The organism is Geodermatophilus sabuli, assembly GCF_010686765.1.
GTDB lineage: Bacteria > Actinomycetota > Actinomycetes > Mycobacteriales > Geodermatophilaceae > Geodermatophilus > Geodermatophilus sabuli_A.
This window is the reverse complement of sequence record NZ_JAAGWF010000018.1, coordinates 55913-169719: the sequence shown is the minus strand read 5'-3', so window position 1 is coordinate 169719 and position 113807 is coordinate 55913. Positions and strand designations below refer to the sequence as shown.

Sequence of the window (113807 nt, the reverse complement as noted above, 5' to 3'; positions counted from 1 at the left end):
CGAGGACGTCGACCTGGACTCCCGGCTGGTCCGGTGCGCGCGCCCGGTCATCGAGCGGCTCGCCGACGAGATGGTCGACGTCCCGCTCACCATCGCGCTCTCGGACGCGCACGCCCGGATCGTGCACCGGCTGGACTGCTCGACGGCGGTGGGCCGGCTGCTCGACCGGGTCGACTTCACCGCCGGGTTCGACTTCGCCGAGGGCGGCGTCGGCACGAACGGGATCGGCACCGTCTTCGAGGCGGGCGCCTCGGTCAGCGTCGTGGGCGCGGAGCACTTCACCGAGGCGCTGGTGGCCTTCGCCTGCACCGGCGCCCCGATCCTGGACCCGGTCACCGGCCGGATCGAGGGCGTCCTCGACGTCAGCTCGCTCGCGGAGACGTGGACGCCGCTGGTGCACACCCTGGTCCGGAGGGCCGCCGCCGACATCGGCTCCGCCCTGCTCCGCGATCGCGGCCGGGCCCAGCAGGCACTGTTCGAGACGTTCGTCCGCGCCGACGCCCGGGCCCGGCAGGCGGTCATGGCGGTGGGCGACTCGCTGACGGTCAACCGGCGGGCCCAGCAGCTGTTCACGCCCGCCGAACAGTTCACCATCCACCAGCACGCGCTCTTCCTCATGGGCCGGCGGGACCGGGTCACCGACTCCGTCGTCCTGGAGACCGGCCGCACCGTCCGGCTGCGCGCGACCCGCATCGTGGTCGGTGACGAGGTCGCCGGCATCGTCCTGCTGCTCGACGAGGAGCGGGCCGGGTCCGCGTCGGCCATCCCCGTCCCGCGCCGGGAGGGCGGACCGCCGGCCGGCACCGCGCCCCTGCCCCCGGCCGCCGCCGGCGGTCGTGCACCGGCGTGGACGGCGGCCTGCGCGCAGATCACCGGCGCCCTCGGCCGCGGCCAGCCCCTGCTGGTGCTGGGGGAGCCGGGGACCGGCAAGGCCACGCTCGTCACCGAGATCTTCGCGCAGGCGCAGCCTGCCGGCCGGGTGGTCACCGTCGAGGCGGACACGGCCTTCCTGGTCGGACTGCCGGACGCCGGACCGGCCCTCGTCGTCCTCCGCCACCTGGACCGGGTCGGTGCCGACGGCGTCGAGGGGCTGCGCGCGGTGCTGTCCGCCCTCGACCGGGACGGGGTGGACGTCGCCGCGACGCTGGACGCGGCCAGCGCCGGCGCCGACCTGCCGTTCCAGGGGGTGCTCGGGCGCTTCGGGACGGCGGTGACGCTCCCGCCGCTGCGGTTCCGCACCGGCGACCTGCCGCTGGTGGTCGCGCGGCTGCTCAGCGAGCTCGCCCCCGACCGGCGGGTGCGGCTGCACCCTGAGGCGCTCCGGCTCCTCACCCGCCATCCGTGGCCGCGCAACACCGCCCAGGTGCGCGAGGCGCTCCAGCTCGCGCTGGTGCGACGTCCGGTCGGGGAGATCCGGCCCGAGGACCTGCCCGGCTGGTGCCGGGCGGCGGCCACCCGCACGCTGCGCCCGATCGAGGTCGCCGAGCGCGACGCGATCGTCGCGGCCCTGCAGGAGTGCATGGGCAACCGGGTGCAGGCCGCGGTGGCGCTGGGCATGGCCCGCAGCTCCCTCTACCGCAAGATCAAGTCGTACGGCATCACCGAGGCCTGACGCCTGACCGCGGCGCCGGAGCGCACCGGGTCCCGGATGCGCGGGGGTGTCGGTGCGCGGTGGGAGACTGGGCGACGTGAACTCGCCGGATGAGCAGCACCGCAGCGGCTTCGCCTGCCTGGTGGGCCGCCCCAACGCCGGCAAGACGACGCTGACCAACGCGCTGGTCGGCGAGAAGGTCGGCATCGTCAGCAACCGCCCCCAGACCACCCGGCACGCGATCCGTGGCGTGGTGCACCGGCCGGGCGGGCAGCTGGTGCTCGTCGACACCCCGGGCCTGCACAAGCCCAAGAGCCTGCTGGGCCAGCGGCTCAACGACGTCGTCCGGGACACGCTGTCCGACGTCGACGTGGTCGTGTTCTGCGTCCCGGCCGACCAGCCCGTGGGCGCTGGTGACCGGTTCATCGCCCGCCAGCTGCGCGAGGTGAGGGCGCCGGTCGTCGTCGTGGTCACCAAGACCGACGCGGCCAGCAAGAAGCAGGTCACCGAGCAGCTGGTCGCTGCCAGCTCGCTCGTCGAGGCCGCCGAGGTGGTGCCGGTCAGCGCGGTGCGGGGCGACCAGGTGGAGCTGCTCGAGGACCTCCTGGTCGGGATGCTGCCGGAGGGTCCGCCGCTGTACCCCGAGGAGCAGACCACCGACGAGGACGTCGAGCGGCAGCTGGCCGAGCTCGTCCGCGAGGCGGCGCTGGAGAAGGTGCGCCAGGAGGTGCCGCACTCGCTCGCCGTCACGATCGAGGAGATGATCCGGCGTCCCGACCCCAAGCGTGGCGACGGTGAGCTGGTGGAGGTGCACGCGCTGCTGCACTGCGAGCGCGCCAGCCAGAAGCCGATGCTGCTGGGCCGCGGCGGGGAGATCATCAAGGCCATCGGCAGCGAGGCCCGCGTCGGCATGGAGACGCTGCTCGGTGCCCGGGTGCACCTGGACCTGCACGTCACGGTGCTGGGGGAGTGGCAGGACGACCCCAAGAAGCTGAACCGGCTCGGGTACTGAGGTGGCGCACACCCCCAAGGCGCTCTACCGGGACGAGGGCGTCGTCCTGCGCACGCAGAAGCTGGGTGAGGCCGACCGGATCGTCACCGTGCTGACCCGCCGGCACGGCAAGGTCCGGGCGGTGGCCAAGGGCGTGCGCCGCACCAAGAGCAAGTTTGGCGCGCGGCTGGAACCGTTCAGCCACGTCGACCTGCAGCTCTACACCGGCCGGAACCTCGACATCGTCAGCCAGGCCGAGTCGATCCGGTCCTACGGCCAGCCCATCGTCGGCGACTACCCCGCCTACACCGCCGGCACCGCGGTCCTGGAGACCGCCGACCGGTTGACCGTGGAGGAGAAGGAGCCCTCGCTGCGGCTGTTCCTCCTGGTCATCGGCGCGCTGCGGTCCCTCGCCGAGCGGACCCACCCCGCGCCGCTCGTGCTCGACGCCTTCCTGCTGCGGGCCATGTCGGTGGCCGGCTGGGAGCCGGCACTGGCCGGCTGCGCCCGCTGCGGCGAGGAGGGCCCGCACCGGCACTTCTCGGTGCCCGCCGGGGGCATGGTCTGCCCGCCGTGCCGGCCCGCCGGCTCCGCGATGCCCAACCCGGTGACCATCGCGCTGCTCGACGCCCTGCTCACCGGCGACTGGGTGACCGCCGAGGCCAGCGAGGGCGCCAACCGCCGCGAGGGCAGCGGGCTGGTGTCGGCGCTGCTGCAGTGGCACCTGGAGCGCGGACTGCGCTCGCTCGCCCTGGTCGACCGGTCGTGAGGAATGCAGCGCCCCGCGGGAGCGAGCTGGTGGTGACCTCGTGAGGCGGGCGGTCAGGGCACCCGACCCGCACCCGTCCGGCGCCCGCCCGCCGCAGATCCCCGCGGGCAAGGTGCCGGCGCACGTCGCGATCGTCATGGACGGCAACGGTCGCTGGGCGAAGCAGCGCGGCCTGCCGAGGACGGCGGGCCACGAGGCGGGCGAGGCCTCGCTCTTCGACTGCGTCGAGGGCGCCATCGAGCTGGGCGTCACCGCGATCAGCGCCTACGCCTTCTCCACCGAGAACTGGCGGCGCAGTCCCGAGGAGGTCCGCTTCCTCATGGGCTTCAACCGCGACGTCATCCGCCGGCGACGCGACGAGATGCACGAGCTGGGCGTCCGGGTGCGCTGGGCCGGCCGCCGGCCGCGGTTGTGGCGCAGCGTCATCAAGGAGCTCGAGGTCGCCGAGGAGCTGACCAAGGACAACGACGTCCTGACGCTGACCATGTGCGTCAACTACGGCGGCCGGGCGGAGATCGCCGACGCCGCCGCCGCGATCGCCCGCGAGGTGGCGGCCGGCCGGCTGGACCCGGGCAAGGTCGACGAGAAGACCGTCGCGCGTTTCCTCGACGAGCCGGACATGCCCGACGTCGACCTGTTCGTGCGCAGCTCGGGGGAGAACCGCACCAGCAACTTCCTGCTGTGGCAGTCGGCCTACGCCGAGCTGGTGTTCCTGGACACCCTGTGGCCGGACTTCGACCGCCGGCACCTGTGGGCGGCGTGCGAGGAGTACGCGTCGCGCCAGCGCCGCTTCGGCTCCGCCTGACGACAGCCGCGGGAGCATCGCAGCGAGCGCCGGCGAGCGAGGAGCGGACCGGGGCGCGGAGTCAGGCCGACGGGCACCGCCTGACGACAGCCGCGGGAGCATCGCAGCGAGCGCCGGCGAGCGAGGACTGGGGTCTGCGACGATCGATCGGGCTGGCGGTCGAGCGACGAGGAGGACCACGTGTTCGCGGTGACCCGGCTGCGGGTGCTGGAGCAGGAGGCGGCGAGCCTGACCGCCGACGTCGACGCGCTGCTGGCCGCGCTCGCCGAGCGGCCCGGCTTCCGGGACGGCGAGGTGGGGCGGTCGGCCGACGACCCGCAGCTGTGGGCGCTGGTCACCCGGTGGGACGGCGTCGGCGCCTACCGCCGGGCCCTCTCGGCCGCTGCCGTGAAGATCGCCGGCGCGCCGGTGTGGGTGCACGCGGTCGACGAGCCCGGTGTCTACCTGCCGGCCGACGAGACGGCGGCCCGGCCCGCGCAGGCGTGAACCGGCGTCCCGTGGGCACCCCGGCGGGGCGGACGACGACGGGGGAGACGCGATGAGCCAGCCGGCACCCGGCGACGGGGGACAGCACCCGCCCTCCTCGTCGGCCGACCCGACCCGGCGGGTGGCCCGGCCACCGCGACCCGGTCGCGCGGTCCGCGCCGACGTGGCGGCGGGGAGGCTCGCGAGGCCGCCCGTCCACGAGGACGACCCCACCGTGACCCTCGCCGGCCGGGGCGCCGAGACCCCGGCCGGCACGCTCGAGTGGAGCGCACCCGGCCCCGACGAGCCCTCGCCTCCGAGGCCTCGGCGCAGGCACCGGACCTGGCCGTGGATCGCCGCGGTCGTCGTCGTGCTGCTGGTCCTCGGCGCGGTGCTGCTGGTCATGCTCCTGCGCGGCGCGACCATCGACGGCGACACCGGACTGCTCGGCCCCGGCCGGCCGCCGGTGCCCGCGCCTGCCGCCTCGTCGGCTGCCGGTCCGGTGGCCTGACCGCCGCCGGTGACCGGACGGGCCACGCGCCGGTGCGGAGGACTCCGCCAACTACCGTGGGTGGGTCAACCGCCGACCGCCAGCCGGATGGAGCTCCCGTGGCCACCCCCACGAACACCAGCACCGCCAAGCACGACCCCGCCCGTCTCGACAAGGTGGTCAACCTCTGCAAGCGCCGGGGGTTCGTGTTCCCCTCCGGTGAGATCTACGGCGGCACGCGCTCCGCCTGGGACTACGGGCCCCTGGGCGTCGAGCTCAAGGAGAACATCAAGAAGCAGTGGTGGCGGACCGTCGTCCAGAGCCGGGACGACATCGTCGGACTGGACTCCTCGGTCATCCTCCCGCGCCAGACCTGGGTGGCCTCGGGCCACGTCGGCGTCTTCACCGACCCGCTGACGGAGTGCCAGAGCTGCCACAAGCGGTTCCGCGCCGACCACCTGGAAGAGGACTTCGAGTCGCGCAAGGGCCGGGCGCCGGAGAACGGCCTGGCCGACATCTCCTGCCCCAACTGCGGCACCAAGGGCGCGTGGACCGAACCCCGCGACTTCAACATGATGCTCAAGACCCACCTCGGCCCGGTCGAGGACGAGTCCGGCCTGCACTACCTGCGCCCGGAGACCGCGCAGGGCATCTTCGTGAACTTCGCCAACGTCATGGGCGCGGCGCGCAAGAAGCCGCCGTTCGGCATCGGCCAGATCGGCAAGTCCTTCCGCAACGAGATCACCCCGGGCAACTTCATCTTCCGGACCCGTGAGTTCGAGCAGATGGAGATGGAGTTCTTCGTCGAGCCCGGCACCGACGAGGAGTGGCACCAGTACTGGATCGACGAGCGCACCCGCTGGTACACCGACCTGGGCATCTCCCCGGACAACCTGCGGCACTTCGAGCACCCGAAGGAGAAGCTGTCCCACTACTCGACGCGCACCGTCGACATCGAGTACCGGTTCGGCTTCACCGGCTCGGAGTGGGGCGAGCTCGAGGGCATCGCCAACCGCACCGACTTCGACCTGCGGACCCACTCGGAGCACTCCGGCGTCGACCTCAGCTACTTCGACCAGGCCAGCAACAGCCGGTGGACGCCGTACGTCATCGAGCCGGCCGCCGGCCTCACCCGGTCGCTGATGGCGTTCCTGGTCGAGGCCTACACCGAGGACGAGGCACCCAACGCCAAGGGCGGCGTCGACACCCGGACGGTGCTCCGGCTCGACCCGCGGCTGGCGCCGGTGAAGGCCGCCGTCCTGCCGCTGTCGCGCAACGCCGACCTCTCGCCGAAGGCCCGCGACCTGGCCGCGACGCTCCGGAAGAGCTGGAACGTCGACTTCGACGACGCCGGGGCGATCGGCCGCCGGTACCGGCGCCAGGACGAGGTCGGGACGCCGTTCTGCCTCACCGTCGACTTCGACACCCTCGAGGACGACGCGGTGACCGTGCGGGAGCGGGACTCGATGAGCCAGGAGCGGATCGGGCTGGACCAGGTCGAGGGCTACCTCAAGGCCAAGCTCCCCGTCTGCTAGTGGTAGCGGGGTGTGACCTGACCATCGGCCCCGCTGCCGGGGCCCGCCGCGAGCGTGCGAGCGGTGAGGGGCAGCGGGGTCCTTCTCCTACCCTGGACGGCATGACCAGCGTGCTCGAGCCGACGACGGCCGCCCTGCCGCCGCTCGAGCTCGGCGCGCTGGCCGTCGACCCTGCCGTCGTGCTCGCGCCCATGGCCGGCATCACCAACCCGGCCTTCCGGACGCTGTGCCGCGAGTTCGGGGCAGGCCTCTACGTCTGCGAGATGATCACGACGCGGGCTCTGGTGGAGCGCAACGAGAAGACGCTGGAGATGGTCCGCGCGACTCCGGGCGAGAAGGACGCGTTCTCCGTCCAGCTCTACGGCGTCGACCCGGCGACCGTCGGCCGGGCGGTCGAGATGCTGGTCGACGAGGGCGTGGCCGGCACCCGGCCGGCGCACGTCGACCTGAACTTCGGCTGCCCGGTACCCAAGGTCACCCGCAAGGGCGGCGGCTCGGCCCTGCCGTGGCGACGGGTGCTGTTCCGCGACATCGTGCGGTCGGCGGTCCGCGCGGCCGGTGACGTCCCGGTCACGGTGAAGACCCGCATCGGCATCGACGCCGACCACGTCACCTACCTCGACGCCGGCCGGACGGCGCAGGACGAGGGCGCCGCCGCGATCACCCTGCACGGGCGCACCGCCGACCAGCTCTACAGCGGCACCGCCGACTGGTCGCACATCACCCGGCTGGTCGAGGCCGTCGACATCCCCGTGCTCGGCAACGGCGACATCTGGGAGGCCGACGACGCACTGCGCATGGTCGCCGAGACCGGCTGCGCGGGCGTCGTCATCGGGCGGGGCTGCCTGGGCCGGCCGTGGCTGTTCGGCGACCTGGCCGCCGCCTTCGCCGGGACGCCACGACGGGCCCTGCCCACCCTGCGGGAGGTCGCCGCCGTCATGCACCGGCACGCCACCCTGCTGTCGGAGGACCAGGGCGAGCTGCACGGCTGCACCGACTTCCGCAAGCACGTCGCCTGGTACCTCAAGGGCTTCTCGGTCGGCTCCGACGTCCGCCGCGCGCTGGCCATGGTCAGCGGCCTCGACGAGCTCGCCGAGCTGCTCGCCGGCATCCCCGACCAGCCCTACCCGGTCGCCGTCCTCGGGGCGCCGCGCGGGCGCACCACCCCGCCGCGCCCGGTGGCCCTGCCCGAGGGCTGGCTCGCCGACCGGGACGATCCCCGGCCGCCGGCCGGGGCCGAGCTGATGGTGAGCGGCGGATGAGCGACACCCCGGGGCCCTACCTCTACGACGACGACCCGACGCCGCTGCACACCGGCACGCCGCGGTCCCGGCAGGGCCTGCTGCTGGCGATCCTCGGCGGCACGGTCGCCGTCGCCGTCGGGATGGCCGTGGGGCTCCCGCTGGTCAAGGGCAGTGCCGACGAGCAGGCGCGGCAGGTCACCGGCGTCTTCCTCGACGCGCTCGGCCAGGACGACCTGCAGACGGCCCACGAGCTGCTCTGCGAGGAGCAGCGGGCCGACGTCGCAGCGGATCAGGTGGCCGCCCGGTACGCGCCGACCGGCCGTGGCGAGGTGACCGCCACGGCCGCCGGCGAGGTCGACGGCGATCCCGTCCAGCGGGTCACGGTCACCTGGACCGACGGGAGCACGAGCGTCCTGACCGTGGTCAGCGAGGACGGCCCGCGGGTCTGCGGAACCGCTCCCGGCGCCTGAGCGGGGGACCTCCGGCCCTGTCGGTGCTGCTCACGCGGCGCCCACGCTGACGGAGCAGTACCGGTCGCCCCGGGAGGTCCCATGGCGCCGTCAGTCTCCTCCGCAGGAGAGATCCAGCAGAGCGGTGGCGGCCGGTCGCCGTCCCCGCGTCACCGGCGGACGGCCCTCGTCGGGGGGCTGGCGGTGGCCGCGGCCGGCGTCCTCGCCGCGGTCGTGGGCAGCGGCCAGGGGACGCCGTCCCCGCCGGTGGCCTTCGCCGAGGACTGGATCACGGCCTGGAACGACCGCGACGCCCAGACCGTCTCGCAGATGACGTGCCACTACCTGCCGGCGTTCACCGCCGCGAGCACCGTCCAGTTGCACCTCGACCGCGTCCCCGCCGACCGACCGGTCGTGGACCAGCACGCCATCATGGGCACCGAACCCGGCACGGCGTACGGACGGGAGGTCGTCGAGGTGCTCGTGACCTACGTTCGTGGAGGGGACGACGAGGCCCGGAACGCGCGGGTGTCGGTGCGGGTGCGCGATGACGGCGACCTGTGCATCGGTCGGTTCTCGGCCTGGTGACCGGAGGCCGGTGTCCTCCTTCCGGCGGAGCGTCGGCAGCCCCCGCTGTGGGTGAGGGACGCGTCACACCTGTCTGGCGGACCCCGTCCCGGTGGGACAGGATCCCGGTCTAGGTCCCGACAGGACGTATCAGACGTCTACCGCCGACGGTGGCGTCACGCGTCGGGGCCGTGTCCGCCGGGGGATCGATCGGCTGCCCCGGCGGGGAGCTGGCCGGTGGACGAGCACGGAGGTGCACGGTGGGCGGAACCGGGGCGAGGACCTGGGTCTACGACTTCAGCGAGGGCAGCAAGGACCAGAGGGACCTGCTGGGCGGGAAGGGCGCGAACCTCGCGGAGATGACCAACCTCGGGCTGCCGGTGCCGCCCGGGTTCACCATCACCACCGATGCCTGCCGCTACTACTTGGAGCACGGCAGCACCCCGCCGGAGCTGGCCGACCAGGTGACCGAGCACCTGCGCACGCTGGAGCAGGCGATGGGCAAGACCCTCGGGGACGCCGACGACCCGCTGCTCGTGTCGGTGCGCTCCGGAGCCGCGGCGTCCATGCCGGGGATGATGGAGACGGTCCTCAACGTGGGCCTCAACGACGACTCGGTGCAGGGGCTGGCACGGCAGTCGGGCAGCGAGCGCTTCGCGTGGGACTCCTACCGCCGGCTGATCCAGATGTTCGGCAAGACGGTGCTCGGCATCGACGGCGAGCTGTTCGAGCACGCCCTCGACGAGGTCAAGGCCGAGCAGGGCACCGAGCTCGACCTCGACCTGGACGCCGGGCACCTGGCCGACGTCGTCCGCCGGTTCAAGGCCATCGTCGCCGAGCAGTGCGGCCGCGACTTCCCGATGGACCCGCGTGAGCAGATGGACATGGCGATCAACGCCGTCTTCGACTCGTGGAACTCCGACCGGGCGGTCATCTACCGCCGCCGGGAGCGCATCCCCAGTGACGCCGGCACCGCGGTCAACGTCTGCGCCATGGTCTTCGGCAACCTGGGGGAGGACTCCGGCACCGGGGTGGCGTTCACCCGCGACCCGGGCAGCGGGGCGCAGGGCGTGTACGGCGACTACCTGCAGAACGCGCAGGGCGAGGACGTCGTGGCCGGCATCCGCAACACCGTGCCGCTCGCCGACCTCGAGGCCATCGACCGGAGCGCCTACGAGGAGCTCATGCAGACGATGTCCCGGCTGGAGTCGCACTACCGCGACCTCTGCGACATCGAGTTCACCATCGAGCGCAACAAGCTCTGGATGCTGCAGACCCGCGTGGGCAAGCGCACCGCCGGGGCCGCGTTCGTCATCGCCACCCAGCTGGTCGACGAGGGCCTCATCGACATGGACGAGGCCGTCCGCCGGGTGACCGGAGACCAGCTCGCCCAGCTGATGTTCCCGCGGTTCGTCTCCGGCGGGGACGCCCAGCAGCTCACCCAGGGCATGAACGCCTCGCCCGGTGCCGCCGTCGGCAAGGCGGTCTTCTCCTCGGAGGAGGCCGTCGCGTGGGAGAAGCGCGGCGAGGCCGTCGTCCTGGTCCGTCGCGAGACCAACCCTGACGACCTCTCCGGCATGATCGCCGCGCAGGGCGTGCTGACCAGCCGGGGCGGCAAGACCTCGCACGCCGCCGTCGTCGCCCGCGGCATGGGCAAGACCTGCGTCTGCGGCGCCGAGGAGCTGCAGGTCGACACCAAGAACAGGCAGTTCACCGCGCCGGACGGCACGGTCGTCCGCGAGGGCGACGTCATCTCCATCGACGGGTCCACCGGCAAGGTGTGGCTGGGCGAGGTGCCGGTCGAGCCGTCGTCGGTGGTCCGCTACTTCGAGGGCGAGCTCGACCCGGACGCCGAGGACGCCGACGACCTCGTCCGCAGCGTGCACCGGATCCTCGCCCACGCCGACGAGGTGCGGCGGCTGGGCGTGCGCACCAACGCCGACACCCCGGAGGACTCGGCACGGGCGCGGCGGTTCGGCGCCGAGGGCATCGGGCTGTGCCGGACCGAGCACATGTTCCTCGGTGACCGGCGCCAGCTGGTGGAGAAGCTGATCCTCGCCGAGGGCGACGACGAGCGGCAGGCCGCCCTCGACGCCCTGGAGCCGCTGCAGAAGCAGGACTTCCTGGAGATCTTCGAGGCGATGGACGGCCTGCCGGTGACCGTCCGGCTGCTCGACCCGCCGCTGCACGAGTTCCTCCCCGACCTGACCGAGCTGTCGGTACGGGTGGCGGTCGCCGAGGCCAAGGGCCACGCGGACGAGGGCACGCTGCGGTTGCTGACCGCCGTCCGCCGGCTGCACGAGTCCAATCCGATGCTGGGGCTGCGCGGGGTCCGGCTGGGCCTGGTGGTCCCCGGCCTGTTCGCGATGCAGGTGCGGGCCATCGCCGAGGCGGCGTCGGAGTGCCGGGAGGCCGGCGGCGACCCGCGGCCGGAGATCATGATCCCGCTGGTCGGCGCGGTGCAGGAGCTCGAAGCGATCCGGGAGGAGTCCGAGCAGGTCCTGGCCGACGTGTGCGAGAGCCACGGCGTGGACGTCCGCGCCCTGATCGGCACCATGATCGAGGTGCCCCGCGCGGCGCTGACCGCGGACGAGATCGCCCCGTCGGCGGAGTTCTTCTCCTTCGGCACCAACGACCTCACCCAGATGACCTGGGGTTTCTCCCGCGACGACGTCGAGGCGGCGTTCTTCCACGCCTACCTGGACAAGGGCATCTTCGGCGTCTCGCCGTTCGAGTCCCTCGACCGCGAGGGCGTCGGCCGGCTGGTCGAGATCGCCGTCGAGGGCGGCCGCCGGGCCCGGCCGGAGCTCAAGCTCGGGGTCTGCGGCGAGCACGGCGGCGACCCCGACTCCGTGCACTTCTTCCACGCCGTCGGGCTGGACTACGTCTCCTGCTCGCCGTTCCGCGTGCCGGTCGCCCGGCTGGAGGCCGCCCGCGCCGCGCTGGGAGGCGAGCGCGCCGGCTCCTGAACGAGTGCCCCGGTGCCCCCCACGACTCGCAGGCTCGCCGCGGGTCCCTGCACCGGGTCCGCCCACGGTGGCGCGTGGTACCCATGACGCGTGGGGGTGCGGATCGGGAGCCTGGTGGGCCGGGTCGTCGGCGCGCTCGTGCTGGCGTTCGTCCTGCTGGTCGGCTCGACCGCGGCGGCGATCTGGTGGACGGCGCGGCAGGACGCCCGGCCGGTGTCGGACGCGATCGTCGTGCTCGGGTCGGCGCAGTACAACGGCGTCCCGTCGTCGATCTTCGAGGCCCGGCTGGAGCACGCCCTTCGCCTGTACGAGGCCGGTGTCGCGCCGGTCGTCGTGACGGTGGGTGGCAAGGCCGCCGGTGACCAGTTCACGGAGGCCGAGGCCGGGCGGGACTACCTGGGCGAGGCCGGGGTGCCGGCCGACGCGCTGCTCGCCGTCGAGCACGGCGTGGACACCCTGGAGAGCATGCGCGCGGTGTCGGCCGCCTTCGACGAGCGCGGCTGGGTCTCCGCCGTCCTGGTGACCGACCCGTGGCACGCCATGCGCGCCGAGCGGATGGCCGAGGACGCCGGGATCACCGCCGACAGCTCCCCCACCCGGCAGGGGCCGGCGGTGCAGACCCGGACGACGCAGTTCCGGTACATCCTCCGCGAGACGGCGGCCTACCTGCTCTACCGCGTGACCGGCGAGAGCGTCGCCGGCGCACCCGGGATCGGCTGACCGAGGAGGATCCGTGCTGGAACTGGGCAAGGCCGGCTCGGCCGGCACAGCGAAGGGCGAGCTGCCGGTGCTGCGCGACGGTGCCGTCGTGGCGGTCCTGCGCGCGTCGAGCTGGAAGGAGGCGGCCACGGCCGTCGTCGGCGACCGCGAGTGGGTGCTGGCCAAGCGCAAGCGGGCACTGACCGGCCGCTGGGCGAGCGAGCCGGAGGACGCCGTCCGGCTGTCGGCCCGGCAGACGTCGTTCTGGAAGGGCACGTGGGAGGTCGACCTGGCCGGCACCCTCCTGCACGCCGAGGTGGTCTCCCGCTGGAAGGGCGGGTACCGGTACCTCGACGGGAAGCGGGTGGTCGCCGAGACGGGCACGACCGGCGGCTGGTCACCGCGCCCGACCCTGACCGCCGACGACGCGCTGTCGCTGGACCACCAGGTCTTCCTGCTCTGGCTGGCATTGGTCATGAGCCGCCGCGACGAGGCGGCCACCACCGCCGCGGTCACCGGCGGAGCCGTGGCAGGAGGCAGCTGATGGCCGGACGAGGCCGGATCCGCGCCGCTGACATCGCCCTGGTCCGCGAGCGGTCGAAGATCGACGACATCGTCGGCGAGCACCTGCAGCTCAAGCGGGCCGGCGGTGGCAGCCTCAAGGGCCTGTGCCCGTTCCACGACGAGAAGTCGCCGTCGTTCCAGGTGACCCCGACGAGGAACCTCTTCCACTGTTTCGGGTGCGGGGTGGGTGGCGACGTCATCTCCTTCGTGCAGCAGATCGACCACCTGTCCTTCACCGAGGCCGTCGAGCTGCTGGCCGGGCGGGCCAACGTCGAGCTGCACTACGAGGACGACGGCGGCCGCCCGACCGGTGCCCCCGACCGCGCGCAGGCCGGCCAGCGGGCCCGGCTGGTCGCGGCCAACACCGCCGCCGCGGCCTTCTACGCCGAGCAACTGGGCACCCCCGACGCCGCACCGGCGCGGCAGTTCCTCGCCGACCGCGGCTTCGACCGGCAGGTGGCCCTCGACTTCGGCTGCGGCTTCGCCCCCGGCGGCTGGGACGGGCTCACCCGTCACCTGCGCGCGCAGGGCTTCACCCAGGCTGAGCTGGTCACCGGCGGCCTGGCCAAGGAGTCCTCCCGGGGCACCCTGATCGACCGGTTCCACCGGCGGCTGGTGTGGCCGATCCGCGACATCACCGGCGACGTCATCGGCTTCGGCGCGCGCAAGCTGATGGACGACGACCCGGGCCCGAAGTACCTCAACACACCGGAGACCCCGCTCTACAAGAAGAGCACCGTCCTCTACGGCGTCGACCGGGCCAAGCGCGACATCGCCCGCCGCCACCAGGCCGTCGTCGTCGAGGGCTACACCGACGTCATGGCCTGTCACCTCGCCGGGGTGACCACCGCCGTGGCGTCCTGCGGCACGGCGTTCGGGGCGGAGCACATCGGAGTGCTCCGCCGGTTGCTGATGGACCAGGACGAGTTCCGCGGCGAGGTCATCTACACCTTCGACGGGGACGCCGCGGGCCAGGCCGCGGCGATGAAGACCTTCGCCGAGGACCAGCGGTTCGTCGGCCAGACCTTCGTCGCCGTCGAGCCCGACGGCCGGGACCCGTGCGAGCTGCGGCAGGCGCACGGGGACGCGGCCGTGCGCGACCTGGTGGCCCGCCGGACGCCGCTGATCGCGTTCGTCCTGAAGACGACGCTGGCCGGCTACGACCTCGACACCGTCGAGGGCCGGGTCGCCGCGCTGGAGAAGACCGTGCCGCTGGTCGCGCAGATCAAGGACCAGGCGCTGCGGCCCGCCTACGCCCGCCAGCTGGCCGGGATGATCGGCAACACCGACGAGACCGAGGTGCAGGAGCGGGTCCGCCGGCTGACCGGCGAGGGGAACACCCCCCAACGGTCCAGGCCCCGGGCGACGACGCGGACGCCGGACGACGCGGCGGTGACCGTCGAGCGGGAGGCGGTGAAGGCGGCGCTGCAGGTGCCCGAGCTCGCCGGGCCCTCGTTCGACGCCATCCCGGTCGAGGCCTACACCGACCCGGACCACGCCGCGGTGGCCGCGGCGGTCGCGGGCGCCGGGGGAGCGGCGGCCACCCGCGTCACCGGACCGGCCTGGCTGGACGAGGTCGCCGCGCACTGCTCCAGCGACTCCGCCCGGGCCTCGCTGACCGCCCTGGCCGTGGAGCCGCTGCGCTCGGCGGCCGAGGCCGACGCCGGCTACGTCGCCGCGGTGCTGGCCCGGCTGGAGGAGATGCACACGGTGCGCCGGGTGGCCGCGCTCAAGGGGAAGCTGCAGCGGATGAACCCGGTCGAGTCCGCCGACGAGTACATGCGGGCCTTCGGCCAGCTGATGGCGCTCGAGCAGCAGGCCATCTCGCTGCGCCAGCGGGCGATGGGCGGGCTGGCCCGGTGACCCTGGTCGAGCGCGTCCGCCGGCGGTTCGCCCGGCCGCCGGAGCGGGTCCACGCCGTGGTCGCCGCGTCGCCCGACGCCGATGAGCGGGTCCTCGCATGGGGGGAGCTGGTGCGCGACGGGGGCTGGCTGGTCGCCACCTCGCGCGGGCTGCGGCAGGTGCCGGCGGAGCCCGACGCGTCGGACGGCGGCGTCCTGCCGTGGCACGAGGTGGCCTCGGCCCGCTGGACCGCGACCGGTGACGGGGGCGGCCGGTTCGAGGTCATCCGGCTCACCGAGGTCGAGCCCGGCGTCCAGGCACGGCTGCCGGTCGAGCGGCACGTGCTCGCCGACTCCGGTGACCTGCCGGCCGTCGTCCGCCGACGGGTCGACCAGACGGTGGTGGCCAGCCGGCGGTCGCCGCTGCCCGGGAGCGGTGGGGTCCTGCTCGTCGCCCGGCGGGTGCCCGGCCAGGCCGCGCGCGAGTGGACCGTCGTCTTCGACGACGATGCCGACCGCACCGACCCGGCCGCCCGCGAGGCCGCGCGCCAGAAGCTGGCGGAGGCGGTCGCGGGCGACCGGCCGGACTGACCCGGGTCCTACCCGGCCATGGGCGGCGGGGCGCCGCCGCTGGCGGGCTTGACCGAGACGCTGCCCGCCGAGCTCGAGCCGCCGCCCGACGACGACGTGTCGATGCCCATGCGCGCCTTCACGGAGTTCACGACGCCGTCCGCCCGGGCCTGGGCCATACCGGCCACGCCCTGGAACTGCGGGTTGTCCTTGGCGTTCTCCCACGCCTTCTTGATCTGCTCGTAACGCTCCTGCCCGGCCTTGGCACCGAGCACGTACCCGGCACCGAAGCCGGCGAGGAAGGACAGCTTCGCCACGGGGGACCTCCAGCTGTTGCGAGGGAAAGGGATGATCACGGTAACCGGGTGGACCGGGCCGCGCGACGTGGAGGAGCCTCCGCGGGACGCCGGGAGCCGTGGGGTACCCTCGTCGAGGCGCGCGGGTCCGTCCCGCCGGTCCCCCGTAGCTCAATTGGCAGAGCATGCGACTGTTAATCGCAGGGTTATTGGTTCGAGTCCAATCGGGGGAGCACAACCGCAGGTCAGCGTTCGGTGTCGGGTATGAGTTCTCGGGCTGGCCATGGAGAACCCCTGATGCGGGTCGCCGTGTCAGCTGGTCCCGGACGTCCGGACACCGGACGGACTCTGGGAGCTGAGGCCCGCCGCCGCCGAAGGCTGCGCCACACCGATGTGCCCGTTGACGACGACGCTCGGCAGGGTCGGCGAGCACGTCCACCAGGGTCGCGTCGTGCGCTCCGCTCGATGAGCCGCACCCCGCGGCCCACCCCTGGTCGCGGCGCACGTACGCCTCGAGGGGGGCACGGGTCGTCCGTTGCTCGGCTGTCGTCACCGAGCCCGACGAACTCCAGGCATCGCTGCGAGACGGTGGCACGGCTGCGCCTCGCGGGTGCTGACCGGGACCGCGACCACGCTGAGCGGGTCCGGACGTGCACCCTCGACGGCCGGCTGAGCCTGCGGGGCGGCACGAGCGCAGCATCGGAGGCCGTGGGAGGCTGCTGGAGGTGACGCCGCCCGATGCTCCAGGGTGGGCGGTGCACTCGGTGTACCAACCCATCGTCGACCTCCGGGACGGGGCGCTGGTGGCCGTCGAGGCACTGTCCCGGGGCGAGCCAGGGCCGCGGGAGTCGGCCAGAGACCTCTTCGCCGCCGCGAGGGAGTCCGGGAGCGTCGTCCAACTCGACGAGGCGTGTCTCCGGGCCGCACTGCGGGGTGCTGGGCACAGCTCCGAGGCTGTCACCGTGTTCGTCAACATCGAGCCCGCCACCCTGTCGGCACTGACCCCTGGGCGGCTGGCCGAGCTGGCGGAGCTCACGGCAGAGAACGTGCGCGTCGTGCTGGAGGTCACCGAGCGCGACTTGCTGGAGCGACCCGCCGAACTCGTGCGCGGCATCCGCGGGGTCCGCGACCTCGGCTGGGGCGTCGCCCTGGACGACGTCGGCGCGGACCCCAAGGGACTGGCGCTGATGTCCTTCCTCCGACCCGACGTCATCAAGCTCGATCTCGCCCTGGTCCGCGGGCACACCACCCTGCGGGCAGCCGCCGTGGTCAACGCGGTCCGCGCGGAGGCCGAGCGGTCCGGCGCGGTCCTGCTCGCCGAGGGCATCGAGAACGAGCAGCAGCTCGAGCGCGCACTGGCCATGGGCGCTCGACTGGGGCAGGGCTGGATGTTCGGACGTCCCGGTCGGCTGGTGGTCACCGGCATGTCCGCGCTGGCCATCCCGCCACCGCCTCCGGCCATCGTCCCCGGCTCCGCGGCAGCGGCGCACACTCCGTACGACCTGATCAGCGCAACCGTCACCGGTCAGCGCGGCACCCTGGCGCTGGTCGCCTCGATGACCCGACAGCTGGAACGCCAGGCGCTGCTGCTGGACGAGCAGACGGTCGTGCTGGCGAACTTCCAGCACGCGGATGCGATGACGCCGGCGACCCGCCGCCGGTACGAGACGCTGGCGGGGGTCTCGGCACTGACGGCGGTCACCGGGGCGGGAATGCCCGATGAACCCGCGCCCGGGGTCCACGGCACGGCCCTGGCGGCCGACGACCCGCTTGCCGCGCAGTGGGTGGTCGCCATCGTCAGCCCACACTTCGCCGCCGCGCTGGCTGCTCGCGACGTTCCAGCCGACGAGGGCCCCTCCCCGTCATCGGCGGCGGGCCCGGTGGGGCACGGGGGTCGCCGGCTGGACTACGTGCTGACCTACGACCGGCAACGGGTGCTGCACGCCGCGGGCCTGTTGCTCGACAGGGTGCGCCCGAAGCCCGACGGCCCGGCTGCGAAGCCGACGCCAGCAGCGATCAGGGCGACCCCGGATGCCCCGCGGTTGACGGCAGGTGACCTGCCTGAGCTGCTGTGGCGGGCCATCGCGACCGCGAGCAACGGCATCGTCATCGCGGATGCGTCGGGGCCCGACCTCCCGTTGGTCTACGCCAACGCGGCGTTCCTGCGCATGACCGGCTACGACGAAGCCGAGGTCCTCGGCCGGAACTGCCGCTTCCTCCAGGGCCCGGCCACCGACCCCAGCCAGGTCCAGCCGATCCGCCGCCGGATCCTCGCCGGCAACGACGTCCACACCGTCCTGCTCAACTACCGGCGCGACGGCTCGGCCTTCTGGAACGAGTTGCACATCAGCCCGGTCATGAATGCTTCCGGCGAAGTCACTCACTACATCGGCAACCAGCTCGACGTCACGGCGCGGATCGACCGCGAGCGACGCACCACCTACCTCGCGCACCACGACCAGCTCACCGCCCTGCCCAACCGGGCGCACATCCTCGAGCACCTCCAGCTGGAGCTGAGGCGGGCCCGTCGGAGCGGCACGAGCGTCGCCGCCCTCATGCTGGACCTGAACGGGTTCAAAGCCATCAACGACCGCCTCGGCCATGCCGCAGGCGACTCGGCCCTCACCTGGGCCGCCCGCCGCCTCCGATCGGCGGTTCGCGCCGGTGACCTCCTCGGACGGCTCGGCGGCGACGAGTTCCTCGTCGTGCTCGCCGGACTGCCTCCGGCAGAAGCGACGGCGACAGTGCTCGGTGGATCCCCCACCGCCGAGGAGACCGTCCGTCGGGTCCAGGAGCACCTCCACGCCGCCCTCGACCACCCACTCCAGCTGGCCGACGCCACGATCCACCTCAGTGCCAGCTCCGGCGCCGCACTCTTTCCTCGTGACGCCGACGAGCCGACCGATCTGATCGCACGCGCCGACGCCGCCATGTATCGCCAGAAGACCGGGAGCTGAGAAGTCGGCGTCCGGTCCGTCACCCCACCGAACCCCTCGTGCCCGTCCATGCGACGGCCCGTGGGCGCCGGAGATCACCGTGTCCTGGCGCCGACCGCATCGAGACCCTCCACGGCATGGGCTACCGCCTCGCCGAGGCTTGAGCGCGGTGCAACGCACCACAGCCCCCTGCGGGAGAGGCGGCGGGGGCTGTGCGCGGAGGTCAGTCATGGTCGGGCCTGTCCGCGCTGGCCGTGACGGCGCTGGAGCTGGCCCCTCCGGCTTCTGGACACGGGACCGAGATGAGACCTCTCCCATCCGTCGAGCGGGTGCGCACGGGGGCGATCCGTCAGGTCGGCGGCGGCCACCGTCCGGCCAGTGCGTCTGTCAGCTGCTGTCGCCATGCACCTGTCTCGGCTGCGTCCACGTCGGTGGACTCCTCCGCGAGGCAGACGACCCGCTCCATGTACCGGCGGATCACCTCGTCGAGCGATCCTCCGGGCGCTCGCCATGCCAGTTCCCGGAGGAGGCGGGCGAGGCGGCGGAGCACAGCCGGCTGGCCCTCGCCGAAGTGAAGCGGCTCCTCCAACCCCAGCCGGACGAGGGAATGGACGTCCCACTGCGGAAGGACCAGACGCACGACGCCGTCCTCGTCACGGAAGGGGACGGGCCGCAGGGGATGCGTCGCGAGCTCACCGAGCAGGGCGGAGACGTGGGACAGCGCGTGCACCGCCGTCGTCGGGTCGTTCGTCCCGGGGGAGAGCGCACGGACGGCGATGTCGACGACCTTGCGGAGGCTGTAGGCGACATCCCGGTGCGGCGTGCGCTCGTACTCCAGTTGCACGTCACGGTCGAGGGACTGTTGCACGGCGTCGAGGTCGACCACCGCACCGGGCGGGCACGGCCAGACGTGGGCGACCGGAGTGCCGGCGACGACGGAGTCGCCGATCCGCGGTTCCAGGACGACGGTGGCACCAGCGGTCGCGGCAGCAGCGGCGATCCGGTCGCCGTCCACGTCCGTCACGAAGCCGCTCCTCCGCGCGCACACCGCAGTGGAGGGCTCGGAGGAGACGCTGATCCCGCGAGCACCCGAGTCGTCCCCGTCGGCCGGCAGAGCCCGGCCGAAGGTGGCACGAGCCTCGTCGGAGACATCGCGGAGCATGGTCTCCACGCGCAGGGAGCGGGCCAGGTGGCCCAGGAACAGCACCAGGCCGACGACGCTCATGAGGGTGAGGACGAACCCCGCGGTGACCGACAGCCGCGGCACGAACGTGGGTCCGGCCGACTCCTCGGTCCGTACCGTCCGCAGCACCGTGAGGGCGTAGACGAACGTGCCGACGAGCAGAGCCAGGGTGGTCTGCACGACCCTGTCCGTGACGAAGGTCTGCAACAGGCGGGGCGAGTGCTGACTGCTGCTCAGTTGCAGGGCCACCACTGTGAACGAGAACGTCAGACCGGTGACCGAGATGAGGGAGCCAGCGATCGAGGTCAGCACGTCCCTGGCAGCGGATGGGCCACCGCCGAAGACCAGGGTCAGCGGGTGCTCCCCGCCCGGCTGTTCCAGCACCTGGTCCAGCGCCGGGAGGCCGATGCCCAGGCCGATGGCCAGCACGATGGCCAACACCGGGAGAGGCCACAGGGAGCTGCGCAGCCGGGCCCAGACGTAGGCTCCGCCGCGGCCGAGGCGGTCCATGCCCCTCAGTCAGGCACGGCGACCCGACCGCCGCCGCGCGACGACCGGAATCGTCACGAGGTCGTGACACGCTGACCGACGGTATGGCGACGCACGGCCATCAGGTCGTCGACGATCGCGAGGGTGAGGCGGAGGAAGCTCGGGTGAGCAGATCCCGGCGGGCGGAGCGCCGGCACCGGGCGGGGCGAGCAGCGCCGCGACGGCGAGCAGGCCGACCGTGCCGGGAACGTCGGACGGCTCGGCGGGAACGGCGTTGACGTCGGCGAACGGTCGGCTGCTGCGGACCGAACGGCGCAGACGACCCCGTCAGACCCCACGGGCTGAGAGACAGCCACGACAGCGCCGGCATGCCGTTGTCCATCACGAGGTGGCATCGGGCGCCCCCAGCACGGAGTCGCAGCCACCCTCGTCGTGTCGCCGCCTGACTCCGGGTAGCGGAGCATCGGGGCAGCCGATCACCACGTCAACCGGCTGCCGGCGGTAGCCCGACGGATGGAGGACGACCTGCGCGCGCTGACCGTCATCCCTGGGGTCGCCGATCCGGTGGCCGTTGTCGACGTGGGGGACCCAGTGCCCTGCCCGGTGCCCTCGTCGTCGGAGCGGTCAACACCGACCTCGACCACTACGCGCAGGCCGCGCAGGCGCTCGCCGCCGCCGATCTCCGGTGGCTGCAGGAGCTGATCTCCCGCCGGCTCCCGCTGGACTCCTTCCGCGAAGCGTTCCGGCCGGAGGACGACGACATCGAGGTGGTCCTCGAACTGACCGCCTGACCACCGACGACGACTGCCAGGAAGCGAGGTGCGGCCATGCCCGGCCGGATCGAGGACTACGGGCTGATCGGGGACCTGCAGACCGCGGCCCTCGTGGGGCGAGATGGGTCGATCGACTGGCTGTGCCTGCCCCGCTTCGACTCCGCTGCCTGCTTCGCCGCTCTGCTGGGGGACGAGTCGGCCGGCCGGTGGCTGCTCGCACCGGCCACCGGCGGGGTCTGCACGCGACGCCGGTACCGCGGGGACTCGCTCATCCTGGAGACCGAGTGGGACACCGCAACCGGAACCGTCCGGGTGCTCGACCTGATGCCTCCTCGCGGGGAGGCGGCCGACGTCGTCCGCATCGTCGAAGGCGTGTCCGGCCGGGTGCCGATGCGCACGGAGCTGGTCCTGCGCTTCGACTACGGCCACCTGCTCCCGTGGGTGCGCCGGGTCGACGGCGACCTCGCCGCGGTGGCCGGCCCGGACGCCGTCTGGCTGCGCACCCCGGTCAGCCTCCAGGGTCACGAGCTGGCCACCCACGGCGAGTTCGAGGTGGCCGCAGGGGAGCGGGTGCCCTTCGTGCTCACCCACCACGCCTCACACCTGCCGCGGCCGGTGCCGGTCGACGCGGACCATGCCCTCGAGGGGACGGAGTCCTTCTGGGCCGAGTGGATGAGCCACTGCACGTACGAGGGGGAGTGGGGGGACGCCGTCCGCCGGTCGCTGCTCACCCTCAAGGCGCTGACCTACGCCCCGACCGGTGGGATCGTCGCGGCCGCGACCACGTCGCTGCCCGAGCAGCTCGGCGGCTCGCGCAACTGGGACTACCGGTTCTGCTGGCTGCGCGACGCCACGTTCACGCTGCAGTCCCTGCTCGGCACCGGGTACACCGCCGAGGCGCACGCCTGGCGGGAGTGGTTGCTGCGGGCGGTGGCCGGCGACGCCAAGGACCTGCGCATCATGTACGCGCTGGACGGGTCCCGCCGGATCCCGGAGTACGAGCTGCCGTGGCTGCCCGGCTACGAGGGGTCCGCGCCGGTTCGGGTCGGCAACGCCGCAGCCGCCCAGTTCCAGCTCGACGTGTGGGGGGAGGTCCTCGACGGGCTGCACCTGTCCCGGGAGGCGGGGCTGGCGAGCACCGAGGACCACTGGCAGCTGCAGAAGGAGCTGATGGACTACCTGGAGGGCGCGTGGGACCAGGCTGACAACAGCCTCTGGGAGGTCCGCGGCCCGCGCCGTCCCTTCGTCCACTCGAAGGTCATGGCGTGGGCGGGCGTTGACCGCGCCGTGCGCGCGGTCGAGGACCACGGGCTCGACGGCCCGGTCGACCGCTGGCGGAGTCTGCGTCAGGAGATCCACGACGAGGTCTGCACCAAGGGGTTCGACACCGACCGCGGGACCTTCACCCAGTTCTACGGCTCCTCCGGCCTGGACGCCGCGCTGCTGCTCATCCCGCGGGTCGGGTTCCTCGGCTGGGGCGACCCCCGGGTCGCCGGCACGGTGGACGCCGTCCAGCGGGAGCTCGCCGAGGACGGGTTGCTGCTGCGCTACCGGGTGGAGGCCGACGGAGGCGTCGACGGCCTGCCCGGCGACGAGGGCACCTTCCTGATCTGCAGCTTCTGGCTGGTGGAGGCGCTGCACGGCATCGGCCGGACCGCGGAGGCCAGGCGGCTCTTCGAACGACTGCTGGGCCTTCGCAGCGACCTCGGGCTGCTCGCCGAGGAGTACGACACGACCACCGGACGCCAGCTCGGCAACACCCCCCAGGCGTTCAGCCACGTCGGCCTGGTCAACGCCGCCCGGCACCTGAGTGGCACGTGACCCGCGACGCGGTCCGGGGAAGCTGGCTGACAGCCCTGGGCTGGTCGTCCCGCAGGACGGCGGCGACGTGGGCCCGGGCGAGCAGTTCGGCGTAGCTGGCGGTGAAGTCGTCAGCCTCGCCGCCCCGATCCCGTCCCGTGGAGGTCGGGGGTCGTGCGGCGTCATCCACAGCTGTTGGCGCATGCGGCCTTCCGGCGGGGGCCATCGGCAGTGCCGAGGCCGCGGATCGTCGGACGCGACGTCACAGGCGTGACATCTCCGCTGACCGCGTTGCCCGGTGGTCAATGACCGGCTGGGACAGACTTGCTGCCATGACGGAGCTGGTGCCGGGGGCGAACTGCGCTGTGCCGGCCGGCGCACTCGAGGTCACGCTGGAGTGGCGTCCCGGGCCGGGGGTCCCCGACGTGGACGTCTCCGGCGTGCTGCTCACTGCCGCGGGCCGGGTACGCAGTGACGCCGACTTCGTCTTCTACAACCAGCCCGAGCACCCGAGCGGCGCTGTCCACCACGAGGGCAAGCGAACCGGTCTCGTGGCCAGGGACACGATCCGGGTCCAGCTGCCGGCGTTGGAGACCGCGATCGATCGGGTGATGATCGCTGCTTCGGCAGACGGCGGCACGTTCGGGCAGGTTCCCGGCCTCAGGCTCTCGGTGCGGACGGCGACCGGTGTGCCGGTGACGACGTTCACGATGACGGCGGCTTCGGAGACGGCGATGGTCGCCGGGGAGCTGTATCGCAGGGCCGGGCAGTGGAAGCTGCGTGCGATCGGACAGGGTTACGACTCCGGCCTGGAAGGGCTCGCCCGCGACTTCGGGGTCAGCGTCGATGAGCCCGTGTCCGCATCTCTCGCGACCGGGCAGCCGGCCTCCCCACGACCAGATCCGCCCCCGGTGGCGTCTGCGCCATCGGGGGCAGCGGCTGTGCGACTGAGCAAGGGGGAGGAGCGGCTACCGGTCGACATGCGCAAACGGCTGTCGCTGCGCAAGCAACAGGTCGCGATCAGCCTCACCAAGCACGGCGCCCCTGACGCCGTAGCGCGGGTGATCCTGGTGCTCGACGCATCCGGGTCCATGTCGAGGCTCTACGACAAGGGCACGGTAACGAACGTCGTCGAGCGGATGGCCGCGGTCGCCGCCCAACTCGATGACGACGGCCAGATGCAGGCGTGGACCTTCGCGACGAACTGTGCGCAGCTCCCGGACCTGCACATCGGTGAGCTGCCCGAGTGGCTCGAGCTGCACGTCCGCGTGGGCGCGATGGGGTTCGGCCGGAAACGGCCGGCGAAGGGACTGCGTCCCGGTCAGCTCGACATGCGCCAGATCGGGATCCAGAACGAGGAACACAAGGTCATCGCGGAGGTGCGCGCGTTCGTCCGTGCGCATCCGAGCGCCGCACCCACGCTGGTCCTGTTCTTCTCCGACGGCGGTGTCTACCGCAACGCGGCCATCGAGGCGGAGCTGCGCGCCGCGGTGGACGACCCCGTCTTCTGGCAGTTCGTCGGCTTGGGCAGGCGGGGCAAGTACGGAGTGCTGGAGGCCTTGGACGAGATGTCCGGGCGGCGGGTCGACAACGTCGGGTTCTTCGCGGTCGATGACATCGACGACGTCGCGGACTCGGTGCTCTACGACCGGTTGCTCGGCGAGTTCCCGTCGTGGCTGCGTGCCGCGCGTGCCGCCGGAGTCCTCCCGTAGCGCATCCTGCGGAGGACGTCACCGGCGTGGTGGCGCTCCTGGTGGCCATCGATGTCGTTCGCCGCGTCGCGCCGGACAGAGGTCGTCACCACTGGTCCTGTCCACACGAGGCGCGCCCCACGAGACGGTGTCAGCCGCCTCGTGCACGGGGGAGGACGTGGACAGCCACCTCGACCCTCTGTGCGTCGGCGACGACCGGTTGCGGGCTCGTCGCTCCGCGCCGGGGGCGTGACCCCCGGCGCGGCAGGTCGTGGTCACTCGCCGCAGATCAGCTCATCGGCTGAGGGCGCATCGGCGGCCACGCCGAACTGCTCGACGAATCCGAGCTGCTCGTCGATGGCCTCCTCGTCGAGCTCGGAGGTGAACACGGGCAGGCGGATCCGGTCGGCCAGCTCCGGCGGGATCTGGGTGTAGGTGGGGATGATCTCCCGCACGGCGGCGGGGTTCTCCCGGGCGTGGTCCAGTGACCGGTTCATGGCCGTGGTGAAGCGCTCGACCACGTCGGTGTTGCCCTCGTAGTACTGCTGGCTCGTGGAGTAGGAGCCGTTGGGGTACTCCGGGGCGAGCGAGGACTGCGGCGCCATCACCACCTTGCCGCCGGCGTCGAGGACCTGCGTCACGAAGGGCTCGGCGGTGAAGCCGGCGTCGATGCGGCCGGCCGCGATCGCGGCGGGCACCTCCGGGAAGGGGACCTCGAGGAGCTCGATGGACTGCGGGTCCACGCCGTCCTTCTCCAGCGCGGCCTTGATCATGATCTCCGCGACGGTGCCCAGGGCGTTGACGCCGATGGTCTTGCCCGGGAGGTCCTGCGGGCCGTTGATCGGGCTGTCGCCGCCGGCGACCATGACCTGCCAGTCGTCCTCGGGGGTCGTGCCGGCGGCATCGCTGGCGGTGAGCACGCAGACCGGCACGTTCTGGCTGGCCGCGACGCCCGCGGAGATGTAGCCGATGAAGCCGAAGTCGAAGTCCCCGGACACGAGCCCGACGACGATCTCCTGGCCGGTGCCGAGCGTCGTCGGCTCGATGGTGAGGCCCTCCTCCTCGAAGAAGCCCTCCTGGATGCCGAGGTACATGGCCGCCGCGTTCGCCGTCGGCAGGGTCCCGACGTTGATGGTCGTCGGCGCGCCGGTGTCACCGCCACCACCACCGCTGTCTGCGTCGTCGCCGCCACAGGCCGTCGCCGTCAGCGCCACGACGGCGAGCCCGCCGACCACGTTCCGGGCCCGTGCACACCGCGGACCGAGCCTCATCTGTTCTCCTCCATGATGGCGGGCGTAGGGCACGCGATCTGGCCGTCTGCGGTCGCAGGGAGCCGGCGCCGATCACGTGCCACTGTGATGACGGGCACTATGTATGCTGCTACATACATTGGTCAAGGGACGACAGTGGGTCGACTCCGGTCGGTCACCACGTCGGCCGGCTCGCCGACGCTCCAGCAGCGCACGAGGACACGAGGAGACGGTCGTGGGGGACGCGGAGCAGTCGGGAACGGTGCCGGCGTACGAGGCCGTCGCGGCCACACTGGCGGGTCTGGGGGTCGACACGGCCTTCGGCCTCCTCGGGTCTGGCAACTTCCACATCGCCGAGCGCCTCGTGAGCAGGCACGGTGTCACCCACCACGCGGCCCGCCACGAGACTGCGGTCGTGGTCATGGCAGACGCCTGGGCGAGGGTCACGGGCCGGATGGGTGTCTGCTCCGTGCACCAGGGGCCGGGTCTGACGAACGCCCTCACCGGGCTCGTCGAGGCCGTTCGCGCCCGCACGCCGATGCTCGTCATCGCCGGTGAGGTGGCCACGACGGCGACGCATGCCAACCAGCGGTTCGGCTCCGAGGCGCTGGCCACCGCGGCCGGTGCCGGCGTCGTCCGGGTCGAGCGGGGGGCGACGGCGGTGCGCGAGACGCTGCGGGCCTGGCGTCAGGCTGCTGCTGAGCGACGTCCGGTGCTGCTGGCGCTGCCCGTCGACGTCCAGGTGGAGCGCTGCGAGCTGCCGCCGAGCGTGGATGAGGGCGTTCCGCCGGCCGGCCCGCCGGCAGCTGACGCCCTCGGTCGAGCGGCCGCTCTCCTGGCCTCCGCGCAGCGGCCGCTCGTGCTCGGCGGACTCGGGGCGGTCCGCGCTGACGCCGGTCCGGCGCTGAGGCGGTTGGCCGATCGAACCGGCGCCCTGCTCGCGACGACGGCCCAGGCCCACGGGCTGTTCGCGGACGACCCCTGGTCCGTCGGTCTGTGCGGTGGCTTCGCCTCCCCCCGGGTGCGCGGGCTGCTGAGCCAGGCCGACCTCGTGCTCGCGTTCGGCGCCAGCCTGAACCACTGGACGACCGGCCACGGCGAGGCGATCCATCGTGCGACGCCCGTGGTGCAGTGCGACGTCGACCCGGCGGCCTTCGGTCGTCACCGGCCCGCCGCCGCGGTCGTCCTCGGGGACGCCCGCACGACGGCCGAGGCCTTGCTGCAGGTCGTCCCGGAGCCGTCCTCGCCCGGTGGCTTCCGGGCGGACGCCTCCCTCCTCCCGCTGGCGGCCTCGCCGGGATGGGACCAGTCGCCGGGGGTCCCCGGCGACCACGTGCACCCGGGGGCCCTGATGGAGGCGCTCGAGCAGCTGCTGCCGCCTCAGCGGGCGATCGCCCCGGACAGCGGGCACTTCATCTGGTACGCCATGCGTCACCTCACCGTCCCGGATGCGTCGGCGTTCGTCTTCACCCAGAGCTTCCAGTCCGTCGGGCTGGGCCTCGCAACGGCACTCGGTGCCTCCATCGCCCGGCCGGACCGGCTGACCGTGGCGGTCGTCGGGGACGGCGGCGCCGCCATGTCGCTCGGGGAGCTGGACACGGTCTCGCGGAGCGGGAGACCCCTGCTGGTGGTGGTGATGGACGACGGGGCCTACGGAGCCGAGGTCCACCACTTCGGCCCCGAGGGAGAGCCCGTCGACCTCGTGCAGTTCGGTACCCGCGACTTCGCCGGGATCGCGGCGGCCCTGGGGATCCCGGCCCAGACCGTGCGCTCCGTCCAGGACCTCGAGGGCTCGTTCGCCCGCTGGCTCGGGCGACCGTCCGGGCCGTTCCTCCTGGACTGCAAGATCGACCCCACCGTGCGCTCCGAGCAGGCGGATCTCGCGCTTCGCGGCGGGGGCTGAACGGCGGGCGCCGGCGTCCACTTGGCCGGTGAGGGCCCTGCTGCTGGTCTGCTGGACCAGCCCCCGAGCAGGGGGCGGAACAGGTGGGCCCAGCTCTCGGGAGGCGCGGGTGTGGGCGCCGCCCGCACGGATGTGAGGCGAGGGTGACCCGCGCACCCGCAGCTACGCTGGTCCCGGGTCATCGGTGGTCGGTCTGGAAGGGGGCGCGGTGCACCTGCGACTGGCGTTGCTCGCGCTGTTGACGGCCAAGCCGATGACCGGCTTCGACGTCATGCGGCAGTTCGACGTCTCCGTGGGCTACATCTGGCACGCGCCGCACACGCAGATCTACCCCGAGCTGCGCCGGCTCGAGGCGGCTGGACTGGTCGAGGGCGAGGAGATCGCCCGGGGTGCGCGGGGCAAGAAGACGCTGTACACCATCACCGAGGCGGGCAAGCAGCAGCTGCGGGAGTGGCTCAACACCGTCGAGGAGCCGCGCCGGGACCGTGACCCCTATCGGCTGCGGGCCTCGTACTTCGAATGGGCCGAGCCCGAGGCCGCGTACGCGCAACTGGAGGCGCACGAACGCCACTTCACCGAGGCGACCGCCGTCTACGAGCGAGCCCGCGACGGCATCCTGGCGCGCGACAACCCGCTGCTGAAGGCGCGCCTGGAGCACATTCCTCCGGAGGAGCACGAGGCCGCGGTCGCGTTCAAGGCGTACGCCTACGCCGGCATGATCCTGCGCGCTCGCGGTGAGGCGGCCTGGGCGCGGGAGGGGATGGACCTCCTCGAGCGGCTGCACCCGCGACTCGCGGCCGCCCATGCGCCCGGGCCCGAGACCGGTGGGAGCGCCACGGGTCCTGCGGGGGACGAGGGCCGGAACAGCGCCGATCCCGACGGTCACGCTGCGCTGGCGGTCGGCGGGTCGCCACAGCTCTGATCGCCCTGACCGTCCCGCCGAGTGTCCCGGCGCGCCCCGCACGCTGATCCGCAGCCCGAACCGACCTGTGGCCGCGGACGGTCCGAGCAGGCGGTGCAGGGGCGCGTCGCTGCAGGCGCCGGCCGGCCGGATGGGGGACCGGAGCAGGCTGGCGCTGCCAGCAAGGTATGTATATCTTTACATACGCGCCATGCTGTCCGTGGCACCAGCCCGACATGGCTCAGCCAGCCGAGGAGGATCGACGATGCCCACCGAGGAAGCCATCGCCGGGGGGATGGGTGCGCCGTCGACGCCGGACCCCTACCAGGCGATCGCCCAGCTGGGCGCGGCTCCGCTGTGGCGGTACTTCGGCGACGTGCTGCCGGCGCAGCCGAAGCCCAAGGCCGTGCCCTACCTGTGGCGGTACGCGGCGCTGCGGCCCTACCTGCACCACTTCCTGGAGACGTGCTCGCTCGAGGAGGCCGAGCGGCGGGTCCTCATGCTGGTCAACCCGGAGCTCACCGAGCCACCCGCCACCACCACCTCGCTCTACGCGGGACTGCAGATCATCGGCCCCGGGGAGACGGCACAGGCGCACCGGCACACCTCGAACGCCTTCCGGTACGTCATCGAGGGAACGGGTGCCTACACGACGGTCAACGGAGAGCGGGTGCACATGCACCCCGGCGACCTGTTGATGACCCCCGGGTGGCACTGGCACGACCACGAGCACGAAGGCGACGCGCCCATGATCTGGCTCGACGCCCTGGACTACCCGATCACCAACGCCTTCGACGCGAACTTCTTCGAGCTCTACGGGGAGCGGACACAGAAGAGCACGGTCCCCGACGACCTCTCCTCGCGTCAGTTCATCCACGGCCAGCTCTCGCCGGCCTGGGCGGTGCCGCACACGTCGTCCTCGCCCGTCGGCAACTACCCGTGGGCAGAGACCTCGCGGGCCTTCGACGCGATCGCGGACGACGCGGTCGGCAGCGAGGTCGAGGGCATCATCCTGGAGTACAAGAACCCGCTCACCGGAGGGCCGGTCGTGCCGACGATGTCGTGCCGGATCAGCCGCCTGCGGCCGGGCTTCCGAGGGGCGCGCACCAGGCGGACGACGAGCGCGATCTACCACGTCGTCCGCGGAACCGGCACGGCGCTGGTGGGAGACCAGCACCTCGACTGGACCGACAAGGACGTCTTCGCGGTCCCGCCATGGGCGGACTTCGAGCTGCGCAACGACAGCGGCACCGAGGACGCGTTCCTGTTCAGCTGGACGAACGAGCCGGTCCTGCGCGCCCTGGGATTCCTGCGCGAGGAACTGCCCGAGCGCGGCAGCCAGTCGTAGGGGGATCGGTGCGTTTCCTCGTCTTCGACGACGACCGTCTCGGTGTGGCCCACGAAGGCACGGTCACCGACGTCACGTCCCTGGTCCCCGGGGGCGCGTCACCAGGCGGCCCCCTGCAGCGGCTGCTCGACGCCGGCAGCAGCGGCGAGCTCACGGCCGACCGGATCGCCGGCCTGCCGTCCCGGCCTCTGGCCGAGGTGCTCATCCGTCCACCGTTGCCGCGTCCCGGGAAGGTCATCGGCGCTCCGGTCAACTACCTCGACCACAAGGCCGAGATGTCCGAGACCCACTCGATCGCCGACCTGGGGGTGTTCCTCAAGGCCTCGTCGTCGGTCATCGGCCACGGGGGAACGGTCCTGCTGCCGTACTCGGACAAGCGCACCGACCAGGAGGGCGAGCTGACGGTCGTCATCGGGCAGACGGCCCGCCACGTCCCGGTGCCGGACGCCCTGGACCACGTGTTCGGCTACACCTGCGGCCTGGACATGACGGTGCGCTCGACGGAGGACCGGTCCACCCGGAAGTCGTTCGAGACCTTCACGCCCCTCGGCCCGGTGGTCGTGACGGCCGACGAGATCCCGTCACCCGGGGACCTCGAGCTCGTCTGCCGGGTCAACGGCGAGGTCCGTCAGCGGACGTCGACGGCCGACCTCCTCTTCGGGGTGGCCGAACTGGTGTCCTACGCCAGTTCGGTGATGACCCTGTGGCCGGGCGACGTCATCCTGACCGGCACGCCGGCGGGTGTCGGTCCCGTGGCCGACGGAGACGTGGTCGAGGTCGAGATCAGCCGCATCGGCTCGCTCACCGTGCACGTCTCCGCGGCGGAGGCCCGGCCCTACGTCGAGCGTCCCGGCGCGCCGCGGACCACCGTCTCGCCCGGCGCCGACTGAGCACGAGCGGGTCCTCCACCCCGTGCCCGGTCGGCCGCGCGGTGCTCGCTACCCGGACGATCGCCCCCGCAGCCGACCGGGCACGGGGCGCTCCGACGAGAGGTGAGAGGCATGGACGCCGACTCGTCCCCGCGGCGCGGCCGGGGCGGTCACAGTTCCAGCCGCAGTGCGGCGGCGGCTGCGACGAGGGACCGCATCTTGCCCTCGGCCGAAGCCCGCGGGAGGTACTTGAGACCACAGTCGCTGGACAGCACGAGCTCGTCCGCATCGACCACGTCGAGAACTCGCCGGACCCGCTCGGTCACGGTCTCCGGGGTCTCCACGTCCGGGGTGGACAGGTCCAGGACGCCCAGGATGACGCCCTTGCCCCGCAGCGGCCGCAGGCTCGTGGGGTCGAGGTGGGACTGGGCGGTCTCGACGGACACCTGATCGACCGGCGTGTCGGCCAGTTCCGCGAGGAACGAGTAGCCCTCGGGGCGCTCGTGGATGATGGCGGCGTAGCCGAAGCAGATGTGCACGGCGGTGGTCCCGGCGGCACCCTCGAGTGCGCGGGTCAGGGCCTCAGCGCCGTAGGCGCGGGCCGCCTCGGGCCGAGCCTGCAGGTAGGGCTCGTCCACCTGCACGATGTCGGCGCCGGCAGCGAAGAGGTCGGCGATCTCGGCACGGACGACCTCGGCGTAGGCCAGGGCCAGGCTGCGCGGGTCCGGGTAGTGCTCGTCCTGGGCCTGTTGGGACATGGTGAACGGGCCAGGCACGGTGATCTTGACGGTGCGGTCCGTGTGTCCGCGGAGAAACCGGACGTCGTCCACCTGGACGGGTCTGGGCCGGGAGATCCCGCCGACCACCCGGGGCACCGGGTTGGGGTGGCCCGATCGGTCCAGAGCGGTCCCGGGGTCGTCGACGTCGACCCCGTCCAGGGCCGTGGCGAAGTGGTTGGAGTAGGACTCCCGGCGGATCTCCCCGTCGGTGACGATGTCGAGCCCGGCCTCTTCCTGTGACCGGATCGCCAACCGCGTGGCGTCGTCGTGCGCCTCGCCCAGGTGCTCCGGCGCCACCCGCCAGAGCTCACGGGCCCGGACCCTCGGCGGGAAGCGGTGCGCGAGCCGCTCCCGGTCGATGAGCCAGTCCGGTTGCGGGAGGCTCCCCACGATCGAGGTCGGGAACGGCGGGAGGACGGGCCGGGCGATCATGGCGTGACCCCTGCCGTGTCCGCGTGGTCGGTTCGGCGTCGGGTCGAGAGGGTCGTCACGGGCACTCCTGGGGATGGTCGTCGACGGCTGGGGGACGGACGGGCTCGGGACCCCGCACGACGAGGTCCCGAGCCCGTGACCGCTCCTCCTACTGGGCGGGCGCGAGGTCGGCGAAGCCCGTCCGCCAGCCGGCCTGGTACTCGGCGCGGGCCACCGAGGAGAAGGGTGCCGGACTGACGACGACCCGCACGGTGCACTGCTCGTGCGGCTCGACGTTGGTCTTGCGGGTCCCGCCGTCCGGCTCGCCCCAGATCAGTTGCAGCTCGGCGCCCTCGGGCACGCTCGGGTCGACGGTCCCCATGGACAGGACGCGCCGCTCGTTCGCCGTGTACCCGACGTTGTTCAGCGACAGCCCCACCTGGTTCCCGTCGGCGTCGAGCACCGTGTCGTACCCCGCGTAACCGTAGTTGGCCAGGGGCAGGTCGAGGTACTTGTACTGCGGGCCGTCGACGTCGACGACGGACCCCAGGATCTTCTTGACGTCGTCGGCGTTCCACTCCAGCGTGACCTTCTTCCGCTGGGACGCCGGGTCGATCTGGGCGAGCGCGTCGCGGCCGGAGAAGTCGTGGTCGAGCTTGACGAAGGAGCCGTAGCCGAGGTCCCAGGGGGTGAGGTAGTAGTCCTCGATGTCCTCGGACACGAAGCTGCCGGCCAGCGAGAGGACGGCCTCGTAGCTGTCGGGCTGCAGCCACTCCCGGTAGGCGCGCAGCTCGTCGCCGGTGTAGATCGCCGGCAGGGGCGCCGACGCCCAACCCGACTCGAGGGCCGCCGGGGGATAGGCCCGCGACCCGACGGGGACGATGCCGGACTCGGCGCCCGCCTCGAGGATGGCGTCCCGCACCTGGTGGTAGGACTCGTAGGGCCCCCACAGCTCCAGGCCGGCGGCGCCGGCCATGCCGTGGCGGAGCGTCCGGGCGCGCACCCCTGCGATGGTGATGTGGTCCTCGTGGAAGAACTTGAGCTGCTCGACGGGGCCGCCGTTGACCTTCTCGATGACCTCCCAGGCGCGCGGACCCTGGATCTGGAAGCGCCAGAACCGCCGGGACGCCGCCGTCCCGAGCGGGTGGGACGACGACCGGCGGTCGACCTCGACGTCGACGTCGTAGCCGCCGGTCTCGGCCTGGAAGAGCAACCAGTCGGCCGCGGGCGAGCGACCGACGTAGATGAACTCGTCGTCGGCCTCCCGGTGCATGATGCCGTCGCCGATGACGTGGCCGGCGGGCGTCGTGGGGATGTACTGCTTGGCCACGCCGACCGGGAACTTGGTGCTCGTGATCGCGGTGTCGGAGAACAGCCTGAAGGCGTCCTCGCCACGCAGGTAGACCGCGTCCATGTGGTGCGTCTGGTCCATGAGCACGACCGAGTTGCGCCACGCGAGCTGCTCCGAGCGCCAGTTGTGGAACTCGGGCGAGACCACGGGGTAGACGTACGGGCCGACCGGTGAGTTGCGCAGCAGCTCGACGGTGTTGCCGGCCTGGTCGAGGATCTCCTGCAGGTTCCGCGCAGTCATGAGGACCTTCTCTCTGGGTGGGAGCGGGACGTCCAGACGCGCGGACCGCGATGCTGGACTGGTGACGGTGTGGGACGGAGCGGTGACCGGCGGGGCGGGCGACTCGCCGTCAGACCGCGGGCACGGGACCGACGGGGGCCCGCAGCATCTCCCTCACCGCGGCGGCGTAGGGCGCCGGCGCGACCGTGGCACGCACCTGCAGCTGCTGATGGCGTTCGACGCGCGGTTCCTCCTCGTCCCGGACGAGGGTCACCTCCTCCCGGGGCGGTTGCGCGCCAGTGAGTCCAGCGCCTCCCCACCGATGGAGTCGTGGTGGGCCTGTGGCTCGCGTCGAGTGGAGGACCCAGACGGCGAACGCCGGGCGCAGGCTCGCCGTCACTCATCCGGCCAACTCCGGCTGAGAACGGTATGTATCGACATACAGGAGCATCGGGTGGTGCGCGGTGCGTGTCAAGAGTCCGCGCAGGGTCATGTCCCGGCGTCCATGGTGCCGTGGGTTGGTGCCGGCGTCACAGCGGTCCCAGCACCTCGCTCGTCCCGGCGTCCAGTTCCAGGGTCTCGAGCACCGTGAGCAGTCGGCGCTCCTCGTAGCGGAAGTGGTTCTCCATCACGGCGGCGATCCCCTCCAGGTGCCGGTCCAGCTCCGGCCGGGGCGCACCTCGCTCCGTCGCCACCCGCAGGCCCTCGAGGAGGTGGGCGATCATCGAGTGGTCCTGCTCCAGCGACCGCAGCACCGGGCCCAGCTCGGGATGGGCAGCCGCGATGGCCGGGAACAGAGTCCGGTCCTCGCCGCGGTGGTGTCCGTCCAGAGCGGTGCAGAACCCCCGGCAGTACAGCAGCAACTCACGGGTGGCCGTCTCCTCGGGAGCGCCGTCCGCCAGGGAGCTCCGGGTGAGCCCCAGAGCCGCTCTCAGGCGCTCGTGCACCAGGCGCAGTTCACGGCTCCAGGCGACCAGCCTGATCGTCTCGCGCTCAGACACGCGAGGACGAAAGGGGCGACGAGTTCATCGTCGTCCTCCTTCGATCCGGCGCCTCCATGCCTGGCACGGTCTGCCACCGGCACGCGACGCTGGGTTCACACTAGCGGGGTCGGCCCCGGCCGTCACCGTCCGGAGGACCCGCTGGAGGAGTCGCGCGCAGCGCTGCCGATGACGTCGGCGGTCGGCGCGGGTCTGGATGGTCGTCACGTCACCGAGGACGGAGAAGGCAGCTGATGGCACGAGTGCACGACGACGACCTGTGGGTCTCGGCACACGCGGAGCGGGCCGCACTGGCCGAGGACCTCGCGGGCCTCAGCCCAGAGCAGTGGCGGCACGGGAGCCTGTGCGGGGAGTGGGACGTCGAGCAGGTCGTCGCCCACCTGACCGCCGCGGCGAGCGTCGACCGGTGGCAGTGGCTGCGCAGCATGCTCGGCGCGCGATTCCGGCCCGACGTGCACAACGAGCGCCGGCTGGCCGAGCAGCGCGGCAACACCCCGGCCGAGACGCTCGATCGCTTCCGCGCCGTCATCAGCAGCACGACCGCACCGTCGGGACACACCCCGGCCTACCTCGGCGAGGTCGTCGTGCACGCGCAGGACATCCGCCAGCCGCTGGGGCTCCCTCGGACGCCGAGCGTCGACGCACTGACGCCGGTGGCGTACTTCTTCGCTCGACGCGACTTCACGGTCGCCAGCCGTTCCCACGTGGCCGGCCTGCAGCTGCGGGCGACTGACGGGCCGTTCACCACGGGCAGCGGCCCCCTGGTCTCAGGACCGACCCTGGCGCTGGTGATGAGCATGGCCGGCCGCGTGCCCTACCTCGACCAGCTCGACGGCCCCGGGGTGCCGACACTGCGGTCACGCCTGCCGGTCACCGCGGACGTCCGCCCGGATGGACGATCAGCAGGGTCCTCCTGACCAGGAGGCAGGTGAGGACCGCCTCGATCCGCCGGCCCCGCCACCGGTGAGGGGCCCCCGGTGTCAGCGACGAGTCACAGACCCTGCCCGCGGTACTTCCTGCCCCAGATGCCGGACTTCCCCGGTGCCATGATCGAGTTGGGGTCGAGGGCGTCCTTGACCGTCTCGTGGAACCTGAGCAGCGCGCCGTCGCCCCAGTCGTAGGTTCCCATGACCTGGTCCATGAGGGCGTTGTGGGTTCGGTACTCCCCGTACCCCTCGGCGGCCGCCTCGTCGATGAGCACGCGGGCCAGATCGAGGGTCTCCTGCCGGGCCGCGGCGTCGGTGGTGTCGAACAGGAACAGGCCGATGTGGTGCATCTCCCGCAGGCCGACGACGAACTGGGCGGCGTAGTCCTTGCGGTACTCGTCGGCCCGCCGGCGCACCATGAGCGCTTGCTTCATCGCGTCGGCGCCGTCCGGGGCCGAGACGGGCGAGAAGCCGATGTGCCCGCCGTTGGGCATGAACTCCATCAGCTTCATCTCGTCGAGGGACGGGATGCCGTTGTTGATCCGGTGCCGGTCGTGCAGGACGTGCGCGCCGCGATCGGTGGCCTCGTCGCGGTCGCGGGTCGTGGCGAACCGCGAGCCGGGGACCTGGAGGAACGCGTCCTTGATCATCCCCAGGTACGTCTCGACGACCGGTGGCGGGCCGTAGACGGTGCCGTACAGGTTCCAGTACCCGAGGCCGAGCTCGGACTTCATCTCCTCGATCGCCTCGGGCGGCAGCGGGCCGTCGCCGTCGTACCACTCGGTGCGCTTCGAGACGACGCCGGCGTCGAGGATGATGTTGCGCAGCACCGGCACGTTCTGCAGCGGCGCCATGTTGATCCGCAGCGGCAGCATGATGTCGACGACCTGCTGCAGGTCCTCCTCCCGGTCGAAGGAGACGACGAAGGTCTCTGACGCCGGAGGGCGCTGCATGAGCGCGATGCCCATCTTGGTGACGATGCCCAGGTTGGACTGGGTGAACAGGCCGTCGGGGAAGGGACCGAAGCCGTACTGGAACAGCTGCCAGGTGTTGCTCCCCGGCACCGCACCCATGCCGGTGCGCATGACCTCGCCGGTGGGCAGCACGACCTCCAGGCCGGTCTGCCACATGAGGTGGTCGCCGTAGGGCGTGTAGCCGACACCGCGGTCGAGGGTGTTGCCGACCACCGAGCCCCATCCCAGGTCGGGGCAGTCGAGCATCAGGGAGGGTGCGTTGGCCTGCAGGTGCTCGTAGAGGTCGAAGTAGGAGACGCCCGGCTCGAGCAGCGCGTAACCGAACTTCTCATCGACCTCGAGGATGCGGTCCATCCGCTGCCCGGTGTCCACGACCACCGCACCGGACAGCCGGGGCTGACCGCCCCCGTAGCCGTTGTTCTTCCCGGTCGAGATGGGCGAGAGCGGGACGCCGTACTCGTTGGCGATCCGGACGATCTCCTGCACCTGTTCGGTGGTCTCCGGGGAGACGGCGGCCGAGGCGCCCTCGGCGGGCTGACCGCCGACCGGGTACGGATCGCGGTAGCGGGCCAGGTCGCCGTCCTCGGTGACGACGTGCTTCTCGCCGACGACGTCCTTGAAGCGGGCGATGGCGGCGTCGAAGTCGGACTCGGTCAGTCCGGGGGGGAGCACTCGGGCCACGGGGAACTCCTTCGTCGGTGACGGACGGCGTCCGTAGGACACTCGCTGTGTGGCCCAGGGCACAACGCGACGGTCGGAACTGCTCGCATGCCGACCCGCGCCGTTCGCACCGCGGATGAGATGGGACGAGCCATGACCGGTCCTGCGGGTGCACGTCCCCGGTCCTTGCCGGAGGTGTCGGTCCGCAGCGGGGACCCCGACGAGGCGCGTGAGGTGGGCACCCGGGTCTACCACCGCCACCGGGTGACCGTGCTGGGCGACGCCGCCCACTTCGCCATGTCCCTGGACGCGGCCTCCCTCGGACCCCTCACCGTCGGCTGGCTGTCCTACGACACCGAGGTCCGCATCGAGAGCTCCCACCAGGGGCACTACCAGGTCAACGTCCCCCAGGGCGGGTCGGTGATCGCCGTCAGCGGAGGGCGAGAGGTCGTCGCCGGGCCGGGGGCGGCGCTGGTGCACGTGCCCGACCGGGACGCCGTCTTCACCGGCTGGGCGTCGCCGGGCCCGGTCCTCGCCCTGCGCATCGCCCGAACGGCGCTCGACCGCGAGCTGGAGCAGCTGCTGGACCGGCCGCTGCGCCACTCGATCGAGCTGGACCTCCACCTGGACCTCTCCAGCGGCCGGGGGGCCCAGTGGTCGGCCCTCGTGCGATCACTCGCCACCGACCTCGCCGACGAGAACGCGTTGATCCGCCAGCCGATGCTGGCCGGGCCCTTCACCCACAGCGTCATGACCGGTTTGCTCCTCACCGCGCTGCACGAGCACCGGGACGAGCTCGGAGCACCGACGCCGGCCGCGGGAGCGTCCGTGGTGCGCCGGGCCCGGGACCACATCGAGGCCCACGCCGGCGACCCGCTCACCGTCGGCGACATCGCCCGAGCCGTCGGCGTCGGCGTCCGGGGCCTGCAGCAGGGTTTCCAGCGCTCGCTCGGCACGTCACCGACGGAGTACGTGCGCCACGTGCGACTCCGCCATGTGCACCGCGACCTGCTCGCCGCCGATCCGGCGATGGTGACGGTCGGTCAGGTCGCCGCCCGCTGGGGCTTCCCCCACCACGGGCGCTTCGCGGCCCACTACCGGGAGCGGTACGGCGTCCTCCCAGGCGAGAGTCTCCGACGTCGCCCCTGAGCACGGCTCGCGAGCCCGGTCCCGGAGTGGGCAGGGAGTCGATGCGCCCGGTGGCGGCGGCCGACGCCGCGGCCACGTGCGGTGGCGGACGGATCGAGGGAGCGCTTGCGCAAGCCACTGCAGAGCACCGACCTTCGGCCCTGCCGTGCCACGCGACGGCTGCGCCAGGGTGGGGCCTCCGACATGGCGGCGACGACCGGTAGCGGCATCCACGCACCTCGGCAGCGGCGCCGTCGGCGCTGGTCGGCGGACGAGGCGAGCAGCACTGCGTGGCGGCACGTCCCGGCGAGCCCGCGGTTCCGGGCGTCACGCAGCCCGACGTCGGCCGCCATCGACCGGCGCAGGTCCTGACCCCCCCCGAGGAGCGAACGTGACCATCCAGGACATCCCCACCCCGCGGGTCGGGCTCGACGCGCCTGCCGCTGCCCGGAGTGTCGGCCTGAGCAAGATCTACGGTGCAGGGGACACCCGTGTGGTCGCGCTGGACGCGGTGGACGTCGCCTTTCCGCGCGGCGAGTTCACCGCCATCATGGGGCCCTCCGGTGCCGGCAAGTCGACCCTCATGCACTGCATGGCCGGCCTCGACTCGGTGACCAGCGGCCAGACCTACATCGGGACCACCGAGCTGAGCTCGCTCAACGACCGGCAGCTCACCGCGCTGCGCCGGGACGAGATCGGGTTCGTCTTCCAGGCGTACAACCTGCTGCCGACGCTCACGGCGCTGGAGAACATCACCCTGCCGATGGACATCGCCGGTCGACGGCCCGACCAGGAGTGGCTGGACCGGGTGATCGACACCGTGGGGCTCCGGCCGCGGCTGGCGCACCGGCCGAGCGAGCTGTCCGGAGGCCAGCAGCAGCGCGTCGCCTGCGCCCGGGCGCTCGCCGGCCGGCCCGAGATCGTCTTCGCCGACGAGCCGACCGGGAACCTCGACTCGAGGAGCAGCGCGGACATCCTGTCGTTCCTCCAGACGTCGGTCCGGGCGATGGGCCAGACGATCGTCATGGTCACCCACGACCCGGTCGCCGCGGCGTACGCCGACCGTGTGCTGTTCCTGGCCGACGGCCGGATCGTCGACGGGATGTCGGCCCCGAACCGCGAGCGGGTGCTCGAGCGCATGAAGGCCTTCGACGCCGCCCTGGGGGCGTGACATGTGGCGTGCCACGCTGCGCAACCTCCTCGCGCACAAGCTGCGTCTCGCGCTCAGCGGGTTGGCCATCGTCCTCGGGGTCGCCTTCGTCTCCGGGACGATGATCTTCACCGACACCCTCAGCAAGACCTTCGACGACCTGTTCTCCAGCACTGCCTCGGACGTCAACGTCGAGGCGGCGTCGGCCTTCGACTCGGGCCTCGAGGGCAGCGGCGCGGTCTCGACGGTGTCGGCCGACGCCGTCGACGAGGTGCTCGAGGTCGAGGGCGTCGCGGCGGCGGCCGGCTACGTGCAGGCCGAGGGCGTCTACGTCCTCGACCGTGACGGCGCCGTCCTCGACACCGGCGGCGCCCCTGGCATCGGGATCAGCTGGGAGCCCGACCGGCAGCTCTCCAGCAGCACCCTGGTCGACGGCCGGGCCCCCGAGGGTCCCGCGCAGGTCGCCCTCGACGTCGACTCGGCGGAGAAGGCCGGGTACGCCCTCGGTGACTCGGTCCCCGTCCTCACGACCGGCCCGCGGGTCGAGGCGGAACTGGTCGGCGTCTTCACCTTCGGGGACACCGGCGGCTCCGCCGGGGCCTCCCTGGCGGCGTTCGACACGGCGACGGCACAGGAGCTCTTCGGCGAGCCGGGCCGTTTCGACGGCATCAGCGTCCTCGCCGCGGACGGGGTCACGGACGCGCAGCTGAGGGACCGGGTCGCCGCGGCGCTCGGGGACGGGTACACCGTCCGGACGGCCGACGAGCAGGCAGCGGCGTTGGCCGGCGACTTCCAGGAGGGACTGGCCTTCGTCGAGGTGTTCCTGCTCGCCTTCGCCGGGATCGCGTTGTTCGTCGGCACCTTCATCATCCTCAACACCTTCTCGATGCTCGTCGCCCAGCGGACGCGGGAACTGGCCCTGCTGAGGGCGCTGGGCGCCGGCCGCGCCCAGGTCACGCGGTCCGTGCTGGCCGAGGCCCTGGTCCTGGGCGTCGTCGGCTCGGCCGTGGGCCTCGCCGGGGGCTTCGGCGTCGCCGCCGGCCTGCGGGGCCTGTTCGGGTCGTTCGGGCTCACCCTCGACGGCGGGCTGGTCTTCGCCCTGGACACCGTGGTCTGGGCCGTCGCCGTCGGGGTCCTCGTGACGGTGACGGCGGCGTACCTCCCCGCCCGTCGCGCCGCGAAGACCCCGCCGGTGGCGGCGATGCGGGACGACCACGTCGCGGTCGAGCGGTCGCTGTTCCGCCGGACGGTGGTCGGGAGCGTGGTGGCGGTCGCCGGCGGAGCCGCCCTGGTCGCCGCCCTCGTCGTCGACGACGGCAGCACGGCCGCGAGCCTCGTCGGCTTGGGCGCGCTCGCCCTGCTGCTCGGCGCCATCGCCCTGAGCCCGGTGCTCGCCAGGCCGTTCCTGCGGGGTATCGGCGCCGCCCTGCCCCGGCTGTTCGGTACCGCCGGGCGCCTCGCGCGGGAGAACGCGGTGCGCAACCCGCGCCGGACCGCGGCGACGGCGTCCGCGCTCATGGTCGGCCTGGCCCTGGTGAGCGGCTTCAGCATCATCGGTGCCTCGACCAGCGCGTCCGTCGACGCGTTGGTCGAGGAGTCCCTGGGGGCGGACTACGTGGTGTCCACCGCGGTGGGCGCGCCGTTCAGCGCGGAGATCGCGGAGCAGATCCGGGGCATCGACGGTGTCGAGGCGGTGACGCAGCAGCGGTTCGGGCAGGCGGCGTTCGACGGCGCCCCGACGTTCATCAGTGCGATCGACGCGGACACGCTCGACTCCGCCCTCGTGCTGGACTACGTGAGCGGGGGGACGGAGGGGCTGCGGGACGGCGGCCTGCTCGTCGACGAGGACACGGCAGCGAGCAACGGCTGGTCGGTGGGCGACAGCGTCCCGGCGGTCCTGGCCAACGGCCGGCCCCTCGACCTCACCCTCGGGGGGATTTACGCGGCCAACCAGGCGGCCGGCACGGTGGTGGTGTCCCTCGATGCCTTCACCGCGGCCGGGGGAGAGCCTCTGGACCGCTTCGTCTACGTCGACCTCGCGGCCGACGCGGACGCCGGCGCCGTCCGGTCGCAGCTGGAGGGGACGCTCGAGCCCTACCCGGTGGTCACCCTCAAGGACCAGGCGGAGTTCGCTGCCGAGCAGCGCGGCTTCGTCGACCAGCTGCTCCTGATCATCAACGCCCTGCTGGCGCTGTCGGTGATCATCGCGGTCCTGGGCATCGTGAACACACTGGCCCTCTCGGTGATCGAGCGGACCCGCGAGATCGGGCTGCTCCGGGCCATCGGGATGGACCGGCGGCAACTGCGGTCGATGGTCCGCCTCGAGTCCGTCGTCATCTCCGTGTACGGCGCGGTGATGGGTCTCGTGCTCGGCACCGTCCTCGGTCTCGCGCTCGTCCAGGCGCTGGCGACCGCGGGCATCAGCCGGCCCGTCGTCCCGGCCGGGCGGATGCTCCTCTTCCTGGCCGTCGGGGCGGTCATCGGGGTGCTCGCCGCGGTCTGGCCGGCGCGCCGGGCGGCCCGGCTGCGGGTGCTCGACGCGGTGGCGACCGCCTAGCCGTGGTGCCCGGCAGTGTCGTCGACGGCGTCCCGGCCTGACCCGACGAGGGGATCTCCGGGCGACGCGGGCGGTGGCCACGGGCGCTCGGCGAGGGCGACCTGCAGGAACGCGCGTAGTCCGCGGTGGCGGTCGTGCGCACCGGCTGCTCGGGCTGCCCGCCGGCCTCGCGGCGCGGGGCCGGCCCGTCTGCCGCCGCCGTCGCGCCGGGCCGCCTCAGCTGTACCAGACGGCGATGCAGCGGGTCTCGACGCTGATCCGTGGTGCCGCCCCGGGAGGGCAGGACGGGTCGGTGAACGCCGTGTGGGGGACGACCCGCGGTCGACCGGGATCGGAATCGGCCTGCTTGAAGACCAGCACCTGCTCGCTGGTCAGGCCGGGGAAGTAGACCCACCGGTGGTCGGGGTCGTGCCCGATGAACGCGAGCTCGAACGACCAGTCGCGCGCCGGGAAGACCGAGTCGCCGGGGATCACGTCCTCGGCCGCCACCGTGCGCGCGTCGCAGAGGGCGAGCGGGCGCTGGGTCGGACCCGGCGACAACAGCCGCCACTGGTTGAAGGACGCGGTCCGCCGGACGTCGGCCCGCGACGGCACGCCGTACCCGCCGGTCTCGGGGTCGGGGGACCCCGCGAACGAGAAGTCGGAGTGCACGAAGTCCACGGTCGGTGTCTCGTTGGCCGTGGTCGCGGCGACATGGGCCTGGCGTCGCACCACCGCGCGAGGCGCGATCAGGATCTCGTCGGCCCCGCTGAGCTCGAGCATGAAGCGCTTCATGTCCGCGATGTACCGGTCCCGGGCGTCGCCCGAGTCGGCGACACCGGTCACGTCGACCCGGTGGGGCAGACAGACGAAGCCCTCGGCCTCCAGCGTGGGGGGCGTCGGGAGTCCGGCGCCGTCGACGACCGGCATCTCGACCGGCGTCAGGAACGTCAGGCTCCGCGAGTAGTCGTCGTTGTCCAGGCGCGGTCGCTGACCGGTCGGGACGCTGTAGTTCAGCGTGGCGCGCACCGGCTCCAGCGCGACGTCCCTGCTCTGCTCCATGGTGCTCATCGGCCGTCTCTCCTCCATCGGATGGTCGCGTGCGGTCCACGAAGCCCCCGACGGGTCCGGCCGCCCGGCCGCCAACCTACGACCCACGAGCCGTCGTCCACAGTCGACGACCCATCGCGCCGGGGCCGGGCGGTCCACCCGCCGGCCCGCTCCGCCTCGGGCGCCCCGGGCCGCCGGACGCGGCCGGAGGGGGAGTGCTCGGAACCGCGTGACCTCGTCGTCACGCAGACGTGACGCAGTGTCCGGGTCGAGCCGGGACTGTGTAAACAATCACGTCGGGCTCTTGTTCCACGACTGACGCTCTGGTTCCCTCATGCGAAGCCGGTCTCGGATGACGCAACAACGAATGGGGAGTGTCATGGAGCAACCGCGTAGGGAGCAGGCCTCGTCCACCCGCCCACCAGGCCTGGCCGACGACGCCGGGCCCGGGTCGACGACCGAGCGCGGCGCCACCGGTGCGGGTGGGGACTCCCCATCCGTCGGCGCCACGGACGCAGCGACGACCGGGACCCACCCGGCCATCGCGGAGTCGCCGCCCTGCGTCGCCGACCACCGCTGGGCCGTCGACCGGGTCCTGTTCGCCATCGCGGCCGCCATGGCACTGGGCTTCGTCGTCTGGGGCTTCGCCAGCCCGACGGGCCTCGGGACGGCGAGCGGTTCGGTGCTCGGATGGGTCACCGGCAACCTCGGCTGGCTGTTCGTGCTCCTCGCGTCGGCGTTCGTGGTCTTCGTGATCTGGCTGGCCGCCAGCAAGTACGGGCGGATCCCGCTGGGACGCGACGGAGAGCGGCCGGAGTTCCGCACCATCTCGTGGATCGCGATGATGTTCAGCGCCGGCATGGGCATCGGGCTGATGTTCTTCGGGGTCGCCGAGCCGCTGTCGCACTTCGTCGCCCCGCCGCCGCTCACGGTCCAGGGGGAGTCGGCCGAGGCCATCCAGACGGCGATGGCCACCACGCTGTTCCACTGGACGCTGCACCCGTGGGCGATGTACGCCGTCGTCGGTCTGGCCGTCGCCTATGGCACCTTCCGGCGGGGCCGCCGGCAGCTGATCAGCTCCGCGTTCATCCCGCTCCTCGGCGAGCGCCGCGCGACGGGTCCGGCCGGCCGGGTCATCGACGTCCTGGCCATCTTCGCGACCCTGTTCGGATCGGCGGCGTCGCTCGGCCTGGGCGCCCTGCAGATCGGCAGCGGTGTGCAGATCCTCGGCTGGGCGGGGGACGTCGGCAACGGCGTGCTGGTCGCGATCGTCGCGGTGCTCACCGCAGCCTTCGTCGCCTCGGCCGTCTCCGGCATCGCGCGCGGCATCCAGTGGCTGTCCAACACCAACATGGTGCTGGCCCTGCTGCTCGCGGCGTTCGTCTTCGTCGTCGGCCCGACCATCTTCATCCTCAACCTGATCCCGGACGCCGTCGGCAGTTACTTCTCCGACCTCGGCGAGATGGCCGCACGCACCGAGGCCACCGGTGGGGACCCGATGGCCGCCTGGCTGCGCGGCTGGACGGTCTTCTACTGGGCCTGGTGGATCAGCTGGACGCCGTTCGTCGGGCTGTTCATCGCGCGCATCAGCCGCGGCCGGACCATCCGCCAGTTCGTCACGGGCGTGCTGCTGGTGCCCAGCCTGGTCAGCCTGCTGTGGTTCGCCGTGTTCGGCGGGGCGGGGATCGCCGCCCAGCGCGGCGGTCTCGACGTCGCCGGGCAGGGCACGACCGAGGGGCAGCTCTTCGCCGTCCTGCGCGAGTACCCCCTCGCCACCGCCGCGACGGTGCTGGTGATGGTGCTCGTGGCGATCTTCTTCGTCTCCGGTGCGGACGCGGCCTCCATCGTCATGGGGTCGCTCTCGCAGCGCGGGACCCTGGAACCCAGCCGCTGGGTCGTCGTCTTCTGGGGCGTCGTGATGGGTTCCGTCGCGGCGATCATGCTGCTGCTGGGTGAGGACGGGGCGGCGCTGACCGGGCTGCAGAACCTGACGATCATCGCGGCGCTGCCGTTCGCCCTCGTGATGGCGGCGATGGCCGTGAGCCTGGTCAAGGACCTGCGGCGTGACCCCATCGTGCTGCGCGGCACCTACGCCAGCCTGGCCATCGAGCAGGCGGTCGTCGACGGCATCAGCCGGCACGGGGACGACTTCGTCATCGTCGTGGAACCGTCGCGGAGCACCGGTGCACCGGACGCCGCCGCGGCGGAGGGGGCCCCGACGACCCCGCAAGGGGCTGGCCAGCGGCCGGTCGGCACCGGCAACTTCGTGGCGGAGGGTCCGTCCGTCCCCTCCCACGTGCAGCCCGAGGCGGAACCCGTGGGACGTCCGCGGGATCCGCGGGACTAGCACCCCAGCCGCACGTGGCGGCCTCCCGGCAGTGGAGCGGCTCGACCGCCCTCCACTGCCGGGAGGCCTCCTCGTGTCGACGCGACCCGGTACCACCGTGCCCCGCGCCCCGCGCCCCGGCCACGCGGGGCTGCGGCGCACGCGCGTCCACGGGAGCCGGCCGGTCCCGGGCGCCGGGGCCGGCGTGCGGCCGGGTCCGGGAGTGGCCGGGAGGGGCGTCACCGCACCCGCTCCACCTCGCCCGGGCCGGTGTCTCACGTCGAACACCCCTGGACCGCCGTGTCGGCGGTCCAGGGGTGCGGGGCCCCGGCGCAGGCCGCGGCGGTCGCGGCGCCTGGGGTCAGGAGGCGGACGGCACGGCCGAGCGCAGCTGCCGGCGCCACCGGGTGAACAGGCGGGGCTGGTTCATCGCGAGGACGGCCACGGGGTGCCCGTCGCGCTCGTAGACCACCAGGAAGCTGCGCTCGGCGCAGCTCCCCTCCACCACGCGGGTGACGTCGCCGTCGCGGCGTGCGCCCGCGAACTGGATGCGGGCCCCGTACTGGTCGGACCAGAAGTACGGCGGCGGCGCCGGCGCCGGCGTGGTGGCGCCCAGGAGGGTGGCGGCCGCGGTGGCCGGCTGCTCGAGCGCGTTGGTCCAGTGCTCGATGCGGACGTGGCGCTCCGCCGCGGGCGACCATGCGGCGGCGCAGTCGCCCACCGCCACCACACCCGGGAGGTTCGTCGCGCCGCGCGCGTCGGTGAGGACGCCGTTGCCGAGGGCCACTCCCGAGTCGGCCAGCCACTCGGTGTTCGGGACGGCGCCGATGCCCACGACCACCACGTCGGCGGGCAGGCGCGTGCCGTCGGTCAGCTCGACGGCCTGCACCCTGCCCGTGCCGACCAGCCCGGCGACCCCCGTGCCGACCAGCAGCCGGGTGCCGCGGTCGGCGTGCAGGCCGGCGCAGACGGCGCCCATGTCCGCGCCCAGTGGGCCGGCGAGCGGGACGGGCTGGGTCTCGACGACGGTGACCTCCAGGCCGAGCGCCCGGGCCGTGGACGCGACCTCGGCCCCGATGAAGCCGGCGCCGATGACGACGAGCCGTCGCGCGCTGGCCAGGTCCTCGCGCAGGGCGATGGCGTCGTCCAGTGAGCGGAGGACGTGCACGCCGTCGAGCCCGTCACTGCCCGGCAGGCGCCGAGCGCGGGCGCCGGTGGCGAGGACGACGCCGTCCGCCCGGAGCTCGCTGCCGTCGTCCAGCACCACCGACCGGGTGTGGCGGTCCAGGCCGACCGCCCGGGTGCCCAGCCGCCACTCGAGACCGAGGGCCTCGTCGTCGGGGGCGCCCAGGGCGATGTCCTCCAGCGACGCCGTGCCGGCGAGGAACTCCTTGGACAGCGGGGGGCGGTCGTAGGGCGCGTGCACCTCGTCGCCGACGACCACGATGCGGCCCTCGTACGACCGGGCGCGCAGTGCGCGCGCGGCCGACAGGCCGGCCAGGGAGGCGCCGATCACGGCGACCGTGGCGCTCATGCGGCTCCCTCCTCGGCCGGGTGCGGGAGGACGTAGATCATGTCGTCCTGGACGACGACCCGGTGCGTGCGGACCGGCCTCTTCGCGGGCGGGCCGGACACCTTGCCGGTCCGCAGGTCGAAGCACGAGGCGTGCAGCGGACACTCCACGGCACAGCCGTCCAGCCAGCCGTCGGCCAGCGAGGCGTCCTGGTGGGTGCAGGTGTCGTCGATCGCGTAGAGCTCGCCATCGACGTTGAAGACCGCGATGGGCTCATCGGCCTCCACTCGGGTCGCCTCGCCGGGCGGCAGCGCGTTCGTGGGGCAGACCGGGATCATGAGCGCTCCAGCAGATCGTGTTGCGAATATCGCAACTGGATGCCGATAGCGCAACAGCATGGCGGCGGGTCGGCTCCCCCGTCAAGGGGACGACGGGGGCGTGTGCATCGCCGGGCCCCCTACGCTCTGATCATGAGCGGGCCGCAGGGAGAGAACGCAGAACGGGGATCGATCGCCGTCGTCCAGTCCGTCGACCGCGCGCTGAGCGTCCTGGAGATCCTGGCGGCGCAGGGAGAGGCCGGGGTCACGGAGGTGGCCGCGGAGCTCGGTGTGCACAAGTCCACGGCGTTCCGGCTCGTCGCCGCGCTGGAGAGCCGTGGCTTCGTCGAGCAGCTGGCCGATCGGGGCAAGTACCGGCTCGGCTTCGGCATCGTGCGCCTGGCGGGCGCCGCCGCGGCACAGCTGGACATCGCCCGCGAGGGGCGGCCCATCTGCGAGGCGCTGGCCGCGGACCTCGAGGAGACGGTCAACATCGCCATCCTCGACGTCGACCGGGCGGTGAACGTCAGCCAGGCCCGCGGGCCGGCCGCCCTCAGCACGCACAACTGGGTGGGGCAGGGCACGCCGCTGCACACGACGTCGAGCGGCAAGGTCCTCCTGGCGCACGCTCCCGACGCCGTCCGCAAGGACGTGCTGTCCCGGGACCTGCAGCGCTTCACCCCCGGCACGATCACCGACTCCGAGGTGTTGCGACAGCACCTCGACCGGATCGTCGAGCAAGGATGGGGCGCCACCGTCGAGGAGTACGAGGTCGGGCTGAACGCCCTCGCCGCTCCCGTCCGCGGCGTGGGAGGCGACGTGATCGCCGCGCTCAGTGTCTCCGGGCCGTCCTTCCGCATGGACCCGGAGGACTTCCCGCGGATCGCGCGGCGGGTCGTGACGGGCGCGGACGAGCTCAGCCGGCGGCTCGGCTTCTTCGGTCCCGGCCGCTGACCCGGCGGGGCGCTCCGAGCGAGGGCCCCGGCTCGGCGGTGACGTGGGCCCTCTCCGGAGGGGCGGGACATCGCGGACTCGTCTGCGTAGGTTGTTGCGCATCACGCACGCTGATGAGTAATGTGCAACACAGCGGTCGTCGTGAGCTCGCTGGCTGGACGACGACGGTGATGGGTCGCAGACGCTGCGTCGTGCGACCACCGACGTGTCCTCCCACATCGCATCGTCCGACGGAACCCCGAGGTGCCGTATGACCACCACCGACCAGCCCGCGAGCCTCATCTCCACCCTGCCGGGCCACTACTACACCGACCCCGCCGTGTTCTCCCTGGAGCAGTCCCGCGTCTTCGAGGACATGTGGTTCTGTGCCGTGCGCGCGAGCGACCTGCCGACGCCCGGCTCGTTCGAGAAGGTCCAGGTCGGCCGGGAGAGCGTGCTGGTCGTCCGCGGCCGGGACGGCGGGCTCCGCGCGTTCCTCAACGTCTGCCGGCACCGCGGCGCGCAGATCTGCACAGAGGACTCCGGTGCGGTCAAGCGGGCCTTCCAGTGTCCCTACCACGCCTGGACCTACGACCTCGAGGGCAAGCTCGTCGCGGCTCCGAACCTGACGAAGATGCCCGACGTCGACCGGGTCGAGTACGGCCTGCTGCCCGTGGCGTTGCGCGAGTGGCTGGGCTACGCCTGGGTGTGCCTGGCGGAGCAGCCGCCGTCGTTCGAGGACGACGTCATGGGCGCCGTCGTCGAGCGCCTCGGGAGCGTGGCGGCGATCGAGCGCTACGACCTCGACGCGCTGTCGGTGGGGCGCCGCATCACCTACGACGTCCAGGCGAACTGGAAGCTGATCATCGAGAACTTCATGGAGTGCTACCACTGCGCGACCATCCACCCGGAGCTCACCGAGGTCCTCCCGGAGTTCGCCGACGGCTACGCGGCGCAGTACTTCGTCGGGCACGGCGCGGAGTTCGGGGGCGACGTCCAGGGCTTCACGGTCGACGGCAGCGAGGGCTTCGACCGGCTCCCGGGCGTCGAGGAGGACCAGGACCGCCGCTACTACGCCATCACGGTGAAGCCGACGGTGTTCGTCAACCTGGTGCCCGACCACGTCATCTTCCACCGCATGTTCCCGGTCTCGGCGGACCGGACGATCGTCCAGTGCGACTGGCTGTACACGCACGAGGTGGTCGAGTCGGGCAAGGACGTGTCGCGGTCGGTGGAGTTGTTCCACCGCGTCAACGAGCAGGACTTCGCCGCCTGCGAGCGGACCCAGCCGGCCATGTCCTCCCGTGCCTACGCCCACGGCGGCGTCCTGGTGCCCTCCGAACACCACATCGGCGCCTTCCACGACTGGCTGACGCAGCGCCTGTCGGACTGACGCCCGACCCCCGCCGGCAGCCCTGACTGCGGCCGCACGCTCGACCCCGCACGACAACTCCCACGGTTCCAGACGACTGGTGGACCAGTTGCTGGACTGTCACGACAGGAGGGACGCCGGCATGGTCGTCCAACTCGACGGAGCCCCGCCGGCCTCGGCGGTCCAGGACCACGCGCTCGACCGATCGCTGGCGGACACCGACCCGGAGGTCTCCGCGGCGATCGCCGCCGAGCTGACCCGGCAGCAGACCACGCTGGAGATGATCGCCAGCGAGAACTCCGCCCCGCTCGCCGTCATGCAGGCCCAGGGCTCGGTCCTCACCAACAAGTACGCCGAGGGCTACCCGGGCCGGCGCTACTACGGCGGCTGCGAGCACGTCGACGTCATCGAGCAGCTGGCCATCGACCGGCTGACCGCGTTGTTCGGCGCCGAGTACGCCAACGTGCAGCCGCACTCGGGAGCACAGGCCAACGCGGCCGCGATGTCCGCCCTCCTCGAGCCCGGTGACACCATCCTCGGGCTCGACCTGGCGCACGGGGGACACCTGACCCACGGCATGCGGCTCAACTTCTCCGGCAAGCTCTACGACGTCGCCGCCTACCACGTGGGACGCGAGGACCACCGGGTCGACATGGCAGAGGTGGAGGAGCTGGCGCGCCGGCGGCGGCCGAAGCTGATCGTGGCCGGCTGGTCGGCCTACCCCCGCCACCTGGACTTCGCCGCGTTCCGCCGGATCGCCGACGAGGTGGGGGCCTACCTGATGGTGGACATGGCCCACTTCGCCGGGCTCGTGGCTGCCGGGCTGCACCCCTCCCCGGTGCCGCACGCGCACGTGGTCACCTCGACGACCCACAAGACGCTCGGCGGTCCGCGCGGTGGCGTCATCCTGGCCACGGCTGACCTGGCCAAGAAGGTCAACTCGGCGGTCTTCCCCGGCCAGCAGGGCGGGCCCCTGGAGCACGTCATCGCCGCCAAGGCGGTGGCGTTCAAGCTGGCCGGTGAGCCGGCCTTCCGCGAGCGTCAGCAGCGGACCCTCGCCGGTGCCCGGATACTGGCCGACCGGCTGCTGGCCGCCGACTCCCGTGCGGCGGGCGTCGGCGTGGTGAGCGGGGGCACCGACGTCCACCTCGTCCTGGTGGACCTGCGGAACTCCGACCTGGACGGCCGGCAGGCCGAGGACCGGCTGCACGGGATCGGCATCACCGTGAACCGCAACGCCGTCCCTTTCGACCCCCGCCCGCCCATGGTCAGCTCCGGCGTCCGCATCGGCACCCCGGCACTGGCGGCGCGCGGCTTCGACCTCGACGCCTTCACGGAGGTGTCCGACGTGATCGCCACCGCGCTGCGGCCCACGGTCGGGGCCGACGAGCTCGCTGGGCTGCGCGCGCGGGTGACCCGGCTGGCCGACCGCCACCCGCTCTACCCCGACCTCACGGAGGTACCCCGATGAGTCCCCGCACCCCCGGCGCGGACCTGCCGGAGCACCCGGACTCCCTCTGGCGGAACGCGGAGCCCCGGCGCTCCTACGACGTGGTGATCGTCGGCGGCGGCGGGCACGGCCTGGCCACCGCGCACTACCTCGCGAAGAACCACGGCATCACGAACGTCGCGGTGGTCGAGAAGGGGTGGCTGGCCGGCGGGAACATGGCCCGGAACACCACGATCATCCGCTCGAACTACCTGTGGGACGAGAGCTCGGCCATCTACGAGCAGGCGCTGAAGCTGTGGGAGGGGCTCGAGGAGGACCTCGGGTACCCGATCCTGTTCAGCCAGCGCGGCGTCCTCAACCTCGCGCACACCCTGCAGGACGTCCGCGACAGCGTGCGCCGCGTCGAGGCGAACAAGCTCAACGGCGTCGACGCCGAATGGGTGGAGCCCGACGAGGTGCGCAAGATCTGCCCGATCGTCAACACGTCGGCCGACATCCGCTACCCGGTGCTGGGGGCGACGTACCAGCCGCGCGCCGGCATCGCCAAGCACGACTACGTGGCGTGGGGCTTCGCCCGCCGGGCCGACGAGGCCGGCATCGACCTCATCCAGGACTGCGAGGTCACGGGCTTCGCGACCACCGGCAACCGCGTCACCGGCGTGCACACCACGCGCGGCACCATCGGTGCCGGCCGGGTCGCCCTCTGCGCGGCCGGCCACACCACGGTCCTCACCGACATGCTGGGCATCCGCGTGCCCGTGCAGAGCCACCCGCTGCAGGCGCTGGTCTCGGAGCTGCTCGAGCCGGTGCACCCCACGGTGGTCATGTCCAACGCCGTGCACGTGTACGTGTCCCAGGCGCACAAGGGCGAGCTGGTCATGGGTGCCGGCGTCGACTCCTTCAACGGCTTCGGCCAGCGGGGCGCGTTCCACGTCATCGAGCGGCAGATGGCTGCCGCGGTGGAGCTCTTCCCCGTGTTCGCGCGAGCCCACCTGCTGCGCACCTGGGCCGGCATCGTCGACGTCAGTCCCGACGCCTCACCGATCGTCGGCATGACGCCGTACGACGGCCTCTACCTCAACTGCGGCTGGGGCACCGGCGGCTTCAAGGCCACGCCCGGCATCGGCTGGGCCCTGGCGCACACGATCGCCCACGACGAGCCCCACCCGTCCGTGGCGCCGTTCACCCTCGACCGCTTCGTCACCGGCGCGCTCGTCGACGAGCACGGCGCTGCCGCCGTCGCGCACTGACCCAGGGAGTCCCCGTGCAACTCATCGCATGCCCGTGGTGCGGCCCCCGCGAGGAGGTCGAGTTCTCCTACGGCGGCCAGGCCCACGTCCCGTACCCGGACGCCCCGGGCGAGCTCTCCGACGAGGAGTGGGCCCACTACGTCTTCTTCCGCGACAACCCGAAGGGCCGTTTCGCCGAGCGGTGGAACCACAGCGCCGGCTGCCGCCGCTGGTTCAACGCGATCCGGGACACGGCCACCTACCGCTTCGAGCGCGTCTACCGCCTCGACGACGCCAGGCCGGTGACCTCGTGACGGGCCCGTTCCGCATCAGCGAGGGCGGCCGCATCGACCGGGCCACCACCCTCCAGTTCACCTTCGACGGGCAGCCCTACACCGGCCACCCCGGCGACACCCTGGCCTCCGCCCTCCTCGCCGCGGGCCGGCACCAGGTCGCCACGAGCATCAAGCTCGGCCGGCCGCGCGGCATCGCCGCCGCCTGGGCCGAGGACCCGAGCGGCCTGGTGCAGATCGAGGAGCCCTTCCCCGAGCCGATGCTGCTGGCCACGACCGTCGAGCTCTCCGACGGGCTCGTCGCCCACGGCGTGCCGGGGCAGGGCCGCCTGGCCGACGTCCCCGACTCCGCCCGCTACGACGCCGTCCACCACCACGTCGACGTCCTGGTCGTGGGGGCCGGCCCCGCCGGTCTGGCCGCGGCGCTCACTGCCGCCCGGTCCGGCGCCCGCGTCGCCCTGGTCGACGAGCAGTCCGAGGCCGGCGGCTCGCTGCTGTCGGGCTCCGACGTCCTCGACGGCGCCCCGGCGCTGGAGTGGGTGGCGTCCGCGGTCGCCGAGCTGGCCGGGCACCCGGAGGTGCTGCACCTGCAGCGGACGACCGCCTTCGGCAGCTACGACGACGGTTTCGTCCTGGCGCTGGAGCGGCGCACCGACCACCTCGGAGCGGCCGCGCCCCGGCACCTGTCCCGCCAGCGGGTGTGGCGTTTCCGGGCCTCCTCCGTGGTCGTCGCGACGGGGGCGCACGAGCGCCCGGTCGTCTTCGCCGACAACGACCGGCCCGGGATCATGCTCGCCGGCGCAGCCCGGACCTTCCTGCACCGCTACGGCGTGCTGCCCGGTCGCGAGGCGGTCGTCGCCACCACGAACGACAGCGCCTACGACGCCGCCCTCGACCTGCACCGGGCGGGCGTGCGGGTGCAGGCGGTGGTCGACGCCCGGCCGGAGGGCTCACCGCGCCGGCGCGAGGAGTGCGAGGCGGCGGGCATCCCGGTGCTCCCCATGTCGGTCGTGACCGGCACGCAGGGGGTCGACCGGGTCACCCACGCCCTCGTCGCCCCGTTCGCCGACGGGCAGGTGGGCGCCGCTGCCGCGATCGCCTGCGACCTGCTCCTGGTCAGCGGTGGCTGGAACCCCGCGGTGCACCTGTTCAGCCAGGCCCGCGGCCGGCTCCGCTACGACGAGGCGCTCGGCGCGTTCCTCCCCGGTGAGCAGCTCGACGGTCTGTCGGTCGCCGGCTCGGCGGCCGGCGTGTTCGACCTGGCCGGGTGCCTGGCCGACGGCCGGCGGGCCGCCCGCGCGGCGGTGGCCGCCCGGGGGATCCCGGCGGCGGACGACGACCGGCTGCCCGTCGCCCCCGAGCCCGTCGTCCCCGCCGCGCCGCTGGTGCTCTGGCGGGTGCCGGACACCTCCGCCGCCGGGGGCAGCACCCAGTTCGTCGACCTGCAGCGCGACGCCACGGTCGCCGACATCGCCCGCGCGGTCGGCGCCGGTCTGCGCTCCATCGAGCACGTCAAGCGCTACACCACCATCGGGACGGCGCACGACCAGGGCAAGACCTCGGGCATCCTCACCTCCGGGATCACCGCCGAGCTGCTGGGCACCCCGGTGCGGGACACCGGGACGACGACCTTCCGGCCGCCGTACACCCCCGTCGCCTTCGCCGCGCTGGCCGGCCGCGACCGCGGTCGGCTCTTCGATCCCGAGCGGGTCACCGCCCTCCACGACTGGCACGTGGCGGCCGGGGCGGTCTTCGAGGACGTCGGTCAGTGGAAGCGCCCACGCCACTACCCGCGGCCCGGCGAGGACATGGCGGCCGCCGTCCTCCGGGAGTGCGCCGCGGTCCGGACCGGCGTCGGGATCCTCGACGGCTCCACCCTGGGCAAGATCGACGTCCAGGGCCCCGACGCCGCCGTCCTCCTGGACCGGCTCTACACGAACCTGATGAGCAGCCTGGCGGTCGGCTCCGTGCGCTACGGCGTGATGTGCGGCGTCGACGGCATGGTCATCGACGACGGCACGGTGCTCCGCCTCGCCGAGGACCGCTTCCTCGTCCTCACCACCACCGGCGGCGCGGCCAAGGTCCTCGACTGGATGGAGGAGTGGGGCCAGACCGAGTGGCCGGACCTGCGCGTGCACTGCACCTCGGTCACCGAGCAGTGGGCGACCTTCCCGGTCGTGGGCCCGCGGTCCCGCGACGTCGTCGGGGCGGTGTTCCCCGACGTCGACGTCTCCGCCGCGGCCTTCCCGTTCATGACCTGGCGGGACACGACGCTCGCCGGGGTGCCGGTCCGGCTGGCGCGGATCAGCTTCTCCGGGGAGCTGGCGTTCGAGGTGTCGGTCAACCCCTGGTACGCGGTCGCGGTCTGGGAGCGGCTCCTCGACGCCGGCCGCCCGTACGGGATCACCCCGTACGGCACGGAGACGATGCACGTGCTCCGGGCGGAGAAGGGCTACCCGATCATCGGGCAGGACACCGACGGCACCGTCACGCCGCACGACCTGGGCCTGGCGTGGGCGGTCTCGGCGACGAAGGCCGACTTCGTCGGCAAGCGGTCCTTCGCCCGCGCCCACAACGCGCACCCGCTGCGCAAGCAGCTGGTCGGGCTGCTGCCCGTCGACCGGGACACCCTGCTGCCCGAGGGCTCGCAGATCGTCGAGTTCGCCGCCGACGGCCAGCTGCCGCCCCCGCCGGTGCCGATGCTCGGTCACGTCACCTCGAGCTACCGGAGCGCCGAGCTCGGCCGTCCGTTCGCACTCGCCCTGGTGAAGGGCGGGCGGGCCCGCATCGGCGGCACCGTGCACGTCCCCGTCAACGGCACCCTCGTCCCGGTCGAGGTCACCGGCGCGGTGCTGGTCGATCCCGAAGGAGCCCGCCGCGATGGCTGAGCTGCTGCGCACCCACCCACTCGAGGCCTGGAGCACCGCCTTCGCGGACCTGCCCGGCACCGTCGCCGTCACCGCCGAGCCGTTCGTGGCGACGGTCGACGTCCGGCTCGGCACCGTCGACGCCGCCGTGTCCGCGGCGCTCGGCGTCGGACTGCCGACGGCGCCCAACACCTGGGTACCGGCCGGCAGCGGGCGCGCCGTCTGGCTCGGGCCGGACGAGTGGCTGCTCACCAGCACCGACGAGACCCCGGAGGAGCTCGAGGCCCGCGTCCGCTCCGCCGTCCTCCCGTTCGGCGGATCCGCCACCGACGTCTCCGCCCAGCGGATCGGCCTGCGGCTGACCGGCGCCCGGGTGCGCGACGTCCTGGCCACGGGCTGCTCGATCGACCTGCACCCACGGGTGTTCGGCCGGGGGAGCAGCGCCCAGACGACGCTCGGCCAGGCCGGCGTCGTGCTGCTGGGCCTGTCCGACACCGGCGACGACGTCGCCGTCCTCGTCCGGTCCTCCTTCGCCGGCTACCTGGCCGACTGGCTGCTCGACGCGGCCCTCGAGTTCACCCACGACAGCTGAAGAAGGACCCCGTCCTTCCCAACCCTCGCAAGCTCGGGCTGGGACCCGGGACGGGGCCATGGACCCTGCAGAGGGCCGACCCGGACCAACTGGTAGTCAGGAGCAGCGCACATGTCCACCACCCCTCGTGTGGTCATCATCGGAGCGGGGATCGTCGGGGCCAACCTGGCCGACGAGCTGACCGCCCGTGGCTGGGACCGCGTCACCGTGGTCGACCAGGGACCCCTCCCGATGACCGGGGGTTCCTCCTCGCACGCGCCGGGGCTGGTCTTCCAGACCAACGCCTCCAAGACCATGACCGAGTTCGCCGGCTACACCGTGGACAAGCTGAAGAGCATCGACGTCGACGGCGCGTGGTGCTTCAACCAGGTCGGTGGTCTCGAGGTCGCCACCACGCCGGAGCGGCTCAGGGACCTGCACCGCAAGCAGGGCTGGGCGACCTCGTGGGGTGTCGAGGCGCAGGTGGTCGACGCCGACGAGTGCGTGCGGCTGCACCCGCTGGTGGACCGCGACCGCGTCCTCGGCGGCCTGCACATCCCCACCGACGGCCTGGCCAAGGCGTCACGGGCGGTCGTCGCCCTGGCCCGCCGCGCCGAGGCGCGCGGCGCCCGCTTCCAGGGCTCGACCCGGGTGACCGGCATCGAGCAGGCCGGCGGCCGGGTCACCGGCGTCCGCACCCCCGACGGGGTCGTCCCCGCCGACCTCGTGGTGGCCTGCGCCGGCTTCTGGGGCCAGGAGCTCGGCGCGATGGTCGGGATGTCCGTCCCGCTGCTGCCGCTGGCCCACCAGTTCGTCTGGACCGGCCAGGTGCCCGACCTGGTCGGGCGCAACGACGAGCGCAGCGAGGCGAGCCTGCCGATCCTGCGCCACCAGGACCGGGACCTGTACTACCGGGAGCGCGTCGACCGCCTGGGCATCGGGTCCTACGCCCACCGGCCGATGCCGGTCGACCTGCGCGAGCTGCCGCAGGGCGACGACGTCCGCGAGTCGGCGATGCCCTCGATGCTGCCCTTCACCGAGGAGGACTTCGCCGGCCCGTGGGAGGACAGCCAGCTGCTGCTGCCCTCGCTGCGCTCGTCGAAGATCGACACCGGCTTCAACGGCGTCTTCTCGTTCACCCCGGACGGCGGCCCGCTGATCGGTGAGGCGCGCGACGTGGCCGGCTTCTGGATCGCCGAGGCGGTGTGGGTGACCCATTCGGCCGGCGTCGCCCGGGCGGTGGCCCAGCTGCTCGTCGACGGGCGCAGCGAGGTCGACCTGCACGGCTGCGACGTGCACCGCTTCGAGGACGTCCAGCTCTCCGCGGAGTACGTCAGCGAGACCTCGCAGCAGAACTTCGTCGAGATCTACGACGTGCTCCACCCGCTCCAGCCGCGGCGCTCCCCGCGCGACCTGCGGGTCAGCCCCTTCCGGGCGCGGCAGGAGGAGCTCGGCGCGGTCTTCCTCGAGGCCGGTGGCTGGGAGCGGCCGCACTGGTACGAGGCCAACGCCGGCCTGCTGGAGGAGCTGCCGGCGGAGTGGGTGCCGCCGGAGCGCGACGCGTGGGCGGGGCAGTTCTGGTCCCCGATCGCGGCGGCGGAGGCGTGGAAGACCCGCACCGCCGTGGCCATGTACGACATGACGCCGCTCACGCGGATCGAGGTCAGCGGACCCGGCGCCCTCGCGCTCCTGCAGCGGCTGACCACCGGCGAGATGGACAAGTCCGTCGGGTCGGTGACCTACACGCTCGTCCTCGACGAGGCCGGTGGCATCCGCAGCGACCTCACCGTCGCCCGGCTGGGCGCGCAGCTGTTCCAGGTCGGCGCCAACGGTCCCCTCGACCTCGACCACCTCCTGCGCGAGGCACCGAGCGACGGCAGCGTTCAGGTCAGGGACGTCACGGGGGGTACCTGCTGCATCGGCCTGTGGGGCCCCCGTGCCCGGGACGTCGTGCAGTCGATCTCCTCGGACGACTTCTCGAACGACGGGTCGAGGTACTTCCGAGCGAAGCGGGCCCGGATCGGCGGAGTGCCGGTCACGGCGATGCGACTGTCCTACGTCGGCGAGCTGGGCTGGGAGATCTACACCAGCGCCGACAACGGCCAGCGGCTGTGGGACGTCCTGTGGGCCGCGGGTCAGGACCACGGGCTGGTCGCCGCGGGCCGGGCGGCCTTCGGCAGCCTGCGGCTGGAGAAGGGCTACCGCGCGTGGGGCTCGGACGTGACCACCGAGCACGACCCCTACGAGGCCGGCCTCGGCTTCGCCGTCCGCACGAAGGAGGACGGCTTCGTGGGTGCTCAGGCCGTCGCCGGGTCGAGCGACGACACGGTCAGCCGCAGGTTGTCCTGCCTCACGATCGACGACGGCCGCAGCGTCGTCCTCGGCGCGGAGCCGGTGTTCGTCGACGGCCGCCCGGCCGGCTACGTGACGAGCGCGGCCTTCGGGCACACCGTCGGCCGGCCGATCGCCTACGCCTGGCTGCCGGCCTCGGCGACGGTCGGGACGGCGGTCGAGATCGAGTACTTCGGCACCCGCATCCCCGCCACCGTCGCCGCCGAGCCGCTCGTCGACCCGGAGATGGCCCGGCTCCGCGGGTGAAGCGGGTAGGACAGCAGACGCCGGTCCCAGCCGGCGGCCGAGACGGGAGCTCCGGATGACCATCAGCACCTTCGACCTGTTCAAGGTCGGGATCGGTCCCTCCAGCTCGCACACGGTGGGGCCGATGCGAGCCGCCTGTGCGTTCGCGACGCGCCTCCGGGACGAGGGGCTGCTCGCGCGGGTCGCCGGCGTCCGGTGCGAGCTGTTCGGTTCGCTCGGGGCCACCGGGCACGGGCACGGCAGCGTCAAGGCCGTCGTCCTGGGTCTGGAGGGCGAACAGCCCGACGTCGTCGACCCGCGCGGCGCGGACCCCCGGGTCGCGGCCATCCGCGACGAGGGCGAGCTCCGGCTGGCCGGCGAGCACCCCATCGCCTTCTCGGTGGACGACGACGTCGTGCTGCACCGGCGCAAGCGGCTGGAGTTCCACAGCAACGGGATGCTCTTCCGCGCCGTCGACCGGAGCGGCGCCGAACTCCTCCGCCGCGAGTACTACTCGGTGGGCGGCGGCTTCGTCCTCGACCAGGACGCGGCCGGCAACCCGGTGATCGTCGAGGACAGCACGCCCGTCCGGTACCCGTTCCGCACCGGCGGGGAGCTGCTGGCCCACACGCAGGAGACCGGGCTGCGGATCAGTGACGTGATGCTGGCCAACGAGCTCTCCTGGCGGACCGAGACCGAGATCCGCTCGGGTCTGCTGCACATCTGGTCGGTCATGCAGGAGTGCGTGGAGCGCGGCACCCGTACCGACGGCGTCCTGCCCGGGGGGCTCAGGGTCCGCCGGCGGGCGGCGGCGCTGCGCGCCCACCTGGAGGCGCACCGCGACGACACCGACGCGCTGCGCGCGATGGAGTGGGTGACCCTGTACGCCCTGGCGGTCAACGAGGAGAACGCCGCCGGCGGGCGGGTGGTCACTGCTCCGACGAACGGTGCCGCCGGCATCGTGCCGGCCGTCCTGCACTACTACCGCGACTTCATCGACTCCTGCTCCGAGGACGGCGTGGTGCGCTTCCTGCTCACCGCCGCGGCCGTCGGGTTGCTGTTCAAGGAGAACGCCTCCATATCCGGTGCCGAGGTCGGCTGCCAGGGTGAGGTGGGCTCGGCCTGCTCCATGGCCGCCGCCGGCCTCGCCGAGGTCCTCGGCGGCACTCCGGAGCAGGTGGAGAACGCCGCCGAGATCGGCATCGAGCACAACCTCGGTCTCACCTGCGACCCCGTCGGCGGCCTGGTGCAGATCCCGTGCATCGAGCGCAACGCCGTCGGCTCGGTCAAGGCCATCACCGCAGCCCGCCTGGCGGTGCGCGGCGACGGCCGGCACCACGTCTCGCTGGACAAGGCCATCAAGACGATGCGCGAGACGGGGGCGGACATGAGCGACAAGTACAAGGAGACCGCTCGCGGCGGGCTCGCGCTCAACGTCGTGGAGTGCTGAGCAGGCGCCCCGTGCCCCGATCCGCACGCCGGGGCCGGGGCGGCGGACGCCGCCGGGAGTCGCGGGCCGATCAGCGGGCCAGCCGCAGCGCCGGCGCGGCGGGCGCCTGGCCGGCGGCCGCCGCCGACCCACCGGGCAGGACGACCAGCCGCGGCCGGCCGGCGGACGCGCGGACGTCGCCGAGCCGGGCCCGGAGGGAGGCGTTCGCGTAGTCGGCGGGCAGCCGGTCGCACTCGTCGTGCGCGCGCGAGGCCGGGCCGGGCTCCTGCCCCGGGTGGACGTAGACGATGCGCTCGGCCGGGTCGTAGGTCCTCATCTCGGCTCGCCCTCCTCCCCGGACCGCCGGTGTGGGGTGCCGTGGGCTGGGTGCTGGCACCGGCGGTGGAACCCGGACAGCACGAGCGTGGACCCGGGGTACGACAGATCTCAGACCCCGAAGTGGGGATCCGGGGGAGCCCACGTGTGGGGGCCCTGCCGTCGTCGCGGATCCTCGTCGACGAGAGCCGCGCGACGGTCGCTCGGGCAGCGCGGGGCTGCCGGGACGCGGCAGCGGGGGACGAGCCAGGCGATGAGGCGGCATGACCGACAGCGAGCGACGGGGCCGGGGCCGGTCCACCACGGCGGGCGGGCTCGTCCTGGGCCCCACGCGCCGGCGCGTGGGGGCGTTGCTGCGCCGGCCGGCGGTCCAGCGCGGTGTCCGGGCAGCGATCGCCGCCGCGCTCGCGTGGCAGGTCGCCGTCCTCCTGCCGCCGCTGCTGTCGGACCACGCCTACTACGCACCTCTGGGCGCGGTGATCGCGGTCCACCCCACGGTCGCCGACTCGGCCGGGGCGGCCTGGCGGACGGTCCTCGCGATCATGCTCGGCTTCGGCCTCGCCGTCCTCGTCCACGAGGCCACCCCGGGTCTGCCCCGTGCGCTCACCATCGCGCTGCTCGTGGCACTGGCCATCGGGGTGGAGAGGTGGCGGGCGCTGGGCCAGCAGGCCGGCTGGGTCACCTTCGCCGCCGTCCTCATGCTCACCGTCGGCGCGGACGACCCCGGCGCCTACGTCCTGCGCTATGCCGGCCTCACGCTGATCGGTGCGGCGGTCGGCGTGCTGGTGACGAGCGTCCTGTTCCCCCCGCTGCAGCTGACGCAGGCGGTGGAGCAGATCGACCGCACGCGGGACACGATCGCCGGGCACCTGGAACAGATGGCCGTCCGGCTGGCCCGTGACCAGGTCCCGTCGCCGGAGGAGGAGAGACGGCTGACGGCGGTGCTCGGCCCGGAACTCGACCGGATGCGCCGCGCCGAGGCCCTCGTCGAGCGGGCGCGTCAGGCCAACCCGCGAGCCGGCCGGTGGCAGCAGGCCGCGGTGCGCATCCGCGCGGAGTCGCGGGCCCTCGACCGGGTCGCCGTCCTCATCGACGACCTCACCGCCCTGGTCGCCGAACTGCAGCCGCACCGCCGCGGCGACTGGACCGACGTGGGCAGCGCCCACCTGCTCAGCGAGGCGCTCACCGCGCTCGCCGGCGTCGTGCGCCACCCCTACCACTCCGGCGACGGGACGACGCCCGACCCGAGGACCGAGCAGATCACCGCCGCGACGGCCGCGGTGGACCAGATCGTCGACCGGCTCAGCGCCCTCCCGGGCGACCGGTCCCTGCTGCCCCTGAGCGCCGCGGTGGTGGGCGTGCAGCGCGGCCTGCTCGCCCTCGAGGCGTACCGCCCAGCCGACCCCCGCTGATCCGATCAGTCGACCATCATGGTCTCGACGTCGAACTCCTCGCTGATGATCCCGTACTCCAGCATCAGGTCGGCCATCTCCTGGAGTTGCTCGACGTCGGCCTCGGCGTCCCACTCCGGCAGCGCCACCTGCTCGACGACCTCCGCCGGCACCTGCGTGTAGGTCGGCACCAGCTCGACCAGCCGCTCGCGGTCGCCGTCCAGCTCGCTGATCGACGCGGCCAGCGACGCGCGGAAGGCCTCGATCACCTCGGGGTTCTCCTGGGCGTACTGCTCGGTGGTCAGCCAGCCGGCCACCGGCATGTCCTCGACCGGGCCGCTGAAGAGCGGGAAGAGCACCCGGTGGCCGGCGCCCAGGGAGGCGGCCTGGAAGGGCTCGACCTGCCAGATGGCGTCGACGTCGCCGGCCGCCAGCGCAGCTGCCATCTCCGGGTAGGGCAGCTCCAGCAACTCGATGCCGGCGATGTCGACCCCCGCGTCCTCGAGCACGGCGTTGACCGCGACCGTGCCGACGTTCTGCAGGTTGTTCACCGCGATCCGGGCACCGGCCAGGTCCGCGGCCGACTGGTACGTGGCGTCCGCGCGCACCATGATCGCGTGGTCGTCGGCGCCGACGTCGTTGCCGGCCACGATGCGGATCGGCAGACCCTGCTGCGCGGCGAGCAGCCCCGAGGTGTAGTTGGCGTAGGTGATGTCGTACTCGCCGGCGACCAGCGACGGGATCGCCTGCGCGCCGCCGGCCGTCTGCTCCAGGGTCACGTCCAGGCCGTTCTCCTCGAACAGCCCGGTCTCGGCGGCGTGCACGGCCGAGGCGGTGTGCACCAGTGGGAAGTAGCCGAGGGTGAGCGCCGTCGTCCCGCCGCCACCGTCGCCCGCCGCGGGAGCGTCCCCGCTGCCGCTGTTCTCCCCGGACCCGCACGCGCTGACCGCGACGACGGCCCCGGCGCTGAGCGCGGCGGCGAGGATGCGGCGCCGGACGGGGGTGCGGCTGGCGGGGGCGTGGCTCATGGATCTCCTCCTGGGACGACGGACGGGGGGCGCCCGGCGGGGTCGGTGCGCGCGACCGGCACGGGCGGTGCTGGAGGCGAAGCGTGCGGCGCAGGTCACAACCGGCCCAAACGGTGTCTCATCCAGCGAGAGAACAGGCGTGGCCGACGTCTGACTCCCCGGCTCGGGCCTTCCGACCCTGCGGGCACGGGCGACCGACCGACGACAGTGGGCCCTCGGCCGGAGGAGGTGCCGCCATGCCCGCCGTCCCGGTGGGAGCTCGCACTCGTCGCCGCCATGGCCGCGGTCGTGGTCCTGGCCCTCGCGACGCCGGCTGTCCGCGAGGACGTCCTGCTCCTCGACCTGACCCCGAGCGGGCTGCTCGTGGCCGGCGGGGTGGGCCTGGCTCGCGTCGTCCTCGCCGAGCTGGCGTCCCGGGCGACGTCGTCCCTGGCGGTGAGGGGGCCGACCGGCGTCCGCGACGCACCGCGCGACGGACGCCGGCTGGCGTCGAGATCCTCGTCCTCGTCCTGCGCACGTCCACGCCGACCGCGGAGGTCCCCGCCATGCCACAGGAACACGTCACCCCCCCAGTCACCGGCGCCCGGACCGGGTCGGGGGACGGCGGCCCGCCGGACCGGGTGGCGCAGCCCGGCGGCGTCGCGACCGGCGGGAGCAGCGCCGTCGTCGGCAGCGCCGCCATCACGCACAGCACGGCCGTCGTGGGCAGCGCCGCCGGCGTCGCCTCCGCGGCAGTCGTCGGCAGCGCGGCGACCGCCGCGAGCGCGGGCGTCACCGGGAGCGCCGGCGTGGTCGGCAGCGCCGGGGTCATCGGGAGCGCGGGCGTCGCCCTCAGCGCCGTCGTCGTCGGCAGCAGCGCGATCCTCGCCGGCTTGGCCAACGTGGGCTGCGCGGCGTGCGTCGCCTGCATCGCGTGCGTCGACTGCGTGGGCTGCGTGGGCTGCGTGGGCTGCGTCGGACTCCGCGGTGCCGTCGGCGCGGTCGGCGCCGTCGGTCAGCGGCGCCGCTAGGCCCTCACCAGCGAGCCGGCGTCCAGGCACCGCGGTCGCCGGCAGACGCGGTCCGCGGTCTCAGTACGGCCGCAGTCCCGGCCGAACCGGGCGGTTGACCTCGACGGCACGTGCCTCGTCCTGTACACCTGCGACACCACCGGAGCCCCGGCGGCCCGGCCGGAACGAGAGCGTCCGGACGACGTCGGAGCCCGTGGCGACATGCCGGGCGTGCACGACACGTCCGGACCCGGATCCGAAGGAGAACACGTGGCAACGAGTCGTTCTGTCCGGCGCGGCGTCCCCATCGCCATGGCGGCCTGCCTCCTGGTCGCCTGCGGAGGTGGCGACGACGAGGGCACCACGGAGAGCACGGAGCTGAGCCCGGAGAACCCCGTGTCGATCCTGGTCGGCACCCTGCCGATCCCGGACAACGCCCCGCTGTTCCTCGCCATCCAGGAGGGCTACTTCGAGGAGGAGGGCCTGGAGGTCGAGACGCAGATGGTCGCCGGCGGGTCCGCGGCGCTGCCGGCGATGGTCGCCGGTGACCTGCAGTTCAGCAGCTCGAACTGGACGACGGTGCTCCAGGCGGCGTCCCAGGGCCTGCCCGCGCAGATGGTGTGGGAGATGTCAGGGCCGAAGGAGGGGGTCAACGGGATCTTCGTCGCGGGGAGCTCCCCGGCCCAGGACGCGGCCGGACTGCGCGGTCAGCGGATCGCGGTGAACACCCTGGCCGGTCTGGTCGAGCTGCAGGTGCGGGAGTGTCTGGCCGAGGCCGGCCTGCAGGACGGGGACTACGAGCTCGTCGAGATCCCCTTCCCCGACATGCCCGCTGCCGTCCAGCAGGGCAACGTCGCCGGCGCCTTCATCGGGGAGCCGTTCGCCACCCTCGCCGAGGACCAGGGAGCGCGCGCGGTCGCCGAGCCCACCGAGAACTGCGGTGAGCGGGTCGCCGAGATGCCGGTGATCGGCTTCATGACCACGTCGCAGTACTCCGCCGAGAACCCCGAGGTCACCGCGGCGTTCGCCCGCGCCCTGGAGCGCGGGGCGGAACTGGCCGAGTCCGACCCGCAGAACGTCATCGACATCCTGCCGACCTACACCCAGCTCACCCCCGAGCTGGCCGGGCGCATGACCCTGCCGGCGTGGCTGGAGGACCGGGCCCCGAGTACTGAGCGGGCCGAGGTCACGATGGATTCCATGATCGAGTTCGGGTTCATCGAGGAGCCCGTCGAGGACCTGGATGCGCTGATCGCACCCGTCGACTGAGTCGACGAGCCAGGCGGACACGCGTCGTCCCCCGGCGCATGCGGCACCGGGGGACGACGTCCGTCGGTCGGCCGTGCGTGGGACCGCCGGCTCAGCTCAGGCGGGCTCGGGCACGCCGCCGGGGTCCCCACCGGGGTCGTCGGGCGTCGCCTCGATCGGCGGCGGCGGGAGCGGCTCCGGGGCATCGGGGAGCAGCTCGGCGGGGTCGTCGGGTACCGGCACGGTCGGGTCGATCACCGGCTCGGGCTCTGGCAGGGGTGCCACCATGCGCCCAGTCAACCAGCGTGCCGGGTCGGTCGCAGGGCCGCGCGGGAACTCACCGCCCCGTGCGCCAGCCCGACTGGTAGGCGCTGCGCGCCACCGCCGAGTACGGCGTCGGGCTCACGACCACCCGGACGTCGAGCTGCTCGTGCGGTTCCACGTTGATCTTGTCCGTCCCCCCGTCGGGCTCTCCCCAGACCAGGGTCAGCTCCGCCCCCTCCGGCACGTCGGCGTCGATGGTGCCCATGGACAGCACCCGCCGCTCGTTCGCGGTGTACCCGACGTTGTTGAGCCCGAGGCCCACCTGGCGGCCGTCGGAGTCCAGCACGCGGTCGTAGCCGGAGAAGCCGTAGTTGGCCAGCGGCAGGTCGAGGAACTTGTACTGGGGGCCGTCGACGTCGACGATCGAGCTGAGGATCCGGGAGACGTCCTCGGCGTTCCAGGCCAGCGTCACCTTGCGGCGCTGGACCGCAGGATCGATCTGCTCGAGCGCGTCCCGCCCGATGAAGTCGTGGTCGAACTTGACGAACGACCCGTACCCCAGCTCCCACGGGTTGAGGTAGTAGCCCTCGACGGACGACGGGACGTAGCTGCCCGCGACCGACATCGTGGCCTCGTAGCCGTCGGCGGGGAGCCACTCGCGATAGGGGCGCAGCTCCTCGCCCGTGAAGACGGCCGGCAGCGGTGCGGGGATCCAGCCGGACTCCACGGCGTTCGTCGGGTAGGCCCGGGCACCGACCGGCACGATCCCGAACTCCTCGCCCGCCTCGAGGATCGCGTCCCGCACCAGGTGGTAGGAGTCGTAGGGCCCCCACAGTTCGAGCCCCGGGGAGCCGGCCATGCCGTGTCGCAGGGTCCGGACGCGGACCCCCGCGATCGTCATCCAGTCCATGCTGAAGAACCGCAGCTGCTCGAGCGAGGCGCCGTTGACCTTCTCGATGACGTCCCAGGCCCGTGGCCCCTGGATCTGGAAGCGCCAGTACTCCCGGGTGACCGCCCTGCCGAGGGGGTAGGACGGCGAGCGCCGGTCGACCTGCACGTCGACGTCGTACCCGCCGGTCGCCGCCTGGAACTGCAGCCAGTTGGCCGAGGGGGCCCGGCCGACGAAGACGAACTCGTCCTCGGTCTCGCGGTGCATGATCCCGTCGCCGATGACGTGCCCGCTGGGCGAGACGGGGATGTACTGCTTGGCGCGGTCGACGTCGAAGTTCTTCATCGTCGTGATCGCCGTGTCCGACACGAGCCGGAACGCGTCCGCCCCTCGGATGATGAGGTTGTCCATGTGGTGCGTCTGGTCGTAGAGGACGACGGTCTCGCGCCAGGCCCGCTGCTCGGTGCGGAAGTTCCAGAACTCCGGCGCGACGACCGGGTAGACGTAGTTCCCGACCTTCGAGTTGCGCAGCCGCTCGACGATGTCGCCGGAGGCGTCCAGTGCCTCTTGCAGGTTCTGGTGCGTCATGGCCGTGTCTCTCCTCGGTGAGTTCGCAGATCGGCGTCCCGCGGACGGGTGCTCGTCCAGGGCGGGCCGGTGCGGGTGGGCTGCTGGCATCGACGGTCCGTGGTCCGGGCGCCCAGGGGCGCGGTGCCCGACCCGGTCGCACCGCTGCGCGGCCATCGCCTGGCTCGTCGCGACGACGCGGACGGTGCCGGTGGACGCCGGTTAGAGTCTCGCCACCCCGTCGCCGAGGGGTCAACGTCGCCGTTCCGCTGAGCAGGACGAGGAGGGGGACCAGCGATGGCGGGCAACGCGAACGAGGCCGGCCGGGCGACCTCCAGCCGACTCCTCGCGGTCCTCGAGTCGTTCACCCCGGCCGACCCCGTGCTGACCCTCGCCGAGATCGCGGCGAGGACCGGTCTGCCCAAGAGCACCGCGCACCGGCTGCTCGGCGACCTCGTCGAGTGGGGTGGCATCGAGCGGCGTGCGGACGCGCGCTACCAGGTCGGACTGCGCGTGTGGAAGCTGGGCCTGCTCGCCCAGTCCACGAAGGTGCTCGGCGACGTCGCGCACCCGATCATGGAGGACCTCCACCGGGCCAGTGCGGAGAACGTGCAGCTCGCGATCCTCGACCGCGGAGCCGCGCTCGTCGTCGAGCGCATCCGCGGGAGCGACTCCGTGCACACCTTCACGCGGGTGGGGGCTCGCCTGCCGCTGCACGCCACGGCGGTCGGCAAGGTGCTCGCCGCCTACTCCCCGGAGGCCGAACGGGAGCTGGTGAGTCGGCCGCTCCCGGCGTTCACGCCGAACACGATCACCGATCCCAAACGCCTGAGGTCGGCTCTCGCGCGCACGCGCGCCCAGGGCATCGCCTACGTCTTCGAAGAGATGTCGGCCGGCGCGGTCTCGGTCGCCTGCCCGATCGTCGACGGCACCGGCGAGGTGCGGGCCGCCGTCTCCATCGTGTTCCGGTCGACGGTGCCCAACCCCTACCGGTTCGCGGCCGCGTTGCGCACGGCCGCCTTCGGCATCGGCCGCAGTCTCAGCGCGTCCCACTGAGCAGAACGCTCCGCTGGGCTCGCCCGGCTCCGGTTGCTACTTTCCCCGGCACCCGAGGCGCCGACGGAGGCAACTGATGACGACCGACCCCGACCGCGACGAACGCGAGATCACCCGCGTGCTGCAGCAGTGGGTGCTCTACCGGGACGCCGGCGACTGGGAGCGCTTCGCGGGGGTGTGGGCGAGCGACGGGTTCATGACCGCGACCTGGTTCCAGGGCTCGGCCACCGACTTCATCGAGATCTCCCGGACCGGCTTCGAGAACGGCGTCCGGATCCTGCACTTCCTGGGCGGGACGGCCGTCGACGTCGACGGCGACCGGGCGATCGCGCAGACGAAGATGACCATCTCCCAGCGGGCCTCCGTCCACGACGTCGACGTCGACGTGGTGTGCACCGGGCGCTTCTACGACTTCTTCCGGCGCGACCCCGAGGGCTGGCGTGTCGTCCGCCGGCAGCCGATCTACGAGAAGGACCGCATGGACCCGGTGGCGCCGGACGCGGCACTCACGCTCGACCGGACCCTCCTCGAGTCCTTCCCGGTCGGCTACCGCCACCTCGCCTACCTGCAGAGCCAGATCGGCTACACGATCCACCCCGCGCTCCCCGGGCTCGTGGGGCCGGAGGTCGAGACCCTCTACCGGGAGGGGCGCGAGTGGCTCGCCGGCTCCGCCCTCCCGGGTCAGGCCCTCGCCCTGTGACGACCCCGTCGTCCACCCCGCACCGCCGCCGACCATCCGTCGGGACGTGCCCGACGGCGGAGCAGTCCTGGAGGAGAAGTGCGTCCTAGGTTGATCAGCCTCACCCTCGCCGGCGCGGTCGTGCTGACCGCGTGCGGAGGCGGGGACGAGGAGTCCGGGAACACCGACGCAGGTGGCTCGGCGGACTCGGGTGGCACTGCCACCGTCACCACCGTGCGGGTCGGGACGATCCCGATCGTGGACGTCGCCGCCCTCTACCTCGGCCAGGAGCAGGGCATCTTCGAGGAGCACGGCCTCGAGGTCGACCCGTTCCTCGCGCAGGGGGGCGCGGCGATCGTGCCCGCGGTGGTGAACGGCGAGGCCCAGTTCGGGTTCATCAACGTCACGAGCCTGCTGCAGGCCGAGGGCCGCGGCGTCCCGCTGGGCCTGCTGGCGGCGGGCGCGGGCGCGACCGGCAACACCGAGGACGACTTCGCCGCGGTGGTCGTCGCGGCCGACAGCCCGATCCAGGGCGCCGCGGACCTGGCCGGCACCCGGATCGCGATCAACTCGATCAACAACATCAGCGACACCGTCGTGCGGCAGAGCGTCCGGCAGGCCGGCGGTGACCCGTCGGGCATCGAGTTCGTGGAGATCCCGTTCCCGGACATGGTGGCCGCGGTCGGCACCGGCCAGGTGGACGCGGCCTTCACCGTGGAGCCGTTCGCGACCGTGGGGGAGAGCCAGGGGCTCCGGGCGGTGGCCTTCCCCTACACCGAGACCGACGACGACCTCACCGTCGCCGGGTGGTTCACCTCCGACCAGTACGCCGCGGAGAACCCCGAGGTCGTGCAGCAGTTCACCGACGCGATGACCGAGGCGCAGGCGTACGCGCAGGACAACCCCGACCAGGTGCGGGAGGTCCTCGGGACCTACACCCAGATCGCGCCGGAGATCGCCCAGCAGCTCACGCTGCCGACCTACCAGTCGGAGATCAACCGCGAGTCCGTGGAGCTGCTGCTCGAACTCGGTGAGCAGGACGGGATCATCGAGGGGGACGTGCAGCTCGACAACGTCCTCGTCGAGCAGGACTGACCGCGCGGGTCCCGCGCCGCTCCCGACCGGGGAGCGGTGCGGGGCCCGTCGCCACGGCGGAACGGCCGGCATCCCGGGGCGCCCCCTGACCCGCACCCGGGCCGCCACTACCCGGAGGCGGCCGCCTGCCGCCGGGCGACGTCCTCGCGGAGCGCCGACTTGTCGATCTTGCCCACCGTGGTGGTGGGCAGCTCGTCGACGATCTCGAGGCGTTCGGGCCAGGTGGAGGTGGCGACCCCGGCCCGGGCCAGCGCCTGCCGGACGTCGTCGAGGGCGAGGGCGGTGCCGGGCTTCAGGACGGCGTACAGGCAGACCCGCTCGCCCAGCTCGGGGTCCGGCATCGCGACCGCGGCGACGGAGGCCACCGGGGGCAGCAGCTGGTAGGCGAGGTTCTCCACCTCCTCGGCGCTGACCTTCTCACCGCCGCGGTTGATCATGTCCTTGTCCCGGCCCTCGACGACCAGGTTGCCGTCGGGACGGCGGCGGACGACGTCGCCGCTGCGGTACCAGCCGTCGGCGGTGAAGGCGCGGGCGTTCTGCTCCGCGGCCCGGTAGTAGCCGCGGGGGGTGTAGGGCCCGCGGGTCAGCAGCGCGCCGGGCGTGCCGTCGGGGACGTCCCGGTCCCGCTCGTCCACGACGCGCACCTCGTCGCCCTCGCTCAGGGGCCGGCCCTGGGTGGTGCAGACGACGTCCTCGGGGTCGTCGAGCCGGGTGTAGTTGAGCAGCCCCTCGGCCATGCCGAACACCTGCTGCAGCGTGCACCCGAGCACCGGGCGGACGGTGCGGGCGACCTCGTCGGCCAGGCGGGCCCCGCCCACCTGGAGCAGCTGCAGGGAGGCCAGCGGACCGGCGCCGTGGTCGCCGGCGTGGGCCAGCCACCGTTGCGCGACGGCGGGCACGGCGGCGGCCACGGTGACGCCCTCGGCGGCGATCGTGGCGAACGCCCGCGCGGGCTCGGGGGAGGGGAGCATGACCACCCGCCCGCCCGCCAGGAGGGTGCCGAGGATCCCGGGGCAGGCCAGCGGGAAGTTGTGCGAGGCCGGCAGGGTGCCCAGGTAGACGGTGTCGGGCCCGAGCCGGCACAGCTGCGCGCTGGCCCGGGCGTTGTAGGCGTAGTCGTCGTGGGTGCGGGCGATCAGCTTGGGCAGGCCGGTGGTGCCGCCGGACAGGAGGAACAGCGCCACCGACCGGCTGGCGGGCCCGTCTGCGTCCCAGCGGGCGCGGGCCGCGCCGGGGTCGTCCGGCTCGGCGCAGAGCGCGGTGAGGTCGGCCGAGCCGGCGCGGACCTCGTCGCCGGCCACGAGGACCTGCTCGAGGGTGGCCGATCCGGCGCGCAGCTCGTCGGCCATCCCGGCGTGGTCGAAGCCGCGCAGCGTGGCCGGCACGGCGATCGCCACCGCCTCGCTGTGCGCCACCAGGTGGCCGAGCTCGTGCCGCCGGTGCGCGGGCAGGGCCATCACCGGCACGATCCCGGCGCGCAGACAGGCGACGGTGAGGACGACGAACTGCCAGCAGTTGGGCAGCTGGACGACGATGCGGTCCTCCCGCTGCAGGCCGAGGTCGTCGACCAGGCGGCCGGCCAGCGCGTCGGCCCGCGCGGCCAGGGAGCGGTGGGTCAGCCGGACGTCGCCGTCCACCAGCGCCACCGCGTCGGGGTGCGCGTCGGCGGCGGCGAGCAGTTCGGCGCCGAGCGCGATCCCGCGCCACCACCCCCGCTCGGTGTACCGCCGCTGGAACTCCTCGGGCCACGGGACGACGCCGTCGGCGATCGGCGCGACGGCGCGGGCGCGGTTCACGGGGACACCTCCTCGACGGGTGCGCTGACCAGGTCGGTGCGGCCGGAGAGCACGGCGGTCACGGCGACGTCGGGAGCGCGGCCGGGATCGACCTCCTCGACCAGGAGGCTGACCGCGCCGTGCTCCAGCCGCGCCGCCTCGCACAGCAGCCGGCGGGTCAGCGCGCTGCCGCCCCCGACGGCGACCAGCGCGGCGCCGGCGGCCACCCCTCTCGCCACGACCTCCAGGGCGGCGGGCACCTGGTCCTCGCCGCTCGGCGCGGTCACCCACAGGCCCCAGGGACCGCCGTCGTCGCTCGGCCCCGGCCGCAGCGGGAGGGGGCCGCCGGGCAGGTGGGCCGCTCCGCCGCCGACCACGACGACCCGACCGTCCAGCCGCCGGCCGGCGACCTCGAGCGGGCTGTCCAGTGGTTCGGCCCCGTGCAGCTGCCGCCAGCGGTCGTGGACCCCGGCGACGAACGCGTCGTCGCGGCGGCTCAGCTTCGACTCGGTCAGGCTGCGGGTGAAGAAGTGGTAGGCGAACTGCCACGCCGGCAGGGCGTCGTGCGAGCGGCCGACGTGCTCCCACCAGGACAGGCTGGGGCGCGCGGCGTCCTGGATCTTCGCGACCGCGGGCTGCCGGACGCTCTCGTAGACGGCGAGGGCGGCATCGACGTCGTCCGGCTGCTCGTCGAGGGCGGCGACGAGCGCGACGGCGTCCTCCATGGCCATCTTGGTGCCCGAGCCGACCGAGAAGTGGGCGGTGTGGGCGGCGTCGCCGAGCAGCGCGATCGCCGTGCCGCCCACGCGATGCCGCCAGCGGCGGGCCCGGCGGGTGCGGAACACGCCCCACCGGGAGTTGTTCACCAGCAGGGGGTGCCCGTCGATCTGCTCGGCGAAGAGGTCCTGCAGGTACACCCGGGACTTCTCGTCGCTCGGTCCGGGCGGCTGCTCCACGTCGAACTCGTCGAGGCCCGCCGCGCGCCAGGAGTCCTCGTCGGTCTCCACGATGAACGTCGAGACGCCGTTGCCGATCGGGTAGCCGTGCACGGCGAAGACCCCGTGCGGCCCGCGCTCGTGCAGGAAGGTGAGTCCGCTGAACGGATGGGTGGTGCCCAGCCAGATGAACCGGGCGGTGGCGGTCTCGGCGGAGGGCGAGAAGACGTCGGCGAACCGGTCGCGCAGGCGGGAGTTGGCGCCGTCGGCGGCGACCACCAGGTCGTAGCCGGCGGCGATCAGCTCGTCCGGGCCGACCTCGGTGGCGAAGCGGACGTCGACACCGGCCGCCAGGGCCCGCTGCTGCAGCAGGTCGAGCAGCGTCCGCCGCTCGACGGCGGCCATGCCGTTGCCGCGGCAGACCAGGCGTTCCCCGTGCAGCCGGACCTCGATCGGGTCCCAGTGCACGCCGTGCTCGGCGAGCGCGTCGCGGAGCACGGGATCGGCCGCGTGGATGCCCTCCAGCGTCGCGTCGGAGAAGACCACCCCGAAGCCGAAGGTGTCCTGGGCGCGGTTCCGCTCGACGAGGGTGACCTCGCGATCCGGTGCGCTGGCCTTGGCGAGCGTGGCGGCGAAGAGCCCGCCGGGTCCGCCACCCAGTACCGCAGTACGCACGGCAGCCCCCGCAACGTGTTCCCTGGTGGACGGGCAGAGCCACACTCGCAGGTCACCTCGGCGCGGGGCAAGGGAGAGAGCCCGGGGCCGGGCCGGCACGGAAACCGGTTGCCCCGCTCGTGACGATCGAGGGGTGGACCGCGAACGGATGCTGGTGAACCTCTTCTACGCGCAACCGGTCGGCCACGCGATCGAGGCCCTGCACTACTGCACCGGGCACGCGGCGGCGGTGCCGGGCCGGGAGGTGTCGGTCGCGCTGAACGCGGCGACGGCGGTGGAGCTGGCCGCGTTCTGCCCGGCGGTGACGGCCGTCCACCCGGTCGACCACCCGTTCCTGGAGCCGTGCGAGGACTCCGCGGACCGGCTGCGCGAGCTGCCGCGCGACTGGGACTGGGTGGTCGACGACACCCGCCGCCACCAGCCGTTCCAGTACGAGCTGTTCCCCGGCATGCGCGACTACTACGCGGCCTCGGACGCGCACCTGCGCACCCCGGGCGGACGGCGGTCCGTCGTCGGCGCGGAGCGTGCCGGTTACCGCCCCCACCAGCGGTTGCGCCTTGACCTGCCCCTGGCCGTCCGCGAGCAGGCCGCACGCCGGCTGGCGCCCGGCCGCCCGCCGGCCGGGCGGATCGCGTTCATGCCCGCCGGGTCCAGCGACGCCTCGCTGTACCCGTCCCCGGACTCCTGGCTGCTCGTCCTCGACGCGCTCACCGAGGCGTTCCCCGGTCTCGAGATCGTCCTGGTCGGCCGGACCGCCCGCGACCGGCGGACCAGCACCGCGCTCACCGCGGAGGGGTTGCGCGCCCTGAGGGGCCACCGTTCGTCGCCCGTCGACTGCTTCGACGTCCCGCTCGCCGAGCAGCTCGCCGTCGTCGAGGCGTGCGACGTCTTCCTCGCCCCGCACACCGGCTTCGGTCTGGCCGCCCTCGCCGTCGGCACCCCGTGGCTGGCGCTGTCGGGCGGCCGCTGGTTCGAGTACTGGTTCAACCACGTGCCGTTCCGCTCGGTCCTGCCCGACACCGGCCGTCATCCCAGCTTCAGCCAGTTCGACCCCGCGGTCGTGGTGCTCGACGGGGACGACGGACCGCGCACGCCGAGCATGACCCGCGCCCGCGTCGTCGAGGACCTCGAGCGCATCGTCGGCGCGGCCGGCGAGCTGCTCGCCGGCACCCTGGGTTACGAGCGAGCGGTGCGGGAGTACGTCACTGCGCTGGTCGCCGCGCACGGAGGGGACAGCTCGGCGATCTGGTCGATCGACTCGGTCCACCTGCAGTACCTCTGACCCGGCCCGCCCGGGTCCGGCGCGACCGGTCGCGGGCGCGGGACGACAGCTGCGTCCCCGCCCGCGACCGGCCGCCCTCACGCGGCGGGGACCCGGTCCAGGAACCCCGCCACCGCGCGCAGCCGCCCCTGCCCGTCGACGGCGATGACGTCGAACCCCACGAGGGGTGCCGTCGCGTCGGCCGGAGCGCCGGCCGGGACCACCTCCCAGGTGAAGCGGGCGACGTCGTGGTGCCCGTCGACCGGGCCCGCCAGCCGGAACACCAGTCCGGGCAGCTGCGCCTGGACCGCGGCGACGGTGGCGTCGATCGACTCCCGGCCGCGGGCGTCGGCCAGCGGGTCGACGTAGCGGGCGTCCGGGGCGTACAGGTCGTCGATCGCCCGCCGGCGGGCGGAGGGATCGGTCTCGTTCCAGACGGCCAGGTAGCGCTCGGCGAGCACGGTGTGGTCGATGAGGACGTCGGTCATGGCAGTTCTCCTGTCGGTTCTCGTAGGGGGTCAGGACGAGGTGCGGCTGCGCAGCCCGCGCCACTGGAGCGCGGCGAAGCCGGCGACGACGGCGGCCTGGAGGGCGATCCAGGTGGTCCCGGCGACCGTCGGGGTGTGCCAGCCGCCGAGTGCGACGGCGACGCTGGCCGCCGCCCACAGCACGTTGGCCGTGACGACACCGGCGGCCGGTCCGGCGGGGACCGTCGTCCGGCGCCCGACCGCCCAGACGACGACGGCGAAGGCGAGCAGGAAGCCGCCGACGCCGCGCAGCACGCCCGCCGGCAGGCCGAGGAGGCCGGCCAGGACGGGTGCGGCGAGCAGGTAGCCGGCCCCGTTGAGGCCGGTCACCGCCGCGTCGAGCTGCAGTGCCGGCCGGAGCAGCCGGTCGGCACGGACGACCGGGCGGGCCCCGGTGGTGGTGGAGGTGGTGGTCATGCCGGAACGGTGGCCCCGGCCGGGCGCACCGTCGATTACCTGCGAGGTAAGCGACAGCCCGACGCGTCGCTCGCTACGGTGCGGCCGTGACCCAGCTCGCCACCAGCCCACCGGCCGGCGCGCTGCTGCGCACCTGGCGGCAGCGACGCCGGCTCAGCCAGCTCGACCTGTCCTGCCAGGCGGGGGTGTCCACCCGCCACCTCAGCTTCCTGGAGACCGGGCGGGCCCGTCCCACCCGGGAGATGCTGCTGCGGCTGGCCGAGGAGCTGGAGATCCCGCTGCGCGCGCGCAACGAGCTGCTGCTGTCCGCCGGCTTCGCGCCCGCCTACGCCGAGCGGCCCCTGGACGACCCCGCCATGGCACCGGTGCGCGAGGCGCTCGACCTGGTGCTGGCCGGCTACGAGCCCCATCCCGCCGTCGTCATCGACCGCACCTGGCACCTGGTGGCGGCCAACCGCAGCGTCGCGCTGCTGCTGGACGGCGCGGCGGAGTGGTTGCTGCGGCCGCCGGTCAACGTGCTGCGGCTGAGCCTGCACCCCGAGGGCATGGCGCCGCGGATCGCCAACCTGACCCAGTGGCGCACCCACGTGCTGCACCGCCTCGGCCGGGAGGCGGCCGGCACCGGTGACCCCGGCCTGGCCGCGCTGCACCGCGAGCTGGCCGCGCTGCCCGGCGGCCGCGGCGGGTCGCCGGCCGACGGGATCGTGGTGCCGCTGCGCATCCGGCACGGGGACGGCGAGCTGGCCTTCCTCAGCACGGTGACCACCTTCGGGACCGCCGTCGACGTCACCGCCGCGGAGCTCAGCATCGAGGCGTTCCTGCCCGCCGACCGGCACACGGCGGCCGTGCTGCGCGCGTTGACCGACCCGTCCACCGGAGGAGCACCGTGATGCGCTCGTTCACCTACCAGGCGCTGCCGATGCGGGTGCGGTTCGGCGCGGGCGCGGTGCGTGCGCTGCCCGAGGAGGTGGCGGCGCTCGGGCTCTCCCGGGTCCTGGTGCTGTGCTCGCCGGAGCAGGAGGAGACCGGCCGGATGGTGGCCGGCGCACTGGGTGAGCGGTCGGTGGGCGTGCTGGCCGAGGCGCGCATGCACGTGCCGGTCGAGGTCGCCGGTCACGCCCGCGACGTGGCCCGCGAGCTGGGGGCGGACGGCTGCGTGGCCGTCGGCGGCGGATCGGCGGTCGGGCTGGGCAAGGCGATCGCGCTGGAGCACGGGCTGCCCGTCATCGCGGTGCCGACGACGTACGCGGGGTCGGAGATGACACCGGTGTGGGGGCTGACCGAGGGCGGCGAGAAGCGGACCGGCCGGGACGTGCGGGTGCTGCCCCGCAGCGTCGTGTACGACCCGGAGCTCACGCTCACCCTGCCGGCCGGGTTGTCGGCCACGAGCGGCATGAACGCGATCGCCCATGCGGTGGAGGGGCTCTACGCCCCCGATGCGACGCCGATCGTGTCGCTGATGGCCGAGGAGGGGGCACGGGCGCTGGCCGGGGCGCTGCCCCGGGTGGTCGCGGACGGGACCGACCTGGACGCCCGGGCGGAGGCGCAGTACGGGGCGTGGTTGTGCGGCGCGGTGCTGGCCGCGACGACCATGTCCCTGCACCACAAGCTGTGCCACGCCCTGGGCGGGACGCTGGACCTGCCGCACGCCCCCACCCACACCGTGGTGCTGCCGCACGCCCTGGGGTTCAACCAGCCGGCGGCGCCGACGGCGGTCGCTGCGCTGTCCCGGGCACTGGGCGGGGTGGCCGATCCGGCGCGGGAGCTGTGGGCACTGGCCGGCCGGTTGGGGGCGCCCCGGTCCCTCCGGGAGCTCGGCATGGCCCGGGACGACGTGCCGCGGATCGCCGCGGCCGCCGTCGCCAGCCCGTACGCCAACCCGCGGCCGGTCACCCGGGAGGGCGTCGAGGCCCTGCTCGAGGCGGCGTGGGCCGGCGAGCCGCCCCCTCCGCCGGCCTGACGCTCGGACCGGGCGCCAGGGGTGCGGGTCAGCGCAGCCGCGGGGGGCTCTCCGCCGCGTAGGTGGACCGGGCCTCGACGGCGGGGGCGAGGGTCATCGACTCCCAGCCGTTCTCGACGAGGGCGGCGGCGGCTGCGCTCCACGCCCTCCCCCCGGAGGCGACCGTCCTGATCCGGTCGGGCAGTGCGCCGGGGTCGTCCCCCTTGAGCAGGTAGCCGGCGACGCCCAGCGCCGTGGCCTCGCGGACCGTCGCCGGGGTGAGGGCGCCGGTGAGGACCACCACCCGCACCTGCGGGTGCGTGGCCAGCAGCTCCCGCGTGGCCTCCAGCCCGTCCATCACCGGCATCCGCAGGTCCATGAGGACCACGTCGGGGAGGGTGCGCGCGACGGCGCCCGCCACCTCGCCCCCGTCCGCACACTCGCCGACGACCCTGATGTCGGTCGTGTCGGCGAACAGGTCGGTGAGCGCCTGCCGGATGAGCTGGTGGTCGTCCGCGACGAGGACCCTGATCATCGACGTTCTCCTCGATTCTCCCCCGTGCGACCTGGCCGGTACCCGGAGCGCACAGATGGCATCGTGCGGCCCCGCCCCCCGGGGCCGTCAGCCCAGCGGCTGGGGCTCGCCACCCCCCAATCGACGGGTTCCGCGATCGCCACCCGAGTGGCAGCGAGCCCGACGGTGACGCAGGGTCGGGGTACTCCGGTCACCAGGTCGGAGGGTGCGGTGTCACGCCGCCGCAGCTGCGTCCGGGAGGACCCCCATGCGAGCCATGGTCTACCGAGGGCCCTACAAGATCCGGGTCGAGGACAAGGACGTCCCGCCGATCGAGCACCCGAACGACGCGATCGTGCGGGTGACGCTGGCGGCGATCTGCGGGTCGGACCTGCACCTCTACCACGGCATGATGCCGGACACGCGGATCGGCCACACGTTCGGTCACGAGTTCATCGGGATCGTGGAGCAGGTCGGGTCCTCGGTCCAGAACCTGCAGGTGGGCGACCGGGTGATGGTGCCGTTCAACATCTTCTGCGGCAGCTGCTGGTTCTGCGCCCGGGGCCTGTACTCCAACTGCCACAACGTCAACCCGAACGCCACGGCGGTCGGCGGCATCTACGGCTACTCGCACACCACCGGCGGCTACGACGGCGGTCAGTCGCAGTACGTGCGGGTCCCGTTCGCCGACGTCGGGCCGGTGAGGATCCCCGACTGGATGCACGACGAGGACGCCGTGCTGCTCACCGACGCCGCCGCGACCGGCTACTTCGGCGCCCAGCTCGGCGAGATCGCCGAGGGTGACACCGTCGTCGTCCTGGGCGCCGGGCCGGTCGGGCTGGTCGCCGCGCAGTCCTCGTGGCTCATGGGCGCCGGCCGGGTGATCGTCATCGACCACCTGCAGGAGCGGCTGGAGAAGGCGCGCACGATGGCCCACGCCGAGACGCTCGACTACGACGAGTACGACGACATCGTCGTCGAGATGAAGAAGCAGACCGACCACCTCGGTGCCGACGTGGTGATCGAGGCGGTCGGCGCGGAGGCCGACGGCAACCTGGCCCAGCAGCTGACCGGTCCGAAGTTCAAGCTGCAGGGCGGCTCGGCCACCGCGCTGAACTGGGCGATCGACGGGGTGCGCAAGGGCGGCACCGTCTCGGTGGTCGGCGCCTACGGGCCGATCCCCAACGCGGTCAAGTTCGGCGACGCGCTGAACAAGGGCCTCACGCTGCGGATGAACCAGACGCCGGTGAAGCGGCAGTGGCCGCGGATGTTCGAGCACGTCCGCAACGGCCACCTGACGCCCCGGGCGATGGTCACCCACCGCTTCCCGCTGGAGCACATCGCCGAGGCGTACCACGTGTTCTCGGCCAAGCTCGACGGCTGCATCAAGCCGCTGGTCCTGCCCGACGCGGCGTGAGCGAGGAGCGACGATGACCGACCCCGAGATCCCCAGCGCCTACGTCCGGGACAAGCGCACGCCGCCGCCCAGCCGGGAGGAGCTGCGGGCCCGCATCCCCGGGTGGGGCGTCGACCTCGACCCCGCCGACCGGCCCTCCTACCCGAAGCTGCAGTACCCCGCGGACACCGGCGCCCACTGGGACTTCCCCGAGCGGCAGCCCGAGAAGTGGCCGCGGGAGCACTCCATCGAGCACGCCTTCGTCACCCCGGTCTTCGGCACCGCCCAGCCGCCGAGGGGGTTGTCCGGGGCCATCCGGAGGTACGCCTACGCGCGGTTCAGCGAGGGGCGCCTGGCGCACTGGCTGCTGCTGATCGTCGGGGACCGGGTCGACGCCTGGGGGAGCCACCTGCGGTCCTTCGCCACGCTCCGCCCGGACGACCCGGTGACCGAGACGGGCGTCCGCAGCGAGTTCACCCGCGGGGGGCTGCGCTCGCGGCGCGGGCGCTCGGATGCGCGCCACCACGCCCTCGACCCGGTGGTCGTGGCCGGGCCGTGGGTGGCCGGTGCGGCGGCCGCGTACGTCGGCGTCCGGTCGCTGGCCCGGGCCGCGCGCCGCTGACCCGCCGGAGCGAGCCGGTCAGGCGGCGGTGGCGGTGACGAAGGTGCAGATGCCGTCGCCCGAGTGCGCCCGCTGCCGCACACCGACGAGGGCCAGCACGGCGATCTCGACCCGGTAGGCCACCCGGAGCGCCCCGCGGTAGAAGGTGTCGCCGCCGTTCGTGACCCGGATCCGGTCGAAACCGGCCAGCCGGACGTGCTCGGTGAGCATCCAGTCCGGGAGGATCGTGATGTGCCCGGGCTGGTGGTAGTGCCCCGGCCCGAAGATGTAGGGGGCACCCCGGAGGAGCATCTTCAGCCGCGAGTGCGGGTGGGTGATGTTCGGCGTGCTCACCAGCAGCCCGTCGCCGGCCCGGAGGAGTGACCGGATCGACCGGAGCACCTTCCGCGGGTTCTCCACGTGCTCGAGGGTCTCCACGCACACGACCATGTCGAAGGGGCCGCGCGCCTGGTCGGTCCACTCGGGATCGTCGAGGTCGAGCCGGGCGATCCAGTCGTGCGGCGGGTCGAGGTCGGTCGGCACGACGTCGAAGCCGGCGTCCCGCAACCGCAGGGTGAGGGCACCGCACCCGGCGCCGACCTCCAGCACCCGGCCGCCGTGCGGGAGGGCAGCGCGGACCAACTCGACGGCGTACTCGTGCACCCCGGGGGCGGCGTGGACGCCGTGGCCCCGGTAGGACCGGGTCGCCGTCGTCCGCTGGCCCGTGGGCTGCTCGGCCTCGGCCACGGGGCCACGATCCCACGCCCGGGGGTCACCCGCCCGGTCGCGGACCGGGCTCCCCCGGGTCGACCGTGCCGTCGCGGCTCACAGCGGAGGTCCAGTCGGGGCACAGCCGGAGCCCGGTCGAGCCGCCGAGACTCGGCGCCGACGCACCGGACGACACCTCGGAGACCATCCATGCCGCAGCAGCCCCACCACGACCCGGCGACGTACCAGGGGCGTCCCCTCCCGCGGCCCGGGGAGGAGGTCGTCGACCAGGGGCTCGGCTTCGACGTCGGCACCCTGCTCGACCGCCGCCGGCTGCTGCAGGTGTTCGGTCTCGGTGCGGCGGCCGCGGGCCTGGCGGCGTGTGGCGGCTCCGGTGGCACCTCGGGCACGGCCTCCGCGGCGTCGTCGGCCGCCGCGGGCGAGATCCCGGACGAGACGGCCGGCCCCTATCCGGGCGACGGCTCCAACGGGCCCGACGTCCTCGAGCAGAGCGGCATCGTGCGCAGCGACATCCGGTCCAGCTTCGGCGAGGCGACCGGCACCGCGGCGGGGGTGCCGATGACGCTGGAACTGGTGCTGTCCGACCTGGCCGGTGGTGGGATCCCGTTCGAGGGGGTGGCCGTCTACGTCTGGCACTGCGACCGCGACGGCGGCTACTCGATGTACTCCGAGGGCATCACCGACCAGAACTACCTCCGCGGCGTCCAGGTCAGCGATGCCGCCGGTCGGGTGCGCTTCACCAGCATCGTCCCGGCCTGCTACACCGGGCGGTGGCCGCACGTCCACTTCGAGGTCTACCCGGACCAGGCCGCCCTCACCGACGCCACGAGCGCCATCGCCACGTCGCAGGTGGCGCTGCCCCAGGAGCTCTGCGACGCCGTGTACGCCCAGCCCGGCTACGAGAGCTCGCTGGCGACGCTGGCACGGGTCACGCTGGACAGCGACAACGTCTTCGGTGACGACGGCGGCGCGAGCCAGCTGGCCACCGTGAGCGGCGACGTGACCGCCGGCTACGCCGTCACCCTCGCGGTGGGCGTCGACACCGGCACCACACCGACCGGCGGCGGGCTCTCGGGCGACGGCGCTCCCTCCGGTGCACCCGGGGGAGGCGGCCGCGGCGGCCCGCCCGACTGACCGCACCACCGCCTCGATCGGCGCGATCCACGACGTCCTGCTCGCGCCGACCCGACCCGCCCGCCGGCCACCGCCCCCACAGGGGCGGTGGCCGGCGGTCCCGGCTCACCGCCAGAGGATCTCGCTGGCCCGAGCGGCACCCTCGCCGAGCGCCTGCAGCTTCGCCCAGGCCACCTCCGGGTGGCTGCGGGCCCGGAACCCGCAGTCGGTCCCGGCGATGACGTTCTCCCGGCCCACCACCCCGGCGTAGCGGACGATGCGTTCGGCGACCCCCTCCGGGTGCTCCACCACGTTGGTCGCGTGCGAGACGACACCGGGCATGACGATCTTGCCGTCGGGCAGCGGCCGCCGCTCGAACGCCCGCCACTCGTGGTCGTGGCGGACGTTGGCCGCCTCCACCGAGTACGTCTGCGCCTGCACCTGGTAGACGAGGTCGAGGATGTCGGCGAGCCCGATGTCGCTGGTGTGCGGCGCGTTCCAGCTGCCCCAGCAGATGTGGTACCTGACCTGCTCCTCCGGGATGCCCTCGAGCGCCCGGTTGGTCGCCGCCACGATGAGCTCGCCGAGCTCCAGGGTCTGTGCGCGGGTCAGCTCCAGCATGTCGTGCGTGGAGGGCAGCATCGGGTCGTCGATCTGGACGACCAGTCCCGCCTCGGCGATCGCCCGGCACTCCTCGCCGATCGCGTCGGCGAGCGCGAACAGGTAGGCCTCCTGGTCGCCGTAGTGCTCGTCGGCGAAGAGCGTGCCGAACGTCCCGGGGGCGGCGACGCCGATGAAGCCCTCCCCGGGGTCGGCGCCGACGGCCCCCAGGGCGACCTTGAGCGCGGCGATGTCGGCGGCCACGGCGTCCTGCCCGACGTAGGTGATCGGGCCGACACAGGTCGGCCAGGTGGGCGGCCCGGAGGTGTTGAAGAACGACTCGCTGTGCCGTTGCCACAGGGTCACGCCGTCGAGCTCGGCCGCGTCGCGGTAGAAGCCGGGGAACCGCGCGATGTCGGTGGCCCCACCGAGCCCGCGCTTCATGGACGGCGGCAGGGCCGAGGACTCCACCAGCCCGCCGAGCCTGGTCGCGGCGTAGTTGATCCAGTTGGTCTTGCTGTACTCCCCGTCGTTGACCAGGTCGACGCCGAGCTCGCGCTGCGTGCGGACGACGCCCTCGACCTCCTGGGGGAGCAGGGTGGCCCAGCCGGGGTCGGGAGGGGTGGTGGGGTCGAAGTGGCGCGCGGCCACGGCCTCGAAGTCGGCGCTCCGGTGGAGCGAGCCGGTGTGGCTGGTCAGGATCCGGTCGGTGCTGCGTCTCATGGCCCGACCTCCGGACAGGTCGTCCGGGCGGGGGGAGCGGTGCGGAACACGGGGGTCTCCTCGCGTCGCTGCGGAGCGCAGGACGGGCGAGGGAGCTCGGACGCCGCTGCGCTTGCCCTGCCGGCGGCAGGGCCAGGTCGTCACCCGGGGCACCCCGCCGCAGTGGAGGGTTGCCGACCAGCGAGCCGGGGCTTGACGCTGGTACTCGAGACCTGGCGCGACGCTAGGGGCGGCCGGGAGGGCCCGTCAAGGCCCCGCCGGATGCGCCCGCCCGGCCGGCCCCGCACACTGCGGAGAGCGGTTGAGGAGGGGATGCCGGATGAGCGCGGTCAGCCTGTCCGAACGCGACTTCGCCGCGACCGTCGCCGGCGACGGCATCGTCCTGGTCGACTTCCGGGCGCCCTGGTGCGGCCCGTCCCGGCGGTTCGGTCCGGTCCTCGAGGCCGCCGCGCGGCGGCACCCCGACGTCCGGCTGGCCGCGGTCGACATCGAGGCCGAACGGGACCTCGCCCGCGCGGTGGGGGTGCGTGCCGTGCCGACCCTGCTGGTCTACCGGGACGGCGTGCTGGTGTTCGCCGAGCCCGGCGCCCTGGCCGCGGACTCCCTCGACCTGCTCATCGCCACCATCCGGGACCTCGACATGCGGGCGGTGCGCGAGCAGTACCCCGCCGGCTGACCGGCGGCCCCTGGGACGCTGGGCGAGTGACCGCACTGGGGGAGACGGTCCGCGCACGGTTCCGGGCCCGGGTGTCCGGGGACCCGACCGGTGCGCCGGCCTGGGTCCGGGACATCGCGCTGGTGGGGGAGGGTCCCGGCTGGTTCGAGCCCGACGGCGTGGTCTGGCGGGTGCACGGCGACCTGGCCACCCTGGTCGGCGGGGTGGCCGCGCTGATGGGACAGGCCGCGCATCCCCTCGCCCTGGCCGGCGTGGAAGGGCACTCGGCCTACCGCGAGGACCCGTGGAAGCGACTGGCCGGCACTGCGCGCTGGCTGGTCGTCAGCACCTTCGGCTCCGCCGAGCTGGCCGGGCGGGAGGCGGCGCGGGTCCGCCGGATCCACGCGACCGTCCGCGGCACCGCTCCCGACGGCCGGGCCTACTCGGCCGAGGACGCCGTCCTCCAGCGCTGGGTGCACCTCGCCTTCACCGACGCGTTCCTCGCCGCCCAGCGGGCCGTGGGGCAGGACCTGACCGCGCGCTTCGGCCGGCGGTGGCCGGACGGCTACGTCGCCCAGTGGGCGCGCAGCGCGCAGGCGCTGGGCGCCGGCGACCTGCCCGGCAGCGAGGCCGAGCTGGTCGACGCGCTGGCCGGGTACCGGCCCGAGCTGGCGCCGGTGCCGGCGGAGCTGCGGGCCTTCCTCGCCGCTCCGCCGGGTCTGGGACCGGCGGAGCGGGTGTTCTACCGGGGGCTCGCCGGAGCCGCCGCGCACCTGGTGTCGCCGACCGTCGCGCCGTTCGCCGGGGTGCCCGGCCGGAGCCGTCCCGCCGGCGTCCGGCCCGTGGCGGCCGCGCTGCAGCTGCGCGCGGCGCGGCAGGTGCTCGGCCCGTACAGCCCCTCCGAGGAGGCCGCCCGCTGGCGTCTGGGCCTGGGGCCGGCCCCGGCGTGGGCTCAGTAGTGGATCGCGCCCCGGGTGCCGCCCCCGACGGTCACGGCGTCCCCGGTGATCCCGGCGCTGCGGGGTGAGGCGAGGAAGGTGACGACGTCGGCCACCTCCCGGGCGGTGACCAGCCGGCCGATGCTGGTGCCCGCGGCGAGGGCGCGGCCCACCTCCTCCGGCGTCCGGCCCTCCCTCCGGGCACGGTCGGCCACCACGTCGGCGAGGCGCTCGGTGACGGTGATGCCGGGGTGCACGACGGTCACCGTGATCCCGGCCGGGCCCAGCTCGTCGGCCAGGTTCTTGGTCATCGCGGCGACGGCGACGTTGCGCACCGACCCGACCAGCGATCCGGCGATCCGGGCGCCCAGCCCGCTGATGTTGATGATCCGGCCCCACCCGGCGTCGACCATGTGCGGGGCCACCGCCCGCGCGCAGCGCAGGTAGCCGAGCACCTTCGTCTCCACCTCGTCGCGCAGGGCGTCGTCGGACAGTTCGGCCAGCGGCGGCACCGGCCCGGGCACCGCCGGTCGCGCGGCGGCGTTGACCAGCACGTCCACGCCGCCGAGCTCGGCCACCACGCGGGCCACCATGCCGCGGACGGCGCCGTCGTCCCGGGTGTCGGCCGGGACGGGGAGCACCGTCGTCCCGTGCCGCCGCACCGCGTCGGCGGCCCGCGACAGCACCTCCGGGTCGCGGGCGACCAGGGCGACGTGCGCCCCCTCGGCCGCCAGGCCGTGCGCCACGGCCAGCCCGATGCCGCGGCTCGCGCCGGTCACGATCGCGCGCCGGCCGGTCAGCTCCAGGTCCATGTGGTCGTCCTCCTGGGAGATCGTTCCGCAACAGGGGTTTCAGTTCGGCAGGCCGGGGCAGATCCGCCTCGACCGGCCCCGGCGTGGCCGTGCAACCCCCGCGCCGGGGCCGCGGTCCGTCGGCCGCCGTCGCGATCAGGCGTCGTAGTCGACCGTGACCGCATCGCTGCGCGGCAGGCTCTGGCAGGTCAGCACGTAGCCGGCCGCCACCTCGGCGGGCTCCAGCGCGTAGTTCCGCCGCATCTGCACCTCGCCGTCGGTGACCCGCGCCCGGCAGGTGCCGCACACCCCGCCCTTGCAGGCGAAGGGGAGATCGCCGCGGACCTGCTGCGCCGAGTCCAGCACCGGCACGTCGCGGGGCAGCGCCAGGGTGGTCGAGCGGCCGTCGAGGACGACGGTGACCTGGCTGCTCGGCCCGCGGACGGTCTCCTCGTCCCCGCGGACCGGCGCGGGCGGGACGTCGTCGACGTAGAAGAGCTCCTGGTGCACCTTCCCGGCCGGGACGCCGAGCTCGGCCAGCAGCTCCCGGGCCTCCTGCACCATCCCGTGCGGGCCGCACAGCCACCAGTGGTCGACGTGCGGGGCGTCGACCAGGTGGCCGACGAGGGTCCGCAGCCGGGCGCCGTCGAGCCGGCCGCTGGTCAGCTCGGCGTCCCGCGGCTCGCGGGAGAGCACGTGCACCAGCTGCAGGCGAGGGCCGTGGCGGTCCTTCAAGTCAGCCAGCTCGTCGGCGAACATCACCGTGTTCGTCCGCCGGTTGCCGTAGAAGACGGTCACGGTCGAGCGCCCGTCCCGGAGCACGCTCGCCGCCAGCGACAGCGCCGGCGTGATGCCGGAGCCCGCGACGACGAAGACGTGGTCGGCCGGGACGGAGAGGTCGGCGGTGAACGTGCCCGACGGCGGCAGCACCTCGATGGCGTCCCCCGGCGCGACCTCGTGCACCAGCCAGGAGGAGAAGAACCCCCCGGGCACCTCGCGGACGCCGACCCGCGGCGGGTCGCCGACCGGCGCGCAGATGGAGTACGACCGGCGCTCGTCGCGGCCGCCGTCCACCCGGCGCAGGGTCAGGGCCTGGCCCGGGGCGAAGCGGTAGTCCTCGGCCAGCTCCGGCGGGACGGCGAAGGTGACCGCGACCGCGTCGTCGGTCAGCCGCTCGACCCGGGCCACGGTCAGCGGGTGGAACTGCGGCCGGCGGCGGTTGCGCACCGGCGCGTCGGTGCCGGTCACTCAGATCTCCTTGACGTGCTCGAACGGCTCCAGGCAGGCGCGGCAGCGGCGCAGCGCCTTGCACGCCGTGGCGCCGAACTCCGAGATCTCCACGGTGTCCGGCGAGCCGCACAGCGGGCAGGCGGCGGTGCGCCGCGTGGAGCCGAGCCGCAGCGGGATCGGACCCTCCGGGCGGTCCGGTGCCGGCCCGGGCGGGGCGATGCCACCCTCGGCGAGCTTGCGGCGGCCGGTGACGGTGATCCAGTCGGTGGTCCAGGCCGGGGCGAGCACCGTGCGGACCTCCACGTCGCGGTGGCCGGCGGAGTGGAGGGCGTGCAGGAGGTCGGCGCGCATGACGCCCATCGCCGGGCAGCCGGTGTAGGTGGGGGTGATCTCGACGACCACCGTGCCCCGCTCGATACGGACGTCGCGGAGGACGCCGAGGTCGGCGAGGGTGAGCGTCGGCAGCTCCGGATCGGTCACCGTCTCCGCCACCGCCCGCGGGTCCGGCGGGCCTTCGACGCCACGATGGCTGCTGGGCGCGGTCACCAGGTCGCCGCCGGGTGCTGGCGGGCCAGGCCCTGCAGGTCGGCGAGCAGGTCGCCGAGCTCGGGACCGTGCTCGCCCGCGCGGCCACGCGGAGCCGTGTCCGCCGGCCAGTCCGGCAGCCGCAGCGTCGCCCGTCCCAGCACCTCGCCGAGCACTGCCTGCACCTCCGCGCGCACCGTCGCGGGGTCAACGGCGACGCCGGCGGCGGTCAGCCGGGTCTCGACGTCGGTCGGGGTGAAGACGTCGGCCAGCAGGGGCCAGACGGTGTCGACGCCGTCCTGGGCCCGCCGGTGCGACTCCGCCGTCCCGTCGCCCAGCCGCAGCAACCAGCGCCCGGCGTGGTCGCGGTGGTAGGTCAGCTCGTTGACCCCCTTCGCCGCGATCGCGGCCAGCACCGAGTCACGGGACTCCCGCAGCCGAGCGAAGACGGCCAGCCGGATCGTGGCCGCCACCAGCAGCCGTGCCATGGTCCGGGCGAAGTCGCCGTTGGGTGCCGCGACCAGCGCGGTGCTGCGGAACTCGTCGGGCTCCCGGAAGTAGGCGAGCGCGTCCTCGTCGGGGATGCTCGCGGTGGCTCGCGAGCGGGAGCGGCCGAGCACGCCGACCGACCCGGCCCGGGCCAGCAGCAGCCGGGCCTGACCGAGCAGGTCGAGGGCCACGTTGGCGATGGCGACCTCCTCCTCCAGCTCCGGGGCGGCGGTGACCCACTGGGTGAGGCGCTGGGCGAGCACGAGGGCGTCGTCGCCCAGCATCAGGCAGTAGGTGCCGAGGTCCACGGGGTCGACGCCGTCGGGGACGGTGGTGTCCACGCCCGCGAGCGGCTCGTCGAACCCGGTGCCGAACGCCCAGTGCCCCTCCCCGCCCGACGCATGGTCCAGCGCCTCGTACACGGTCTCCTCGTGAGCCATGTCAGCGGAACCTCTCGTGAGTCGTGCCCAGCCTCGGGGGTCCTCTACATGTGGGGGACGTTCTCGGGGATCTCGTAGAAGGTCGGGTGGCGGTAGACCTTGTCACCGCTCGGGGCGAACAGCGGGTCCTTCTCGTCCGGGCTGGAGGCGGTGATGTCGGCGGCCCGGACCACCCAGATGCTCACACCCTCGTTGCGCCGGGTGTAGAGGTCGCGTGCGGCGTCGATCGCCATCTCGTCGTCCGAGGCGTGCAGGGAGCCCACGTGCACGTGGTTGAGCCCCCGCTTGCCCCGGACGAACACCTCGTACAGCGGCCAGTCCCGCCGGCTGACCGCCGGCCTCGGCTCGACCGGGACGTCGGGGGAGAGGGGGACGGCGCCGTGTCCGCCCTCCGCTGTCACGTCACTCATGACCCGTGCTTCGACGCGTACGCGGTGGCCGCCTCGACCACCCAGGCGTTGTCGTCCCGCGCGGCCCGGCGCCGGCGGATCCGCTCGGCGTTGGCCGGCCCGTCGCCGGCGAGCACCCGCTGGAACTCGTCCCAGTCGATCGCGCCGAAGCGGTGGTGCCCGGTCGCGGGGTCGTACTCGAGGTCCGGGTCGGGCAGCGTCACGCCGAGGACCTCGGCCTGCGGCACCGACATGTCGACGTAGCGCTGCCGGAGCTCGTCGTTGCTGTGCCGCTTGATGCCCCAGGCCATCGACTGCGCCGAGTTGGGGCTGTCGGCGTCCGGCGGGCCGAACATCATCAGCGAGGGCCACCACCACCGGTCGACGGCATCCTGCACCATCGCCCGCTGCTCGGGGGTGCCGCGCATCATCGTCATGAGCAGCTCGTAGCCCTGCCGCTGGTGGAAGGACTCCTCCTTGCAGATGCGGATCATGGCCCGGGCGTAGGGCCCGTAGCTGGAGCGGCACAGCGGCACCTGGTTGCAGATGGCCGCGCCGTCCACCAGCCAGCCGATGACCCCGACGTCGGCGTAGGTCAGCGTCGGGTAGTTGAAGATCGAGCTGTACTTCTGCTTGCGCTCGATGAGCTTGTCGGTGAGGTCGGCCCGGTCGGCGCCCAGCGTCTCGGCCGCGGAGTACAGGTACATGCCGTGGCCGGCCTCGTCCTGCACCTTGGCCAGCAGGATGGCCTTGCGCCGCAGACTCGGTGCTGCCAGCAGCCAGTCACCCTCGGGCTGCATGCCGATGATCTCCGAGTGCGCGTGCTGGGCGATCTGCCGGATCAGCGTCCGGCGGTAGCCGTCGGGCATCCAGTCGCGCGGCTCGATCCGGTGCTCGGCGGCGATGACGGCGTCGAAGTGGCGCTGCAGGTCCGCCTCGTCGGGCGCGGGACGTTGCAGGGTGGGCGCGGACATCTCGTCCCCTCGGTGAAGACGGCGGACATTTACTGACCGCACGGTCGGTAATCAGTCTGCCCGACCGCCGGGAGCGGCACAACCCGTCGAGCGCCGGGCTTGACAGCGCGCCCGCCGGGGGAGTTGGTTGCCTGACCATCCGGTCGGTAATGACGGCGGGGGTCCACCCCGCGGGCCGTCCGGGGGACGACGTCGCGACCCACGGAGGCCCGTCATGACGGCTGCGACCGGCCGGACCGCCCGCCGGGTGGGGACGGCGCCCGACCCGGCCCTGCTCGATCCCGCGGAGCGGATCGGCGTCGACGAGCTCCGCGCCCTGCAGCTGGAGCGGCTGCGGTGGACCCTGCGGCACGCCTACGAGAACGTCCCGCACTACCGGGCGGCCTTCGACGCCGCCGGCGTGCACCCCGACGACTGCCGGTCGCTGGCGGACCTCGCGCGGTTCCCGACGACCAGCAAGGCCGACCTGCGGGAGAACTACCCGTTCGGCATGTTCGCCGTCCCCCGGGAGCAGGTGCGCCGGCTGCACGCCTCGTCGGGCACCACCGGCCGGCCCACCGTCGTCGGCTACACCGAGCGGGATCTCCGCACCTGGGCGATGGTGATGGCCCGGTCCATCCGGGCGGCCGGCGGGCGGGCGGGCGACGTCCTGCACAACGCGTACGGGTACGGGCTGTTCACCGGCGGGCTCGGGGCGCACTACGGCGCCGAGGAGCTGGGCTGCACCGTCGTCCCCGTCTCCGGCGGCATGACCCCGCGGCAGGTGCAGCTGATCACGGACTTCCGGCCGCGCGTCTTCATGGGGACGCCGTCCTACGTGCTCGCCCTCGTCGACGAGTTCGAGCGGCAGGGGCTCGACCCGCGGGCCAGCTCCCTGGAGATCGGCATCTTCGGCGCCGAGCCGTGGACCGAGCAGATGCGGCAGGAGATCGAGGACCGCCTGGACCTCGACGCCGTGGACATCTACGGCCTGTCCGAGGTGATGGGGCCAGGGGTCGCCCAGGAGTGCGTCGAGACCAAGGACGGCCTGCACGTCTGGGAGGACCTCTTCCTCCCCGAGGTGATCGACCCGCTCACCGGGGAGGTCCTGCCCGAGGGGGAGCAGGGGGAGCTGGTGTTCACCTCGCTGACCAAGGAGGCCATGCCGGTCGTCCGCTACCGCACCCGGGACCTCACCCGCCTGCTGCCCGGTACCGCCCGGCCCGGGATGCGGCGCATGGAGAAGATCACCGGTCGCACCGACGACATGATCATCCTGCGCGGGGTGAACCTCTTCCCCACCCAGGTGGAGGAGGTCGTCCTGCGGACGCCGGGCCTGTCGCCGCACTTCCGGCTGGTGCTGACCACCCGCGGCCGGCTGGACCACCTCACCGTCGAGGTCGAGGCGCGCCCCGACTGCCCGCCGGAGCGCCGGGGCCCGGCGGCCGCCGAGGTCGCGCAGGGCGTGCAGGACACCGTCGGCACCAGCCTGGACGTCGTCGTCGTGGACCCCGAGACGCTGCCCCGGTCGGTCGGCAAGCTCCAGCGCCTGTCCGACCGGCGTGAGCGGACGTGACGACCGGAGCGGTCACCGGACGGCGCGGGCGGCCCGGGCACTCCCTGGAGTCCCTGCTGGACGTCGCCGTCGCCGCGTTCATCGAGCGCGGCTACGAGGCGACCAGCATGGACGAGCTGGCGGCCCGGCTGGGCATCACCAAGTCGGCCATCTACCACCACGTGCCGAGCAAGGGCGAGCTGCTCCGCCTGGCCCTGGACCGGGCGCTGGACGCCCTGTCGGCGGTCACCGAGGAGCCCGGCGCCACCACCGGACCGGCCATCGACCGCCTCGAGCACGTGGTCCGCGGCTCGGTGCGAGTGCTCACCGCCGAGCTGCCGTCGGTCACCCTGCTGCTGCGGGTGCGCGGCAACTCCGCCGTCGAGCGGGCCGCGCTCGCCCGCCGGCGCGCGTTCGACCGGTTCGTCACCGACCTGGTCCGGGCCGCCGCGGAGGAGGGTGACGTCCGTCCCGACGTCGACCCCGCCGTCACCGGCCGGCTGCTGTTCGGCACCGTCAACTCGCTGACCGAGTGGTACCGGCCCGACGGCGGCCTGTCCGCCGACGCCCTCGCCGACGCCCTCGTCACCACCGCCTTCTCCGGCCTGCGCGCGGCCCCGCGCTGACCGGCGCGCCCGCGGAGGTCAGCTCTCGGTCAGCCACACGGCGCTGTTGGGCGGCAGCGCGACGGTGTCGCCGGAGCGCCGCACACGCGCGGTCGAGGCGAGCAGGACCGGGCCGGCGTCCCCGACCAGGACCGTCTCCGCGCCCATGTTGACCACGCACCGCACCGTCTCGTCGTCCCCGGCGCAGCGCACCGTCAGGACGTCGCCCTGCGTGCTGACCGTCGCCCGGCCGGAGCCGAAGGCGGGGTGCTCCTTGCGCAGGGCCAGGGCCCGCCGGTGCAGGTTGAGGGTCGAGCCGCTGCGGGACGTCTGCCGGGAGACGGCGTACCGGCCCCAGTCGGCGGGGATCGGCAGCCACGGGTCGGCGGCGGCGTCGGGGGAGAAACCGACGCCGGACGTCGCGTTCCAGGGCATCGGGATGCGGCAGCCGTCGCGGCCGGACCGCGTACCGCCGCTGCGGAGGAAGATCGGGTCCCGCTTCGCCTCGTCGGGCACGGTGGCCTGGGGCAGGCCCAGCTCGTCGCCGGCGTAGAGGTAGGCCGAGCCGGGCAGGGCCAGCATCAGCAGCGCCGCGGCCCGGGCGCGGGCGCGGCCCACGGCCCCGCCGCCGAAGCGGGTGACCTGACGGTCCTTGTCGTGGTTGCCCAGCACCCAGGACACCGGGGCGCCCACCGTCGCGAAGGAGTCCAGCGCGCTGCTGATCGCCTCGGCGAAGGACGTGGTGTCCCACGGCGACTTCAGCAGCCGGAACGACAGCGACTGGTGCATCTCGTCGGGCCGCGAGTAGAGCGCGACCTGCTCCAGGTCGGCCAGGCAGACCTCGCCGACGAGCATGGTGCCCGGGTACTCGTCGCAGATCTCCCGCCAGCGACGCCAGACGTCGTGCACCTCGGGCTGGTTCCAGGTCATGGCCTGTTCCGGGCCGTGCCCGAAGAGGGTGGGGGCGTAGACGCCCGGGTTGTCCCGGAGCGCGGCGTCCTTGTACAGGCCGTAGGCGACGTCCACCCGGAAGCCGCTGACGCCGCGGTCCAGCCAGAACCGCAGGGTCTCCTCGAAGTCGGCCGCCACGGCCGGGTCCCGCCAGTTCAGGTCGGGCTGCTCCGGGGCGAACAGGTGCAGGTACCAGCGGCCGTCGGGCGTGCGCGACCACGCCGGCCCGCCGAACAGCGACTGCCAGTTGTTCGGCGGCTCCTCCGACGGCGGCGCGAAGTGGTACCGGGCCGCCTCAGGGCAGTGCGGGTCGGCCAGCGCGGCCTGGAACCAGGCGTGCCGGTCGGAGGTGTGGTTCGGCACCACGTCCAGCACCACCCGGAGGCCGAGCCGGCGGGCGTCGTCCACCAGCGCCTCGAGGTCCGCGACGTCGCCGTAGTCGGGGTCGACCGCGCGGTAGTCGATGACGTCGTAGCCGCCGTCGGCCCCACCCGAGGGGTAGTGCGGGTTGATCCAGAGGGCGTCGACGCCGAGCCAGGCGAGGTAGGGCAGCCGCTGGCGCAGGCCGGTCAGGTCACCGATCCCGTCGCCGTCGCTGTCGGCGAACGAGCGCAGGTACACCTGGTAGACCACCGCACTGCGCCACCACTCGGACGGTGCGGCGGCAGGGGCGAGCTGCGGTCGGGTGGAGATCCCCGCGCTGGTGAGCCTGCGTGCCATGTGGGCTCTATCGGCGTCCCGGGGCCGCGACTGGTGTGTCCGGTCTCACGAATCCGCCGCACGGACTTCGGCGAGTCTCGCCAAGACCGGCCGGCGCTCCGGCGTCGGAACGGCCCGTGCGGCCACCGGTCGCCGCCCGGCAGCGCCCGGGCAGGATGGGGGCGGACGGCCGGTCCCCGCCGTCCGTGCCGTCACGAGGAGGTCGACGTGGACCCCGGTCGGAGTCCGGTCCCGGCTGCCCCGCACGGGTGGGCGGACGAGGTCCTGCAGCACACCGGTGAAGGGCTGGCGGAGATCGACGCCGGCGGGGTCTTCGTGGCCGGGAACGCGGCCGCCGCGGCCCTCTGCGGCCTGGACCCCGACGACCTCCCGGGCCGGCGGTCGCCGTTCCGCCCGGGTGCCGGTGACGGCGGGGGTGACCGCACGGCCGAGTGGGAGCCGGCGGCCGGCACCGTCCGCGAGTTCTCCTACGTGCTGGACCCGGTCCCCGGCACCGACCGCTGGGTGGTGGCCTTCCGCGACGTCACCGAGAGCCGGCTGCACCAGCGCCGGCTGGCGGCGATCGCCAAGGCGGCCTCCCGGGTCGCCTCCGAACGGTCGCTGACCAGCACCCTGGAGACCCTCGCCCAGGAGGTCCTCCAGGCCGACGCGCTGGCCGGCGTGCAGATCCTGACGGTGAACTCCGTCGGTGACCGGCTGCACGTCATGGGCGCCGCCGGCTTCGGCCGGACCTCCGGGTTCTTCGAGAAGCTGCAGGAGTGCCACGCCCGCGGTGCGCGGCTGGTCACCCTGGAGGCGCTCGCCGGCGGGGGACCGGTCGTGCTGCCGCACCGCTACGACGAGGTCATGCACGACCCGGCCTGGGAGCCGATGCAGGACTTCCTGCGCCATCCGCGGTGGGACGCGTTCGCCAGCGTGCCGCTGGTCGCCCGCGGCCAGCTGGTCGGCGTCCTCAACGCGTTCTTCGCGCCGGGCCGGACGGTCGGGGACACCGACCTGTCCTTCCTCGTGGCGATGGCCGAGCAGGCGGCGATGGCCGTCGACCAGGCGTCCCGGCTGGAACGGGAGAGCGAGGTGGCGCGCCGGGAGGAGCGCCAGCGGCTGGCCCGCGACCTGCACGACTCGGTCGTCCAGCAGGTGTTCTCGATCATGATGCAGGCCAAGTCGCTCGGCGTGCTGGTGGGCCGGGGCCTGCCGCCCCCGCCGGAGCAGGTGGCCCGCGTCGCCGAGGAGCTCTCCGGCGTGGCCGAGGACGTGCTGGCCGACCTGCGCGGGATGGTCGTCGAGCTGCGGCCGGTGACCCCGGCCGGTCCGGGGCTGGTCCCGGCGCTGCAGTCGCTCGCGGACACCACCGCCGCCCGGTCCGGCCTGCGGGTGACCCTGGCGGTCCGCGACCCGTCGGACGAGCTCGCCGGCCTCGACCCCGACCTCGTGGAGGACGTCTACCGCGTCGTCGCCGAGGCCGTCCACAACAGCGTGAAGCACGCCTCCGCCTCCCGGGTCGCCGTCCGGCTGGCGCTGGCCGACAGCAGCCGGCGCCGCCGGCTGACGGCGGAGGTCGTCGACGACGGGATCGGGCTCGGCGACGGGAGCCGGACGGCGGCCGGTGCCGCCGGCTCCAGCGGCTTCGGCATGACGGCGATGCGCGAGCGGGCGGCCCGCTGGGGCGGGGTGGTGCGGGTCCGGGACGTCGGAGGCGGAGGTACCCGGCTGCGCCTGACCCTGCCGTTGCCGCGGACGGTGCCCACCGGCGCCGGGGCGCACTGGGCGGCCACGTCGTGACCGCGCCGGAGCTCACCGTCCTCGTCGTCGACGACCACGCCGTCGTCCGCCGTGGCGTGGTCGCCTACCTGGAGGCGCTGGGGGACGTCGCCGTGGCCGGTGAGGCCGCCGACGGGCAGGAGGCGCTCGACCAGCTGGAGCGGATGGCCGCCCACGACGGCCTGCCCGACGTCGTCCTCATCGACCTGCTCATGCCGGGGATGGACGGCGTGGCCGCCACCGCCGAGATCGTCCGGCGGCACCCCGGTGTCCGCGTGGTCGTGCTGACCAGCTTCGGCGAGACCGAACGGGTGCACGCGGCCCTGGGCAACGGCGCGTCGGGCTACCTGCTCAAGGACGCCGGGCCGGCCGAGGTGGACGCCGCGCTCCGGGCCGCGGTGCGCGACGAGGTGTTCCTCGACGCCGCCGTCACCCGCCGGCTCACCGAGGAGCTGCGCCGGCCCCGCACCGGCGTCGGCGTCCTCACCGCCCGGGAGCGGGAGGTGCTGGCACTGGTGGCCGAGGGCCGCACCAACAAGGAGATCGCCGCTCACCTGACGATCAGCGAGCGCACGGCCCGGACGCACGTGAGCCATCTGCTCACCAAGCTCGGTCTCACCTCGCGCACCCAGGCGGCGCTGCTCGCGGTCAAGGAGGGCATCACCGGGCCGCGGTGAGGCGGTCGGGGGGCTCCGCCGCGGAGCCCCCCGACGCTCAGCGGGTGCGGTAGGCGTCGCGGGCGAACTGCACGAACGGGGCCGGCGCCACGGTCGCCCGGATCTCCACCTGGCGGTGCTCCTCGACCTGCGGCTTGGCCGTGTTCGGCTGCTCGCCCCAGACCACGGTGACCTCGGTGCCCGGCTCGGCGTGCGCGGTGTCGATCGTGGCGAGGGAGAGCATGAGCCGCTCGTTGGCGACGTAGCCGCAGTCCAGGGAGATGCCGACCTGCTCGCCCCCGACGAGGACGGCGTCCTCCTGGTGCAGCGCGTAGCGGATCTTCGGCAGGTCCATGAACTTGGCACCGGGGCCCTCCCGGTACATCGACCCGACGGCGGCGGTGACGTCGTCGCTGTTCCAGACGAGCGTGACCTTGGTCCGGCGCTGCTGGCCGGCCATCGCCTCCAGCGCCGCGCGCCCGACGAAGTCGTGGTCGAACTTGACGGTGCGGGCGTAGCCGACGTCGTAGGGCGTCAGGTAGTAGTCGGTGATGTCGGCCGGGGCGTGGCTGCCGCCGAGGGACCCGATCGCGCTGAGGGGCAGCCACTCCCGGTAGGCCTGCAGCAGCGGGTCGTCGCCGAAGATCGCCGGCAGCGGGGCGGGCACCCAGGCCGACTCCAGGTTGGCGGTGGAGTACGCCTTGGCGCCGGCGCGCACGAGACCGTGGTCGGCGCCGGCGGTCACCAGCGCGTCGAGAACGTCCTGCCCGTCGGCCCACGGCCCGAACAACTCGAAGCCCGGCTGCCCGGCCATGCCGTGCCGCAGGGCCCGGACCCGGTGCCCCGCGATGGTCAGCTCGGCCATGTTGAAGAACTTGGTGGTCGGCACGGGGCCGTCGCTCGCCTGCTCCACGAGGGCGAGGGCGGTCGGGCCCTGCAGCTCGTAGCGGTAGAGCACCGGCGGCCCGGAGGCGCGGACGGCGGAGTTGTCGTCGCGCTCGGCGGTGACGTCGTAGTCCCCGCGCTCCAGGTGGAACTGCACCCAGTCGAGGACCATCGGGTGCCCGACGAGGTCGAAGGAGCCCTCGTCGAGGTGGAACAGGATCGCGTCGCCGATGAGGTACCCGTCGGGGCTGACCGCGACGTACTGCTTGGCCTTGCCGGGGCCGAAGCCCTCGAAGGAGTTGACCGCCAGGTCTCGCAGCAGGCGCAGGGCGTCCGGGCCGGACAGGAACAGGTCGGTCATGTGGTGGGACTGGTCGAGCAGCGCGCAGCTCTCGGCCCAGGCGCGTTGCTCGGAGCGCCAGTTGGTGAACTCCGGCGTCACCGGGAAGGTGTGCGCGCGGGTGGCGACGTTGCGCAGCAGGTCGACCGGGCTGCCGACGCGGGCGAGGGCCGCGGCGAGGGTTTCAGCGGACATGATCCGTGGGGACCTTTCATCGGGGAGGGGGACCTGTGGTCCCGGTCACCACCCTAGGGAGACCGCCTCCGCCGCGGATCACGGCAATGACGGCACCTGCGGGGCCGGGTGTCGCAGTCCGACCGCGACGGATGACGCGGGCGGGCCGGCGGGACCGGTGCCCCTCAGGCCGGGTCGGCAGGCCGGTCCCGCGGGAGCACCGGCACGATCAGGTGGGAGTCGTACCGGCCACCGGTGTGCACCCGGTGGGTGCCGCGGTTCACCGTGTCCTCGTGGCGGGCGTAGGTGAGCGGCTTCGGGTAGCGCATGACGTCGCTGCCCTGCACGACCAGCAGCAGCCGCTCGCCGGCCTCGAACCGGGTGCCCGAGGGCCACACCTCGACGTCGACGCGCACCACCTCGCCTGGGTCGACGGGCAGCTCCCGCTGGTGGGCGAGCACCGGCAGGTACTCGGTCGACCGGTCCTCGTCGAGCTCCCGGTGGGAGGCACGCTGCCAGCCGACGGCGACCGGGCCGTCCTCGAACTGGGCGTAGTAGGGGAACCCGACCTGCCGGCCCTCGGCGTCGAGCTTGAACAGCGCCACGAAGACGTCGAGGTCGTCGCCCTCGGTGGTCGACACGTGCAGCGCGGCGGTGATGTGGCCGACCAGCTCGACCGGCTCGTCGAACCGGATCTCGAACGCCGCGCGGTGGGGGGCCAGGCCGCTGCCGAGGGCGGAGTACCCGACCGACTCCTCCTGCCCGGCCGGCTCCCAGGCGAGGGTGCCGTCGCCGGCCCGCAGGTGCAGGCGGCGGTACTCGACGTCCTCGAGCGGCCACTGCTGCGCCGTCCGGGTGCCGCCGTCGTAGTAGGAGCGGCGGACCTCGACACGCACCCGCGGCCAGTCCTCGATCCCGGTGTCGCGCCCGAGCAGGAAGTGGTCGAAGAAGGCCCGCTGCCGCTCGACCTGCTCGGGCTCGTAGTAGTAGGCCCACTTCTTGCGCCCGTGCACGTCCAGCCACTTCTGCGGCGAGGACATCCGCCGGAAGCCCTCCAGTGTGCCGCGGGTGTGCAGGCCCTGGTCCGACCAGCTGGCCACCACGAACGCCGGCACCCGGATCGCCTCGAGCCGTGCGCTCTTGGACTCCCAGAAGTCGTCGTACCAGGGGTGCGCGGCAGTCTCGGCCTCGAGGTCCTCGATCTCGGTGGCGCTGGCCCCCCACCGCTCCCAGATGTAGGGCCAGAAGGAGGTCTCGGGGATGCCGCCGTGGCGGGCCACCTCCCGGTAGGTGTCGCTCCAGCCCTCCCAGGGGTTGATCGCCGCGAGGTGCGGCGGGTCGAGCTCCGCGACCCGCCACTGCGACACCGTCAGGTAGGAGACCCCGGACAGCCCCACCTTGCCGGCGCTCCACGGCTGGGTGCCGGCCCACTCGACGAGGTCGGCGAACGCCCGCGCCTCCTGCGGCGAGCAGTACGTCGCCCGCCCCTCGGAGTACCAGGTGCCGGGGATGTCGGCCAGCACGATCGCGTAGCCGTGCGGCACCCAGTACTCGGGGTCGGGCGCCTCGAAGGTGGTCAGCGCCCCGGTGTGCTCGGGCCGCACCCCGCTCGCCGGGTAGATCACCCCGATCGGTGCGGGGTTGTGCTTGCCGTAGGGCGACCAGCTCACCAGCGGAGCCGCCGGGACGTCGGTGTCGGGACGGTAGACGTCGACGTACACCCGCTCTCCGGCGCTGCCGACAGGGACGGCGACGTCCCGCTCGACCACCATCCCCGGACGGTGCTCCACCCGGTGCTCCGGCGGGCGGCCGGCCCGCGACTCCGGTGTGCTGCGGGGTGCGCGGAACACCAGCTCGACGTCGTCGTCGTGGTCCACGGAGCTCCTCGGGCCGGCGCCGCCCGGCGGCCCGGCCGTCGAGCAGCCGGGCCGCCGGGGAGCGGGAGGGGTCAGGACGGGTCGGGTGTCCCGCCCAGTTCACCGGCGAAGCTGTGCGCGATCATCCAGGACGCGAAGTCGGTGATCCGCGCGTCGATGACCAGCGGCCGGTCCCGCGGCCCGTCGACCCAGTCCTGCACCGCCTTGAGGTCGTCCACGCGCCGGACGACGACCCCCTCGCAGCCGTAGCCGCGGGCGATGGCGGCGATGTCGGTCTCGGGGAACCGCACGGTGTCCAGGGCCGCGCCCTCGGGACCGAAGTGGTGCACCTCGGCGCCGTAGGCGTGGTCGTTGTAGCAGATCACGACGAGCGGGAGCTCCAGCCGGACGGCGGTGTCCAGCTCGACCATGCTCATCATCAGGCCGCCGTCCCCGACGCCGGCGACGGCGATCCGTCCGGGGCTGGCCAGCCCCGCGCCGATCGCCGTCGACAGGGCCAGGCCGATCGACTGGAAGGCCAGCGTGAGGCAGAAGCCCTTGTCGTCCGGGACGCCGAGGAACATCGCGGGGTAGCCGTTGAAGTTGCCCCCGTCGGGGACGACGACGCGCTCGGCCGGCAGCAGGTCGTCCAGCGCGATGCTCAGGGTCCGGGGGTCGATGAGGTCGCCGGTGCTGGTGTCCTCGTACGGCTCGTCCCGCCAGCGCCGGCGGGCGGCGATCCGGTCGGCCAGCTCGTCGGTCCGCCACGACGGCCGGGTCCGCGGCGTCGTCCGCAGTGCCGCGGCGGTGGCCTCGGCCGTGCGGCCGACGTCCCCGACGACGCCGAGGTCCACCCGCGGCGGGTGGACGCCGATGGCGGTGGGGTCCTCGTCGACCTGGACCAGGGTGGCGCCGGCGCCCAGCAGCTCGTAGTTGCGCAGGGTCCAGGTGTTGAGCGAGGCGCCCCAGCCCACCACGAGGTCGGCGCCGGACACGAGCTCGGCGGTCAGGGGCGAGGAGAACCCGCCGGACACGTCGATGTCCCACCGCTCGCCGACGAAGAACCCGCGGGCGACGCCGGAGGTGGCCAGCAGCGCGCCGGAGAGCTCGCCCAGCTCGACCAGGCTCTGGCGGGCACCCGAGAGCCGGGCGCCGCGGCCGGCGATGAACACCGGGCGCTCGGCCGAGCGCAGCAGCTCGGCGAGCCGCTCGACGGACTCGCGGGCCGGCTCGGTGGGGAACAGCTCCGGCAGCGGCGCGGGGGGCAGCGCGTCGTCGGGGAGCTCCGCGTCCTGGACGTCCAGCGGCAGGTTGAGGACGACGGTGCGCCGGTCGACGACCGCCCGGCGCAGCGCGCGGGTGGCCTCGTGGACCGCGGACTCCGGCGTGGTGATCGTCTCGGACACGACCCCGAGCCCGCGGAGCACGGCCGGCTGGTCGATGTTGAAGTTCGACGTGCCGTGCGGCCGCGCGGTGTCGGCCGCCAGCACCAGCAGGGGAGTGCGGCTCTTGGCGGCCTCGGTGATCCCGGTGAGCGCGTTCGTGAGCCCGCACCCCTGGTGGACGGTCAGGGCGGTCACCCGGCCGGTCGTGCGCGCGTGGGCGTCGGCCATCATCGCCGCGCCCATCTCGTGGCGGGTGGCGACGAACCGTGCCCCGTTGGCCACCAGCGCGTTGGTGACGTAGAAGTTGCCGCTGCCCACGACGCCGAAGACCTGGTCGATCCCCAGCCGAGCCAGCTCCCGGCCGATTGCATCCGCTACTCGCATGTCCTGTGCTCCCGTCGGGGTGGTGCGGGTCGGGGTGTGCCCGCCGCGCCCGGGCACACCCGGGCGCGGCGGGGTCGATCAGCCGCAGATGAGGTCGTCGGCCGAGGGGGCCTCCGCGACGTCGACGTACTGCTCGAGGAAGCCCATCTGCTCGTCGATGGCCTCCTCGTCCAGCTCGGCGGTGAAGACCGGCAGGCGCATCCGCTGGGCCACGTCCGGCGGGATCTGGGTGTAGGTCGGGATGATCTCCCGGACGGCGTCCGGGTTGTCCCGCGCGTACTCGAGGGAGGTGGTCATCGCCGCGGTGAAGCGCTCGATGATGTCCGGGTTGCCCTCGTAGTACTGCTGGCTGGCGGCGTAGGACCCGTTCGGGTACTCCGGGGCGAGCGCTGACTGCGGGGCGAAGACGACCTTGCCGCCCTGGTCGAGCACCGTCGTGACGAACGGCTCGGCGGTGAACCCGGCGTCGATCCGCCCGGCGGAGATCGCGGCGGGGACCTCGGGGAAGGGGATCTCGATGAACTCCACGGAGCCCGGGTCGACCCCGGCCTCGTCGAGCGCCGCCTCGATCATGACCTCGGCGACGCCGCCCAGCGCGTTGATGCCGATGGTCTGACCGGCGAGGTCCTGCGGGCCGTTGATGGGGCTGTCGCCGGCGGCCAGCATGACCTGGAAGTCGTCCTCGGCCGAGGTGCCGGCCGCGTCGCTGGCGGTCACCACGCACACCGGGACGCCCTGGCTGGCCGCGACGCCCGCGGAGATGTAGCCGACGAACCCGAAGTCGTAGTCGCCGGCGACCATGCCGGTGATGATCTCGTTGCCGCCGCCCAGGACGGTCGGCTCGATCTCCAGGCCCTCGTCCTCGAAGAAGCCCTCCTGCATCCCCAGGTACATCGCGGCGGCGTTGGCGGTGGGCAACGTGCCGATGTTGATCGTGGTCACGTCGCCCTCGCCGCCACCCCCACCGCCGCCGCCTCCGCCGCCTCCGCCCTCGTCGTCACCGCCGCACGCGGTGACGGTCAGGGCCACGACGGCCAGGCCGCCGACGACCGTGCGGGCACGCTTCCGGACTACCCCGTGCTCCATGTGTTCTCCTTCTCCGTGACGTGCGTCACTGCGCTGTGGGTCGTCCAGGCTCGCACGCCGGAGAGGTGGGCGAGCCGGTGTGGCGGGAGTGGTCACCAGACCGTGACCTCCCTGGTCGCGGCCTCTCGGCACCCCTGGCTCAGGCGGGGACCTCGGCCGGCTCCGGGCGCTTGATCGAGCGCCAGACGTAGGCCCGCAGGTGCGCGAAGTCGGGCAGCTCCTTGGTCTCGACCTGGTCGCGCGGCCGGGGCAGGGGGATGTCGACGATCTCCTGCACACGGGTCGGTGAGGGGGTCAGCACGATCACCCGGTCGCTGAGGTAGACCGACTCGTCGATGTCGTGGGTGACGAAGACGACGGTGATGCCGTACCGGTCCCGCAGGTCGAGGACGAGGTCCTCGAGGTCGGCGCGGGTCTGCGCGTCGACCGAGGCGAACGGTTCGTCCATGAGCAGGATCTCGGGCTGGTAGGCCAGCGCGCGGGCGATCGCGACGCGCTGCTGCATGCCGCCGGACAGCTGCCACGGGTACTTCTGCCCGTGCCCGGACAGCCCCACCGACTGGAGGGTGTCGCGGATCAGGGTGGCCATCTCCGACTTCCCGAGCTTCTTGCGCTTGAGCGGGAAGGCGACGTTCTGCTCCACGGTCATCCACGGGTAGAGCGACCGGGAGTAGTCCTGGAACACCAGGGCCATCTTCTCCGGCGGGCCGACCACCTTCTCGCCGTCCAGGTGGACCGCGCCGGAGGTCTGCGGCAGCAGCCCGGCGATCATCTTCAGCAGGGTGGTCTTGCCGGCTCCGGACGGGCCGACGATGCAGACCAGCTCGCGCTCGTCGATGGTGAAGGTGAGGTCGGAGACGGCCTCGAAGGCCTTCTTGGTGCCCTGTCCGTAGACCTTCTTGAGGTGCTCGACGCGCAACATGGCAGATGCCTCCACGGGTCAGCCGGCTCCGGCGCGGGCTCCGCGGTGCCACCGCAGGGCCTTGCGCTCGACCAGCAGGAACAGGACGTTCAGGACGTAGCCCAGGATCGCCAGCAGGAAGATCCCGGCCCACATCGCGGTGATCGCGAAGGTGCGCTGGGACTGCAGGACGAAGTAGCCGATGCCGTTGGTGCTGGCCACCATCTCCGAGACCACCATCATGATCACGGCGAGGGAGAGCGCCACCCGGGCACCGGCGAAGATCTGCGGCGCGGCCGAGGGCAGGATGACGTGGAAGAGCCGGTCGGCCGGGGTGATCTGGAAGCTGCGGGCGGTCTCCCGCAGTGCGGGGTCGACCCCGGCCACGCCGTCGATGGTGTTGAGCAGCACCGGCCACAGGCAGACGAAGGCGATCAGCGCGACCTTCATGGTGGAGCCGACGCCGAGCACGAGGATGCCGGCGGGGATGAGGACCGGCGCGGGGATGGCGCGCAGGAACTGCACCACGGGGTCGACGATCCGGCCCAGGGTCTTCGACGAGCCCAGCGCGACGCCGAGGACGACGGCGGCGACCACCGCGATGGCGTAGCCGGCGAACATCCGGCCCAGGCTGGGCAGCACGTCGGAGTCCACCCGTTCGAACAGCCAGGTGTCACCGAACGCGCGGAAGATGTCCAGCAGCGGCGGGAAGTAGAACGACGAGCTCTGCGCCGAGAACAGGCCCCAGACCACCAGCACCAGGATCGGCACCAGGATCTCCAGGCCGACGCCGAGGACCCGCAGCTGGCGGGTGCTGTCTCTCATCGGGTGGCTCCCCGGACCGAGGGGTGCCAGCGCAGCAGGCGCCGTTCCAGCAGCGTCATGATGCCGTTGAGGCCCCAGCCGAGCAGGCCGGTGGCGATGATCAGCCCGTACATGTTCTCCACCGCGCCGCTCTGGCGGGCGACGTTGATGACCTGTCCGAGGCCGTCGATGCCGAGCACCAGTTCCGCGGTCACGGCGAGGATGAGCGCCACCGAGGAGGAGATGCGGACACCGGTGGCGATGTAGGGCAGCGCGCTGGGGAGGGTGACCCGCCACAGCCGCTGCGCGCGGCCGATCCCGAAGGACCGGGCGGTGTCCATGGCGGTCGGGTCGACGTCACGGACGCCGTAGAGCGTCTGCAGGAGGATCGGCCAGGTGGCCGCGAAGGCGGCCAGGAAGACCTTGCTCTCCAGGCCCGCGCCGAACACGAGGACGGCGAGCGGGATGAGCGCCACCGAGGGCACCGGCCGGAGGAACTCCAGGATCGACCGGCTGCCCATGAACACCAGGTACACCGAGCCGATCGCGATCCCGAGCGGTACCCCGATGAGCAGGGCCAGGCCCAGGCCCAGCGCCCAGCCCTGCAGCGTGTCACCGAGCGGCTGCCACAGGGAGCCGTCGGCGATCTGCTCGACCAGGGCGGCGATCATCGCCGACGCCGGCGGGAAGAACGCCTCGTCGACCAGCCCCACCCGCGGGATCAACTCGAACAGCAAGAAGGCCAGGGCGACGCCGAGCAACGGCAGGGCCATGCCCCGCGGGCTGCGCCGGGGCCGCGAGGGAGGGGCGGGGGCCAGGGCACTGTCCGCCGTCTCGGGCAGTGCGGGGGCCTCCCCGGCCAGCTCACGGGGGGTGTTCCGGACGCCGTCGACACCCGACGGGTCGGACGGTCCTCCCGCACCCGGTGACCCGCGTGGGTCGAGCTCCGGCTGTCGACTCGTCACGCTGCTCCTCCTGGGACTCCGCGTGCCCGCGGCGCCGGGCCCACGTGTGAGACGCGCATCACCTGGCAGAAACGTAGCGCCCGGGGATCGCGCTCACCATGCGGCATGTGACGCCGCGCCCTGCGACAAGTGACTCGTGTGTCGTGACTGCGGATGGCACGGCCTCCAGCCGGGTAGCACCGCGGCCAGGACCAGCCGTCCACGCGAGAGGGAGGACGCCGTGCACCCCGACCCCCGGCCCGGTGAGGAGGACGTCGACCGCGACGACGGCGAGGCGCTGACCCGTGCCACCGGCGGCGGCGACAGCCGCGACCCGGACGCAGCGAGCACCACCGGGACCGGCGAGTCCGGGACCTTCGTCGGCCGGGTGTCCGGCCAGGACGTGGGTTACGCGGGCGAGACCGGCGCCGAACGACGCGCGGCCGAACAGCAGTGAGCGGACCCCTCCTCGTCAGTCCCTCGGCCGGCGCCGGATCACCGACCCGAGCCAGGTGAGCGGGTCGTACCGGCGGTCCACCACCCGCTCCTTGAGCGGGATGATCCCGTTGTCGGTGAGGTGGATGCCCTCCGGGCAGACCTCGCTGCAGCACTTGGTGATGTTGCAGTAGCCCAGGCCGAACTCGTCCTGGGCGGCCGCCCGGCGGTCGACGACGTCCAGCGGGTGCATGTCGAGCTCTGCCAGCCGGATGAGGAACCGTGGGCCGGCGAAGGCGGCCTTGTTCCCCTCGTGGTCCCGGATGACGTGGCAGGTGTCCTGGCAGAGATAGCACTCGATGCACTTGCGGAACTCCTGCGAGCGCTCGACGTCGACCTGCTGCATGCGGTGGTTGCCGTCGCCGTCCCGGGCGCGTGGGGTGAACGCCGGGATCTGGGCGGCCTTGTCGTAGTTGTACGACACGTCGGTGACCAGGTCGCGGATCACCGGGAAGGTCCGCAGCGGGGTGACGGTGACCGTCTCGTCCTCGCCGAAGGTGCCCATCCGCGTCATGCACATCAGCCGCGGGCGGCCGTTGATCTCGGCGCTGCACGACCCGCACTTGCCGGCCTTGCAGTTCCACCGGACGGCGAGGTCGCCGGCCTGGGTCGCCTGCAGGCGGTGGATGATGTCGAGGACGACCTCGCCCTCGTTGACCTGCACGGTGAAGTCCTGCAGGTCGCCGCCGGTGGCGTCGCCGCGCCACACCCGGAACCTCGCGTCGTAGGTCACGCTCTGTCCTTCCCGGAGCTCGCGAACTCGGTCACGACTCGAAGATCTCGGCGAGCTCCGAGGGCATCTGGGGGAGCGGTTGCCGGGTCAGCGCGACCGAGCCGTCCGGCGCGCTGGCGCAGATGAGGTTGGTGCGGGCCCACTCCGCGTCCGTGGCCGGGAAGTCGTCGCGGGTGTGCCCGCCGCGGCTCTCCTCCCGGGCCAGGGCGGCGCGGGCGATGGCCTCGCTGACGACGAGCATGTGCGGCAGGTCCAGCGCGAGGTGCCACCCGGGGTTGTACTGCCGGTGCCCCTCGACCGAGAGGTTGGCGACCCGCTCCTTGAGGACGGCGATCCGCTCCAGCGCCTGTTCCATCTCCGGCGCCGTCCGGATGATGCCGACGAGGTCGTGCATCGTCTGCTGCAGGTCGTGCTGCACGGTGTAGGGGTTCTCGCCCCCCTCCCGCTCGAACGGTGCCAGCGCCGCCCGCGCGGCGTCGGCCAGGGCGGCGTCCGGCAGCTCGCTCCGGTGCGGAAGGCCCGCGGCGTGTCCGGCCGCGGCCGCCCCCGCGCGCCGGCCGAAGACCAGCAGGTCGGACAGGGAGTTGCCGCCCAGCCGGTTGGACCCGTGCATGCCGCCGGCGACCTCGCCGGCCGCGAACAGGCCGGGCACGCGGGCCGCCTCGGTGTCGGGGTCGACCTCGACACCGCCCATGACGTAGTGGCAGGTGGGGCCGACCTCCATCGCCTCGGCGGTGATGTCCACCTCGGCCAGTTCCTTGAACTGGTGGTACATGGACGGCAGGCGCTTGCGGATGTAGTCGGCCGACCGCCGCGAGGCGATGTCGAGGAAGACGCCGCCGTGCGGCGTGCCGCGGCCGGCCTTGACCTCGCTGTTGATGGCCCGGGCCACCTCGTCGCGGGGGAGCAGCTCGGGCGGCCGCCGGTTGTTCTTCTTGTCCTCGTACCAGCGGTCGGCCTCGTCCTCGGTCTCCGCCGTCTCCTTGCGGAAGAAGTCGGGGATGTAGTCGAACATGAAGCGGTTCCCGGCGGAGTTCTTCAGGACGCCGCCGTCACCCCGGACGCTCTCGGTGACGAGGATCCCGCGCACCGACGGCGGCCAGACCATCCCCGTCGGGTGGAACTGCACGAACTCCATGTTCACCAGCGTCGCGCCGGCCTGGAGTGCGAGTGAGTGCCCGTCGCCGGTGTACTCCCACGAGTTCGAGGTGACCTTGTAGGACTTGCCGATGCCGCCCGTCGCGAGCACCACCGACGGCGCCTGCCAGGCGACGAAGCGGCCGGACTCGCGCCAGTAGCCGAACGCGCCGGTGATGCCCTGCTCGTCGGTCAGCAGCCGGGTGACGGTGCACTCCATGTACACGTCGATGCCGAGGGCGACGGTGCGCTGCTGCAGCGTGCGGATCAGCTCGAGGCCGGTGCGGTCACCGACGTGGGCGAGGCGGGCGTAGCGGTGGCCGCCGAAGTCGCGCTGGCTGATCAGGCCGTCCGCCGTCCGGTCGAACAGCGCGCCCCAGTCCTCGAGCTCGCGGACCCGGTCGGGCGCCTCCTGCGCGTGCAGCTGCGCCATCCGCCAGTGGTTGAGCATCTTCCCGCCGCGCATGGTGTCGCGGAAGTGCACCCGCCAGTTGTCCTCGGGCCAGAGGTTGGCCATCGCCGCGGCGATGCCGCCCTCGGCCATCACGGTGTGCGCCTTGCCCAGCAGCGACTTGCAGACCACGGCGGTCCGGGCGCCGGACTCGTGGGCTTCGATGGCGGCCCGCAGGCCCGCACCTCCCGCCCCGACGACCACGACGTCGTACTCGTGCCGTTCGAGCTCCATCAGGGGTGCACCGTCCTCAGAAGAAGCGGAGATCGGAGATCGTGCCGGTGGCCAGCAGGAAGACGTAGGCGTCCGCGATCGCGACGCTGAACAACGACAGCCAGGCGAACTTCGCGTGCATCGCGTTCAGCCGGGAGATCTGGGTCCAGGCCTTGTAGCGCAACGGGTGCTTCGAGAAGTGGTTGAGCCGGCCGCCGACGATGTGCCGGCACGAGTGGCACGACAGCGAGTACAGCCACAGCAGGGCGGCGTTGGCCAGGAGCACGAGCGTGCCCAGGCCCATGTGGCCCCACTCGCCGGTCTCGTCGCGGAACCCGAGGACCGCGTCGTAGGTGAGGATGACGTTGAAGACCAGGGCCGCGTAGAGCGCGTAGCGGTGCAGGTTCTGGACGAGCAGCGGGGGCCGCGACTCCCCGGTGTAGCGACGGTGCGGCTCGCCGACCGCGCAGGCGGGGGGAGAGAGCCAGAAGGACCGGTAGTAGGCCTTCCGGTAGTAGTAGCAGGTCGCGCGGAGGCCCAGCGGGATGATCAGGATGTAGATCGCCGGGGAGATGAACGACGGCCCGGTGAAGAACTCCGGGAACGTGTCGCCCTCGCAGCCGGTCGTGATGCACGGCGAGTAGAACGGCGAGATGTAGGGCTCGGCGAAGTAGTACGCGTTCTGGAACGCCCGGAACGACGAGTACACGACGAACGCCAGCAGCACCGTCATCGTGACCAGCGGCTGGATCCACCACCGGTCGGTGCGCAGGTGGCGCGCCGCGATCGCCGCGCGGCGCGGGGGCGGCGACCCGTTCCCGGACCCGGGGGTGACCGCGCCGGTCCGGCGCGGGGCGGTGGCGGTCACGGTGCCGTGCGGCTCGGCGCCCCCAGGCCGTCGTCGAGTCCGTCGTCCCAGTAGACGGCCGGGGAGGTGGGGCCGAGGGCGCGGGGGCGGACCGCACCGCAGAGCAGGCCCAGGTCGTCACGCAGCCGGGCGACGTCCACCCGCAGTCGGCGGGCGTCCACCGTGTCCCCGAAGTGGCGGGTGAGCGGCCCGCAGGCCTGCTCGAGCGCGTCGACGGCGCTGCGCGCCGCCGCCACGTCCTGCTCCAGTGACATCGCTGCCCCCGTTCTCCGTGGCCGCCCTCCCGGCGGCGGTGTGAAGTGGATCACGGACGCCGCGTCCGGGGAAGGGGCCAGCCGAGCGCGAGTTCGGTGCGGCGGGCGGAGGGCCGTGGGCGTGGGTCAGGACCCGCCCGACACGGCGGCGACGACGCGCACCGCGTCGGCCGAGGCCGCCGCGTCGTGCACGCGGACCCCCCAGGCGCCCGCCCGCGCGGCCAGCACCGAGGTGGCCAGGGTCGCGGCGTCCCGCTGCTCGGCCGGGCGGGGCTCGCCGTCCGCGGCCGCCAGCACCGCGCCGAGGAAGCGCTTGCGGGAGGCGCCCACCAGCAGCGGGAACCCCAGGTCGACGAGGTCGTCCAGCCCGGCGAGCAGGGCCAGGTCGTGCTCCGGGAGCTTGGCGAAGCCGAGCCCGGGGTCCAGCACCAGCCGGCCGGGGTCGACCCCGGCGGCCAGGGCGTCGTCCACCCGGGCGCGCAGTTCCACGCCGACCTCGGCGACCACGTCCCCGTACACGGCCGGGGCGTACATCTGCCGGCTGTGGCCGCGCCAGTGCATCAGCACCCACGGGACGCCCGCGTCCGCGACGGTGCGTGCCATCGCGGGATCGGCCAGCCCGCCGCTGACGTCGTTCACCACGACCGCTCCGGCGGCGACCGCGGCCTCGGCGACGCGGGCGCGGGTGGTGTCGATGCTCACCGCGACGCCCGCAGCCACCAGCTCGGTGACCACGGGGACGACCCGCCGCAGCTCCTCGTCGGCCTCCACCCGGCCCGCACCCGGGCGGGTGGACTCACCACCGACGTCGACGTAGTCGGCGCCCGCGGCGGCCAGGGCGAGGCCGTGGGCGACCGCCGGCCCGGTGGCGGCGTAGCGCCCGCCGTCGGAGAAGGAGTCCGGCGTGACGTTGACGATGCCCATGACGACACAGCGCCCCGGCCGGAGCAGGCCGGCTCCCGGCGTGGGCCGGGCGACGGCGGCGGGGGTCCCGGTGGACATGGCTGCCTCCTCGGACGGTCCCGGCGGCCGGCGCCGGACGCGGCGGGGGTCGCCCGGGCCCGGGACGGTGTCCCCCGGTGCAGACGGTGACCCGGGCCACCGCTCCGGGCACAGCGGGCTTCCAGCACCTGGAAGGGTTACTCGCCCGTGGCGGTGCCCGGTCGCTGGGGGGCATGCCTAGGATCACTGCGTGCGGCGGCCGTTCCTCCTGCTCGCCTCGCGCGCCGAGGACGTCGCCGCCGACGGCGAGTACGCCGCCTTCCTCCGGCTGAGCGGCCTGGCCGAGCACGAGCTGCGCCGGGTCCGCATGGAGGCCGCGCCCCTGCCCGACCTGGACCTCGACGACTACGCGGGGGTGTTCCTCGGCGGCGGCCCGTTCAACTCCAGCGACCCGCCGGGGGGGAAGTCGGCGGTCCAGCGGCGCGTGGAGGGCGAGCTGGCCGCCCTGCTCGACGAGGTCGTCGCCCGCGACCTCCCCTTCTTCGGCGCCTGCTACGGCATCGGCACGCTCGGGGTGCACCAGGGCGGCGTGGTCGACCGGACCCACGGTGAGCCGGTGTCCTGCGTGTCGATCACCCTCACCCCGGCCGGGCGCGCCGACCCGGTCCTCGCCGGGGTGCCGCCGGTGTTCGACGCGCTGGTCGGCCACAAGGAGGCCTGCCGGGTGCTCCCGCCGACGGCGGTGCTGCTGGCCTCCTCCCCGGCGTGCCCCGTGCAGATGTTCCGGGTGCGGCAGAACGTCTACGCCACCCAGTTCCACCCCGAGCTCGACGTCCCCGGGGTCGTGGCCCGGGCCCGCGTCTACCAGCACGCCGGGTACTTCCCGCCGGCCGAGCTGGACGAGCTGATCGCGCGGCTCAGCCGCGCCGTGGTCACCGAGCCGGGGCGGTTGCTGGCCAACTTCGTCGCCCGCTACGGCTGACCCGGCTCCGCGCCTTCCACCGGCGGGCCGGCAGCAGGCAGACTCCCGGGCGGACGGACGACGTCCGGCCGGGCTGCGGGTGCACCCGGCGGGGGGAGGCGCGATGGCCGGGGTGGCGGTGCCCCCGGACGGTGCGCTGCGCATGGGCACGTCGCGGGCGCGCTGGGTGCTGCTCACCACCGTGCTCGGGTCGAGCCTGGCGATGCTGGACGCCACCGTCGTCAACGTCGCACTCGAACGCATCGGCACCGACCTGGACGCCGGCTTCTCGGACCTGCAGTGGACGGTGAACGCCTACACGCTCACCCTCGCGTCGCTGATCCTGCTGGGCGGCTCGCTCGGGGACCGGCTCGGCCGGCGGCGGGTGTTCGTCGTCGGCGTCGTCTGGTTCGCCGCGGCCTCCCTGCTGTGCGGGCTGGCGCCCGACATCCGGACGCTGATCGCGGCGCGTGCCCTGCAGGGTGTGGGTGGGGCGCTGCTGACGCCGGGCAGCCTGGCCATCATCTCGGCGTCCTTCCACGGCTCGGACCGCGCGGCCGCCGTCGGTGCCTGGTCCGGCCTGGGCGGGGTCGCGGGCGCGCTGGGCCCGTTCGTCGGCGGATGGCTGGTGGAGTGGAACTGGCGGCTGGTGTTCCTGCTCAACCTGCCGCTGGCCGTGCTGATCGTCGTCGTCGCGGCGCGGCACGTCCCGGAGTCGCGGGACCCGGAGGCGGGCGGGCGGCTGGACTGGCCGGGGACGGTGCTGGTCGCGGTCGGCCTGGGGGCCCTGACGTACGCGCTGACCGCGGCCGGCGAGCCCGGTCGCGGGCCCGGGATCTGGGTGTGGGCCGCGGCCGGGCTGGTCGCGCTGGGTGCCTTCGTGGTCGTGCAGCGGCGCTCGGTCTCCCCGCTGGTGCCGCCCGCGCTCTTCCGGGACGCCCAGTTCACCGCGGCCAACGCCGTCACCTTCGTGGTCTACGCGGCGCTCGGGGTGGTGTTCGTGCTGCTCGTCCTGCACCTGCAGGTCGTGTCGGGGTTCGCCCCGCTGCTGGCCGGGACGGCGCTGCTGCCGGTCACCGTGCTCATGCTGCTGTTCTCCGCCCGCGTGGGGGCGCTGGCCCAGCGGATCGGCCCGCGGCTGCTGATGACGGCCGGCCCGCTGGTGTCGGCCGCCGGGGTGCTGCTGATGCTGCGGATCGGCCCGGACGCCTCCTACGTCGTCGACGTCCTGCCGGCCGCCGTGCTGTTCGGCGCCGGCCTCACCCTGCTGGTGGCCCCGCTCACCGCCACCGTGCTGGACTCCGCCGCCGACCGGTTCGCCGGTGTCGCCTCGGGCGTCAACAACGCCGTGGCGCGGGCCGCCGGGCTGCTCGCCGTCGCGGTGGTGCCCGCGGCCGCCGGGCTCGGGGGCAGCGACTACACCGACCCGGGCGCGTTCGGCGCCGGCTTCCGGACGGCGGTGCTCATCTGCGCCGGGCTGCTGGTGGCCGGGGCCCTCATCGCCCTCGCGTACGTGCGGCGCCCGCTGGCGGCCGAGGAACTGCCCCGCCGCCTGCACCTCGAGGAGTGCCCGCACTGCGGCGTGACCGGCCCGCAGCTGCACCCGGCCGGTGGCGGGGAGACCGGCCGGTGACCGTCACCGCCGACCGCCAGTCCGCCCCGGGAGGTCGCGGCGGGCTCCTGGCCCGGGTGGCCCCGCTGCGCCGGCGGCTGCGCACCGAGGCCGGCAGCGCGGGTCTGCTGCTGGTCGCCACCGTGGTCGCGCTGCTGTGGGTGAACTCCCCGTTCGGTGCCGGCTACGACGCCTTCTGGCACACCGAGTTCGCCGTCCGGGTGGGCGGCACGGAGCTGGCGCTGGACCTGCAGCACTGGGTCAACGACGGCCTGATGGTCTTCTTCTTCTTCGTCGTCGGGCTGGACGTCAAGCGCGAGCTGGTGATGGGGGAGCTCACCGACCGGCGGCGGGCCGCGGTGCCGGCGCTGGCCGCGGTCACCGGGCTGGCGGTGCCGGCGCTGGTCTACGTCGCGTTCACCCTCGACAGCGAGGCGGTGTCGGCCTGGGGCGTGGTCATCTCCACCGACACCGCGTTCCTGCTCGGCGTGCTGGCCCTGGTCGGGCCGGCCTGCCCGGCCCAGCTGCGGGTGTTCCTGCTGACGCTGGCCATCGCCGACGACGTCGGGGCGCTCACCGTCATCGCGCTCTTCTACACCGAGGACCTCGCCCTCGGCCCCCTGGCGCTGGCCGTCCTGGGGTTGGGTCTGATGATCGGCCTGCGGTACCTGCGGGTCTGGCGCGGGCCGGCCTACCTGGTGCTCGCGCTGGCGGTCTGGGTGGCGATGTACGCCTCCGGCGTGCACCCGACCCTGGCCGGTGTGGTGATCGCGCTGTTCACCCCCGCCTACCCGGCGCGCCGGGAGGAGGTCGAGGACGCCGCCCGGCGGACCCGCGCCTACCAGCAGTCACCGAACCCGGCGTTCGCGCGGGCGGCCCGGCTGAGCATCGACCGGTCGGTGTCGGCCAGCGAGCGGCTGCAGCAGCTCTGGCAGCCGTGGACCAGCTACGTGATCGTGCCGGTCTTCGCCCTGGCCAACGCCGGCGTCGCGCTGACCGGTGAGACCCTGCGGGCGGCGCTGACCTCCCCGGTCACGATCGGTGTGGTCGCCGGACTCGTCCTCGGCAAGCTCGCGGGCATCCTGATCGGCACCGGCCTGGCGGTGCGGCTGCGCCTCGGTGAGCTGGCGCCGGGCCTGGGCGGTCTGCAGCTGGCCGGCGGCGCCGCGTTGTCGGGCATCGGGTTCACGATCTCGCTGTTCATCGTCGACCTCGCCTTCGACGGCGACGAGCGGCTGGCCGACCAGGCGCGGGTCGGTGTCCTCGCGGCGTCGGTGCTGGCCGCGCTGCTGGGCTGGGCGCTGTTCCGGCTGGCCGACCGCCGGCGGCCGGCGGACGCGGCGGGCCGGTCGGTGCTGCTCGACCCGCCGGTGGACCCGTCGCGCGACCACGTCCGCGGGCCGGTCGACGCACCGCTGACGCTCGTCGAGTACGGCGACTTCGAGTGCCCCTTCTGCGGCCGGGCCACCGGCGCCGTCGAGGAGCTGCGCGAGCGGTTCGGTGACCGGCTCCGCTACGTCTTCCGGCACGTGCCGCTGGTCGACGTGCACCCGCACGCCGAGCTCGCCGCCGAGGCCGCCGAGGCGGCGGCCGCGCAGGGTCGGTTCTGGGAGATGCACGACCGGCTGTTCAGCGCGCAGGACCGGCTGCTGCCGCAGGACCTGCTCGAGCACGCCGCGGCGGTCGGGCTGGACGTGCAGCGGTTCGCCCGTGACCTCGGCTCCAGCCGGTACGCCCGGCGCGTGCAGGAGGACGTCGACTCCGCCGAGGCCAGTGGGGTCGAGGGCACCCCGACGTTCTTCATCGGCGGGCGCCGGCACACCGGCCCCTACGACGCCGACACGTTGGCCGCCGAGCTGCTCGCCACCGCCGACGGGGACGGCGACTGGCCCCGGCGGCCGTCCCCGGCGGACGACGGCGCGGCCGG

At 73.5% G+C, this 113807-nt stretch carries 100 protein-coding genes, 1 tRNA gene and 1 riboswitch (2 of these 102 running past the window's edge); of the genes, 60 read left to right on the top strand and 41 right to left on the bottom strand.

Features of this window, described 5'->3' with window-relative positions; genetic code table 11:
• The 15 genes from GCU56_RS25275 to GCU56_RS16670 form a co-directional block, all read left to right on the top strand.
• Nucleotides 1-1612 carry the 3' portion of a helix-turn-helix domain-containing protein gene (locus tag GCU56_RS25275; RefSeq protein WP_163482877.1) on the top strand. Its footprint begins 167 nt before the window's first position, so the window shows 1612 of its 1779 coding nt (coding positions 168-1779); its start codon lies beyond the left edge, outside the window; it ends in the stop codon at nt 1610-1612.
• A gap of 76 nt (nt 1613-1688) precedes the next feature.
• Nucleotides 1689-2603 carry a GTPase Era gene (gene era, locus GCU56_RS16735; RefSeq protein WP_163482876.1) on the top strand — a complete coding sequence of 305 codons (915 nt, stop codon included), beginning with the start codon at nt 1689-1691 and terminating at the stop codon, nt 2601-2603.
• 1 nt (nt 2604) lies between these two features.
• Nucleotides 2605-3351 carry a DNA repair protein RecO gene (gene recO / locus GCU56_RS16730; RefSeq protein ID WP_163482875.1) on the top strand — a complete coding sequence of 249 codons (747 nt, stop codon included), beginning with the start codon at nt 2605-2607 and terminating at the stop codon, nt 3349-3351.
• A 40-nt stretch (nt 3352-3391) separates the two neighbouring features.
• Nucleotides 3392-4156: an isoprenyl transferase gene (locus tag GCU56_RS16725; RefSeq protein WP_163482874.1), complete on the top strand. Its 765-nt coding sequence runs from the start codon at nt 3392-3394 to the stop codon at nt 4154-4156.
• Between the two features lie 180 nt (nt 4157-4336).
• On the top strand, nt 4337-4642 hold the full coding sequence (locus tag GCU56_RS16720) for an antibiotic biosynthesis monooxygenase (RefSeq protein ID WP_163482873.1): 306 nt from the start codon (nt 4337-4339) through the stop codon (nt 4640-4642).
• 52 nt (nt 4643-4694) lie between these two features.
• Nucleotides 4695-5132 (top strand): hypothetical protein, encoded by a 438-nt coding sequence (locus GCU56_RS16715; RefSeq protein ID WP_163482872.1) that lies wholly within the window; start codon nt 4695-4697, stop codon nt 5130-5132.
• A 98-nt stretch (nt 5133-5230) separates the two neighbouring features.
• Nucleotides 5231-6646 (top strand): glycine--tRNA ligase, encoded by a 1416-nt coding sequence (locus tag GCU56_RS16710; protein WP_163482871.1) that lies wholly within the window; start codon nt 5231-5233, stop codon nt 6644-6646.
• A gap of 101 nt (nt 6647-6747) precedes the next feature.
• Entirely contained in the window at nt 6748-7908 is a 1161-nt protein-coding gene (gene dusB, locus GCU56_RS16705; protein WP_163482870.1) for a tRNA dihydrouridine synthase DusB, read from the top strand.
• Nucleotides 7905-8360, top strand: a complete 456-nt coding sequence (locus GCU56_RS16700) for an Rv0361 family membrane protein (RefSeq protein ID WP_163482869.1) — start codon at nt 7905-7907, stop codon at nt 8358-8360. Before dusB ends, GCU56_RS16700 begins: the two co-directional genes overlap by 4 nt.
• An 81-nt stretch (nt 8361-8441) precedes the next feature.
• Nucleotides 8442-8927, top strand: a complete 486-nt coding sequence (locus GCU56_RS16695; RefSeq protein WP_163482868.1) for a hypothetical protein — start codon at nt 8442-8444, stop codon at nt 8925-8927.
• Between the two features lie 239 nt (nt 8928-9166).
• Entirely contained in the window at nt 9167-11875 is a 2709-nt protein-coding gene (gene ppdK / locus GCU56_RS16690) for a pyruvate, phosphate dikinase (RefSeq protein ID WP_163482867.1), read from the top strand.
• A 90-nt stretch (nt 11876-11965) separates the two neighbouring features.
• Complete coding sequence (locus GCU56_RS16685; protein WP_163482866.1) at nt 11966-12595, top strand: ElyC/SanA/YdcF family protein; 630 nt, start codon at nt 11966-11968, stop codon at nt 12593-12595.
• A gap of 13 nt (nt 12596-12608) precedes the next feature.
• Nucleotides 12609-13118 (top strand): hypothetical protein, encoded by a 510-nt coding sequence (locus tag GCU56_RS16680; RefSeq protein ID WP_163482865.1) that lies wholly within the window; start codon nt 12609-12611, stop codon nt 13116-13118.
• Nucleotides 13118-15001: a DNA primase gene (gene dnaG, locus GCU56_RS16675; RefSeq protein WP_163482864.1), complete on the top strand. Its 1884-nt coding sequence runs from the start codon at nt 13118-13120 to the stop codon at nt 14999-15001. The genes GCU56_RS16680 and dnaG overlap by 1 nt, the downstream gene beginning before the upstream one ends.
• Nucleotides 14998-15570: a hypothetical protein gene (locus tag GCU56_RS16670; RefSeq protein WP_163482863.1), complete on the top strand. Its 573-nt coding sequence runs from the start codon at nt 14998-15000 to the stop codon at nt 15568-15570. Before dnaG ends, GCU56_RS16670 begins: the two co-directional genes overlap by 4 nt.
• An 8-nt stretch (nt 15571-15578) precedes the next feature.
• Here the strand turns inward: GCU56_RS16670 and GCU56_RS24110 are convergent, their stop codons facing one another.
• Entirely contained in the window at nt 15579-15866 is a 288-nt protein-coding gene (locus tag GCU56_RS24110; protein ID WP_239522400.1) for a hypothetical protein, read from the bottom strand.
• A 139-nt stretch (nt 15867-16005) separates the two neighbouring features.
• Here GCU56_RS24110 and GCU56_RS16660 point away from each other — a divergent pair.
• Nucleotides 16006-16078: transfer RNA gene (locus GCU56_RS16660), tRNA-Asn, on the top strand.
• A 531-nt stretch (nt 16079-16609) separates the two neighbouring features.
• Entirely contained in the window at nt 16610-18802 is a 2193-nt protein-coding gene (locus GCU56_RS16655; protein ID WP_163482862.1) for a diguanylate cyclase domain-containing protein, read from the top strand.
• Between the two features lie 328 nt (nt 18803-19130).
• On the opposite strand, the gene GCU56_RS16650 is transcribed toward GCU56_RS16655, so the two are convergent.
• Nucleotides 19131-20474, bottom strand: a complete 1344-nt coding sequence (locus GCU56_RS16650) for a DUF2254 domain-containing protein (RefSeq protein WP_163482861.1) — start codon at nt 20472-20474, stop codon at nt 19131-19133.
• Nucleotides 20475-21049: 575 nt separating this feature from the next.
• Here GCU56_RS16650 and GCU56_RS25510 point away from each other — a divergent pair.
• From GCU56_RS25510 to GCU56_RS16635, 3 genes are all read left to right on the top strand, one after another.
• Nucleotides 21050-21244, top strand: coding sequence for a hypothetical protein (locus GCU56_RS25510; protein WP_163482897.1), 195 nt, complete (start codon nt 21050-21052; stop codon nt 21242-21244).
• Between the two features lie 36 nt (nt 21245-21280).
• A complete protein-coding gene (locus GCU56_RS16640; RefSeq protein ID WP_163482860.1) occupies nt 21281-23047 on the top strand; it encodes a glycoside hydrolase family 15 protein in 1767 nt (588 codons plus the stop codon).
• A gap of 311 nt (nt 23048-23358) precedes the next feature.
• On the top strand, nt 23359-24738 hold the full coding sequence (locus GCU56_RS16635) for a VWA domain-containing protein (protein ID WP_163482859.1): 1380 nt from the start codon (nt 23359-23361) through the stop codon (nt 24736-24738).
• Nucleotides 24739-24992: 254 nt separating this feature from the next.
• On the opposite strand, the gene GCU56_RS16630 is transcribed toward GCU56_RS16635, so the two are convergent.
• Nucleotides 24993-25988, bottom strand: a complete 996-nt coding sequence (locus tag GCU56_RS16630) for an ABC transporter substrate-binding protein (protein WP_163482858.1) — start codon at nt 25986-25988, stop codon at nt 24993-24995.
• 214 nt (nt 25989-26202) lie between these two features.
• Between GCU56_RS16630 and GCU56_RS16625 the strand changes: the two genes are divergently transcribed.
• The 4 genes from GCU56_RS16625 to GCU56_RS16610 all read left to right on the top strand — a co-directional run bounded on the left by GCU56_RS16625 (nt 26203) and on the right by GCU56_RS16610 (nt 31009).
• Complete coding sequence (locus GCU56_RS16625) at nt 26203-27870, top strand: thiamine pyrophosphate-binding protein (protein ID WP_204332237.1); 1668 nt, start codon at nt 26203-26205, stop codon at nt 27868-27870.
• A 208-nt stretch (nt 27871-28078) separates the two neighbouring features.
• Nucleotides 28079-28792 (top strand): helix-turn-helix transcriptional regulator, encoded by a 714-nt coding sequence (locus GCU56_RS16620; RefSeq protein ID WP_163482856.1) that lies wholly within the window; start codon nt 28079-28081, stop codon nt 28790-28792.
• Between the two features lie 244 nt (nt 28793-29036).
• Nucleotides 29037-30119, top strand: a complete 1083-nt coding sequence (locus GCU56_RS16615) for a cupin domain-containing protein (protein WP_204332236.1) — start codon at nt 29037-29039, stop codon at nt 30117-30119.
• Nucleotides 30120-30127: 8 nt separating this feature from the next.
• Nucleotides 30128-31009 (top strand): fumarylacetoacetate hydrolase family protein, encoded by an 882-nt coding sequence (locus GCU56_RS16610; protein WP_204332235.1) that lies wholly within the window; start codon nt 30128-30130, stop codon nt 31007-31009.
• A gap of 149 nt (nt 31010-31158) precedes the next feature.
• Here GCU56_RS16610 and GCU56_RS16605 read toward each other — a convergent pair whose 3' ends face one another.
• The 4 genes from GCU56_RS16605 to GCU56_RS16590 form a co-directional block, all read right to left on the bottom strand.
• Nucleotides 31159-32199 (bottom strand): uroporphyrinogen decarboxylase family protein, encoded by a 1041-nt coding sequence (locus tag GCU56_RS16605; protein ID WP_163482854.1) that lies wholly within the window; start codon nt 32197-32199, stop codon nt 31159-31161.
• Nucleotides 32200-32347: 148 nt separating this feature from the next.
• Nucleotides 32348-33769 carry a vanillate/3-O-methylgallate O-demethylase gene (gene ligM / locus GCU56_RS16600; protein ID WP_163482853.1) on the bottom strand — a complete coding sequence of 474 codons (1422 nt, stop codon included), beginning with the start codon at nt 33767-33769 and terminating at the stop codon, nt 32348-32350.
• Between the two features lie 109 nt (nt 33770-33878).
• Nucleotides 33879-34022 carry a hypothetical protein gene (locus GCU56_RS16595; protein WP_163482852.1) on the bottom strand — a complete coding sequence of 48 codons (144 nt, stop codon included), beginning with the start codon at nt 34020-34022 and terminating at the stop codon, nt 33879-33881.
• 256 nt (nt 34023-34278) lie between these two features.
• Nucleotides 34279-34749 carry a hemerythrin domain-containing protein gene (locus tag GCU56_RS16590; RefSeq protein ID WP_163482851.1) on the bottom strand — a complete coding sequence of 157 codons (471 nt, stop codon included), beginning with the start codon at nt 34747-34749 and terminating at the stop codon, nt 34279-34281.
• A 233-nt stretch (nt 34750-34982) separates the two neighbouring features.
• Here GCU56_RS16590 and GCU56_RS16585 point away from each other — a divergent pair, with 233 nt between their 5' ends.
• Nucleotides 34983-35666 carry a maleylpyruvate isomerase family mycothiol-dependent enzyme gene (locus tag GCU56_RS16585; protein ID WP_163482850.1) on the top strand — a complete coding sequence of 228 codons (684 nt, stop codon included), beginning with the start codon at nt 34983-34985 and terminating at the stop codon, nt 35664-35666.
• A gap of 74 nt (nt 35667-35740) precedes the next feature.
• Here GCU56_RS16585 and GCU56_RS16580 read toward each other — a convergent pair whose 3' ends face one another.
• Nucleotides 35741-37330 carry an FAD-binding protein gene (locus tag GCU56_RS16580; protein ID WP_163482849.1) on the bottom strand — a complete coding sequence of 530 codons (1590 nt, stop codon included), beginning with the start codon at nt 37328-37330 and terminating at the stop codon, nt 35741-35743.
• 174 nt (nt 37331-37504) lie between these two features.
• On the opposite strand from GCU56_RS16580, the gene GCU56_RS16575 reads away from it, so the two are divergent.
• From GCU56_RS16575 to GCU56_RS16565, 3 genes are all read left to right on the top strand, one after another.
• A complete protein-coding gene (locus GCU56_RS16575; protein ID WP_163482848.1) occupies nt 37505-38458 on the top strand; it encodes a helix-turn-helix domain-containing protein in 954 nt (317 codons plus the stop codon).
• Between the two features lie 370 nt (nt 38459-38828).
• Nucleotides 38829-39608: an ATP-binding cassette domain-containing protein gene (locus GCU56_RS16570; protein ID WP_163482847.1), complete on the top strand. Its 780-nt coding sequence runs from the start codon at nt 38829-38831 to the stop codon at nt 39606-39608.
• 1 nt (nt 39609) lies between these two features.
• The gene (locus GCU56_RS16565; protein ID WP_163482846.1) at nt 39610-42144 is read left to right on the top strand and encodes an ABC transporter permease; all 2535 of its coding nucleotides are present in this window, start codon (nt 39610-39612) and stop codon (nt 42142-42144) included.
• Nucleotides 42145-42360: 216 nt separating this feature from the next.
• Here the strand turns inward: GCU56_RS16565 and GCU56_RS16560 are convergent, their stop codons facing one another.
• On the bottom strand, nt 42361-43194 hold the full coding sequence (locus GCU56_RS16560; protein WP_163482845.1) for a CmcJ/NvfI family oxidoreductase: 834 nt from the start codon (nt 43192-43194) through the stop codon (nt 42361-42363).
• A 358-nt stretch (nt 43195-43552) separates the two neighbouring features.
• On the opposite strand from GCU56_RS16560, the gene GCU56_RS16555 reads away from it, so the two are divergent.
• On the top strand, nt 43553-45520 hold the full coding sequence (locus GCU56_RS16555; protein WP_204332234.1) for a BCCT family transporter: 1968 nt from the start codon (nt 43553-43555) through the stop codon (nt 45518-45520).
• A 340-nt stretch (nt 45521-45860) separates the two neighbouring features.
• On the opposite strand, the gene GCU56_RS16550 is transcribed toward GCU56_RS16555, so the two are convergent.
• Together GCU56_RS16550 and GCU56_RS16545 are read right to left on the bottom strand one after the other, a co-directional pair.
• A complete protein-coding gene (locus GCU56_RS16550) occupies nt 45861-47033 on the bottom strand; it encodes an NAD(P)/FAD-dependent oxidoreductase (RefSeq protein ID WP_163482844.1) in 1173 nt (390 codons plus the stop codon).
• Nucleotides 47030-47350: a bifunctional 3-phenylpropionate/cinnamic acid dioxygenase ferredoxin subunit gene (locus GCU56_RS16545; protein ID WP_163482843.1), complete on the bottom strand. Its 321-nt coding sequence runs from the start codon at nt 47348-47350 to the stop codon at nt 47030-47032. Before GCU56_RS16545 ends, GCU56_RS16550 begins: the two co-directional genes overlap by 4 nt.
• A 132-nt stretch (nt 47351-47482) precedes the next feature.
• Here GCU56_RS16545 and GCU56_RS16540 point away from each other — a divergent pair, with 132 nt between their 5' ends.
• From GCU56_RS16540 to GCU56_RS16500, 9 genes are all read left to right on the top strand, one after another.
• Complete coding sequence (locus GCU56_RS16540; RefSeq protein ID WP_163482842.1) at nt 47483-48283, top strand: IclR family transcriptional regulator; 801 nt, start codon at nt 47483-47485, stop codon at nt 48281-48283.
• A 250-nt stretch (nt 48284-48533) separates the two neighbouring features.
• Nucleotides 48534-49655: an aromatic ring-hydroxylating oxygenase subunit alpha gene (locus GCU56_RS16535; RefSeq protein ID WP_163482841.1), complete on the top strand. Its 1122-nt coding sequence runs from the start codon at nt 48534-48536 to the stop codon at nt 49653-49655.
• Between the two features lie 121 nt (nt 49656-49776).
• A complete protein-coding gene (gene glyA, locus GCU56_RS16530; protein WP_163482840.1) occupies nt 49777-51105 on the top strand; it encodes a serine hydroxymethyltransferase in 1329 nt (442 codons plus the stop codon).
• Nucleotides 51102-52334 (top strand): sarcosine oxidase subunit beta family protein, encoded by a 1233-nt coding sequence (locus tag GCU56_RS16525; protein ID WP_163482839.1) that lies wholly within the window; start codon nt 51102-51104, stop codon nt 52332-52334. Before glyA ends, GCU56_RS16525 begins: the two co-directional genes overlap by 4 nt.
• A gap of 14 nt (nt 52335-52348) precedes the next feature.
• Nucleotides 52349-52627, top strand: coding sequence for a sarcosine oxidase subunit delta family protein (locus GCU56_RS16520; RefSeq protein WP_163482838.1), 279 nt, complete (start codon nt 52349-52351; stop codon nt 52625-52627).
• Nucleotides 52624-55494 carry a 2Fe-2S iron-sulfur cluster-binding protein gene (locus GCU56_RS16515; protein ID WP_163482837.1) on the top strand — a complete coding sequence of 957 codons (2871 nt, stop codon included), beginning with the start codon at nt 52624-52626 and terminating at the stop codon, nt 55492-55494. Before GCU56_RS16520 ends, GCU56_RS16515 begins: the two co-directional genes overlap by 4 nt.
• Nucleotides 55487-56065, top strand: coding sequence for a sarcosine oxidase subunit gamma (locus tag GCU56_RS16510; protein WP_163482836.1), 579 nt, complete (start codon nt 55487-55489; stop codon nt 56063-56065). Before GCU56_RS16515 ends, GCU56_RS16510 begins: the two co-directional genes overlap by 8 nt.
• Before the next feature lie 111 nt (nt 56066-56176).
• Nucleotides 56177-58642, top strand: a complete 2466-nt coding sequence (locus GCU56_RS16505; protein ID WP_163482835.1) for a GcvT family protein — start codon at nt 56177-56179, stop codon at nt 58640-58642.
• A 55-nt stretch (nt 58643-58697) separates the two neighbouring features.
• Entirely contained in the window at nt 58698-60071 is a 1374-nt protein-coding gene (locus GCU56_RS16500) for an L-serine ammonia-lyase (protein ID WP_163482834.1), read from the top strand.
• A 70-nt stretch (nt 60072-60141) separates the two neighbouring features.
• Here the strand turns inward: GCU56_RS16500 and GCU56_RS16495 are convergent, their stop codons facing one another.
• Nucleotides 60142-60387: a hypothetical protein gene (locus tag GCU56_RS16495; RefSeq protein ID WP_163482833.1), complete on the bottom strand. Its 246-nt coding sequence runs from the start codon at nt 60385-60387 to the stop codon at nt 60142-60144.
• 262 nt (nt 60388-60649) lie between these two features.
• On the opposite strand from GCU56_RS16495, the gene GCU56_RS16490 reads away from it, so the two are divergent.
• Nucleotides 60650-61798, top strand: a complete 1149-nt coding sequence (locus GCU56_RS16490) for an FUSC family protein (protein ID WP_163482832.1) — start codon at nt 60650-60652, stop codon at nt 61796-61798.
• Between the two features lie 5 nt (nt 61799-61803).
• Here the strand turns inward: GCU56_RS16490 and GCU56_RS16485 are convergent, their stop codons facing one another.
• Nucleotides 61804-62805 (bottom strand): ABC transporter substrate-binding protein, encoded by a 1002-nt coding sequence (locus GCU56_RS16485; protein ID WP_163482831.1) that lies wholly within the window; start codon nt 62803-62805, stop codon nt 61804-61806.
• Nucleotides 62806-63350: 545 nt separating this feature from the next.
• On the opposite strand from GCU56_RS16485, the gene GCU56_RS16480 reads away from it, so the two are divergent.
• Both GCU56_RS16480 and GCU56_RS16475 read left to right on the top strand, forming a co-directional pair.
• Complete coding sequence (locus tag GCU56_RS16480) at nt 63351-63815, top strand: hypothetical protein (protein ID WP_204332233.1); 465 nt, start codon at nt 63351-63353, stop codon at nt 63813-63815.
• Nucleotides 63816-64064: 249 nt separating this feature from the next.
• Nucleotides 64065-65063: an ABC transporter substrate-binding protein gene (locus tag GCU56_RS16475; protein WP_163482830.1), complete on the top strand. Its 999-nt coding sequence runs from the start codon at nt 64065-64067 to the stop codon at nt 65061-65063.
• 96 nt (nt 65064-65159) lie between these two features.
• Here GCU56_RS16475 and GCU56_RS23500 read toward each other — a convergent pair whose 3' ends face one another.
• Entirely contained in the window at nt 65160-65330 is a 171-nt protein-coding gene (locus GCU56_RS23500; RefSeq protein ID WP_204332232.1) for a hypothetical protein, read from the bottom strand.
• A 49-nt stretch (nt 65331-65379) separates the two neighbouring features.
• Complete coding sequence (gene ligM, locus GCU56_RS16470; protein WP_163482829.1) at nt 65380-66783, bottom strand: vanillate/3-O-methylgallate O-demethylase; 1404 nt, start codon at nt 66781-66783, stop codon at nt 65380-65382.
• Between the two features lie 276 nt (nt 66784-67059).
• Here ligM (GCU56_RS16470) and GCU56_RS16465 point away from each other — a divergent pair, with 276 nt between their 5' ends.
• The 3 genes from GCU56_RS16465 (at nt 67060) to GCU56_RS16455 (ending at nt 69592) form a co-directional block, all read left to right on the top strand.
• Nucleotides 67060-67818, top strand: coding sequence for an IclR family transcriptional regulator (locus GCU56_RS16465; protein ID WP_163482828.1), 759 nt, complete (start codon nt 67060-67062; stop codon nt 67816-67818).
• Nucleotides 67819-67894: 76 nt separating this feature from the next.
• Nucleotides 67895-68518 carry a nuclear transport factor 2 family protein gene (locus GCU56_RS16460; protein WP_163482827.1) on the top strand — a complete coding sequence of 208 codons (624 nt, stop codon included), beginning with the start codon at nt 67895-67897 and terminating at the stop codon, nt 68516-68518.
• A 90-nt stretch (nt 68519-68608) separates the two neighbouring features.
• On the top strand, nt 68609-69592 hold the full coding sequence (locus tag GCU56_RS16455) for an ABC transporter substrate-binding protein (protein ID WP_163482826.1): 984 nt from the start codon (nt 68609-68611) through the stop codon (nt 69590-69592).
• Nucleotides 69593-69699: 107 nt separating this feature from the next.
• On the opposite strand, the gene GCU56_RS16450 is transcribed toward GCU56_RS16455, so the two are convergent.
• Entirely contained in the window at nt 69700-71388 is a 1689-nt protein-coding gene (locus GCU56_RS16450; RefSeq protein ID WP_345771885.1) for a (2,3-dihydroxybenzoyl)adenylate synthase, read from the bottom strand.
• Entirely contained in the window at nt 71385-72977 is a 1593-nt protein-coding gene (locus tag GCU56_RS16445; protein WP_163482825.1) for an FAD-dependent monooxygenase, read from the bottom strand. Before GCU56_RS16445 ends, GCU56_RS16450 begins: the two co-directional genes overlap by 4 nt.
• Nucleotides 72978-73110: 133 nt before the next feature.
• On the opposite strand from GCU56_RS16445, the gene GCU56_RS16440 reads away from it, so the two are divergent.
• Complete coding sequence (locus tag GCU56_RS16440; RefSeq protein WP_163482824.1) at nt 73111-74259, top strand: glycosyltransferase family 9 protein; 1149 nt, start codon at nt 73111-73113, stop codon at nt 74257-74259.
• A 77-nt stretch (nt 74260-74336) separates the two neighbouring features.
• Here GCU56_RS16440 and GCU56_RS16435 read toward each other — a convergent pair whose 3' ends face one another.
• Both GCU56_RS16435 and GCU56_RS16430 read right to left on the bottom strand, forming a co-directional pair.
• A complete protein-coding gene (locus tag GCU56_RS16435; RefSeq protein ID WP_163482823.1) occupies nt 74337-74726 on the bottom strand; it encodes a nuclear transport factor 2 family protein in 390 nt (129 codons plus the stop codon).
• A gap of 30 nt (nt 74727-74756) precedes the next feature.
• Nucleotides 74757-75182, bottom strand: coding sequence for a hypothetical protein (locus GCU56_RS16430; protein ID WP_163482822.1), 426 nt, complete (start codon nt 75180-75182; stop codon nt 74757-74759).
• Nucleotides 75183-75268: 86 nt separating this feature from the next.
• Here GCU56_RS16430 and GCU56_RS16425 point away from each other — a divergent pair, with 86 nt between their 5' ends.
• Entirely contained in the window at nt 75269-76072 is an 804-nt protein-coding gene (locus GCU56_RS16425; protein WP_163482821.1) for an MmyB family transcriptional regulator, read from the top strand.
• Complete coding sequence (locus GCU56_RS16420; protein ID WP_204332231.1) at nt 76072-77142, top strand: maleylacetate reductase; 1071 nt, start codon at nt 76072-76074, stop codon at nt 77140-77142. The genes GCU56_RS16425 and GCU56_RS16420 overlap by 1 nt, the downstream gene beginning before the upstream one ends.
• A 28-nt stretch (nt 77143-77170) precedes the next feature.
• On the opposite strand, the gene GCU56_RS16415 is transcribed toward GCU56_RS16420, so the two are convergent.
• Nucleotides 77171-77656 (bottom strand): response regulator, encoded by a 486-nt coding sequence (locus GCU56_RS16415; protein WP_163482819.1) that lies wholly within the window; start codon nt 77654-77656, stop codon nt 77171-77173.
• A 247-nt stretch (nt 77657-77903) separates the two neighbouring features.
• Here GCU56_RS16415 and GCU56_RS16410 point away from each other — a divergent pair, with 247 nt between their 5' ends.
• Nucleotides 77904-79052 (top strand): zinc-dependent alcohol dehydrogenase, encoded by a 1149-nt coding sequence (locus GCU56_RS16410; protein ID WP_163482818.1) that lies wholly within the window; start codon nt 77904-77906, stop codon nt 79050-79052.
• A 13-nt stretch (nt 79053-79065) separates the two neighbouring features.
• Complete coding sequence (locus GCU56_RS16405) at nt 79066-79653, top strand: hypothetical protein (RefSeq protein ID WP_163482817.1); 588 nt, start codon at nt 79066-79068, stop codon at nt 79651-79653.
• A gap of 18 nt (nt 79654-79671) precedes the next feature.
• On the opposite strand, the gene GCU56_RS16400 is transcribed toward GCU56_RS16405, so the two are convergent.
• The gene (locus GCU56_RS16400) at nt 79672-80379 is read right to left on the bottom strand and encodes a methyltransferase domain-containing protein (RefSeq protein ID WP_163482816.1); all 708 of its coding nucleotides are present in this window, start codon (nt 80377-80379) and stop codon (nt 79672-79674) included.
• 171 nt (nt 80380-80550) lie between these two features.
• Here GCU56_RS16400 and GCU56_RS16395 point away from each other — a divergent pair, with 171 nt between their 5' ends.
• Nucleotides 80551-81495: an intradiol ring-cleavage dioxygenase gene (locus GCU56_RS16395; RefSeq protein WP_163482815.1), complete on the top strand. Its 945-nt coding sequence runs from the start codon at nt 80551-80553 to the stop codon at nt 81493-81495.
• 105 nt (nt 81496-81600) lie between these two features.
• On the opposite strand, the gene GCU56_RS16390 is transcribed toward GCU56_RS16395, so the two are convergent.
• On the bottom strand, nt 81601-82797 hold the full coding sequence (locus GCU56_RS16390) for a cobalamin-independent methionine synthase II family protein (protein ID WP_163482814.1): 1197 nt from the start codon (nt 82795-82797) through the stop codon (nt 81601-81603).
• Between the two features lie 103 nt (nt 82798-82900).
• A riboswitch (SAM riboswitch) is annotated at nt 82901-83010 on the bottom strand.
• Between the two features lie 106 nt (nt 83011-83116).
• Between GCU56_RS16390 and GCU56_RS16385 the strand changes: the two genes are divergently transcribed.
• A complete protein-coding gene (locus GCU56_RS16385; protein ID WP_163482813.1) occupies nt 83117-83473 on the top strand; it encodes a thioredoxin family protein in 357 nt (118 codons plus the stop codon).
• Nucleotides 83474-83499: 26 nt separating this feature from the next.
• The gene (locus GCU56_RS16380) at nt 83500-84411 is read left to right on the top strand and encodes an oxygenase MpaB family protein (protein ID WP_163482812.1); all 912 of its coding nucleotides are present in this window, start codon (nt 83500-83502) and stop codon (nt 84409-84411) included.
• Here GCU56_RS16380 and GCU56_RS16375 read toward each other — a convergent pair.
• The 6 genes from GCU56_RS16375 to paaA all read right to left on the bottom strand — a co-directional run bounded on the left by GCU56_RS16375 (nt 84405) and on the right by paaA (nt 89228).
• On the bottom strand, nt 84405-85202 hold the full coding sequence (locus tag GCU56_RS16375; protein WP_163482811.1) for an SDR family NAD(P)-dependent oxidoreductase: 798 nt from the start codon (nt 85200-85202) through the stop codon (nt 84405-84407). The genes GCU56_RS16380 and GCU56_RS16375 overlap by 7 nt on opposite strands.
• A gap of 135 nt (nt 85203-85337) precedes the next feature.
• Nucleotides 85338-86429, bottom strand: a complete 1092-nt coding sequence (gene paaE / locus GCU56_RS16370) for a 1,2-phenylacetyl-CoA epoxidase subunit PaaE (RefSeq protein WP_163482810.1) — start codon at nt 86427-86429, stop codon at nt 85338-85340.
• Complete coding sequence (gene paaD / locus GCU56_RS16365; protein ID WP_163482809.1) at nt 86430-86957, bottom strand: 1,2-phenylacetyl-CoA epoxidase subunit PaaD; 528 nt, start codon at nt 86955-86957, stop codon at nt 86430-86432.
• The gene (gene paaC / locus GCU56_RS16360) at nt 86954-87865 is read right to left on the bottom strand and encodes a 1,2-phenylacetyl-CoA epoxidase subunit PaaC (protein ID WP_163482808.1); all 912 of its coding nucleotides are present in this window, start codon (nt 87863-87865) and stop codon (nt 86954-86956) included. The genes paaD and paaC overlap by 4 nt, the downstream gene beginning before the upstream one ends.
• A 44-nt stretch (nt 87866-87909) precedes the next feature.
• Complete coding sequence (gene paaB, locus GCU56_RS16355) at nt 87910-88275, bottom strand: 1,2-phenylacetyl-CoA epoxidase subunit PaaB (RefSeq protein ID WP_163482807.1); 366 nt, start codon at nt 88273-88275, stop codon at nt 87910-87912.
• The gene (gene paaA, locus GCU56_RS16350) at nt 88272-89228 is read right to left on the bottom strand and encodes a 1,2-phenylacetyl-CoA epoxidase subunit PaaA (RefSeq protein WP_163482806.1); all 957 of its coding nucleotides are present in this window, start codon (nt 89226-89228) and stop codon (nt 88272-88274) included. Before paaA ends, paaB begins: the two co-directional genes overlap by 4 nt.
• Before the next feature lie 214 nt (nt 89229-89442).
• On the opposite strand from paaA, the gene paaK reads away from it, so the two are divergent.
• Nucleotides 89443-90783 carry a phenylacetate--CoA ligase PaaK gene (paaK, locus tag GCU56_RS16345; RefSeq protein WP_163482805.1) on the top strand — a complete coding sequence of 447 codons (1341 nt, stop codon included), beginning with the start codon at nt 89443-89445 and terminating at the stop codon, nt 90781-90783.
• On the top strand, nt 90780-91388 hold the full coding sequence (locus tag GCU56_RS16340) for a TetR family transcriptional regulator (RefSeq protein ID WP_163482804.1): 609 nt from the start codon (nt 90780-90782) through the stop codon (nt 91386-91388). The genes paaK and GCU56_RS16340 overlap by 4 nt, the downstream gene beginning before the upstream one ends.
• A gap of 18 nt (nt 91389-91406) precedes the next feature.
• Here the strand turns inward: GCU56_RS16340 and GCU56_RS16335 are convergent, their stop codons facing one another.
• Nucleotides 91407-93038: a glycoside hydrolase family 13 protein gene (locus tag GCU56_RS16335; RefSeq protein ID WP_163482803.1), complete on the bottom strand. Its 1632-nt coding sequence runs from the start codon at nt 93036-93038 to the stop codon at nt 91407-91409.
• A gap of 207 nt (nt 93039-93245) precedes the next feature.
• Here GCU56_RS16335 and GCU56_RS24710 point away from each other — a divergent pair, with 207 nt between their 5' ends.
• Both GCU56_RS24710 and GCU56_RS16325 read left to right on the top strand, forming a co-directional pair.
• Entirely contained in the window at nt 93246-94820 is a 1575-nt protein-coding gene (locus tag GCU56_RS24710) for a GAF domain-containing protein (RefSeq protein WP_163482802.1), read from the top strand.
• A complete protein-coding gene (locus GCU56_RS16325; protein ID WP_163482801.1) occupies nt 94817-95476 on the top strand; it encodes a response regulator in 660 nt (219 codons plus the stop codon). Before GCU56_RS24710 ends, GCU56_RS16325 begins: the two co-directional genes overlap by 4 nt.
• A 37-nt stretch (nt 95477-95513) precedes the next feature.
• On the opposite strand, the gene GCU56_RS16320 is transcribed toward GCU56_RS16325, so the two are convergent.
• The 7 genes from GCU56_RS16320 to GCU56_RS16290 all read right to left on the bottom strand — a co-directional run bounded on the left by GCU56_RS16320 (nt 95514) and on the right by GCU56_RS16290 (nt 104043).
• Nucleotides 95514-96875: an aminomethyl transferase family protein gene (locus GCU56_RS16320; protein ID WP_163482800.1), complete on the bottom strand. Its 1362-nt coding sequence runs from the start codon at nt 96873-96875 to the stop codon at nt 95514-95516.
• Between the two features lie 164 nt (nt 96876-97039).
• Entirely contained in the window at nt 97040-98731 is a 1692-nt protein-coding gene (locus GCU56_RS16315; RefSeq protein ID WP_163482799.1) for a CocE/NonD family hydrolase, read from the bottom strand.
• Nucleotides 98732-98802: 71 nt separating this feature from the next.
• Nucleotides 98803-100479 carry a thiamine pyrophosphate-binding protein gene (locus GCU56_RS16310; RefSeq protein WP_163482798.1) on the bottom strand — a complete coding sequence of 559 codons (1677 nt, stop codon included), beginning with the start codon at nt 100477-100479 and terminating at the stop codon, nt 98803-98805.
• 78 nt (nt 100480-100557) lie between these two features.
• The gene (locus tag GCU56_RS16305; protein WP_163482797.1) at nt 100558-101565 is read right to left on the bottom strand and encodes an ABC transporter substrate-binding protein; all 1008 of its coding nucleotides are present in this window, start codon (nt 101563-101565) and stop codon (nt 100558-100560) included.
• 139 nt (nt 101566-101704) lie between these two features.
• On the bottom strand, nt 101705-102487 hold the full coding sequence (locus GCU56_RS16300; protein WP_163482796.1) for an ABC transporter ATP-binding protein: 783 nt from the start codon (nt 102485-102487) through the stop codon (nt 101705-101707).
• Nucleotides 102488-102505: 18 nt separating this feature from the next.
• Nucleotides 102506-103291, bottom strand: coding sequence for an ABC transporter permease (locus GCU56_RS16295; protein ID WP_163482795.1), 786 nt, complete (start codon nt 103289-103291; stop codon nt 102506-102508).
• Nucleotides 103288-104043, bottom strand: coding sequence for an ABC transporter permease (locus tag GCU56_RS16290; protein WP_163482794.1), 756 nt, complete (start codon nt 104041-104043; stop codon nt 103288-103290). The genes GCU56_RS16295 and GCU56_RS16290 overlap by 4 nt, the downstream gene beginning before the upstream one ends.
• A 412-nt stretch (nt 104044-104455) precedes the next feature.
• Here GCU56_RS16290 and GCU56_RS16285 point away from each other — a divergent pair, with 412 nt between their 5' ends.
• Nucleotides 104456-104671 carry a hypothetical protein gene (locus GCU56_RS16285; RefSeq protein ID WP_163482737.1) on the top strand — a complete coding sequence of 72 codons (216 nt, stop codon included), beginning with the start codon at nt 104456-104458 and terminating at the stop codon, nt 104669-104671.
• A gap of 15 nt (nt 104672-104686) precedes the next feature.
• Here the strand turns inward: GCU56_RS16285 and GCU56_RS16280 are convergent, their stop codons facing one another.
• From GCU56_RS16280 to folP, 5 genes are all read right to left on the bottom strand, one after another.
• Nucleotides 104687-105442: a succinate dehydrogenase/fumarate reductase iron-sulfur subunit gene (locus GCU56_RS16280; RefSeq protein WP_163482793.1), complete on the bottom strand. Its 756-nt coding sequence runs from the start codon at nt 105440-105442 to the stop codon at nt 104687-104689.
• Between the two features lie 31 nt (nt 105443-105473).
• Entirely contained in the window at nt 105474-107264 is a 1791-nt protein-coding gene (locus tag GCU56_RS16275) for a fumarate reductase/succinate dehydrogenase flavoprotein subunit (RefSeq protein ID WP_204332230.1), read from the bottom strand.
• A gap of 16 nt (nt 107265-107280) precedes the next feature.
• On the bottom strand, nt 107281-108111 hold the full coding sequence (locus GCU56_RS16270; RefSeq protein ID WP_163482792.1) for a hypothetical protein: 831 nt from the start codon (nt 108109-108111) through the stop codon (nt 107281-107283).
• Nucleotides 108108-108365, bottom strand: coding sequence for a hypothetical protein (locus GCU56_RS16265; protein WP_163482791.1), 258 nt, complete (start codon nt 108363-108365; stop codon nt 108108-108110). Before GCU56_RS16265 ends, GCU56_RS16270 begins: the two co-directional genes overlap by 4 nt.
• A gap of 126 nt (nt 108366-108491) precedes the next feature.
• The gene (folP, locus tag GCU56_RS16260; RefSeq protein ID WP_239522398.1) at nt 108492-109367 is read right to left on the bottom strand and encodes a dihydropteroate synthase; all 876 of its coding nucleotides are present in this window, start codon (nt 109365-109367) and stop codon (nt 108492-108494) included.
• 190 nt (nt 109368-109557) lie between these two features.
• On the opposite strand from folP, the gene GCU56_RS16255 reads away from it, so the two are divergent.
• From GCU56_RS16255 to nhaA, 3 genes are all read left to right on the top strand, one after another.
• Nucleotides 109558-110289 (top strand): glutamine amidotransferase, encoded by a 732-nt coding sequence (locus GCU56_RS16255; protein ID WP_163482790.1) that lies wholly within the window; start codon nt 109558-109560, stop codon nt 110287-110289.
• 103 nt (nt 110290-110392) lie between these two features.
• A complete protein-coding gene (locus GCU56_RS16250) occupies nt 110393-111901 on the top strand; it encodes an MFS transporter (protein ID WP_163482789.1) in 1509 nt (502 codons plus the stop codon).
• A protein-coding gene (nhaA, locus tag GCU56_RS16245; protein WP_163482788.1) for a Na+/H+ antiporter NhaA crosses the window boundary here: on the top strand, nt 111898-113807 show its 5' portion. It continues 739 nt past the right edge of the window; only the first 1910 of its 2649 coding nucleotides appear in the window; its start codon is at nt 111898-111900; the stop codon falls past the right edge of the window. Before GCU56_RS16250 ends, nhaA begins: the two co-directional genes overlap by 4 nt.

What these genes read in the sequence shown, in the direction of transcription:
- GCU56_RS16415 (WP_163482819.1), bottom strand. Translation starts at nt 77,656, where the DNA reads ATGATCAGGGTCCTCGTCGCGGACGACCACCAGCTCATCCGGCAGGCG.
- GCU56_RS16290 (WP_163482794.1), bottom strand. Translation starts at nt 104,043, where the DNA reads ATGGCCCTGCCGTTGCTCGGCGTCGCCCTGGCCTTCTTGCTGTTCGAG.
- GCU56_RS16410 (WP_163482818.1), top strand. Translation starts at nt 77,904, where the DNA reads ATGCGAGCCATGGTCTACCGAGGGCCCTACAAGATCCGGGTCGAGGAC.
- GCU56_RS16565 (WP_163482846.1), top strand. Translation starts at nt 39,610, where the DNA reads ATGTGGCGTGCCACGCTGCGCAACCTCCTCGCGCACAAGCTGCGTCTC.
- GCU56_RS16295 (WP_163482795.1), bottom strand. Translation starts at nt 103,291, where the DNA reads ATGAGAGACAGCACCCGCCAGCTGCGGGTCCTCGGCGTCGGCCTGGAG.
- ligM (WP_163482853.1), bottom strand. Translation starts at nt 33,769, where the DNA reads ATGACTGCGCGGAACCTGCAGGAGATCCTCGACCAGGCCGGCAACACC.
- GCU56_RS16640 (WP_163482860.1), top strand. Translation starts at nt 21,281, where the DNA reads ATGCCCGGCCGGATCGAGGACTACGGGCTGATCGGGGACCTGCAGACC.
- GCU56_RS16430 (WP_163482822.1), bottom strand. Translation starts at nt 75,182, where the DNA reads ATGACCACCACCTCCACCACCACCGGGGCCCGCCCGGTCGTCCGTGCC.
- GCU56_RS16435 (WP_163482823.1), bottom strand. Translation starts at nt 74,726, where the DNA reads ATGACCGACGTCCTCATCGACCACACCGTGCTCGCCGAGCGCTACCTG.
- dnaG (WP_163482864.1), top strand. Translation starts at nt 13,118, where the DNA reads ATGGCCGGACGAGGCCGGATCCGCGCCGCTGACATCGCCCTGGTCCGC.
- GCU56_RS16615 (WP_204332236.1), top strand. Translation starts at nt 29,037, where the DNA reads ATGCCCACCGAGGAAGCCATCGCCGGGGGGATGGGTGCGCCGTCGACG.
- GCU56_RS16585 (WP_163482850.1), top strand. Translation starts at nt 34,983, where the DNA reads ATGGCACGAGTGCACGACGACGACCTGTGGGTCTCGGCACACGCGGAG.
- paaB (WP_163482807.1), bottom strand. Translation starts at nt 88,275, where the DNA reads ATGAGTGACGTGACAGCGGAGGGCGGACACGGCGCCGTCCCCCTCTCC.
- GCU56_RS16525 (WP_163482839.1), top strand. Translation starts at nt 51,102, where the DNA reads ATGAGTCCCCGCACCCCCGGCGCGGACCTGCCGGAGCACCCGGACTCC.
- paaK (WP_163482805.1), top strand. Translation starts at nt 89,443, where the DNA reads ATGACGGCTGCGACCGGCCGGACCGCCCGCCGGGTGGGGACGGCGCCC.
- GCU56_RS16540 (WP_163482842.1), top strand. Translation starts at nt 47,483, where the DNA reads ATGAGCGGGCCGCAGGGAGAGAACGCAGAACGGGGATCGATCGCCGTC.
- GCU56_RS16460 (WP_163482827.1), top strand. Translation starts at nt 67,895, where the DNA reads ATGACGACCGACCCCGACCGCGACGAACGCGAGATCACCCGCGTGCTG.
- GCU56_RS16320 (WP_163482800.1), bottom strand. Translation starts at nt 96,875, where the DNA reads ATGTCCGCTGAAACCCTCGCCGCGGCCCTCGCCCGCGTCGGCAGCCCG.
- GCU56_RS16395 (WP_163482815.1), top strand. Translation starts at nt 80,551, where the DNA reads ATGCCGCAGCAGCCCCACCACGACCCGGCGACGTACCAGGGGCGTCCC.
- dusB (WP_163482870.1), top strand. Translation starts at nt 6,748, where the DNA reads ATGACCAGCGTGCTCGAGCCGACGACGGCCGCCCTGCCGCCGCTCGAG.
- GCU56_RS16550 (WP_163482844.1), bottom strand. Translation starts at nt 47,033, where the DNA reads ATGAGCGCCACGGTCGCCGTGATCGGCGCCTCCCTGGCCGGCCTGTCG.
- GCU56_RS16385 (WP_163482813.1), top strand. Translation starts at nt 83,117, where the DNA reads ATGAGCGCGGTCAGCCTGTCCGAACGCGACTTCGCCGCGACCGTCGCC.
- GCU56_RS16405 (WP_163482817.1), top strand. Translation starts at nt 79,066, where the DNA reads ATGACCGACCCCGAGATCCCCAGCGCCTACGTCCGGGACAAGCGCACG.
- GCU56_RS16485 (WP_163482831.1), bottom strand. Translation starts at nt 62,805, where the DNA reads ATGAGCCACGCCCCCGCCAGCCGCACCCCCGTCCGGCGCCGCATCCTC.
- GCU56_RS16560 (WP_163482845.1), bottom strand. Translation starts at nt 43,194, where the DNA reads ATGAGCACCATGGAGCAGAGCAGGGACGTCGCGCTGGAGCCGGTGCGC.
- paaA (WP_163482806.1), bottom strand. Translation starts at nt 89,228, where the DNA reads ATGTCCGCGCCCACCCTGCAACGTCCCGCGCCCGACGAGGCGGACCTG.
- GCU56_RS16630 (WP_163482858.1), bottom strand. Translation starts at nt 25,988, where the DNA reads ATGAGGCTCGGTCCGCGGTGTGCACGGGCCCGGAACGTGGTCGGCGGG.
- GCU56_RS16375 (WP_163482811.1), bottom strand. Translation starts at nt 85,202, where the DNA reads ATGGACCTGGAGCTGACCGGCCGGCGCGCGATCGTGACCGGCGCGAGC.
- glyA (WP_163482840.1), top strand. Translation starts at nt 49,777, where the DNA reads ATGGTCGTCCAACTCGACGGAGCCCCGCCGGCCTCGGCGGTCCAGGAC.
- GCU56_RS16495 (WP_163482833.1), bottom strand. Translation starts at nt 60,387, where the DNA reads ATGAGGACCTACGACCCGGCCGAGCGCATCGTCTACGTCCACCCGGGG.
- GCU56_RS16420 (WP_204332231.1), top strand. Translation starts at nt 76,072, where the DNA reads ATGCGCTCGTTCACCTACCAGGCGCTGCCGATGCGGGTGCGGTTCGGC.
- folP (WP_239522398.1), bottom strand. Translation starts at nt 109,367, where the DNA reads ATGTCCACCGGGACCCCCGCCGCCGTCGCCCGGCCCACGCCGGGAGCC.
- GCU56_RS16305 (WP_163482797.1), bottom strand. Translation starts at nt 101,565, where the DNA reads ATGGAGCACGGGGTAGTCCGGAAGCGTGCCCGCACGGTCGTCGGCGGC.
- GCU56_RS16490 (WP_163482832.1), top strand. Translation starts at nt 60,650, where the DNA reads ATGACCGACAGCGAGCGACGGGGCCGGGGCCGGTCCACCACGGCGGGC.
- ligM (WP_163482829.1), bottom strand. Translation starts at nt 66,783, where the DNA reads ATGACGCACCAGAACCTGCAAGAGGCACTGGACGCCTCCGGCGACATC.
- GCU56_RS23500 (WP_204332232.1), bottom strand. Translation starts at nt 65,330, where the DNA reads ATGGTGGCACCCCTGCCAGAGCCCGAGCCGGTGATCGACCCGACCGTG.
- GCU56_RS16715 (WP_163482872.1), top strand. Translation starts at nt 4,695, where the DNA reads ATGAGCCAGCCGGCACCCGGCGACGGGGGACAGCACCCGCCCTCCTCG.
- GCU56_RS16335 (WP_163482803.1), bottom strand. Translation starts at nt 93,038, where the DNA reads ATGGCACGCAGGCTCACCAGCGCGGGGATCTCCACCCGACCGCAGCTC.
- GCU56_RS16250 (WP_163482789.1), top strand. Translation starts at nt 110,393, where the DNA reads ATGGCCGGGGTGGCGGTGCCCCCGGACGGTGCGCTGCGCATGGGCACG.
- GCU56_RS16275 (WP_204332230.1), bottom strand. Translation starts at nt 107,264, where the DNA reads ATGGAGCTCGAACGGCACGAGTACGACGTCGTGGTCGTCGGGGCGGGA.
- GCU56_RS16535 (WP_163482841.1), top strand. Translation starts at nt 48,534, where the DNA reads ATGACCACCACCGACCAGCCCGCGAGCCTCATCTCCACCCTGCCGGGC.
- GCU56_RS16390 (WP_163482814.1), bottom strand. Translation starts at nt 82,797, where the DNA reads ATGAGACGCAGCACCGACCGGATCCTGACCAGCCACACCGGCTCGCTC.
- GCU56_RS16555 (WP_204332234.1), top strand. Translation starts at nt 43,553, where the DNA reads ATGGAGCAACCGCGTAGGGAGCAGGCCTCGTCCACCCGCCCACCAGGC.
- GCU56_RS16465 (WP_163482828.1), top strand. Translation starts at nt 67,060, where the DNA reads ATGGCGGGCAACGCGAACGAGGCCGGCCGGGCGACCTCCAGCCGACTC.
- GCU56_RS16500 (WP_163482834.1), top strand. Translation starts at nt 58,698, where the DNA reads ATGACCATCAGCACCTTCGACCTGTTCAAGGTCGGGATCGGTCCCTCC.
- GCU56_RS16510 (WP_163482836.1), top strand. Translation starts at nt 55,487, where the DNA reads ATGGCTGAGCTGCTGCGCACCCACCCACTCGAGGCCTGGAGCACCGCC.
- GCU56_RS16300 (WP_163482796.1), bottom strand. Translation starts at nt 102,487, where the DNA reads ATGTTGCGCGTCGAGCACCTCAAGAAGGTCTACGGACAGGGCACCAAG.
- GCU56_RS16700 (WP_163482869.1), top strand. Translation starts at nt 7,905, where the DNA reads ATGAGCGACACCCCGGGGCCCTACCTCTACGACGACGACCCGACGCCG.
- GCU56_RS16605 (WP_163482854.1), bottom strand. Translation starts at nt 32,199, where the DNA reads ATGATCGCCCGGCCCGTCCTCCCGCCGTTCCCGACCTCGATCGTGGGG.
- GCU56_RS16480 (WP_204332233.1), top strand. Translation starts at nt 63,351, where the DNA reads ATGCCACAGGAACACGTCACCCCCCCAGTCACCGGCGCCCGGACCGGG.
- GCU56_RS16265 (WP_163482791.1), bottom strand. Translation starts at nt 108,365, where the DNA reads ATGTCACTGGAGCAGGACGTGGCGGCGGCGCGCAGCGCCGTCGACGCG.
- GCU56_RS16635 (WP_163482859.1), top strand. Translation starts at nt 23,359, where the DNA reads ATGACGGAGCTGGTGCCGGGGGCGAACTGCGCTGTGCCGGCCGGCGCA.
- GCU56_RS16310 (WP_163482798.1), bottom strand. Translation starts at nt 100,479, where the DNA reads ATGCGAGTAGCGGATGCAATCGGCCGGGAGCTGGCTCGGCTGGGGATC.
- GCU56_RS16695 (WP_163482868.1), top strand. Translation starts at nt 8,442, where the DNA reads ATGGCGCCGTCAGTCTCCTCCGCAGGAGAGATCCAGCAGAGCGGTGGC.
- paaC (WP_163482808.1), bottom strand. Translation starts at nt 87,865, where the DNA reads ATGGCTCACGAGGAGACCGTGTACGAGGCGCTGGACCATGCGTCGGGC.
- GCU56_RS16505 (WP_163482835.1), top strand. Translation starts at nt 56,177, where the DNA reads ATGTCCACCACCCCTCGTGTGGTCATCATCGGAGCGGGGATCGTCGGG.
- GCU56_RS16650 (WP_163482861.1), bottom strand. Translation starts at nt 20,474, where the DNA reads ATGGACCGCCTCGGCCGCGGCGGAGCCTACGTCTGGGCCCGGCTGCGC.
- GCU56_RS16545 (WP_163482843.1), bottom strand. Translation starts at nt 47,350, where the DNA reads ATGATCCCGGTCTGCCCCACGAACGCGCTGCCGCCCGGCGAGGCGACC.